This window comes from Dethiosulfovibrio faecalis, assembly GCF_021568795.1.
Classification (GTDB): Bacteria; Synergistota; Synergistia; order Synergistales; family Dethiosulfovibrionaceae; genus Dethiosulfovibrio; species Dethiosulfovibrio faecalis.
Window position 1 is genome coordinate 217,787 of sequence record NZ_JAKGUE010000002.1, and the last position, 89,504, is coordinate 307,290.

At 54.7% G+C, this 89,504-nt stretch carries 91 protein-coding genes, 2 tRNA genes, 1 other RNA gene and 3 riboswitches; of the genes, 62 read left to right on the forward strand and 32 right to left on the reverse strand.

The genetic code is table 11. From position 1 onward, the window contains the following. Positions 1-28 precede the first annotated feature (28 nt). The 3 genes from L2W58_RS03115 (at position 29) to L2W58_RS03125 (ending at position 2,548) form a co-directional block, all read left to right on the forward strand. Complete coding sequence (locus L2W58_RS03115) at positions 29-1,327, forward strand: sodium-dependent transporter (protein ID WP_236101642.1); 1,299 nt, start codon at positions 29-31, stop codon at positions 1,325-1,327. A gap of 156 nt (positions 1,328-1,483) precedes the next feature. Continuing rightward, on the forward strand, positions 1,484-1,801 hold the full coding sequence (locus tag L2W58_RS03120; RefSeq protein ID WP_236101551.1) for a thioredoxin family protein: 318 nt from the start codon (positions 1,484-1,486) through the stop codon (positions 1,799-1,801). Positions 1,802-1,958: 157 nt separating this feature from the next. Beyond that, positions 1,959-2,072, forward strand: a riboswitch (glycine riboswitch). 80 nt (positions 2,073-2,152) lie between these two features. Next, entirely contained in the window at positions 2,153-2,548 is a 396-nt protein-coding gene (locus tag L2W58_RS03125; protein WP_255700365.1) for a GrdX family protein, read from the forward strand. 74 nt (positions 2,549-2,622) lie between these two features. On the opposite strand, the gene L2W58_RS03130 is transcribed toward L2W58_RS03125, so the two are convergent. After that, positions 2,623-2,940 (reverse strand): hypothetical protein, encoded by a 318-nt coding sequence (locus L2W58_RS03130; RefSeq protein ID WP_236101553.1) that lies wholly within the window; start codon positions 2,938-2,940, stop codon positions 2,623-2,625. On the opposite strand from L2W58_RS03130, the gene L2W58_RS03135 reads away from it, so the two are divergent. From L2W58_RS03135 to L2W58_RS03180, 10 genes are all read left to right on the forward strand, one after another. Next, positions 2,923-4,209, forward strand: a complete 1,287-nt coding sequence (locus tag L2W58_RS03135) for a glycine/sarcosine/betaine reductase component B subunit (RefSeq protein WP_236101554.1) — start codon at positions 2,923-2,925, stop codon at positions 4,207-4,209. The genes L2W58_RS03130 and L2W58_RS03135 overlap by 18 nt on opposite strands. A 75-nt stretch (positions 4,210-4,284) precedes the next feature. Beyond that, complete coding sequence (gene grdA / locus L2W58_RS03140; protein ID WP_236101555.1) at positions 4,285-4,761, forward strand: glycine/sarcosine/betaine reductase complex selenoprotein A; 477 nt, start codon at positions 4,285-4,287, stop codon at positions 4,759-4,761. 24 nt (positions 4,762-4,785) lie between these two features. Continuing rightward, positions 4,786-6,102 carry a glycine reductase complex selenoprotein B gene (gene grdB, locus L2W58_RS03145; RefSeq protein WP_236101556.1) on the forward strand — a complete coding sequence of 439 codons (1,317 nt, stop codon included), beginning with the start codon at positions 4,786-4,788 and terminating at the stop codon, positions 6,100-6,102. A gap of 471 nt (positions 6,103-6,573) precedes the next feature. Continuing rightward, the gene (locus L2W58_RS03150; protein ID WP_236101557.1) at positions 6,574-7,932 is read left to right on the forward strand and encodes an alanine/glycine:cation symporter family protein; all 1,359 of its coding nucleotides are present in this window, start codon (positions 6,574-6,576) and stop codon (positions 7,930-7,932) included. A 128-nt stretch (positions 7,933-8,060) separates the two neighbouring features. Next, positions 8,061-8,151: riboswitch (glycine riboswitch) on the forward strand. Positions 8,152-8,447: 296 nt separating this feature from the next. After that, entirely contained in the window at positions 8,448-9,542 is a 1,095-nt protein-coding gene (gcvT, locus tag L2W58_RS03155) for a glycine cleavage system aminomethyltransferase GcvT (RefSeq protein ID WP_236101558.1), read from the forward strand. Positions 9,543-9,556: 14 nt separating this feature from the next. Beyond that, positions 9,557-9,943: a glycine cleavage system protein GcvH gene (gene gcvH, locus L2W58_RS03160; RefSeq protein WP_236101559.1), complete on the forward strand. Its 387-nt coding sequence runs from the start codon at positions 9,557-9,559 to the stop codon at positions 9,941-9,943. 19 nt (positions 9,944-9,962) lie between these two features. Continuing rightward, positions 9,963-11,300: an aminomethyl-transferring glycine dehydrogenase subunit GcvPA gene (gene gcvPA / locus L2W58_RS03165; RefSeq protein ID WP_236101560.1), complete on the forward strand. Its 1,338-nt coding sequence runs from the start codon at positions 9,963-9,965 to the stop codon at positions 11,298-11,300. A gap of 4 nt (positions 11,301-11,304) precedes the next feature. Next, positions 11,305-12,774, forward strand: coding sequence for an aminomethyl-transferring glycine dehydrogenase subunit GcvPB (gene gcvPB / locus L2W58_RS03170; RefSeq protein ID WP_236101561.1), 1,470 nt, complete (start codon positions 11,305-11,307; stop codon positions 12,772-12,774). Positions 12,775-12,784: 10 nt separating this feature from the next. Beyond that, the gene (locus L2W58_RS03175; protein WP_236101562.1) at positions 12,785-14,146 is read left to right on the forward strand and encodes a dihydrolipoyl dehydrogenase family protein; all 1,362 of its coding nucleotides are present in this window, start codon (positions 12,785-12,787) and stop codon (positions 14,144-14,146) included. Positions 14,147-14,230: 84 nt separating this feature from the next. Further along, a complete protein-coding gene (locus tag L2W58_RS03180) occupies positions 14,231-14,404 on the forward strand; it encodes a putative motility protein (RefSeq protein WP_005658650.1) in 174 nt (57 codons plus the stop codon). A 48-nt stretch (positions 14,405-14,452) separates the two neighbouring features. On the opposite strand, the gene L2W58_RS03185 is transcribed toward L2W58_RS03180, so the two are convergent. Further along, positions 14,453-15,409: a P1 family peptidase gene (locus tag L2W58_RS03185; RefSeq protein WP_236101563.1), complete on the reverse strand. Its 957-nt coding sequence runs from the start codon at positions 15,407-15,409 to the stop codon at positions 14,453-14,455. A 243-nt stretch (positions 15,410-15,652) separates the two neighbouring features. Then, positions 15,653-15,816, forward strand: a riboswitch (cobalamin riboswitch). Between the two features lie 224 nt (positions 15,817-16,040). Between L2W58_RS03185 and L2W58_RS03190 the strand changes: the two genes are divergently transcribed. From L2W58_RS03190 to citF, 5 genes are all read left to right on the forward strand, one after another. Next, positions 16,041-17,987 (forward strand): aconitate hydratase, encoded by a 1,947-nt coding sequence (locus L2W58_RS03190; protein WP_236101564.1) that lies wholly within the window; start codon positions 16,041-16,043, stop codon positions 17,985-17,987. Positions 17,988-18,027: 40 nt separating this feature from the next. Then, on the forward strand, positions 18,028-19,287 hold the full coding sequence (gene icd, locus L2W58_RS03195) for an isocitrate dehydrogenase (NADP(+)) (protein ID WP_236101565.1): 1,260 nt from the start codon (positions 18,028-18,030) through the stop codon (positions 19,285-19,287). Between the two features lie 84 nt (positions 19,288-19,371). Further along, a complete protein-coding gene (locus tag L2W58_RS03200; RefSeq protein ID WP_236101566.1) occupies positions 19,372-19,629 on the forward strand; it encodes a citrate lyase ACP in 258 nt (85 codons plus the stop codon). 10 nt (positions 19,630-19,639) lie between these two features. Beyond that, positions 19,640-20,530, forward strand: coding sequence for an HpcH/HpaI aldolase/citrate lyase family protein (locus tag L2W58_RS03205; RefSeq protein WP_236101567.1), 891 nt, complete (start codon positions 19,640-19,642; stop codon positions 20,528-20,530). Then, positions 20,527-22,089 carry a citrate lyase subunit alpha gene (gene citF / locus L2W58_RS03210; protein WP_236101568.1) on the forward strand — a complete coding sequence of 521 codons (1,563 nt, stop codon included), beginning with the start codon at positions 20,527-20,529 and terminating at the stop codon, positions 22,087-22,089. Before L2W58_RS03205 ends, citF begins: the two co-directional genes overlap by 4 nt. A 62-nt stretch (positions 22,090-22,151) precedes the next feature. On the opposite strand, the gene L2W58_RS03215 is transcribed toward citF, so the two are convergent. The 12 genes from L2W58_RS03215 to L2W58_RS03270 form a co-directional block, all read right to left on the reverse strand. Further along, positions 22,152-22,227, reverse strand: a tRNA-Glu gene (locus L2W58_RS03215). A gap of 49 nt (positions 22,228-22,276) precedes the next feature. Further along, positions 22,277-23,074, reverse strand: coding sequence for a DUF4198 domain-containing protein (locus L2W58_RS03220; protein WP_236101569.1), 798 nt, complete (start codon positions 23,072-23,074; stop codon positions 22,277-22,279). A 205-nt stretch (positions 23,075-23,279) separates the two neighbouring features. Next, positions 23,280-24,560, reverse strand: a complete 1,281-nt coding sequence (locus L2W58_RS03225; protein ID WP_236101570.1) for an amidohydrolase — start codon at positions 24,558-24,560, stop codon at positions 23,280-23,282. Further along, a complete protein-coding gene (locus L2W58_RS03230) occupies positions 24,557-25,780 on the reverse strand; it encodes a M20 metallopeptidase family protein (RefSeq protein ID WP_236101571.1) in 1,224 nt (407 codons plus the stop codon). Before L2W58_RS03230 ends, L2W58_RS03225 begins: the two co-directional genes overlap by 4 nt. A gap of 110 nt (positions 25,781-25,890) precedes the next feature. Continuing rightward, positions 25,891-27,039, reverse strand: coding sequence for a glycine/sarcosine/betaine reductase complex component C subunit alpha (gene grdD / locus L2W58_RS03235; RefSeq protein WP_236101572.1), 1,149 nt, complete (start codon positions 27,037-27,039; stop codon positions 25,891-25,893). Between the two features lie 19 nt (positions 27,040-27,058). After that, a complete protein-coding gene (gene grdC, locus L2W58_RS03240) occupies positions 27,059-28,594 on the reverse strand; it encodes a glycine/sarcosine/betaine reductase complex component C subunit beta (protein ID WP_236101573.1) in 1,536 nt (511 codons plus the stop codon). Positions 28,595-28,760: 166 nt separating this feature from the next. Beyond that, a complete protein-coding gene (locus L2W58_RS03245; protein WP_236101574.1) occupies positions 28,761-29,081 on the reverse strand; it encodes a rhodanese-like domain-containing protein in 321 nt (106 codons plus the stop codon). 141 nt (positions 29,082-29,222) lie between these two features. Continuing rightward, positions 29,223-30,728 (reverse strand): BCCT family transporter, encoded by a 1,506-nt coding sequence (locus L2W58_RS03250; protein ID WP_236101575.1) that lies wholly within the window; start codon positions 30,726-30,728, stop codon positions 29,223-29,225. A 103-nt stretch (positions 30,729-30,831) separates the two neighbouring features. Next, the gene (locus L2W58_RS03255) at positions 30,832-32,142 is read right to left on the reverse strand and encodes a glycine/betaine/sarcosine/D-proline family reductase selenoprotein B (RefSeq protein ID WP_476700526.1); all 1,311 of its coding nucleotides are present in this window, start codon (positions 32,140-32,142) and stop codon (positions 30,832-30,834) included. An 18-nt stretch (positions 32,143-32,160) separates the two neighbouring features. After that, positions 32,161-33,474 carry a glycine/sarcosine/betaine reductase component B subunit gene (locus L2W58_RS03260; protein WP_236101577.1) on the reverse strand — a complete coding sequence of 438 codons (1,314 nt, stop codon included), beginning with the start codon at positions 33,472-33,474 and terminating at the stop codon, positions 32,161-32,163. Positions 33,475-33,726: 252 nt separating this feature from the next. After that, positions 33,727-34,374 carry a response regulator gene (locus L2W58_RS03265; protein WP_236101578.1) on the reverse strand — a complete coding sequence of 216 codons (648 nt, stop codon included), beginning with the start codon at positions 34,372-34,374 and terminating at the stop codon, positions 33,727-33,729. Continuing rightward, positions 34,352-35,467 (reverse strand): PAS domain-containing sensor histidine kinase, encoded by a 1,116-nt coding sequence (locus L2W58_RS03270; RefSeq protein WP_236101579.1) that lies wholly within the window; start codon positions 35,465-35,467, stop codon positions 34,352-34,354. Before L2W58_RS03270 ends, L2W58_RS03265 begins: the two co-directional genes overlap by 23 nt. A gap of 91 nt (positions 35,468-35,558) precedes the next feature. Between L2W58_RS03270 and thrC the strand changes: the two genes are divergently transcribed. Continuing rightward, the gene (thrC, locus tag L2W58_RS03275; RefSeq protein WP_236101580.1) at positions 35,559-36,755 is read left to right on the forward strand and encodes a threonine synthase; all 1,197 of its coding nucleotides are present in this window, start codon (positions 35,559-35,561) and stop codon (positions 36,753-36,755) included. A gap of 59 nt (positions 36,756-36,814) precedes the next feature. On the opposite strand, the gene L2W58_RS03280 is transcribed toward thrC, so the two are convergent. After that, positions 36,815-37,036, reverse strand: a complete 222-nt coding sequence (locus L2W58_RS03280) for a sulfurtransferase TusA family protein (protein WP_236101581.1) — start codon at positions 37,034-37,036, stop codon at positions 36,815-36,817. Positions 37,037-37,050: 14 nt separating this feature from the next. Then, a complete protein-coding gene (gene yedE, locus L2W58_RS03285; protein WP_236101582.1) occupies positions 37,051-38,142 on the reverse strand; it encodes a YedE family putative selenium transporter in 1,092 nt (363 codons plus the stop codon). Between the two features lie 215 nt (positions 38,143-38,357). Between yedE and L2W58_RS03290 the strand changes: the two genes are divergently transcribed. The 21 genes from L2W58_RS03290 (at position 38,358) to fusA (ending at position 60,191) form a co-directional block, all read left to right on the forward strand. Next, positions 38,358-38,585 (forward strand): putative Se/S carrier protein, encoded by a 228-nt coding sequence (locus tag L2W58_RS03290; protein WP_338033059.1) that lies wholly within the window; start codon positions 38,358-38,360, stop codon positions 38,583-38,585. Between the two features lie 18 nt (positions 38,586-38,603). Further along, the gene (locus L2W58_RS03295) at positions 38,604-38,795 is read left to right on the forward strand and encodes a hypothetical protein (RefSeq protein ID WP_236101583.1); all 192 of its coding nucleotides are present in this window, start codon (positions 38,604-38,606) and stop codon (positions 38,793-38,795) included. After that, positions 38,795-39,205 carry a translation initiation factor gene (locus L2W58_RS03300; protein WP_236101584.1) on the forward strand — a complete coding sequence of 137 codons (411 nt, stop codon included), beginning with the start codon at positions 38,795-38,797 and terminating at the stop codon, positions 39,203-39,205. Before L2W58_RS03295 ends, L2W58_RS03300 begins: the two co-directional genes overlap by 1 nt. 29 nt (positions 39,206-39,234) lie before the next feature. Continuing rightward, the gene (locus L2W58_RS03305) at positions 39,235-41,142 is read left to right on the forward strand and encodes a transketolase (protein ID WP_236101585.1); all 1,908 of its coding nucleotides are present in this window, start codon (positions 39,235-39,237) and stop codon (positions 41,140-41,142) included. 1 nt (position 41,143) lies between these two features. After that, a complete protein-coding gene (locus tag L2W58_RS03310; protein ID WP_236101586.1) occupies positions 41,144-41,950 on the forward strand; it encodes a tRNA (adenine-N1)-methyltransferase in 807 nt (268 codons plus the stop codon). Next, entirely contained in the window at positions 41,937-42,497 is a 561-nt protein-coding gene (locus L2W58_RS03315; protein ID WP_236101587.1) for an epoxyqueuosine reductase QueH, read from the forward strand. Before L2W58_RS03310 ends, L2W58_RS03315 begins: the two co-directional genes overlap by 14 nt. Then, positions 42,490-43,482 carry an AIR synthase related protein gene (locus L2W58_RS03320; protein WP_236101588.1) on the forward strand — a complete coding sequence of 331 codons (993 nt, stop codon included), beginning with the start codon at positions 42,490-42,492 and terminating at the stop codon, positions 43,480-43,482. Before L2W58_RS03315 ends, L2W58_RS03320 begins: the two co-directional genes overlap by 8 nt. Beyond that, the gene (locus tag L2W58_RS03325) at positions 43,483-44,598 is read left to right on the forward strand and encodes a M24 family metallopeptidase (protein ID WP_236101589.1); all 1,116 of its coding nucleotides are present in this window, start codon (positions 43,483-43,485) and stop codon (positions 44,596-44,598) included. It begins immediately after the preceding gene. 87 nt (positions 44,599-44,685) lie between these two features. Beyond that, positions 44,686-44,844, forward strand: a complete 159-nt coding sequence (gene rd / locus L2W58_RS03330; RefSeq protein ID WP_005658603.1) for a rubredoxin — start codon at positions 44,686-44,688, stop codon at positions 44,842-44,844. Positions 44,845-45,033: 189 nt separating this feature from the next. Further along, positions 45,034-45,795, forward strand: coding sequence for a transporter substrate-binding domain-containing protein (locus tag L2W58_RS03335; RefSeq protein WP_236101590.1), 762 nt, complete (start codon positions 45,034-45,036; stop codon positions 45,793-45,795). A 137-nt stretch (positions 45,796-45,932) separates the two neighbouring features. Beyond that, entirely contained in the window at positions 45,933-47,261 is a 1,329-nt protein-coding gene (miaB, locus tag L2W58_RS03340) for a tRNA (N6-isopentenyl adenosine(37)-C2)-methylthiotransferase MiaB (protein WP_236101591.1), read from the forward strand. A gap of 18 nt (positions 47,262-47,279) precedes the next feature. Continuing rightward, positions 47,280-47,963 carry a ComEA family DNA-binding protein gene (locus L2W58_RS03345; protein WP_236101592.1) on the forward strand — a complete coding sequence of 228 codons (684 nt, stop codon included), beginning with the start codon at positions 47,280-47,282 and terminating at the stop codon, positions 47,961-47,963. Then, positions 47,964-49,376: a ComEC/Rec2 family competence protein gene (locus L2W58_RS03350; RefSeq protein ID WP_236101593.1), complete on the forward strand. Its 1,413-nt coding sequence runs from the start codon at positions 47,964-47,966 to the stop codon at positions 49,374-49,376. It begins immediately after the preceding gene. 16 nt (positions 49,377-49,392) lie between these two features. Next, positions 49,393-50,154 carry a type III pantothenate kinase gene (locus L2W58_RS03355; RefSeq protein ID WP_236101594.1) on the forward strand — a complete coding sequence of 254 codons (762 nt, stop codon included), beginning with the start codon at positions 49,393-49,395 and terminating at the stop codon, positions 50,152-50,154. Continuing rightward, the gene (locus tag L2W58_RS03360; protein WP_236101595.1) at positions 50,138-51,175 is read left to right on the forward strand and encodes a tRNA dihydrouridine synthase; all 1,038 of its coding nucleotides are present in this window, start codon (positions 50,138-50,140) and stop codon (positions 51,173-51,175) included. The genes L2W58_RS03355 and L2W58_RS03360 overlap by 17 nt, the downstream gene beginning before the upstream one ends. After that, positions 51,168-52,679 carry a lysine--tRNA ligase gene (gene lysS, locus L2W58_RS03365; protein ID WP_236101596.1) on the forward strand — a complete coding sequence of 504 codons (1,512 nt, stop codon included), beginning with the start codon at positions 51,168-51,170 and terminating at the stop codon, positions 52,677-52,679. The genes L2W58_RS03360 and lysS overlap by 8 nt, the downstream gene beginning before the upstream one ends. A gap of 7 nt (positions 52,680-52,686) precedes the next feature. After that, complete coding sequence (gene ligA, locus L2W58_RS03370) at positions 52,687-54,711, forward strand: NAD-dependent DNA ligase LigA (RefSeq protein ID WP_236101597.1); 2,025 nt, start codon at positions 52,687-52,689, stop codon at positions 54,709-54,711. A 3-nt stretch (positions 54,712-54,714) separates the two neighbouring features. After that, complete coding sequence (gene gatC / locus L2W58_RS03375; RefSeq protein ID WP_236101598.1) at positions 54,715-55,008, forward strand: Asp-tRNA(Asn)/Glu-tRNA(Gln) amidotransferase subunit GatC; 294 nt, start codon at positions 54,715-54,717, stop codon at positions 55,006-55,008. Continuing rightward, positions 55,008-56,480: an Asp-tRNA(Asn)/Glu-tRNA(Gln) amidotransferase subunit GatA gene (gene gatA / locus L2W58_RS03380; RefSeq protein WP_236101599.1), complete on the forward strand. Its 1,473-nt coding sequence runs from the start codon at positions 55,008-55,010 to the stop codon at positions 56,478-56,480. Before gatC ends, gatA begins: the two co-directional genes overlap by 1 nt. Then, complete coding sequence (gene gatB, locus L2W58_RS03385) at positions 56,480-57,949, forward strand: Asp-tRNA(Asn)/Glu-tRNA(Gln) amidotransferase subunit GatB (RefSeq protein ID WP_236101600.1); 1,470 nt, start codon at positions 56,480-56,482, stop codon at positions 57,947-57,949. Before gatA ends, gatB begins: the two co-directional genes overlap by 1 nt. Before the next feature lie 163 nt (positions 57,950-58,112). Beyond that, positions 58,113-60,191: an elongation factor G gene (gene fusA, locus L2W58_RS03390; protein ID WP_236098569.1), complete on the forward strand. Its 2,079-nt coding sequence runs from the start codon at positions 58,113-58,115 to the stop codon at positions 60,189-60,191. Between the two features lie 44 nt (positions 60,192-60,235). Here fusA and L2W58_RS03395 read toward each other — a convergent pair whose 3' ends face one another. The 4 genes from L2W58_RS03395 to nuoE form a co-directional block, all read right to left on the reverse strand. Further along, a complete protein-coding gene (locus L2W58_RS03395; protein ID WP_236101601.1) occupies positions 60,236-61,477 on the reverse strand; it encodes a glycerate kinase type-2 family protein in 1,242 nt (413 codons plus the stop codon). An 80-nt stretch (positions 61,478-61,557) separates the two neighbouring features. Then, complete coding sequence (locus tag L2W58_RS03400; RefSeq protein ID WP_236101602.1) at positions 61,558-64,785, reverse strand: FAD-dependent oxidoreductase; 3,228 nt, start codon at positions 64,783-64,785, stop codon at positions 61,558-61,560. Positions 64,786-64,798: 13 nt separating this feature from the next. Next, on the reverse strand, positions 64,799-66,568 hold the full coding sequence (locus L2W58_RS03405; RefSeq protein ID WP_236101603.1) for an NADH-ubiquinone oxidoreductase-F iron-sulfur binding region domain-containing protein: 1,770 nt from the start codon (positions 66,566-66,568) through the stop codon (positions 64,799-64,801). A gap of 12 nt (positions 66,569-66,580) precedes the next feature. Further along, the gene (gene nuoE, locus L2W58_RS03410) at positions 66,581-67,072 is read right to left on the reverse strand and encodes an NADH-quinone oxidoreductase subunit NuoE (protein ID WP_236101604.1); all 492 of its coding nucleotides are present in this window, start codon (positions 67,070-67,072) and stop codon (positions 66,581-66,583) included. A 346-nt stretch (positions 67,073-67,418) separates the two neighbouring features. On the opposite strand from nuoE, the gene L2W58_RS03415 reads away from it, so the two are divergent. After that, positions 67,419-68,759, forward strand: a complete 1,341-nt coding sequence (locus tag L2W58_RS03415; protein WP_236101605.1) for a glucose-6-phosphate isomerase — start codon at positions 67,419-67,421, stop codon at positions 68,757-68,759. On the opposite strand, the gene L2W58_RS03420 is transcribed toward L2W58_RS03415, so the two are convergent. Next, entirely contained in the window at positions 68,756-69,490 is a 735-nt protein-coding gene (locus tag L2W58_RS03420; protein ID WP_236101606.1) for a tRNA 2-thiocytidine biosynthesis TtcA family protein, read from the reverse strand. The two genes, L2W58_RS03415 and L2W58_RS03420, sit on opposite strands and share 4 nt — an antisense overlap. A 96-nt stretch (positions 69,491-69,586) precedes the next feature. Here L2W58_RS03420 and L2W58_RS03425 point away from each other — a divergent pair, with 96 nt between their 5' ends. Beyond that, complete coding sequence (locus L2W58_RS03425) at positions 69,587-70,240, forward strand: response regulator (RefSeq protein WP_236101607.1); 654 nt, start codon at positions 69,587-69,589, stop codon at positions 70,238-70,240. A gap of 56 nt (positions 70,241-70,296) precedes the next feature. On the opposite strand, the gene fliD is transcribed toward L2W58_RS03425, so the two are convergent. Continuing rightward, positions 70,297-72,219, reverse strand: coding sequence for a flagellar filament capping protein FliD (fliD, locus tag L2W58_RS03430; protein WP_236101608.1), 1,923 nt, complete (start codon positions 72,217-72,219; stop codon positions 70,297-70,299). Positions 72,220-72,369: 150 nt separating this feature from the next. Between fliD and L2W58_RS03435 the strand changes: the two genes are divergently transcribed. From L2W58_RS03435 to L2W58_RS03445, 3 genes are read left to right on the forward strand one after another with little or no spacing between them, the layout of a single operon-like run. Further along, complete coding sequence (locus tag L2W58_RS03435) at positions 72,370-72,966, forward strand: hypothetical protein (protein WP_236101609.1); 597 nt, start codon at positions 72,370-72,372, stop codon at positions 72,964-72,966. Continuing rightward, positions 72,959-74,044, forward strand: a complete 1,086-nt coding sequence (locus L2W58_RS03440; protein ID WP_236101610.1) for a lysylphosphatidylglycerol synthase transmembrane domain-containing protein — start codon at positions 72,959-72,961, stop codon at positions 74,042-74,044. The genes L2W58_RS03435 and L2W58_RS03440 overlap by 8 nt, the downstream gene beginning before the upstream one ends. After that, positions 74,007-74,603 carry a methyltransferase family protein gene (locus L2W58_RS03445; protein WP_236101611.1) on the forward strand — a complete coding sequence of 199 codons (597 nt, stop codon included), beginning with the start codon at positions 74,007-74,009 and terminating at the stop codon, positions 74,601-74,603. Before L2W58_RS03440 ends, L2W58_RS03445 begins: the two co-directional genes overlap by 38 nt. 61 nt (positions 74,604-74,664) lie before the next feature. Here the strand turns inward: L2W58_RS03445 and L2W58_RS03450 are convergent, their stop codons facing one another. Genes L2W58_RS03450 through L2W58_RS03460 form a run of 3 tightly spaced genes read right to left on the reverse strand, consistent with a single transcriptional unit; the run spans position 74,665 to position 77,291 of the window. Then, on the reverse strand, positions 74,665-75,912 hold the full coding sequence (locus tag L2W58_RS03450) for an NAD(P)-dependent malic enzyme (RefSeq protein ID WP_236101612.1): 1,248 nt from the start codon (positions 75,910-75,912) through the stop codon (positions 74,665-74,667). 5 nt (positions 75,913-75,917) lie between these two features. Then, positions 75,918-76,730, reverse strand: coding sequence for an MBL fold metallo-hydrolase (locus L2W58_RS03455; RefSeq protein ID WP_236101644.1), 813 nt, complete (start codon positions 76,728-76,730; stop codon positions 75,918-75,920). 9 nt (positions 76,731-76,739) lie between these two features. Beyond that, positions 76,740-77,291, reverse strand: coding sequence for an isochorismatase family protein (locus tag L2W58_RS03460; RefSeq protein WP_236101613.1), 552 nt, complete (start codon positions 77,289-77,291; stop codon positions 76,740-76,742). Positions 77,292-77,413: 122 nt separating this feature from the next. Here L2W58_RS03460 and L2W58_RS03465 point away from each other — a divergent pair, with 122 nt between their 5' ends. The 6 genes from L2W58_RS03465 to L2W58_RS03490 all read left to right on the forward strand — a co-directional run bounded on the left by L2W58_RS03465 (position 77,414) and on the right by L2W58_RS03490 (position 81,152). Further along, a complete protein-coding gene (locus L2W58_RS03465) occupies positions 77,414-77,995 on the forward strand; it encodes a hypothetical protein (RefSeq protein ID WP_236101614.1) in 582 nt (193 codons plus the stop codon). A gap of 40 nt (positions 77,996-78,035) precedes the next feature. After that, positions 78,036-78,113: transfer RNA gene (locus L2W58_RS03470), tRNA-Pro, on the forward strand. Positions 78,114-78,225: 112 nt separating this feature from the next. Beyond that, the gene (smpB, locus tag L2W58_RS03475; protein ID WP_236101615.1) at positions 78,226-78,687 is read left to right on the forward strand and encodes an SsrA-binding protein SmpB; all 462 of its coding nucleotides are present in this window, start codon (positions 78,226-78,228) and stop codon (positions 78,685-78,687) included. Positions 78,688-78,690: 3 nt separating this feature from the next. After that, positions 78,691-79,007: a transfer-messenger RNA gene (gene ssrA / locus L2W58_RS03480) on the forward strand. A gap of 164 nt (positions 79,008-79,171) precedes the next feature. After that, positions 79,172-80,320, forward strand: coding sequence for a tyrosine-type recombinase/integrase (locus tag L2W58_RS03485; RefSeq protein WP_236101616.1), 1,149 nt, complete (start codon positions 79,172-79,174; stop codon positions 80,318-80,320). Positions 80,321-80,591: 271 nt separating this feature from the next. Beyond that, positions 80,592-81,152 carry a PBECR4 domain-containing protein gene (locus tag L2W58_RS03490; protein WP_236101617.1) on the forward strand — a complete coding sequence of 187 codons (561 nt, stop codon included), beginning with the start codon at positions 80,592-80,594 and terminating at the stop codon, positions 81,150-81,152. 119 nt (positions 81,153-81,271) lie between these two features. On the opposite strand, the gene L2W58_RS03495 is transcribed toward L2W58_RS03490, so the two are convergent. The 6 genes from L2W58_RS03495 to L2W58_RS03520 all read right to left on the reverse strand — a co-directional run bounded on the left by L2W58_RS03495 (position 81,272) and on the right by L2W58_RS03520 (position 84,957). Beyond that, complete coding sequence (locus L2W58_RS03495; RefSeq protein WP_236101618.1) at positions 81,272-81,706, reverse strand: hypothetical protein; 435 nt, start codon at positions 81,704-81,706, stop codon at positions 81,272-81,274. A 235-nt stretch (positions 81,707-81,941) separates the two neighbouring features. Next, a complete protein-coding gene (locus L2W58_RS03500; RefSeq protein ID WP_236101619.1) occupies positions 81,942-82,313 on the reverse strand; it encodes a hypothetical protein in 372 nt (123 codons plus the stop codon). Between the two features lie 131 nt (positions 82,314-82,444). Next, entirely contained in the window at positions 82,445-82,813 is a 369-nt protein-coding gene (locus L2W58_RS03505) for a hypothetical protein (RefSeq protein WP_236101620.1), read from the reverse strand. Between the two features lie 30 nt (positions 82,814-82,843). Further along, on the reverse strand, positions 82,844-83,545 hold the full coding sequence (locus L2W58_RS03510) for a PDZ domain-containing protein (RefSeq protein ID WP_236101621.1): 702 nt from the start codon (positions 83,543-83,545) through the stop codon (positions 82,844-82,846). A gap of 62 nt (positions 83,546-83,607) precedes the next feature. After that, the gene (locus L2W58_RS03515) at positions 83,608-84,201 is read right to left on the reverse strand and encodes a hypothetical protein (RefSeq protein WP_236101622.1); all 594 of its coding nucleotides are present in this window, start codon (positions 84,199-84,201) and stop codon (positions 83,608-83,610) included. A 45-nt stretch (positions 84,202-84,246) separates the two neighbouring features. Further along, entirely contained in the window at positions 84,247-84,957 is a 711-nt protein-coding gene (locus tag L2W58_RS03520; protein WP_236101623.1) for an XRE family transcriptional regulator, read from the reverse strand. Between the two features lie 150 nt (positions 84,958-85,107). On the opposite strand from L2W58_RS03520, the gene L2W58_RS03525 reads away from it, so the two are divergent. Together L2W58_RS03525 and L2W58_RS03530 are read left to right on the forward strand one after the other, a co-directional pair. Next, on the forward strand, positions 85,108-85,362 hold the full coding sequence (locus tag L2W58_RS03525; RefSeq protein WP_236101624.1) for a helix-turn-helix transcriptional regulator: 255 nt from the start codon (positions 85,108-85,110) through the stop codon (positions 85,360-85,362). Positions 85,363-85,406: 44 nt separating this feature from the next. Further along, a complete protein-coding gene (locus L2W58_RS03530) occupies positions 85,407-85,673 on the forward strand; it encodes a hypothetical protein (RefSeq protein WP_236101625.1) in 267 nt (88 codons plus the stop codon). Between the two features lie 71 nt (positions 85,674-85,744). Here L2W58_RS03530 and L2W58_RS03535 read toward each other — a convergent pair whose 3' ends face one another. After that, a complete protein-coding gene (locus tag L2W58_RS03535) occupies positions 85,745-86,104 on the reverse strand; it encodes a hypothetical protein (RefSeq protein WP_236101626.1) in 360 nt (119 codons plus the stop codon). Positions 86,105-86,244: 140 nt separating this feature from the next. Between L2W58_RS03535 and L2W58_RS03540 the strand changes: the two genes are divergently transcribed. The 9 genes from L2W58_RS03540 (at position 86,245) to L2W58_RS03575 (ending at position 89,462) form a co-directional block, all read left to right on the forward strand. Further along, positions 86,245-86,532 (forward strand): hypothetical protein, encoded by a 288-nt coding sequence (locus L2W58_RS03540; protein ID WP_236101627.1) that lies wholly within the window; start codon positions 86,245-86,247, stop codon positions 86,530-86,532. Further along, positions 86,529-86,837, forward strand: coding sequence for a helix-turn-helix transcriptional regulator (locus tag L2W58_RS03545; RefSeq protein WP_236101628.1), 309 nt, complete (start codon positions 86,529-86,531; stop codon positions 86,835-86,837). Before L2W58_RS03540 ends, L2W58_RS03545 begins: the two co-directional genes overlap by 4 nt. A 17-nt stretch (positions 86,838-86,854) precedes the next feature. Next, positions 86,855-87,172, forward strand: a complete 318-nt coding sequence (locus L2W58_RS03550; RefSeq protein ID WP_236101629.1) for a hypothetical protein — start codon at positions 86,855-86,857, stop codon at positions 87,170-87,172. A gap of 9 nt (positions 87,173-87,181) precedes the next feature. Beyond that, positions 87,182-87,364, forward strand: a complete 183-nt coding sequence (locus L2W58_RS03555) for a hypothetical protein (protein ID WP_236101630.1) — start codon at positions 87,182-87,184, stop codon at positions 87,362-87,364. 2 nt (positions 87,365-87,366) lie between these two features. Continuing rightward, the gene (locus tag L2W58_RS03560; protein ID WP_236101631.1) at positions 87,367-87,588 is read left to right on the forward strand and encodes a hypothetical protein; all 222 of its coding nucleotides are present in this window, start codon (positions 87,367-87,369) and stop codon (positions 87,586-87,588) included. 236 nt (positions 87,589-87,824) lie between these two features. Further along, entirely contained in the window at positions 87,825-88,166 is a 342-nt protein-coding gene (locus L2W58_RS03565; protein ID WP_236101632.1) for a hypothetical protein, read from the forward strand. Beyond that, complete coding sequence (locus L2W58_RS03570) at positions 88,144-88,875, forward strand: hypothetical protein (protein ID WP_236101633.1); 732 nt, start codon at positions 88,144-88,146, stop codon at positions 88,873-88,875. Before L2W58_RS03565 ends, L2W58_RS03570 begins: the two co-directional genes overlap by 23 nt. 122 nt (positions 88,876-88,997) lie before the next feature. After that, on the forward strand, positions 88,998-89,165 hold the full coding sequence (locus L2W58_RS13205; protein WP_420827982.1) for a helix-turn-helix domain-containing protein: 168 nt from the start codon (positions 88,998-89,000) through the stop codon (positions 89,163-89,165). A gap of 9 nt (positions 89,166-89,174) precedes the next feature. Then, positions 89,175-89,462 (forward strand): hypothetical protein, encoded by a 288-nt coding sequence (locus tag L2W58_RS03575; RefSeq protein ID WP_236101634.1) that lies wholly within the window; start codon positions 89,175-89,177, stop codon positions 89,460-89,462. Positions 89,463-89,504: the final 42 nt, after the last annotated feature.

Below are 89,504 nucleotides of genomic sequence, written 5' to 3' on the forward strand. Positions count from 1 at the left end.
GTAGCAGAGAGAACAGTGGGGAAGCAAGATAGGCTTTATTCTCGCCGCGGCGGGATCCGCCGTCGGTCTGGGTAACATATGGAAATTTCCTTATGTTACGGGCACGAACGGTGGCGGAGCCTTCGTCGTCATATACGTGGCCATGGTCGCCTGTATCGGTTTTTCCGTCATGTTGGCGGAGTTGGTAATAGGTCGTAACGCCCAGCTCAACGCGGTTGGATCTTTCAAGAAGATAAAGGGCGGCGCCTGGCCGGCGGTAGGTTGGTTGGGGCTCGCCTGCGGCTTTCTCATCCTCTCCTACTACGGTGTTGTAGGAGGCTGGACTATAAAGTATATCCTCCATTCGTTTACCGGACTCATGGAGCTTGCCGCAGCCGGTCAGGCTGGCGATGCCTTCGGCGGCTTCATCACCAACCCCATAATGGTTATACTCTATCAGGCCCTGTTCATGTTCGTCACCATCTGGGTCGTCTACAGAGGGGTCGGCGAGGGGATAGAGCGTTACTGCAAGGTACTCATGCCCGGGCTTTTTATCCTTCTGATCGTCCTCATCGGACGTTCGGTTACGCTTGAGGGAGCGGGAGAGGGTATCTCCTTCTACCTCAAACCCGATTTCTCTAAGGTTACCGCCGGTACGGTTCTCGCCGCTTTGGGGCAGGCGTTTTTCTCCCTCTCCCTCGGAATGGGCTGTATGATAACCTACGGTAGCTACCTTCAGAAGGACATCAGCCTTCCCGGAGCGGCCGCGCAGGTATGTTTCCTCGACACGATGGTCGCCCTGCTCGCCGGTCTGGTCATATTCCCGGCGGTCTTCGCCTTCGGCGTCGAGCCTGGAGCCGGACCTGGTCTCACCTTTATAACCCTGCCTGGGATATTCGCCCAGATGCCGGGAGGGATGATATGGTCCGCCCTGTTCTTCCTGCTTCTCTTCGTGGCGGCTCTAACCTCCGCCATCTCCCTTCTTGAGGTGGCTTGCGCCTATTTCATAGATAAGGGCTGGAGCCGTGCCAAGGCTGCCTGGACCATGGGTACTCTGATATTCCTTCTTGGGATACCCTCCGGTATATCTCTCGGCGGCGGTCTCAAGATAGCCGGCAAGGACTTCATGGATGTGGCCGGTTTCTTCACAGACCAGATAATGATGCCCCTTGGCGGGATGCTGATATCCATTTTCGTAGGATGGGTTATAGCCGACGTGGCCAAGGAAGAGGTTACTGGAAACGGAAGAATTCCTGTGTTTGCAGGATTCGACATCTGGATGATCTTCGTCAAGTTCGTCTCTCCCCTGGCCATCCTCTACATCTTCATAACCGGGCTCAAGTGGTGACGATATAATCGAATTGTAGTAATTTAGGGGCCCGGCGTGCCGGGCCCCTAAATCTTCGATTTTCTTTTTCTCTTGACGGAACTTGCCGTTGGGGTACAATAGTCGTTGTTGGAATGGAGTCTATCCCTACATAACGATAACAAGGAGCTGATCTTCGTGATTGAACTGGATAAGGATACCTTTGACGCCGAGGTAAAGGAAAGCGATCTTCCCGTAGTTGTGGATTTTTGGGGTCCCAAGTGCACCCATTGCCTGGCCCTTATGCCCGGAGTGGAGAAGCTTGCCGAGGAGTTCGACGGTAAGGTCAAGTTCTGCAAGGTCAATATTCAGGGTAACCGCCGTGTGGCCATAGCCCACAAGGTCATGGGACTTCCCGCCTTTCTCTTCTGGAATGGTGGCGAGGAGAAGGCACGCATGAGTGGCGATGCCGTCACGATCGAGCAGATCAAGGCAGAGATCGAGAAGCTTCTGTAATCTACAACGTTTATCGGTTTAATCGGGGACGGTTTGCAAAGACCGTCCCCGATTAATGTTCTACTCCTTTGCCTCACGAGCCTAAAAATAAAGAGATTTTTTTCACAGAAAAAACCTTGACGGCCTGTACTTTTCCGGTACAATCTGAAGTGTACGGATGAACGTCGCAAGAGAGACCTCTCTATATCCATGCTTTCTTGGAATGGAGGCGCCGAAGGTGCAAGGCCGGTATACGGTCGAAACTCTCAGGCAAAGGGATTGCGACGGGACGTTACTCTGGAATAGGCTTATAGGCCATACGACAGAGACGAACTTCTCCAAAAATAGGGGTGTTTGTTCTTGGATTGTCGTATGGTATTTATAACCAATAATCCCGCTTTTTCCTCTCTTAATCAGGAGGGGCTCGAGTTGATCTTCCTGGATGGCTCCGCTTATGACGTAGTCGTCGCCGCAAGGGATCGTATCCATTTGGGCTGGACCCTCCTCAACCATCCTCTTTACGGAAATTTTAGACCTTATCATCAGCCGTTTAGATCCATGTTTCTCCGAGCTCCTATGGACCAATCTCGTCCTACGGTCGACGAGACCTCGTTGTCGTTGGTCGAGAAGGCCATAGAGGTCTATCTGTCTTGCTCGGACCGATGGCTGATTCCCGATGAGACTCCCGAAGTCATGTACAGAGATTGTTCCGTATTGGACTACGATCTTATGAAAGAAACCCTCTACAAAGAGGGCGTCCTGCGATAGATATCCGTGATATCACTAAAAGGAGGTGACCGTGGGTCGGTAGGCATCTCTCTTGAAGGGTTTTTCTTTAAGATTCAAATTTCCCGTGTCGCGAGGAGGTATGTGGTCATGGCTAAGGCCAAGGGCGTTAATTCTATATGCTTGTGGTCCTCGAAAGCCTTGAGGAGTTCCCTGTTGCTAGGGGGTTGAGTCGCCCTCTCCGGTTCCCGGTTCGGGAGCCAGGACTCCTTCCTCGAGGTGTTCGGTACCGTTTTCGCCGCTTTGCCGTCATGACGAAGGTGAGCGGAGGAGCGGGCGGTACCGTTCGTTTCGACGCTCCAGGCGCGTCGTTCGTCTTTTCGTTCGACGTCGATTTTTAGAAGGGGGGAGTCGCTTTGAAACTCGAACTCCATAAGGTGAAGGTTAACAAGCTGGTTTTCGGTGAGAAGACCTCCGTTAAAGACGGTGTCCTCACCATCAACAAGCAGGAAATGATCGATATGCTCTCCGGTATCGAGGGAGTCGCTGATCTCGATCTGGATCTGGCGCATCCCGGGGAGAACGTTCGTATCCTTCCTGTAAAAGACGCTATCGAGCCTCGTTGCAAGATAGAAGGTACCAACGAGGTGTTCCCCGGCTGGATCGGTGACGTAGATCCTGTCGGAGAGGGAAAAACCCTCGTCTTGGATGGCGCGGTGGTACTGACCACCGGTCGTCTCGTGGCCCCTCAGGAAGGTATCGTGGACATGACCGGTCCCGGTGCCGACTACACTCCTTTTTCCAAGACCAACAACCTGGTTGTCGTCATCACTCCCGACGAGGGAGTCGAGCTCCATGCCCGTGAGGCCGCCTGCCGCGAGGTCGGTCTGAAGTCCGCCCATTATCTAGCCAAGTGCTGCAAGGACGCCGTGGCCGATAAGGTGGAGACCTACGATTTCCCCGCTTTCACCGAGTCCATGAAAGCCTATGAAGGTCTTCCCAAGGTCGCTTACGTCTACATGCTTCAGACTCAGGGCCTTCTTCACGATACCTGGGTGTACGGTGTCGATGCCAAGAAGATAATCCCCACCATGATCAGCCCCACCGAGGTAATGGACGGAGCGATCATCTCCGGAAACTGTGTTTCAGCCTGCGATAAGAACAACACCTACGTCCACCTGAACAACCCCGTTATCAAGAACCTTTACGCCCACCACGGGAAGGACTTCAACTTCGTCGGAGTGATCATCACCAACGAGAACGTCACCCTGGCGGACAAGAAGCGCAGCTCTTCCTATGCGATCAAGCTGGCCAAGATGATGGGCGTCGATGCCGTGGTCATCTCCGAGGAAGGTTTCGGCAACCCCGATGCTGACTTGGTGATGAACTGCTGGAAGGCAGAGAGGGCCGGAATCAAGACAGTTCTCATCACCGACGAGTACGCCGGTCGCGACGGTGCCAGCCAGTCTCTGGCCGACTCCTGCCCCGAGGGCGACGCCTGCGTTACCGCCGGCAACGCCAATCAGCTGGTCATGCTTCCTCCTATGGAGAAGGTTATAGGCGAGCTTCCCGTCGCCGACGTCATCGCCGGAGGCTTCTTCGGAACCCTTCAGGAGGACGGAAGCCTCGAGGTGGAGATCCAGGCTATACTGGGAGCCACCAACGAGCTCGGTTTCAACAAGATCGGCGCTTACACCATATAAGAGGTCAGCACCGACGTCCATGTGCCTTAGGCACTTGAGGAAACATAATTACGCATAGAAGGAGGTGCTGCTGATATGGGTAAGTTGGCCGGAAAAAAACTCATCCTTCTGGGCGAACGCGATGGCGTTCCCGCCCCGGCGATGGAGGCCTGCTTCAAGAACAGCGGCGCGGAGGTTATTTTTTCGGTGACCGAGTGTTTCGTCTGAACGGCCGCCGGAGCGATGGACCTGCAGAACCAGCAGCGAGTTAAAGACGCTGCCGATAAGTACAACCCCGAGGATATCGTGGTCGTACTGGGATCGTCCGATGCGGAAGGCGCAGAGATCTACGCCGAGACCGTTTGCAACGGAGATCCGACCTATGCAGGCCCACTTGCTGGCGTCCAGTTAGGACTTGCCGTTTACGATATATTCGACCAGGAAATCCGCGAAGAGGCAGACCCGGAGGAGTGGGAGAACCAGATCAGTATGATGGAGATGGTTCTCGAGCCAGAAGCTCTCGCCGAGGCCGTTAAAGGTATGCGGGAGCAGTACTCCAAGTACTCCCTGTAGACCTGTGAGTAAGGAGGGGAACAAATGACCTATCGTGTGGTTCATTACATCAACCAGTTCTTCGCCGGCATCGGCGGGGAGGAAAAGGCAGACATCAAACCGGAGGTCCGCGAAGGCGTAGTCGGTCCCGGTATGGCTCTTAAAGGAGCTTTCAAGGGCGAGGCCGAGGTAGTCGCTACCATAATCTGCGGTGACAACTACTTCGCCGACAACATCGACTCGACCTCCGAGTTCGTGGCCGAGACCGTCAAGAAGTTCGAGGCCGACGGGTTCGTCGCCGGTCCGGGATTCAACGCCGGACGTTACGGCACCGCCTGTGGTGCCGTATGTTGCGCCGTCGGAGAGAAGCTGGGCATTCCCACCGTTACCGCTCTCTATCCCGAAAACCCCGGTGCCGAGATGTACAAGAAGGGCACCTACGTGATCGAGGCCGCCGACAGCGCTCGCGGCATGGGCAAGGCAGTGCCCGCCATGGCCGCTCTTCTGCTCAAGCAGATGAAAGGAGAGCCCATCGGGAGCCCCGAGGAAGAGGGCTACATCGAGAAGGGCGTCCGTATCAACATGTTCTACGAAAAGGTCGGTGCCGAGCGTGCCATCGACATGCTGATCAAGAAGCTCAAGGGCGAGCCCTTCAAGACCGAGTACAAGCTTCCTGTGTTCGACAGGGTGGATCCCCGCCCCGCCATCAAGGATATGGCTCACGCCAAGATCGCTCTTGTGACCTCCGGCGGTATCGTTCCTTTCGGAAACCCGGACCACATCGCAGCCTCCAGCGCCCAGAACTACGGCGAGTACGACATCGCCGGGGTTATGGACCTAAAGGAGGGCGAGTATCAGACCGCTCACGGCGGATACGATCAGACCTACGCCAACCAGGATTCCGACAGGGTCCTTCCGGTGGATGTTCTCAGAGACCTGGAGAAAGAGGGACGCATCGGTTCCCTTCACAATCTCTTCTACACCACCGTCGGTAACGGTACGGCCGTGGCCAACTCCAAGAAGTTCGGCGTAGAGATCGGAAACAAACTGAAGGAAGCCGGCGTAGACGCCGTTATCCTGACCTCCACCTGAGGAACCTGCACGCGTTGCGGTGCAACGCTCGTGAAGGCTATAGAGGAGACCGCCGACGTCCCCGTGGTTCACATGGCCACCATCGTCCCGATCTCCCTCAGCGTCGGTGCCAACAGGATCATTCCCACCGTCGCCATACCTCACCCTCTGGGAGATCCCAACATGTCTCCTGAGGACGAGAAGGTTCTTCGTCGTCACCTCGTGGACAAGGCCCTCGTCGCCTTGGAGACCGAGGTCTCCGAGCAGACGGTCTTCAAGGACGAGGACTAGTCGTCGAACTCAAATCAAGAGAAACATCGCGGATCGCAGCCGATACAGAGGAGAGAGGCCCGTTGGGGTCTCTCTCCTTTTTTATGGGTGACAGTATACTATAGACCTTTTTGTTCGTCAAAACCCCTGCCATTCGAGAACTAAATTGAACATATCCTTCCTTTTTGCCGATGAGGCTCTTTCAATTTCTTCAATCATCAGCTTTTTTAAAATTTTGCAGCAAAAATGAAATTATGCCAAAGCAAGACTTTCTCGTGGGTGGAATATACGGTTCTTTTTTCATTCCACTAGGTGTAGAATACAGAAAGTGAAGGCAAAAACGACGAATAAAAGAGGGCTATTCAGTCGTTTTCGCCTGTTATTATTTTTATGTAAAAAAAGAGAGGGGGAGTGTCAATGAAACAAAAAGATACTGAATGGTTACAAAAAATGACTTAATCTATTCTTTCGTGGAACGAGGAGGTTTCTACTATGGATCAGCTTATGAGCATCGTGCAGGCAATCAACGGAATTCTCTGGGGTAAACTTCTCATCGTGCTCCTCTGCGGTACCGGTCTCTACTACACTCTGAGGCTTCGTTTCGTCCAGATCAGGAAGTTCGGTGCGGTTATCAAACAGACCTTCGGAGGTCTGACCCTCTGCGGCGAGAAGGCGGACGCCGAGGGGATGACGTCCTTTCAGTCTCTGGCTACCGCTATCGCTGCTCAGGTGGGAACGGGAAATCTTGCCGGTGCCGCCACTGCCATAGCTGCCGGTGGCCCCGGTGCCATATTTTGGATGTGGATTGCCGCCTTTTTCGGCATGGGGACGATCTTCGCAGAGGCCGTTCTGGCTCAGACCTACAAGGTCAGAGACGATCACGGACAGGTGACAGGAGGTCCCGCTTACTACATAAGGGATGGATTCGGTAGCAAATGGTTGGCCGGATTTTTCTCGGTAACGATAATCCTCGCCTTGGGCTTCATCGGCAATATGGTCCAGTCCAACTCCATAGCCGACGCCTTCAACAGCGCTTTCGGAATTCCGACCCTCTATGTGGGAATAGGCGTCGCCATCCTGGGCGCGTTGATCTTCTTCGGCGGGATCGGACGCATAGCCTCCTTTACCGAAAAGGTAGTTCCCATCATGGCCGTCCTTTATCTTCTAGGCGGTCTCTATATACTGATAACCCAGGCGGCCAACTTTATCCCCGCCGTTAAGATGATTTTCGTGGGTGCCTTCGACCCCAGAGCCGCTACCGGCGGTCTTATCGGAGTCGGCGTCAAGGAAGCGGTTCGTTACGGTGTGGCCAGGGGGCTGTTCTCCAACGAGGCGGGCATGGGGTCCACTCCTCACGCTCACGCCGTAGCCAAGGTGAAGCATCCTGCCCAGCAGGGACTGGTGGCTATCATGGGCGTCTTCATCGATACCTTCATAGTGTTGAACATGACCGCTTTGGTCATCTTCGCGACCGGCGCCATCGATGGTCAGACTACCGGTATCGCCCTGACCCAGAGGGCTTTCGAGCTGGGGCTCGGTTCCTTCGGGAATCCCTTCATCGCTATCTGCCTCCTGTTCTTCGCCTTCTCCACGATAATAGGCTGGTATTTCTTCGGAGAGGCCAACATAAAGTTTCTCTTCGGTTCCAAGGGACTGACCCCCTACAGGATCCTGGTTATGTTGTTCATAGTTCTAGGCGCTACATTGAAAGTCAGTCTTGTGTGGGAATTGGCCGATATGTTCAACGGTCTGATGGTTCTTCCGAACCTCATCGCCCTAATCGGGCTGGCGAAGGTCGTCAGCAGGGCCTTGGACGATTTCGAGTCGGACGGTACTTTGAAGACGAAATAGACGGTTTAGAGGCGGAGGGTGTCCTTCGCCTCTTTTTTGTATTTTGTATTATTATTTGTGAAGCTTCAGTCAAACTTGACGAACGACCCCTAGGCGATGTATATGGTCTATAGACACTTCGTTTCCGGATGAAGGCAGTGGGAGAGTTCGATATATTCGAACGCCGAAGGGGCAAGGCTTAGAGCCGAAACTCTCAGGCAAAAGGACCTATGCTGGACGGACCTCTGAAAGACGCCGCCTCGGGGCTGTGCGACAGAGACACGCTTTTGCTTTGTCGTCAGGATCCAGGTTGCCTTTATTTTTCCTCCATCCATGACCTTGGACCGACGACCTTTATGAGTCCGAATTTGCTGGACCGAACAGTCGATCGGGAAGGTCTTTCCTATCTCGATATCTGTTTATAAAAACGAATAGTCCGGCCTATGGGCCGGAGGTGGAGTTTTTCCTCAGGGCCCGAGGAAAAACCCCTCGTCGTACCGCCAGAGGCGGTCGAGAGCAGTGGAGGTGAAATTAAAATGAAAACTCCAATGTTTCAAGATCACGTCGCATTAGGAGGGACGATGGTCGACTTCGGGGGATGGGATCTGCCGGTACATTACGCTCCGGGAATAAAAGACGAGCACCGAAACGTCAGGATCAAGGCCGGTCTTTTCGACGTCTCCCATATGGGAGAGTTCTGGATCACCGGTCCGGACGCTTTTCCCTTCGTGCAGAGCCTGGTATCCAACGATATATCCGTCATGTGCGACGGTCAGGTCCAGTACAACATGATGTGTTACCCCGAGGGAGGAGTTGTCGACGACCTGCTCGTCTATAAGGCATCGAACGACAGGTTCCTGTTGGTGGTCAACGCGTCCAACGTAGATAAGGATTTCGAGTGGGTGAAATCCCACCTTTCTGGAGACGTCAAGGCAGAGAACGCTTCCTCAGCTACGGCCGAAGTCGCCCTGCAGGGGCCCTTGGCTCAGGAGATCCTCCAGTCCATAGTGGACGTCGATCTGTCGGAGATAGGCTTTTTCTTCTTCAGGGAGAACGTCACGGTGGCAGGGGTCAATGCCCTTGTCTCCCGTACGGGCTATACCGGAGAGGACGGTTTCGAGGTCTACGTGGACTGGGAAGAGGGCTCTAAGGTTTGGAACGCCATTATGGAGGCTGGGAAGTCTTTCGGTATATTGCCGATAGGACTCGGGGCCAGGGATAGCCTGCGTTTTGAGGCCTGCCTCCCTCTTTACGGTCATGAGATAGACAGGGATATTACCCCTCTGGAGGCCGGACTGGGTTTCTTCGTAAAGCTGGATAGTTCGGATTTCATAGGGTCAGAGGCTCTGAGGAAGATGAAGTCCGAAGGCCTTCCGAGAAAGACGGTCGCACTGAAGATGGTGGACAAAGGGGTTCCCCGCCACGGTTATCCCGTATCGGTCGATGGTAGAGAGGTCGGTCACGTTACGACCGGTGGTTATTCTCCTACATTAGAGGAGAACATAGCCCTTGCCCTAGTGGAGGCTGGCTCCGCCGAGGTCGGGGGGAAGATTAACGTCGTGATAAGAGGCAAGGATAAGGCGGCGGAAATTGTAAAGAAGCCTTTTTACAGAAAAAATTATAAAAAGTAGAGGAGGACTACGTCATGGCCGAGATCAAAGCAGGACTTAAGTACACCAAGGAGCACGAGTGGATAAAGGTGGAGGGAGAGAAGGGCTACGTAGGCATCTCCGATTACGCCCAAAACGCCATGGGAGATATCGTATTCGTAGAGCTTCCAGAGGTTGGTCAGGATGTGTCGGCCGGAGGAGATCTCTGCGTGGTCGAGTCCGTCAAGGGAGCCAACGACGTCTACTCTCCTGCTTCCGGAAAGATAGCCGAGGTCAACGAGGATCTGGAGGACTCGCCGGAGAAGATCAACGAAGATCCCTACGGGAGTTGGATAGCCTTGGTGGAACTGAGCGACCTGTCCGAGTTGGACGGTCTGATGAACGAAGAGGCCTATCGTAGCTATTGCGAAGGGCTGGAGTAGTCGGGAGTAGGAGGAAAATATGAGATATATACCGAATACCGATGACCAACGGTCGGAGATGTTGAGGACCATCGGCGCAGGGTCGGTAGACGATCTCTTCTCCGATCTTCCCGCCTCCGCCGTATTGGAGGGAAAACTCGATCTTCCAGAACCGATGTCGGAGATGGGGCTGATGAAACATCTCAACGAGCTGGCGGGGAGAAACGTCGACGCCTGTTCCCAAGCGTGTTTTCTCGGAGCCGGAGTCTACGATCATTTCCTCCCTCTGGTGGTGGATCACCTCATCTCCAGACAGGAGTTCACCACCAGTTACACGCCCTATCAGCCCGAGATCAGCCAGGGGACGCTACAGGCCATATTCGAGTATCAGTCCATGGTGTGTTCTCTCACGGGCATGGAGGTGGCAAATGCCTCCATGTACGACGGGGCCACCTCAATAGCAGAGGCTGCCTTTATGGCCTGCGCCTCCACCAAGAGGAACGTTGTCTTGGTCGCCCGATCGGTTCATCCCCACGGCAGAGCCGTTCTGGAGACCTATGCCAGCCTTAAAGGGGTTACGGTCAAGGAGATCGGCTATTCCGACGGCACTTTGGACATGGGAGATCTCAAGGGGAACCTCTCCGACGAGGTCGCCGCAGTGATAGTCCAGTCCCCCAATTTCTTCGGCTCCCTGGAGGACCTGAAAGCCCTAGCCGACGAGGCCCACGGCGTTAAGGCCCTGTTCATCGCTGTGTCGGACCTTCTGGCTCTGTCTGTCCTTGAGGCTCCCGGCAGGCTGGGTGCCGACGTGGTAGTGGGCGACGGTCAGAGCGTTGGGAACGCAATGAATTTCGGGGGCCCCCATTTCGGATTTTTCGCCACGACTCAGAAACTGATGCGCAAGATGCCCGGGCGTATAGTGGGGGAGACCCTGGACCGCAACGGTAAGAAGTGCTATGTCCTGACTCTTCAGGCCAGAGAGCAGCATATCCGTAGGGAGAAAGCGTCGTCCAACATATGTTCGAATCACAGCCTGAACGCCCTAGCCTCGGCGGTGCATCTGTCCCTTATGGGGCTGTCCGGCATGAAAGAGGCGGCGAACCAGTCTCTTCTAAAGGCTGCCTATGGAAAGGAGAGGCTTATCGAAACCGGATCGTTCCGTTCCGCCTTCGACGGGCCCTTCTTCAGGGAGTTCGTGGTCTTTTCCGACGAGGCTCCCAGGTCGATAAACGAGAGGCTCCTCTCTGAGGGTATGATCGGAGGCTACGATCTTTCCAACGACTATCCTGAGCTGGAAAATGCCTGGCTGGTGGCAGTTACGGAAAAACGAACCAAGGACGAGATAGACCGTTTCGTATCAGTAGCGAGGGGGGAGTAGAGACATGCTCAGCCAGGAAAAACTCATATTCGAGAAGAGCCGTAAGGGCCGTGTCGGAGTGTCCCTTCCTCGGTGCGATGTTCCGGGAGCCCCCTCTACCCTTCTGCCCGAGTCGTTTCGCCGATCCGAGGATCCTTCTCTTCCCGAGGTATCCGAGGTCGACGTAGTGCGCCATTTCACCAACCTGTCCCAGCTTAACTTCGGTGTGGACGAGGGATTCTATCCTTTGGGCTCATGTACGATGAAGTACAACCCTAAGCTAAACGAAAACGCGGCTAGGCTGTCCGGTTTTTCCAACATCCACCCACTTCAGGCGGAGAAGACCGTTCAGGGAGCTCTAAAGCTAATGTACGATCTGTCGACCATGCTATGCGAGATAACCGGTATGGCCGGCATGACCCTTCAGCCTGCGGCAGGAGCTCACGGAGAGCTCACCGGGGTTTTCCTGATAAAGGCCTATCACCGTAGAAATGGAGACGAGGGAACGAGAACCAAGATAATAGTTCCCGACTCCGCCCATGGGACCAACCCCGCTACCGCTTCCGTCGCAGGATACGACGTGGTAGAGGTGGCATCCAACGATAGAGGAAACGTGGATATAGAGGCCCTCAAGGCAGTGGTGGGCGAGGATACCGCCGGTATGATGTTGACCAACCCGAACACCCTGGGTCTGTTTGAAAAGGATATTCTGGAGATCGCCGAGATCGTTCACGGTGCGGGTGGTCTGCTCTATTACGACGGGGCTAACGCCAACGCCATCCTGGGCAAGATTAGGCCGGGAGATATGGGGTTCGACGTACTCCATCTAAACCTTCACAAGACCTTCAGCACCCCTCACGGGGGAGGTGGGCCCGGGTCTGGGCCGGTCGGTGTCAGCCGGAGGCTTCTGCCGTTTCTGCCGACTCCGGTCGTGGTGGAGAAGGGCGACGGCTATTCTCTGGATTTCGACCTTCCGGACAGCATAGGAAAGGTCCGGTCTTTCTACGGCAATTTCGGGGTCCTGGTGCGGGCCTACGCCTACATAATGTCCATGGGTGCCGAAGGGCTTCTGTCGGCTTCGGAAAACGCCGTTTTGAACGCCAACTATATAATGAAGAGGTTGGAGGGAGAGTTCGATATCCCCTTCTCGGACGTTCCCTGTAAGCACGAGTTCGTCATATCCGGCGAGAAACAGCACGCTGAAAACGGCGTATCGACCCTTGATATGGCAAAGAGGCTGATAGATCACGGAGTACATCCACCGACGATATACTTCCCCCTCATCGTTCACGAGGCTATGATGGTCGAGCCCACCGAGACCGAGGGCAAGGAGACACTGGATAGATTCGTCGACGCCATGATCGAGATAGCCAAGGAGGCCAAGGAGAAACCGGAGATCTTCCACGATGCCCCCTATACCACGGTGGTCTCACGGCTCGACGAGACTCGGGCGGCGAGAAAGCCGGTTCTCCGTTGGACCGAGGACAAAGGTTAGGGAGCGTTATATGATTTACGATCTCGTTATCCTGGGAGGAGGGCCCGGTGGCTACAGAGCCGCCGAGCTCGCCTCCAGAGAGGGATTCAAGATTGCGCTGGTGGAGAAGGACCGACTGGGGGGAACCTGTCTCAACAGGGGTTGTATCCCGACTAAATCCTACTATTCCGACGTGGTCGGAAAGCTCGGTCCCCTGGATGCCATGTGGGAGAAAAAGGAGAAGGTGGTAGGTAAGCTCCGAAAGGGAGTTTCCACCCTTATGAATCGCTCCTCCGTCGACGTAATAGAGGGAGAGGGGCGGATAACGGACGTGTCCCAAGATGTCAAAAGGCTTTCCGTGACCACCGAAAAGGGCGAGGTCGTCCTGGAGTCCAAGAGGCTCTTGATCGCTGTGGGGGCGATGTCCCGGCCTTTGAGTTTTCCCGGAAGCGATCTTGAAGGGATCGTCGGAGGCGACTGGGCGGTCACGGACAGATCCCTCTGGGATCCTTTCTGCGAGAACGGGGCCGAATCGGTCGCCGTTGTAGGTGCCGGGGTCATTGCGGTCGAGCTTGCCGGCATATTGAAGGAGATGGGCAAGGAAGTGACTTTGCTCAAACACTCGGATCAGATCCTTCGACGCAGCGACGGCGAGATAAAGAAGAAGGTCAAACAACTGGTCAAAAAAAGGAAGATACCCACCGTGGATTTCTTCCGCATCGAAAAGGTCGTTCGAGAGGACGGCAGGCTGATCGTACAGGGAGAAGCCCAGGGTGAGTCGATGCAGATCGGTTGCGATAGGCTAATATTGGCGGCCAGCATGGTCCCGATCCTGAAGGGATACGGCCTGGAGGAGAGTGGCATAGCCTTTACCGATAAGGGTATAGAGGTTGACGAATTCATGGAGACCTCGGTACCGGGAGTCTTCGCCGTAGGGGACTGTACCGGAGGGGCGATGTTGGCTCACCTGGCGGAATATCAGGCTTTGTCTGCGGTGGAGCGCATGGCTGGCAGGGAATACAGGATAAACCCCGACGCAATTCCCTCCTGTATCTTCTTCGACCCCGAGATAGCTTCGGTAGGGCTCACCGAGGAGGAGGCCGCGGAGAGAGGTCTGGATTTCGTGGTGGGCAGGGTGTTCTTCGCCTCCAACGGTATGGCTCTGGCCATGGATCGTTCCGACGGATTCGTAAAGGTTCTGGCCGATCGTGAAAGCGGCAGGATGTTGGGCGTCCACATAATAGGTCCCGAGGCGGCCACTCTGATATCAGAGGCGGCGTTAGCGGTCGACAGAGGTTTGACCGTAAAAGAGGTGGCCTATACCGTCCACCCTCATCCTACCTTGAGCGAGTGTTTCAAGGACTCTCTCTTCAGGATACTCGAGGAGATTTGAGCCTTCCTGCGAGGTCGGGTTATGTCCCTTTCGGTTATATCCGAAACAGATAGTGGGACAAACCCTTTTTAGGAGGTGAGGCACATGGATATGGGTATGGTTCAGAGCGTGTCCGGAATGAAGCAGGCGGAAACCGCCGTCAAGGTCGGTTTCGCCGTTCAGAAAAAGGCCATGGATCTTGCCGAGACCCAGGGGCAGATGCTCCAGGAGATGATGGCCTCCATGGGACTCGGAGGCAATCTGGATATCCAGGCCTAGTCCAAAGCATAGGGGTTTCGGGGGCTTAGCCTCCGAAACCCCTTACTTTTATTTTCCGGTCGCTGAAGGTACTCCGCAAAGATCTCGGGCCGATCTGATTCCGTCGATCACGGCTCTCTCCATAACCCTGGCCGCGATCGCTCCCAGGGAGCTGACGTCCGCCTGGACCTCGCCGGTTCCCATAGCGAATATGGTGTCTCCGTCGAAAAGGGTGTGAGCAGGTCTCATGGTCCTGGCGTATCCGTTCTGGGCCATGGACGCTACCTTTGTCGCCTGGGCTTTTGTCAGCTCGGCGTTCGTCAGTATGGCACCTATGGTGGTGTTGCCTGCGAGAAGGTTTTTATTCTCTCCCATGGACTGGCTTAAAATATCCTCAGTGTTACCTGGTCCCGAGTCCGTCCTGCAGGCGGCCACGACCGTTCCGTCAGATGGGTCGATCACGTCTCCGAGACAGTTTACCGCGACTATGGCACCTATCTTCACGTCCCCTACCTGGACGGCACAAGTTCCCAGACCGCCTTTAACGGCTCTTTCCATGCCGAGTATCTTTCCTACGGTGGCTCCCGTTCCGGCACCTACGTTTCCTCTCGGGCAGCTTCGGTTCGAGGCGTTAAGACAGGCTCTGTAACCCATCTCTCCGTCGGGACGAGCTCTCCAATCTCCCACTGTCAGGTCGAACAGGACCGCTCCGCAGACTATGGGAACTTTGGTAACCTCTACGTCGAAACCGATGCCCTTTTCCTCAAGGTATCTCATGATGCCCGAGGCTCCGTCCAGTCCGAACGCGCTTCCTCCCGCCAGCATGACGGCATGTGCCTTGTCTACCAGGTTGGTGGGGTTCAGCAGGTCCGTCTCCCTGGTTCCCGGAGCTCCTCCCCTGACGTCGACGCCGGTGGAGGCCCCCTGGGGACATATGATCACGGTGACTCCCGTGGCTCCCTGCATATCCTGATCGTGTCCTATGAGAAAACCGTCTATTTCGTTTATGCTTATCTCTCGGTTCATCGTCTACCTCCGTTCAGCTCTCTTGAAAGGGAATTTCTATGGGAATGCTATCCCATAAAACTGACGGAATCAATAGAAATATCTCGGTCATCTCTTTGTCTTCCGAGGTTTGGCTAGGATGAAATGATAATAATCGCTTTGATTGTATAATAAATCGAGTGTATGTATTCATCAATTTTATTATTGACATTTTTAGAACAAGCCTTCATACTGACCATGGATATTGGAATTTAACTCCATTTCTCAAAATAGAGTCTTTCAGGATATCGGGAAGTCCGGTGTAAAACCGGCGCGGACCCGCCGCTGTAACCCTGACGAAGCCCTAGAACCACTGGTCTATTAACGACCGGGAAGGTCGGCTTAGGATGAAGGGAAGTCAGAAGACCGGCCTGGAAGGTTGTGCAGTTGGTGGTCTGCGAGTGTTCGGACTTCCTCCGGGATAAACGGCCCTACGTGTTATTAGGGGGCTCGTCTTGTGTTGCCCGAAGGAAGTTCCGAATGAGGAACTTCCTTTTTTTATGGTTTGGGCCGGATTCGACGTGTGCTTTTTGGGGAACGTCAGAATCGAAACTACTTTTTCCGAAGAACTCGGAGAGTGTACCGTATAAAGATCAAGAGGAGGGATTTGTACATGGGAATGTCCATCGCTCAGAAGATCGTCAAAGCCCATTTGGTTGAGGGCGATATGACTCCTGGAGAGAGGGTCGGCATAAGGATAGATCATACCCTTACTCAGGATGCCACGGGGACCATGGCCTATCTAGAGTTCGAGGCCATGGGTGTGGATAAGGTAAGGACCGAACTTTCGATCAGCTACGTCGACCACAATATGATTCAGGGGGATTTCAGAAATCCCGACGATCATCGGTATCTTCAGGATGTGGCGGCCAAACACGGCATAATATTTTCACCTCCCGGCAACGGAATCTGTCATCAATTGAATGTCGAACGTTTTGCCCGTCCTGGCAAGACGTTGTTGGGGAGCGATTCTCACACCCCCACCTCCAGTGGAGTGGGGATGTTGGCCATAGGAGCCGGGGGTTTGGACGTGGCCATGGCCATGGCGGGAGAGCCTTTCTATACGCCGATGCCCAGGATATTGGGAGTAAGGCTTATGGGGAAACTTCAGCCCTTCGTCTCCGCCAAAGATGTCGTATTGGAGGTTCTGCGCCATACGGGGGTTAAAGGTGGAGTCGGAAAGGTAATAGAGTATTTCGGTCCAGGTGTAGAGAGCCTTTCCGTGCCGGACAGGGCCACTATAACGAACATGGGTGCTGAGACTGGGGCGACCAGTTCTTTGTTTCCCAGTGACGACGCAACCCGTCGGTGGCTTCGTGCACAGGGACGAGAGGCTGAATGGATAGAGCTCAAGCCCGACGAAGACGTGGTCTACGATGAGGTGATAGATATAAATCTCTCCGAACTGGAGCCCATGATAGCTCAGCCCTTTCAGCCGGGGAACGTAGTCAAGGTTTCGGAGATCGAGGGAATGAAGATAGATCAGGTGATGTTCGGGTCATGTACTAATTCCTCGCTGAGGGACCTTATGGCGATAGGGCATCTCCTCGACGGCCAGAAGGTAAGCTCCTTTGTCGACGCCGGTATCTCTCCCGGAAGCAGGCAGGTCTTCATGGAAGCCACGGATAGACGTTCGATAGGGAAGATGATCTCGGCGGGGGTGCGCATACTTGAGGTAAGCTGCGGAGCCTGTATCGGAATGGGTTTTGCTCCCAATACCGACGGGGTCTCCCTCAGGACCATAAACCGCAATTTCCTTGGTCGCTGTGGTCACAAGAGCGGGAAGGTCTATCTCGTCAGTCCGGAGGTCGCAGCTGTCTCCGCCGTTACAGGAGTCCTCACAGATCCCCGTAAATTCGCCGACAAGGTCGGAATCGATCCCTTTCATTTCGAGCTTCCCGAAAATCTTGTCATAGACGACAGCCGTTTCATCGCACCTTCCATAGAGCCGGAAAAAATAGAGATACGCCGAGGTCCCAACATAAAACCCCTTCCCGATATGGCTCCGATGGGGGATGTCACAGAGGGAGAGGTCCTTCTCAAGACCGGAGACGACATAACCACCGATCACATAATGCCCGCCGGAGCCAAGATACTTCCCCTTCGTTCCAACATACCGGAGATATCAAAACATGTTTTCGAGGTCTTGGACGAGACCTTCCCTCAGAGGTCTCTGGACGCCGGTGGAGGATTCATCCTGGGAGGATCGAACTACGGACAGGGCTCCAGCAGGGAACACGCAGCCATAGCTCCCAGGTATCTGGGGATTCGGGCCGTCATAGTAAAAAGTTTCGCCAGAATCCATCTGGCGAATTTGGTCAATTTCGGCATCCTTCCTCTGACGTTCGTGAAGGAGGGCGACTACGACCGAATCGATCAGGGGGACAGGCTTTCCATCGATACTAAAAACCTGAAGGCCGGCGATACCTTCCTTCTCAAGGACGAGACTAAAGGCATCGAGATACCTTGCGTAACCCCCGTCGATCAGGACGATCTGGATATCATAAAGTCAGGCAGCAAGCTCAATTTTGTTAAGGATAGAAGCCCCGAAAGGGCTTAAACGACGAGAAATATATAAATTCATTGGGAGGTCATCTTATATGAGCAAGTTCTCCGATCTCGATCTGACGAAATACGAAGCTCCGACCCATGGCGACAGAATAGTCAAGAAGGACGGCAAGTTCGTCGTTCCCGATAATCCGGTGGTCCCTTTCGTGGAGGGAGATGGAATCGGACCGGATATAACCTCTGCTATGCGTAAAGTGGTCGACTCGGCGGTAGAAAAGGCTTATCAGGGGAAAAGAAAGATCGCCTGGTGGGAGATCTTCGCCGGACAGAAGGCGATGGATAAGTTTGGAGAAGCCATACCGGAGGATTCCTTCGCCGCTTTGCGTTATTTCGGCATAGGCATAAAAGGACCTCTGACGACTCCCGTCGGAGGCGGTTTCCGCAGTCTCAACGTGGCCTTTCGTCAGATTCTGGACCTTTATGCCTGCGTACGCCCTGTAAGATGGTTCGATGGCGTTCCGGCCCCGCTGAAATCGCCGCAGGACGTCGATATGGTTATATTCCGTGAGAACACGGAAGACCTCTACGCCGGAATAGAGTGGGAGGAAGGCACGAAGGAATGCAGGAAGGTGTACGATTTTCTCACCAAAGAGATGGGAAAGAAGATCAGAGAGGATTCCGGAATAGGTATCAAACCCATCTCAATCACCGGAACCAAGAGACTTGTGAGGATGGCCCTTCAATATGCGGTGGATCACGGTCGTCGCACCGTTACCCTTGTCCATAAGGGCAACATAATGAAGTTCACCGAGGGAGGCTTTCTCAAGTGGGGGTACGAGGTGGCGACCCAGGAATTCAGGGATGTCATCGTAACTGAGAAGGAGCTTTGGGACGAGCACGACGGGAAACTTCCCGAGGGCAAAGTGCTGGTGAACGACAGGATCGCCGATGCCATGTTCCAGCAGATTCTTCTGAGACCTTCCGAATACGACGTGCTGGCCACCGCTAACCTCAACGGAGACTACATATCCGATGCTCTTGCCGCCTCCGTGGGAGGGTTGGGCTTGGCTCCCGGGGCTAACATGAACGACGAGGTCGCCTTCTTCGAAGCTACCCACGGAACCGCTCCGAAATATGCCGGAATGGACAAGGTAAATCCCGGGTCCATAATACTTTCCGCCGTTCTGATGTTGGAGCATATGGGGTGGCAGGAGGCAGCCGATCTGATAGTCAAGGGAATAGAGGACACAATCAAAGAAGGTACGGTAACCTATGATCTGGCTCGTCAGAGAGAGGGAGCCAGAGAGGTAAGTTGTTCCCGTTTCGGGCAGGCTATCTGCGATAACATGTAAAATTCGTTTTTGATCGTGGAATCCCTTCCGTTCAGACGGAGGGGATTCCGTCCTTTTATCGTTATAAAGCCGGAGGTGTTTTGTATGTCGTGTAAACTTGGACAGGCCGGTTCTCTGGAATCGTCGGATTGTCTCGTTACTGTCAGTCCGGCCGATTCCTATGAATTGGAATGCGTTGGTCCCAACGTTTCCCTTTTCGGCGATCGGACCGCCAGGGTGGTGGAGGAAATTATCCATCGGTTCGGTAACTCGAAGGTCAGGATTATGATACAGGATCAGGGAGCCCTGGAGGTAACCCTCAGAGCTCGCCTTGAAACGGCCCTCGACAGGTTTTTCAGGTGAGGTGATCGAGATGGTTAAAGCACAACGTTCCTGTCTGTATATTCCTGGGAACAATCCCGGCATGATCCAGCACGCCCCTATCTTCGGGGCTGACAGCGTTCTTCTCGATCTGGAAGATGCCGTGGCCGTGTCAGAAAAGGACGCCGCCCGCAGGCTGGTCAGCGGTTTCATTTCGACCCTGGATTTCGGGGACGTGATGGTGACCGTGAGGGTGAACGGAGCTGATACGGAATTTTTTCAGGACGATCTGAGGGCTATCGTACCCTGTGGCCCCGACGCTGTAAGGATTCCCAAATGTTCGTCTCCCGACGACGTTCTCATGGCCGACGAAGCGATAGGTCTGATAGAGGATGGGACGGGGATGGACAGAGGAACTGTAAAGATTCATGCCATGTTGGAGACCGCGGTAGGAGTTCAAAATGCCTCCTCGATCGCAAATTGTTGCGAAAGGGTGACGGCTCTAACCCTCGGAGGTCAGGATCTGACCGCCGATATGGGAGTTCGGAAGACCAGAGAAGGATGGGAGCTTTTTGCAGCAAGAACCCAGGTGGCTCTTGCCGCACATGCGGCCGGCATCGACTGTTTCGACACCGTGTGGGCCGATGTCAACGATAACGACGGATTGTTGGAGGAGACCCGGAAGGTGGTTGGACTTGGTTTTACCGGAAAGGCCGCTATACATCCTGGACAGGTCAAATGGATACATAAGGCATTCGTGCCAGAAGAGAAGGAGATTCGAAAGGCCATCAAGGTGGTTAGAGCGGCGGAGGCCGCCGAAAGGGAAGGCAAGGGAGTCGTAGCGGTCGACGGAAAAATGGTCGACGCTCCGGTCGTGAAGAGGGCGAGACACATTCTTGATATGGCTAGACTCTCCGGTATGGAAGAGGAGGACCTGAGATGAACATGATCCGTAATTCTTTAGGCCGTGACGTTCCTCGTGAGGTTTCAGGTCTCGGGATTATGGCCCCTTTTCAGGGGGCGTGGGCCAGGGTGGACTCGGGTTACGAGGAGGAACGGAGAGGAGCGCCTCTTAAGGGTTTTCCCCCGGTAGGTAGCAAGGTCAAGGATGACATGAAAAAGGTTATAGAGGCCTCCGGCCTCGAAGACGGCATGACCGTATCCTTCCATCATCACCTACGTAACGGCGACGCCGTGTTGCCCGCCGTTATGGCGGCGATAGAGGAGATGGGGATCAAGGATCTTGCCATAGCTTCGAGTTCGCTCACTGCCGCACATGATTGCGTAGCCGATTACGTCCGCAAGGGTGTGGTAACCAGGATATTTACATCCGGCGCCAGGGGAGAGGTCGGAAAATGCATATCCGCAGGTGAGTTGGATATCCCGGTTGTGATACGTAGCCATGGAGGAAGGGCACGCGCAATAGAGGAGGGAAGCATCTCTATCGACGTAGCCTTTCTGGGGGCGCCTGCATGTGATAGATACGGCAATATGACCGGTGCTATTGGCCAATCCGGCTGCGGTTCCCTGGGATATGCCAAGATCGATGCGGCGTACGCTCGTCACGTGGTGGCGGTCACCGACAATCTGGTCGATGCGCCTCTGACGCACGTGTCCATACCGCAGTATCTGGTGGATCAGGTTCTCCTTGTGGAGAGTCTCGGCGATCCGAGCAAGATAGCCTCCGGTGCCGCTAGAATAACCAGAAGTCCTGTGGATCTGAAGGTGGCGGAAAACGCCTACGAGTTGGTGCTGGCGTCGGGGCTCCTTCGCCCCGGGGTCTCTTTTCAGGTAGGAGCCGGCGGAGCGAGTCTGGCGGTGGCTGCTTTTGTCAGAGACTATATGAGAGAGAAGAAGATAAAGGGCAGCTGGGGATGCGGTGGCATCACCGGCTATATGGTCTCCATGCTGGAAGAAGGTCTTTTCGATGGCCTGTTCGACGTCCAGAGCTTCGACGCCGCCGTAAGAGACTCGCTTTTCAAAAACCCGAGACACGTTGAGATAGACGCTTCGTGGTATGCCAATCCCTTCAACAAGGGATGCGTGGTGAACGATCTGGACGTGGTGGTACTGGCGGCTCTCGACGTGGATACGGATTTCAACGTGAACGTGATGACCGGAAACAACGGAGAGCTTAGGGGAGCATCGGGAGGGCATTGCGATACCGCCGCCGGTGCTAAACTTACCGTTGTCGTGGCTCCATCTTTCCGAGGGGGAATTCCCACCATAAAGGACGAAGTACAGACCGTGGTGACCCCCGGCGAGACGGTCGACGCAGTGGTGACAGAGAGGGGAATATGCATAAATCCTCGCAGAAAAGACCTGTTGGAGGCTGCCCGCAGGGCCCGGTTGAACGTGAAGGATATTCACGATCTCAAGACGGAGGTCGAGAAAATGACCGGAATTCCGTCGAAACCGGATTTCGACCGGTCAAAGGTCGTAGCCCTTGTGGAGTACAGGGACGGCACGATTATAGACAGCATTTATAAGTTGCGTAGTTAAAGTACGCAGTTAAAAATAGAAAAGGCAGGTCGGAAATTTTTCCGACCTGCCTTTTGATTACATGGCAGTCCCTAGGGGGTTCGAACCCCTGTTACCGGGCTGAGAACCCGGCGTCCTAGACCACTAGACGAAGGGACCGTGCTTGGACGAAGAGTATTCTATAACAGGTTTTGCCCTTTTGCAACGGCTATTTTTCTATCTCAAAGGTGAGGGTGGCTACCAGAATTACCTCGTCACAGATCGATTTGTCCTCGTTTTCTATGATGTGGGTGACCTCGCTGAACCAGTAGCCGTCTTTTAGGGTCACGATGTCGATTCTTCCCTTGAGATCGCAGCGTCCTACGAAGGCCTTGTGCTCCTTGTTGCTGGAAAATCCATCGAAGGTTGCCTCCAGCTTGGCCAGTTTGAGGGGCTTGCCGTCGAGAAGGACCTGAACGGGGAATGTCTCTCCGGCATGGATCTTCGCCGGGTTCTTAAGCGGAACGATCTCGAGCCTGTGGCCGAGGGGCTTGGTTATAAGGCTCTCGTCCTGAGATCCGTTCACGTTGAGGATAGTTTTGGCGTACATAATGGCTTCCTCGGCGTGAACCGCGTCGGGACGCTGTTTTCTGTTGGTCTGGGTCCAGGTTCCGTCGGGGCCTTTCGACCAATAGGTGGGTTTATATGTTCCGGCCACGACGTAGCTGCCTTTGTCCAGCTTTTTCTCCACCGTATAGGAGAAGTTTTCTCCGGATTGAACCATGTCCACGTTGCCTTCAGGAGTTACGAGATAGAGAGGGTTGAACAGATGAGTTCTTCCTTCCGGGATAGTCTCGGGGTTAGGGAAGTCGTGGCCGTAGCCGATATCCGCTTTGATCGTGCTTCCCTCGGGGTTATGGGCGTTTACCCAGAAATCGTGAGCCTGAGCGCCAGTCGCCGCCGTGGCGACGCAGATGGCAGCTGCCATAAAAACGGAGTAGATCTTTTTCTTCTCGAAGCAGAACATTTTATATCCTCCCTATTTTAAAGTGTCAATTTTTGACGACATAAGCTTTTTGGTAATCAAAGTTCACCTCCCTTGCAGCTTAGTCGTTCCATTCAGTTCGAATACACTAACTTAGGTAGCATAATTTGTAAAGGAGGTGCTTTAGCGATATCCCATCGAAAAAGCAGGGACTCCGATTTTAATCGGAGTCCCTGCTTTTTGTGATTTAAAAAATATTTAGTTTAAGGATCAGTTTTTCCAGAAGCTCCAGACCTATGGGCAGAGCCTTCTCGTCGAAGTCGAATCGATCGTTATGGTGTCCTGCGGCGGTGGTCGCTCCCAGTCCGATATACGTGGCCAGACCTCCCTTGCTTTGCACCCTCTGCATCATCCAGCAGGCGTCGTCGCTTCCGGCCATCCTGCGGAATCTCTCGGCTGAGGATACGCCGGGGACGCTTTCAGCCGCTTGGACCACCAGATCGGCCAGTTCCGGGTCGCTTTCCGCTACTATGGATTCTCCCCGTTTTGCTATGGAAATACCTACGTCGTACATGGTGGCCGCTCCGGAGAGGACTTCCATCGCTCTGTCGTAGACGTAGTTTGCTATGTCATTGGTCTCTCCTCTGGTCTCTATCTTCATGTGAGCTTTGGGAGGTACTACGTTTCTTCCCTCTCCGGCGTTGAGGACTCCTACGTTGAGCCTGGTTATCCCTCCCGAGTGGGGAGCTATGGCATGGAGGTTCAGAGCCGCTGTCGCCGCCGCGAGGAGCGCGTTTTTCCCCTTCTCCGGCTCTCCTCCTGCGTGGCCCCCGGAGCCGGTGTAGTCCACGTCGAATTTGGTGGTGCAGAGGAACCCTTTTACCCCTCCGAAGATCGTTCCCGTTGGCTGGCCAAGTCCCAGATGGAGGGCCACGAATCGGTCCACGTCGTCCAGAAGTCCCGATTGGGTCATGGCGTACCCTCCTCGGACTCCTTCCTCTGCCGGCTGGAAGAGCAGCCGTATCTTGCCCGAAAGATTTTCCCTCTGGGCGGTCAGGGTTTCGGCCAAGGCCAGTCCGAGGGCTGTGTGTCCGTCGTGTCCGCAGGCGTGCATCCATCCGGGGTTTTGGGATCGGAAGTTCTCCTGGACCGGAAGATGATCCGATGCGGAGGACTCGTCGGTGTCGACGCAGTCTATGTCGAATCTCAGGGCGGTGGTGGGGCCCGGGCGCCCTGTGTTCAGCTCCGCGCTCAGGCCGGTGTATCCTCCGGTCCTCTTCACCATGGACGGATCGGCTCCCTGAGATATCGCCCGTTCCATCTCGGCCTCGGGGTCTATGGTTCTTCCCATGACCGTTTCTGGGTCAATGAAGTCTCCTCCGAATTGGATTTCCCAGCCGAGGGATTCCATCACAGTGGCGACGGCGGCGGTCGTCCTGAACTCGGCCCATCCCGTCTCCGGATAGCGATGGAAGTCCCTGCGCCTTTCGATCATACGGGAGAGGATCTCTTTTTTAGCCGTTGTCATTTTATGTCCTCCAAAGGCGCCTCCAAGAGGTCAACGGCGCTCTGTACCAGATAGCTTACCCCCAAGGGAAAGCTCTTCGGGTCGGGCAAAAATTTATCGTTGTGCAGTGCCGGCATGTCTTCCGGGGAAACTCCCTCGGGGCGGCATCCGAGCCAGGCGAAGGTAGCTGGGGTCTTCAACGTATAGAAGGCGAAGTCCTCGCCTCCGGGAGGAACCGGCAGAGGGGGCAGCACGCCGTCTTCGGGGAGGATCTTCCCCGCCGCGTTTCTGCATATCTCGACTATCTCAGGGTGATTAATGGTGGAGGGGTAGCCCTTCTGGTAGTCGATCTCCACCTCTGCTCCCATAGCCTTTGCCGCATGGGTGGCGGTTCTCTCTATCCATTGAGGTAGCTTTTCGTGAATCTCCTTATTGAAGCATCTCACCGTGCCGTCGTAGTCCACCCTGCTGGGCACTATGTTATAGCGGTCCCCTCCGTGGACAGTCCCCAGGGTTATGACAGCCGCCTCGTGAGGGTTTACGTTTCTGGAGACTATGGTCTGTAGCGCCATGACGACCGATGATCCTGCGACTATGGCGTCCACTCCCTGGTTGGGCATGGATCCGTGGCAGGATTTGCCCGTCACGGTCAGTTTGAGGTGATCGGACGAGGCCGATACCGCTCCGGACTGTATTCCCATCGTGCCGGTCGCCAGGGTCGGCCATACGTGAATGCCTATTATTGCGTTGACCTTGGGGTTTTCGAGAGCTCCATCCTCTATCATTCCCTGAGCCCCTCCTCGAGGAGTCATCTCCTCGGCGGGCTGGAACACGAATTTAACCGCTCCCGCCATATCGTCCTTCATGGAGCAGAGCACTTCCGCCGCGGTCAGGAGCATGGCGGTGTGGGAGTCGTGTCCGCAGGCGTGCATGATCCCAGGGTTTTCGGAGGCGAAGGGGGCTCCCGTCTCCTCCTGAATGTTCAAGGCGTCTATGTCTGCCCTGAGAGCCACCACCGGTCCGGGACGGTTGCCCTTTAGGAGGGCGGTTAGACCGTGTCCCCCAACTCCTTTTTTGATCTCGTCCATTGGCAGTTTCTCGAGTATCTGGGCTATGTATGCCGCAGTTTTTTCCTCCTGGTAGCTGAGTTCAGGGTGACGGTGTATGTGGCGGTAATGGTCCATGCAGCGTTCTCTTGTGGCCTCGATCAGTTCCTTTATCCTATCTGTAGTCGATTTCATATGAGTTCCCTCCTTTGATCCTTGCCTTCGTCACTATATCACAGTATCGACAGGGGGTTCCATACAAAAAGGGCCTCCTCAGGAGGCCCTTTTTGTCTTTTTTGGAGCGTTTACAGGTATCCGGCCTGTGCGAGTAGCTCTTTGGCCTTTTCCATGTGTTTGCCCGGCAGTTTGACCACCGGTCCGGTGCATCCCATGGACGATTCCGCATAGATCTTGTTTTTCCAGAGTTCTCTTACGGCATCCTCTATGGAGAGAACATCCACTCCGTGGATTTCCTCATCGGTAGGCTCTGCCGGAGGCGCTACTACTTCCTCGGAGCATTCCGGCTTGGGGAGTATGCCCTTTATTATGTCCTCGAGTCCGGCTTTCTTCGCCGCGGCGACCTCGGAAGCGACCTTTTCCGAGTGTCCTCCCTTGGCGACCTCCGCGTTGTATGCTACCGCGTTGGCTATGACGGGAGCTCCGGATGCCCTGGAGATGATGGATATTACCTTGCTCCATCCCCCTCCTGCGGAGGGACCGTAACCCCATCCGAGGGCCTCGTAGGATCCTCCTGTGTTGAAGGAGGAGAACATCTTCATCAGGACGTTGCCCGTGAGGGTGTCGCATACGCAGACGTCCACCGCTCCGGCCAGTATGTCGTTGCCCCTTAGGACCGATCCTCCGTCGGCTCTTAGGCTCTCTCCGAAGGTGATGTCGTAACCGTTTCCCTTGAGCTTGTTGAGGGCCTTGAATACCAGCTGGGCTCCCTCTACGTTCAGTATTCCCACCGTAGGGTTGGTCTTGCCCATGGCCTTGGCCGTGGCTATGCCGTAGATGGCGTTTCTTATCATGGCCTCGACCCTGTTTATGGCGGACGTGCCGGTGGAGGAGGCTACTATCATGTCCTTGCCCTTCGCCGGGGTCAGTACCCTCCCGATGGTGGTAACCCCCATGGGAAAGGGATAGTGGAGCGCCACCGCTCCGGCTATGGTTCCGTCGGATATGGCGGCTTCCATTGCCTTGGAGATGTCGGCGTCGCAGGGATCGGTCTCTATCCACTGAAGATCGTCGTATCCCTCGACCTTGGGGCCTATCATGACCACCTGAACGCCCTGGTTGTTCTGCTGAGCCAGCCTTCCGCCTATGGCGAGCTCCTCCGGGCCGTGCTCGCTTCCGTGAGCCATCAGTCCAACCTTTACCCTAGGACCGCCGGTGCGGGCCGCCTCGATTATTTCCGAAAGGGCTCCGCCGATCAGTTTTTTAACGTCAGACATAGGTTATACCCCTTCCTGCTTACTTCGTCAGGGAATCGGAGATCTCGGAGAGGGCCTCCAGAAGTATGTTCTTGACGTCGTCCTTGCTCACCGCCGCCACGGAATCGGCAGAGGCGGGCGTCTCTATCAGGAAGGACGCTCCGTCGGCCAGGTTGGTCAGTCTGGCGAGGAAAAGGCTTCCTTTTCCTATTATCATGGCCCTCTTTATCTTCCCGTCTTTTATCCATTCGGCTGCCTGGCCGATGAAGGGCGCTCCGGCAGGGATATGTCCCTGGGTGTGAGCGAATCCGGGGAGTCCCTTCTCCTTGACGAAGTTCATCATGTCGGCCTTCTCTATGGATTTCTTCATGACGGCAAGAGCAGCGATCATCTTTATGTTTGCCATGGGAACGTCTCCCGCTCCGGCAGGCAGGGTGATCTCCGGTATGTGGAGCTCAGCCCCGAACTTATCGACGTCGGCCAGGTCGAGACCGACCTTCTGGAGGGGCTCCCAGGTAAGAGCCTGGGTTACGGCCTGAGGAGAGGCTCCTGCTCCGACTGTGTGCTTGCCTATGGCGTCTAGACGCATCTCCGGGCTGACTCCGTCGCAGGGGGTGATCAAAACGGCGAAGCTTCCGAGACAGTCCTCCAGGGCGGGAAGCTCCTTCTTAACGTGGTCCTTGCTGTTCATGTACAGTTTGGGAACCGCTCCTCCGGCGAGGACGACCACGTTGGATCGAGCTTCCGCGGCGACCTGGGACGCTCCGGCTATCATGGCGTTGACCGGTCCGGCACAGAATCCTCTGACGTCGCATCCGCTGGCGTTTTTACAGCCCACTATCTCGGCTATGGCCTTGGCGAAGTTTCCTCCGGCCCTCTGGCACATATCTCCGGCTCCCTCTTCGGAGCACTCTATTACGAAGTCTACGTCCTCGGCCTTCATACCTGTGTTCTGCAGAAGGTGTAGGAGAGATAGTACCGCGCTGGCCTTGCTGGCGATGTTCTCCAAAAGGACATGGGCGCTGAGGTTCTCGTCGACCTCGTGTCCCTTTCTGACGCAGCCAACGATCTTACCGCCGAAATAGAGTGGAAGGGCTCCGTGCTTCTCGTCGCAGTCGGCCTCTATCTCCGCTCCGTCTTTGCCTTCCTCCAGGCGGGCCAGCATGGATTCGGTCATGAACTTGTGGTTAGAGAGTTTTTCCTTAACCGATGCGGCGAAGTTCTTCTCGATCCATACGAGGTCGAAGACATCGCATATGTCCATTAGTCCGATGAACTCGTCCTCGGGCATTATCTCTCCGAACTTTCCGTAGCGGTCGGCGCCGGAAAGGCGGTTTTCGTACATGGGTTTGGCCTGATTCTCCAGGTCCTCGAGGGGAAGGGTGCCTATGTAGGCCATGTTGGGGGCGTAGTCCTTGGCCTGCTCGAAGCTCTGGGCGTGCTCAGGGAGCTTCTTGAGGTAATCGGTCTCGCCGTGAGAATGGCGCTCGACGTGGGGAGTGTTGCCGTAGTGGAGTCCCAGCTCGGGGGTGTGCTGGAGACAGTAAGCTGATCCTTTGATTGCGACACGTGACATGACAGAAAACGACCTCCTTGAATATATCTCTAATCTCACGACGAGAGGGGTCGGAACTCCCTACCCCTCTCGTCTTTCGCGCTACTATTATAGTATAGACCGCCAAAAAATGGTGATCGATTTCATAACTTAAAGTCTCCGAACCGGAGACACCTGTGCTTTAGCCTCAGGTGGCGCAGGAATGGGCGGTTGGAAGTTTGAATGCCTTCCAGCCCTTCTCGATTCCACCCTCAAGGTAGGAAGCGTCGAAGCCCTTTCCCTTGAGTTCTTCTGCAATGGTCTTGGAGGTCTCTCCGTCTCCGCATACGACCAGTATCTTCTCGTCCTTGGGAAGGTCCTCGGAGCACTCGACCACCTCGTCGGAAGGTATGTTGAAGGCGTTCTTTATGTGAGCGTCTGCGTATTGCTCCGCCTCTCTGACGTCCACTATGAACGTGCCTTCCTGTTTCATAAGTTTGCAGAATTCCTTGGTGTTTACTGCCGTCATTTCTAAAACCTCCTGTCAGATCTCTTCGAGGAATATTCCTCTGGGTGTAGCGACACGGCAAGATTCTACACCAATATGGAATGGAAGGCACCCACTCTAAAGGGGGAGAGCTGGATCGCTCTCCCCCTGACATGCTTTTTTTTACAGTCTTCCCTCTTTTTCTTCCCTTAAAAGACCCTTGTAGAGGCAGTAGCAGGCCAACACCATGATGACGGCGAACGGGGGAGCGGCTGCCAGTGATATGGTCTGAAGGTTCTGAAGTCCTCCGGTCATCAGGAGCACGATCGCTAGAGCGGCCATGAGCACTCCCCAGATTGCCATCTTGTTCTTCGGAGGGTTCAGGTCTCCGTGAGTAGAGTACATGGACAGGACGAATGTTCCCGAGTTTGCGGAGGTCACGAAGAAGGTGGTTATGAGCACCACCATTAGCATCGACATGGCCGTTCCAAGGGGGTAGTTGGCGTACATCTCGAACACTCCGGTGGACATATCGGCCAGTATTTTCTGGGAGATCTGGACGTTTTTAGTTATCTCCAGATTCAGAGCGGAGGTTCCGAATATGGCGAACCAGGTGAAGCTTCCGAGGGCCGGGACGATGAGAACTCCGGCGACGAACTCTCGGATCGTACGACCTCTGGATATCCTGGCCACGAAGGATCCCACGAAGGGAGCCCAGGCGATCCACCAGGCCCAGTAGTACAGGGTCCAGCTGCTAAGGAATCCTTTGTACTCTCCTCCGTAAGGAGCCATGGTGAAGCTCTCGGAGACGACGTTGGAGAGGTAGTCTCCAACTCCTGTCATGAGCGACTCTATTATGGGAAGAGTCGGTCCCACCAGGAACAGGGCAAACATCAATATGCCGCATATAAGTAGATTGAAATCGGCCACTTTCTTTATGCCTTTTTCGATCCCCATCACTGCCGAACCTGTGTAGAGCACAGCCAGAATGGCTATTATGGCTATCTGTACCGTCAGGCTTTTGGGGATCCCGAACACCTGGCTGAGGCCACTGTTAAGCTGAAGGGTCCCTAGTCCAAGAGAAGTGGTTATCCCCGCCAGGGTGGCGAAGATCGCCAGGACGTCTACGGTTTTGCCGAAGGGGCCTTTTATCCCCTTTTCACCTACCAGAGGCAGGAACACGCTGCTGATGAGTCCGGGCGAGTTCTTGCGAAACTGAAAGAAGGCCAACGAGAGGGCTATGACCGAATATCCCGCCCAGGGGTGTAGCCCCCAGTGGAAGAAGGATATCCTGATGGCGTCTCTGGCGGCCTGGACCGATCCGGGCTCAGCCCCGAAAGGAACCGATCCGAAGTGGTATATAGGTTCCGCCGCTCCGTAGAAAACCAGCCCGACTCCCATACCGGCGGAGAAAAGCATGGCAAACCACGACATGGTCTTGAATTCCGGTCTCGAGTCGTCCGGACCGAGCCTGACCTTTCCGAAACGACTGGTGGCTATGAAGATGCAGAACAGGACGAACAGGTTCATCGAAAGCAGATAACCCCATCCGAATTTATCGGTCAGAACGTTGAAAAGCCCTCCTGCAAAGGCTCCGAAGCTATCGGGGGAAAACAGGCCCCAAAGAACGACTCCCATGGTTATCCCCATGGATATGACGAAGACAGAGTTGTCTTTTTTGGCACTCATTCTCTCTACTCCTTCCGTTTTTTGTTAAAAATCCCCTCGCGACACGGAGCGAGGCAAAAGGGAGAGGGATAAGGCTCCTCCCTCTCCCGGAAGGGGGGCTTCGTCAGAGTTTAGTCGGGTAGACCTTGGGTTCCTGGATCTCGTCGGTGAGAGAGTCCAGAGCGATGCCGACCCTGTGTTTCCTCAGGGCCCATTCGTCCTCGGGGCTCATCTCCGGGTCCCCGAGGGGGTAGGGGACCGACACTGTCTGTACCATCCTGTTGGATCCCACGGTCTTGGCCACGTCGATTAAGTTGCACATTACCACGACCGGGATTCCGGAGCGCTCTATCTCTTTTCCCATCGTTGCACCGCAACGAGTGCAGGTGCCTCAGGTGGAGGTCAGGACCACCGCGTCGACCCCGGCATCCTTAAGCTCCTGGGCGATCTCCTTGCCGAACTTGGCGGCGTAGGCCTGGGTTGTTCCCGTTCCTACAGTTACGTAATAGTGGTCGAACAGCTTGCCGAATTTACCCTCGCTCTCCCAGTGTCTCATGGCGTCGACCGGGACACCACGGTCGGGGACGGCGCACATGGCGGCGGGGTCGAATCCGGCGTGGATGGTCTTGAACACTCCTTCTGGGAGTTTATCCAGCTTGGATATGTCGTATTTTCCCCACTTGGTGGCGGATGCCGACTGTATCCGATCGGGGTTCTCCACCGGGACGACTCCGCTGGAGGACACCAGGGCGATGGTCGCCTTGCTCAGGTCCTTGAGAGGCGTTGCCGGAGGAATCTTGTCCATCTTGGGGATAACCAGTTCGCTGGTGAAGCTTTCCCCTCCGAGTTTCTTGATGAGCATGTCCACCACTCGGTCAGAGGCCAACCTGCCCTCCGGATGGGGCATCTCGAAACGGACTCCTCTGGGGAAGTAGCCTTCCTCCGAGGCGGGCTTGAGAGATTCTCCTTTGGCTATCTTCTCAGCGAAAGTGGCCATCTTCCCCATGTCTTCCTTCATGAAGGTGGCCTTTCTGCCGCCATGGAAGACGTAGGCCTCAGACTTGAACTGCTCTACCCCGGGATTCTCCTCGTTCATGGAGGTTATGACCGGTACGTCGAATCTCTCCTTGACGGCCTTGCATACCAGGCCACAGCCCACTCCGTATCTTCCTGCCATGAAGGCTGGTCCGGCGAAGAATATGTCGAACTCCTGCTTCTCGAGCCACGACATGATCTCTCCGAGGGCCTCGTCGGTGTGTCCGGTCACGTAGTTGTCACCGCAGACGACGGTGTGGGTAACCTCTACGTCTGGCATCATCTGGTTAAGCATGTTGGAGCATCCTACCAGCTCGGAATGGAAGCTGGGCTTGGAGTCGGCGGCTTCCTCGCCTCCGACCTGACCAAAAAACTGGTTTATGTAGTGAATTGCTTTCAGCGCCATCTTCTTCACCCCTTAAAATTCAGCGCAGGTTTTTCTGGAAAAGCCGCTGATATGGTTGCAGCAGAACATACCGTTGTTCTCCATGGTGGTCGAGCCGTCGGGTTTTACACAACCCTCCCAGCCCCCGGAGTTTCCGTCTCGGGCAAGAGCCTCCAGCTCGCCTATTACCTCCATAGGTTCTAGGTCGTAGACCTGGGATACGTTGCCGGTGGAGACCAAAGCGTCGGTCATGGGATTCATGGAGACCAAAGGCTGAGATCCACCGTCTCTACCGGTAGCCTCGTCGGAGATGCCGACGGTCTTGACCCCTATCTTCTCCAGTTCTACCAAGGCGGCGGTGTAGTCGACGTCGGGGTTGCCGTAGCCTTCCTCGGCTACTATGGCTCCGGTGGCTCCCAGGTTGTGGGCCATCTGAGCTATCATCTTGGCGCAACGGTCCTTCTCGTTCATCTTGACGTTGAGGTTCGCCATTATCACCCCGAGGAAGTTGATCGTCTTGCCGTGTTCGGCCATAAGCCTCTTGACCACCGGGTTTACTCCGAATTCGTAGGTGGAGATCTTGGAGGAGGTTGGCATGAAGCTGCCGGATATCATGCAGCCGTCCAGAAGCTCGTTGGGATGCATAAAGGTGGGCAGCATGTGGTTGCCGTCCCAGCCGTAGATGAGGGTGTTATATCCCATGGCCTCCATCTGGGTCTGAGGCTGAAGGACGTAGACGACTCCGGGAAGGGAATCGATCTCGGCGGTTCTGTCCGTCACGGCCGGAAGGTCGAAAACCTCGACGTCCTCGGGCTCCATCTCCTTGACGCACTGACCGATGTACTCGGCGAGCTTCATCCCACCCCATCGGAGGGCCTTGTTCTTCTTCTGCTGCTCGAACCTCTCGAAATTCTCGTCGGTGTCCGCTACTAGGACGAGGTTGACCATGTCTCCGAAGATGGTCTGATCCTGGTATTTCCCGCCCATGTCGATAACGCCGTCCTGGAATCCGCCCATATGCTCTCCTACTACTATGAGGCTGCATCCCTTGAGGGCGTGGGTCCTGCCGTGGCCCGCTTGGCCCATGGGAGATGTGACCCCGGGGAATATCCCCTGGCTCTTCCCGGAGACCTTGCATCTCATCTCAATGGCCTCCTTGACGGGGCAGAGTCGCACCATCTCTCCGGGCTTGACTACCCTGAGATCCGCGGTGGTGATCCCCGGTTCCTCCTCCTTCACGTAGCTCAACAGCTCCTCCTTGTCGACGGTGAGAACTCCGTCGGCGTAGGAGGTGTTGTCTCCGAAGACGATGTCTTTCACGTGGAAATTACCCATCTCAAGTCTCATTGACGTGACTCTCCTTTTCCTCGGTCTTCTGCAGGATCTCTACGATGTCCTTCCTGTCAGAGCCTCCTCAAACCACTTTAGAGCGGTTCGTTATAGCTACCAAAAGTTATGTCTTTAACTATCGTAACGTCGTTACGGTTATAATTATGATCTAGGTTTCACGTCTGGACTATCGAGGTATCCGTGAATCACAGGTAACGAAAAACGTGAGCCTCCGATCACGTTTTTCGTGGTCGGAGGCTCACGTAGCTGTCATCCCAGGTCTATGAGGCCTTCTCTTATGGCGAATCGGGTCAGTTCGGCTATGTTTCCGCAGTCCAGTTTTTCCATTATCCTTCTCCTGTGGGTGTCCACAGTGTTCTTGCTGATGTGGAGGGAGGAGGCCACCTCCTTGGTGCTGGACCCCTTAGCCAGAAGCGAAAGCACCTCTCTTTCCCTGTCGGACAGCAGCGAGGCTTGTGACGGAATCGCCGTGTCCAGCAACTTGAGGTAGTCCTTCATCAGTATGGAAGCTATCTTTGGGCTCAGGTAGGTCTCTCCGGAGGATACTATGTGTATGGCTCTTATCAGCTCCTCCGAGCTGCCCTCCTTGAGGGCGTATCCCGATGCTCCCGCCTTCAGTATCTCCGCTATGAGCCTCTTGTCGGCGTGCATTGAGAGGGCCAATATCTTGACGTCTTCCAAGGAGGACTTTATCCTTCTTGAGGCCTCTATGCCGTTCATCTTCGGCATGGTGACGTCCATGACTACCACGTCGGGATGGTGCTGTAGCGTGAGCTCCAGGGCCTCCTGTCCCGTCCTGGCCAGAGCCAGCACGTCCAGGTCCTCCTCTCTGGAGAGTATGTCCCTGACTCCCTCCAGAAACAGCTCGTGATCGTCAGCTATTATGAGCGGTATCAAGAGGCTCGCCTCTCTCTCCGTGAGACGGCATGTTTAGAGGTGCCGTCATAGCTACAGTGGCTCCCTTGCCTGGTTCGGAGATTATCTGTATAGATCCCCCTATGGGGTGAAGTCTCTCCCTGATGCTGAAGAGCCCGAACCCATCCAGCTTTCCCCATTTGAAGGTGAAGGGAGAGGGGAAGCCTATCCCGTCGTCCTCTACGACGACCTGTATCTTTCCCGGGCCTCTGTGGACTCTTATCGATACGTGGGATGCCTTGGCGTGTTTGATGACGTTTATGAGCAGTTCTCTGGTCATCTGATATAGGAGGACGCATATCCTGTCGTCTGCCTGGTGTACGAGGTTTCCCCCCTGGAAGTCGTAGCTTATTCCCTGAGGGGCCAAGAGGTGTTCTGCCAGAGATTCCAAGGCCGGGTTGAGGCCTATATCGTAGAGGGTTGGGGGGCTCACCTGGAATATCAGTTCCCTGCTCTGGGCTATGACAGTCTCCACCGATTCTATGGCGTTGTCTAACTCCTCTTTGGAGCAGCCTCTTTCCCTGAGGGACTGTAGCTTATGGAGCAGAGTCACTAGAGAGTGTCCTATAGAATCGTGTATCTGTCCGGCTATGGATCTTCTCGTCTTCTCTTCCGACAATGTCAGTTGAGCTGCCAATTCACGGAGCTCCTCCCTGTAGTCCAGGAGCTCTTTCTGTTTTTCCCTCAGTTTTTCGTCCGATTTTTTCCATCTCGTACGGTCCAGGAATATCACCGATACCCGATCCGGCAGAATCGGAAAGGCTATGGCCTCCAGGTACTTGCCTATGGAGGCGCAGTAGCTTTCGCAGTGCACCGATCCCTCCGTATTGAGACATTTCATGATGATGTCGTGCCAACAGGGTTCCACGTCGGGCCATACCTCCAGGAACGTCTTGCCGACTATGTCCTCTTTGGGTGTCCCCATTACCTCTTCGTAGGCCGGATTCACATCGATGAATCGAACCTTCCCCGCCTCCACCTCGTAGAGGGAGATCGGGTCGAAGGTTCTCTCGAAAAATATCCTGTAGGATAGCTCATCCAGCCCTTTTTCCTGTCTTTTCATGCGGGTCTCCATCCCCTTCCAGTATAATCATACGGGATTCTTCTCGATGTTACCATCCGAAAAGCCGCGGCAATAGATACACAGCTTAGGAGGGACTTGGATTATGGGTGTTAGTTTGGTATGTACCGGATGTGGCAAGCAGGTCGACGACGAAAAAGCGTTTCGTTGTCCCGGTTGTGACGGTCCGCTGGAGCTACCGGAGATCGTCGGGAGCAGACCGGGCCCCTGGGTTCCCGGAGAGACCCTGATAGAGCGATACAAGGACTTTTTCCCTTTCGCAAACGGAAGGGCCGATCTCTCCTTGGGAGAGGGTTTCACCCCTTTGGTAAGGCTCGACGGACTTGGAAAAAGAATGGGGCTTTCTTCCTTGTTGGGAAAAAACGAGGGGGCGAATCCGACCTGGTCCTTCAAGGACAGGGGAACCCTTGCAGGGGTCGTACATGCCTTGGAGTCTGGGTACAGCAGGATAGGCACGGTATCCACCGGTAATATGGCCGCCTCCGTGGCGGCATACGGAGCCAAGGCCGGACTGGAGACGGTCATCTTGGTCGGAAGAGGTCTTCCCAGGGAGAAATTGGGGCCGATCGCCATGTACGGTGCCAGGTTAATAAAGGTGGATGGAGACTACGGTAGGCTCTATTACGAAAGCCTCAGGCTCGCCAAGGACAGGGATATAGCCTTCATAAACTCGGATGCCCCATTCCGGGTGGCCGGATCGAGGACCATCGCCTACGAGATATGCGAACAGTTGAACTTTACCGTGCCCGACTGGGTGTTGATACCTGTGAGTGCGGGAGGAAACTTCAGAGGAATAGCCAGGGGTTTCAGGGAATTTTTCCTATCCGGCCTGATAGACAGGGTGCCTAGGCTTATGGCGGTTCAGGCCGACGGCTGTTCTCCGGTCGTAAGGGCCTTCGAGGAGGGAAGTCCAAAGGTCGGCAGGTTTGACTCTCCCCACACAGTGGCCCATGCCATAGAGAATCCCTTTCCTCCCAGCGGCAACGAGGTCCTTCGCCTCGTCAGAGAGAACGGATGGAGCTGCCGGGCTGTCTCGGAGGATTCCATACTGGATGCCCAGAGGGAGCTGGCGATGGAGGGTTTGTTCGTGCAGCCTGCCTCGGCGGTCTCCTTGGCTGCCTTGAAGGATGCCGTCAGAGACGGTCTGGTCGAGTCAGGCCAGTCCGCAGCACTGGTGTTGACCGGAAGCGGCCTCAAATATACGGCGGTGTTCGGACAGCACGATCTGACCTGGGAGGAAAGCACCCTGGAAAATCTGGGAAACGCTTTGGACCGACGGTAAAACGATCGGCGAGGACGGAAATCACACCTCCGTCCTCGCCGATTATCGGTCTCTATCTCCTATTTACGGGAGAACGTGACCTTGTACTCTCCGTTTTGTTCCTCCCAGGTTGCCGACCATCCCTTGCTCTTACCGAACCTCTCGACGTTGTTTCTGGCCGTCTCCGTGTCCACCAGGATGGACACTACGTCAGAGGATGCCTTGTCCAGGGCCTTTTTTGTCTCCAGGACAGGCTGAGGGCAGGAAAGCCCTCTGGCGTCCACCGTAGTCTCCGAAGCCATATCGAGATCCCTCCTCAGTCCAATTTCTGGCGCATCATAAAGCCGATTGCCAGACAGAATATCATCCCTACTACCCAAGCTCCCGGTGCGTAGGGGGTTATGCCGTTAGGTGAGCTGGCCAGGGAGAAGTTGTGGGCTATCCCCGCTCCGGCTATCATGCCCAGTACGAAGACCGCTGCGTCTCCGTCTCCCTCTCCACTCATGATGAGCTGCCTACCGGGACACCCTCCGGCGAGGGTGAAACACAGACCGGCCAGAACCATCCCGAGGAAGTTCCAAAGGCCGTTCGTATGGGCCACAGGCTGACCGGCAAAGCCCGGTTTGAACAGTCCCAGTGCGTAGTTAGTCGCGACCGCGGCGATCAAGAGGGCTATTATACCGTTGAACAGGTGGGAGTCCTTCAGCATGAAAAGGTCTCGGACCGAGCCGACCGTGCAGAATCGGCTTCTCTGGGCCAGCCACCCTATGGCCAAACCCACTGCCATAGAGACCACCCAAGGAGCGTACATCGATCCTGGCCCCTTGGCGGAGAAGAATATCGGGCCCGAACCTTCCGCCCCGAATTTAGGGGCTATCAGGAGAAGAGCCAAAAGCCCAAGGGCCATCAGGGGCATCATCAGTCCCGAGCCCCTCTCTTCCGAGTGGCTTCTTCCCAGGCTGAACCCCCTCCAGAGGAAGAATATGCCTATCCCTATGCCTACGAAAAGACCGGCCAGCCCAAACAGGGCGTTCCAGTCTCCTCCTGCCAGTCTGAGATAACCTCTCCAGGGACATCCCAGGAAGATCAGGGCCCCTATCATGGCGAACATCCCCAGGAAGAATCGGACCACCGGAGACGAACCGGATCTGGGTCTGTATTCTCCAAAGGCTATGGCGGAGAGGAAGGCTCCCAATATTATCCCCATTATCTCCGGTCTGAGATACTGGACCACTCCGGCCCTGTGCAGTCCTAGGGCACCGGCTATGTCCCTCTCGAAACAGGCTACGCATATACCCATATTGCCCGGATTTCCCCAGTGGACCAACAGAGGAGCCAGAACCCCTACGGCGATTCCCGCTACGATAGGACCCATCCTGGACAACAGGATCCTGTCCAAACCTTTCATATCGACGAACACCTCTTCTTTCGACTTGAATTGTCCCTAGAAACGACACGGATAAAAGCTGAAACGAAATACTAAACGACGGTATCAGAGGATATTTATTACCTCCTTTATAGGGCTTATTCTTTGAAATTATAGATCAGGCGAGGGAATTGTTCAACCCGATCCTTGCCTACCTTCAGGGGTGGCGTTATCATGACCTAGATAAAGGTTGGGAGGTGTGTGTCATACGCTGTTTAGCCACTTTCGACGTTACCAGCATGGCTATAATGTTCGAGCGGCTTTTTCGCAAAAAGGGCCTCAACGTCAAGGTCGTTCCGGTGCCCAGAAGTCTTTCGTCGAGCTGTGGGTTGGCCTGCGAATATCCTTGCGATGACGAGCAGGAAATACGATCCATCTGTGCCGATAGGGATATCGACGTTATCGGTTGGCATCGTCTGGACTGAAGGGATTGATAGATAGAGATGTTGGACAGAAGGTTGATAGAGGAGATGCGTAACACCGCCGGGGCAAGCGATCTGGAGGGAGCTCAGGCTGCTGCTGCTGTGTACGAAAGGATGTTGTCCATGAAGGAAGGCCAGTCCATGACGGTCCAGTTCGAGCCGGGAGAGGATTTTTCGATAAAGTGTGTTCCCGGTGGCTATGATATAGGCTGATGGCCAGGGATAAGAAACGCAGAGTTCCCCTGGCGGAGGAGCTTCCCACAGGGGAGGATGCCTTTGCCGAGGCCGCTGCCTCTCTGGGATTCGACGCTCGTTTCGAGAATGATTCCCTTTCGGGCGATAAGGAGTTACCCAAAGATGATTCTCCCTCCGACATCTCGGATTTCCTGAAAGGAAGAAAGGCTGGGCTCAGAATAGAGAGAAAGGGTCGACGGGGAAAGACGGTGACCCTGGTTGAGGGACTGGGCTTGGACGATGTCTCTCTGAAGTCGGTGGCCAAAGAGCTGAGAAAAGCCCTGGGCTGCGGATCCTCCGTTGAGGATTCCAGAGTGGTGCTTCAGGGAGACAACCGGGAACGAGCTGGTCGTTGGCTATCGGACCGAGGCGTTCGGGTTAGAGTTTGACGCCGCTGCGTCGAGGAGGGTTCATACGAATGGTAAAGTACGACTTGAACGACGTTAAATTGAACGAGATGGAGGAGGCCGCACGACGGTGTTCCGGGTTGGCAGTGTCCATGGTGGCCAGGGCCAAGAGCGGTCATCCGGCGGGATCCCTGTCGAGCATGAAGCTCTACCTGGCGGCCTACGACGTTGCGGATTTGACCCCGGAAAACTGCGACGGAACCGACAGAGACTACGTGGTGATAAGTCACGGACATACCTCCCCGGCGGCCTACGCGGTGTTGGCCCATAACGGTTTCGTGGACCCCCTAGAGGCTGTCGCCGATTTCAGACGGTGCGGCAGCGCCTTTCAGGGACACGTGGAGAGAGCCATCCCGGGAATCGACTGGGGCAGCGGCAACCTCGGACAGGGACTCTCCGCCGGCGTCGGTTACGGATTGGCCCTTAAGAAGAGGGGGCTCGACCGTCACGTCTACGTCCTCATGGGAGACGGGGAGCAGCCCAAGGGACAGCTAGCCGAGGCCAGACGAATAGCGGTGGCCCACGGCATAAAGGACATAACCGTTCTGGTGGACATGAACGATATCCAGATATCCGGCAGGACAGAGGATGTCATGCCGGTAAACGTCGAGGACCTCTGGAAGGCCGACGGCTGGGCCGTATTGAAGGCAGACGGCCACGACTTCCGTTCGATCTACCGTGCCATGGAAAAGGCTCAGGGCATGGACGTTCCGGCGGTCATCCTGTGCAGTACCGTGATGGGCAAGGGCGTCTCCTTCATGGAGGACCGTCCGGACTACCACGGCAAGGCCGCCACCGGAGATCTGTACCGTCAGGCGATGGAGGAGCTAGGTCAGCCCGATATCCTTGTCGAGGCCGCCTCTTTGGGCGACCAGGTTCACTATAGGGGAAGATCGGTGGAGGTTCCCGCAGTGTCCGTAGATACCGGGTCTCCAAGGACCTACGGAATAGAGGAAAAGGTGGATAACCGCTCCGGATTCGGCAATGCCCTGGCCGATCTGGGATCGCTTAACTGTGGCGTGGAGGGCCGGACTCCCATACTGGTTTTCGACTGCGATCTGGCAGGGTCGGTCAAGACGGCCTCTTTCGCCAAGGTCTGTCCTGATGGCTTCGTCCAGTGCGGCATACAGGAGCACTCCACCGCCACCGTGGCCGGGGCCGCAAGCTGCTGCGGAGTTATCCCCGTATGGGCCGATTTTGGGGTTTTCGGCCTTGCCGAGGCCTACAACCAGCAGAGGCTCAACGACATAAACCACGGCAACCTGAAGCTGGCACTGACCCATGTGGGACTGGACGTGGGAGAGGACGGCATGACCCATCAGTGCATAGACTACGTGTCTCTTCTGGCCAATACCTTCGGATGGAAGCTCGTGGTGCCCTCCGACCCCAACCAGGCGGATCGGGCCACCAGATGGGCTTTGGCCGAGAGGGGCAACGTGTGTCTAGCCATGGGACGCAGCACTCTGCACCCCCTGTCGGACGGCAAGGGCAATCCCTTCTTCGGGGGAGGCGAGGCTTTCCGATACGGCGATGCACATCTTCTGAGAGACGGCGACGACTGTACCGTTCTAGCCCTGGGAGCCATGGCGTCGAAGGCTATGGAGGCGGCGGATCGTCTGTCCGACAAGGGGATTGAGGTCAAGGTCTATGCCGTGTCCTGCCCTCTGGAGGTGGACATGGATGCCCTGAAGGACGCCTGTTCCACCGGGAAGGTGATAGCCCTGGAGGACCACTGTGCCAGGACCGGCATGGGCTCGATATGGTCTTCCGCAGCGGCCGAGGCCGGCCTGACCGGACGTTGGAGCTTCATGGGAGTCAAACGTTACGGAGACTCTGGCCCCAGTTCGGACGTTTACGAGGCAATGGGACTTTCCTCCGAAGGCCTGGTGGCCGAGGTGGAGAGACTCCTTCGGGGATAGAATGGCTAAACCCATAGAGGAGGGAGACTACGTCAGGCTCTGGGCCTCTAACAAAAAAGGAGACTCTTTTCTGATCCGTCTCGCCAAAGGGGGGTCTCTGGGGAGCAGGATGGGGGCCGTCCGTCACGACGACGTACTAGCCGCAGGTTTCGGAGGCGAGGTCCTCTCTACGAAGGGAGAGAGGTTCTTCGTAGTGAGGCCTACCGTCTCCGATTTCTGCCGAAAGATACACAGGGTCACCCAGGTGGTCTATCCGAAGGACGCCGGAGTTCTGATCACCTCGTTGGACATCCGGCCCGGAGCCTCCGTGTTGGAATGTGGCTCCGGCTCCGGAGGCATGACGGTATTTTTCGCCCATTTCGTGGGGGCCGAGGGCAGGGTCTACAGCTACGACGTTCGGGAGGATCATCAGAAGGTCGCCATGGATAACTGTAGACGCTGGGGGGTGGACGATAGGGTCCTCTTCAGGGTCGCCGACGTGGAGGAGACGGGTTTCCAAGAAAGGGATCTGGACGCTCTGTTCCTGGACGTGCGTTGTCCCTGGAAGATCGTGGACTCCGCCGTGTCTGCCCTGGCTTCTGGAGGTCGGCTTGCCGTCTTGGTCCCCACGGTCAACCAGGTGGAGATGGTGCTGGAAAGCCTTAGGGAGGCGGGATGTGCCGATCTGGTCGTTACCGAGACCTCTCAGAGAAACTGGAAAACCAATCCCAAGAGGCTTCGTCCGGAAGATTCCATGGTCGCCCATACCGGGTTCATGGTGTTTGCCTCAACCTTGAAGGCGGGGGTGGCTCCCGATGAGTACTGGTGATGCCAAAAGAATTCTTCTCCATATATGCTGCGGTCCGGACGCCACCGTTCCCTGGCCGGAGCTGGCCTTGGAGGGGTTCGACGTCACCGGCTTCTTCTACGGTGGCAACATCCATCCGGCAGGCGAATATACCCGAAGGTTAGAGGCGGTCGAGGCCGTTGCCAGGAGTAACTCCGGAAATCTGGCTCCCTGTCGGTATCTGACCGATCCCTGGTTCGAGGCGGTGAGGGGGCTGGAGGGTGAGCCTGAGGGGGGACGGCGTTGTTCCGTCTGTTTCAGGGTTCAGCTAAAGGCGGCAGCCGAGGCCGCATCTGAGCTCGGAATCGATCGACTGACAACCACCTTGACCATAAGCCCCCACAAGGACCCCGAGTTAATAAACTCCATCGGCAGAGAAGAGGCGGATAGATTGGGCCTTCTCTGGGAGGACCGGGTATGGCGCAAGAGAGACGGGTTCCTACGGTCCGTGAGAGAGAGCCGTCGTCTCGGGGTCTATCGCCAGAATTACTGCGGATGCATATACAGCATGAGGAATCGAGATGAGTAGCATGACCGATAGGGAATACCAGGTTGGAAAACTGCCTCCGGCGGAGCTGGAGAATCAGATATTGAGATACTGCGGAGCTCCCAGACCTGAGGTCATAGTCGGTCCCGGTATCGGAGAGGACGCCGCCCTTATAGAGTGGCCCGAGGGAGCCCTTCTGACCGTATCGTCCGATCCCATAGTTGGGGCGGAGGAGGGAGCCGGACGGTATTTGGTCCACGTAAACGCCAACGACATAGCCTGTAAGGGAGGGGATCCCGCCTATCTGGTGGTGACCCTCATAGTTCCGGTCTCGATGGGAAGGGCCTTCGCCGAGAAGACCATGGCGGAGATAGATCAGGTCTGCCGTGAGATAGGAGTGGCCGTGGTCGGAGGTCATACGGAGATGACCGATCGTTACGAAAAACCGGTAGTGATGGGTACCATGATAGGGACCACCTCCTACCGCTACAGCTCTACCGATCTTGCCCCGGGAGACGGCATAATAGCCACCAAGCACATAGGACTGGAGGGTATGGCCATACTGGCCAACGATAGGCCCGACCTGCTTTCCTTCATGTCCCGGGATGAGATCACCTCGATTCGATCCTGGCTGGACGAAATATCGGTGGTGCCAGAGGCACGTAAGATCAGGCATCTGGCCAAATACATGCACGACCCCACCGAGGGTGGATTCCTGGGAGGACTCTCGGAACTGTCCAGACTCGGTCGTACCGGGGTGGACCTGTACAGGGAGAATCTGCCCTTGCACCCCTTGACCGTCAGGGCTTCGGAGGAAATAGGTTTCGATCCCCTGAAGCTTATATCCTCCGGGGTCCTCCTGGCTGTGGTCTCTGACGAAAACGTGGAGGAGTCGCTCCGTATCCTGGAATCCTGCGGTATAGCGGGGAGTCTGGTGGGCAAGATAACCGATGGAAAGGGAAATCTGGAGATCTCCACGGAGGAAGAGCTGTGGAGAGTTTTAGGCATGGCCGGGAGGCGCATCTGAATGTCGAAATTCGATCATCTGTGGAACAGGGTCGGCCGTCTTCGTAAGGAGATGGCCGTCAGGGGGCTGGACGGGGTCTTGCTCACCGACGTCGAAAGGTACGGCTGGGAAAACGTGTTCTATCTCTCCGGCTTTAGAGGAAGCTCCGCGGCGGTTCTCATAACCGATGACGACGCCGTGTTGTCCACCGACAGTCGTTATGTGTCCCAGGCGGCGGAACAGACCCCCTTTAGGGTGCTGGTCCAGAGCAAACAACAGACCATATTCGACATGATCGAGGAAATGCTTCGGAGACACTCGGTCCGTCGTTGCGGTTTCGAGGGAGAGACCCTGAGCTACGGAACTTATCGTAGGCTGTCCAGCTTTTCCGTTATCTGGGAGGATACGGACGGAATGATTCCGGCCATCCGAAGAACCAAGGACGACCTGGAGATCTCCACGATAGTGAAGGCTTGTCGAATAGCGTCGGATGCCTACGAAAGAGCCCTGAAGGACGTCTCTGTAGGTATGACCGAGCTGGAGTTCTCCAAGTGTCTGGAAGGTCATATCGTGTCCTTAGGCGGCGAGGGAGGGTGGCCCGATCACCGTTTCATAGTGGCCTCCGGGGCAAGAAGCGCTCTGCCTCACGGCACCGCGTCGGACAAGAAGCTCGCCAAAGGCGAGTGGGTCACTGTCGATTTCGGAGCGGCCTACGGCGGTTATATGTCGGATCTCACCAGGAATTTTTCCCTTGGAGAGGTGTCGGATCCGGAGTTTCTCGAGATCCACTCTCTTCTGGAGGAGGCCCACAGAGCGGGAGCGGAGGCCATAGCCCCGGGAAAGACCGGCAGAGAGGTCGACTTTGTGGCCCGTTCCATTATAGATAGGGCCGGTTACGGAGACTTCTTCGGTCATGGTCTGGGGCACGGACTCGGGGTCGAGATACACGAATCGCCTCGACTGTCTCCCAGGTCGGCCGAGATCCTATCTCCCGGAGACGTGGTGACCGTGGAGCCCGGAGTGTACATCCCTGAAAGAGGCGGTCTGAGGCTGGAGGACGACTACCTTGTGACCGAGGACGGACATCGTCGTCTTTCCTGCGATCTGCCTCAGGATTTCAGGATACTTCCTCTGTGAGATTTTGCCCCGCCGCCTCGGTAGTGTATAATCCGGTTAGAATACGTCCTAGGGGACGTAAACCAATATAAAGGGGGATATATAGGGATGAAAAAATACGTTTGCACCGTTTGTGGCTGGGAATACGATCCTGCCGTAGGCGACCCCGACAGCGGAATCGCTCCGGGAACGGCGTTTGAGGACATCCCCGACGATTGGGTCTGTCCCGAATGCGGCGTCGGCAAGGATATGTTCGAGGAGGCCTAGATCCGGCCCTGAAATTGTTTGATGAAATATTATCTGGAAGGAGTCCTATGGGCTCCTTCTCTTTTTGGGAACGATCGTTCACATTTTCGCCATGGGCTTGACAGGATTTTATCGTGATCTATAATATCATGAGGTTTTTTAAAGCGGCTGTGTGTAAAGTGGAGTTTAAAACCTTTGGAGGTGTAGATCATGAAAAAAGCATTGGTCCTATGTATGGCAGTTCTGTCTTTCTTCGCTATGTCGTCGGCGGTTTTAGCCGCCTCAGCCATGGACAAGGATACCCTTCTGGTGGGAACCGAGTCTACCTTTAAACCCTTCGAGTTCAGGAACGAGGAAAACAAGATAGTCGGTTTCGACATCGATCTGATAAATACGATCGCCGACAAGATGGGCAAGAAGGTCGAGATAGTGGACATGGCTTTCGATGCCCTCATACCGTCCCTTCTCACCGGCAAGATAGACATGATAGCGGCCGGAATGAGCGCTACCCCCGAGAGGGCCAAGAGAGTGGCCTTCTCCGACGTGTACTACACGACCCCCGACGCCTTCACCGTGAAAGAGGACAGGACCGATATAGCCTCCCTGGACGATCTGGACGGGAAAAAGGTATCGGTGCAGCTCGGGACCATCCAGGACGCCTTCGTGTCTAAACGGAAGGGGCTCGAGGTGAAGAGATACCAGAAGACCGACGACGCTTTCAGAGAGGTCCTCCTCGGCAGGGTAGACGTCGCCTGCGTGGACGGTACGGTGACTAAAGAAAACCTGAAGAACAACAAGGACTACACCGACACGCTCAAGATAGCCTTCTTCCATCCCATCTCTCAGACCGGCATGGCTCTGGCCATGAGTCTGGAGGATCCGGAGCTGAAGAAGAACGTCAACGCAGCTCTCGGAGAGGTGCTTTCCGGTCCCGCCTTCCAGGAACTCAAGGATAAATGGGGAATAGACTAGGGTTTATGGACTTCAAAATCGACAGGTTCTAGAGGAGGGCTCGGGCCCTCCTTTTTTAGTGCTCGTTTTTGGGGTAATATACTCTGGCTGGGCGATGTCGGGGCGACAGTTTTTCGCCCACAATTGGAGGAGATCTAGTGTTTGGCTTTTGCATAAAGGTGTATGGGTGTCAGATGAACGTGTACGACGGGGACAAGATAAGGACCGCAATGATCCTCAAGGGGTGGAGGGAGGTTCCCGAGACAGATGCCGACGTCGTGGTCTACGTGGGCTGCAGCATAAGGGATAAGGCGGAGCACAAGATATGGAGCGAGATGGGAAGATACCGTCCCGGTTGGGAGGGCAAAAAAGCTCCGATCGTGTGTCTCGTTGGATGTATGGCTCAAAACGTCGGAAGGGACATGATGAAGCGTTTCCCTTGGATAAGGATGATAGCCGGTCCCAGAAGCATCGGTTTCATCCCGGACGGATTGATCAGGGCTGTCTCCGGTGAGAGGGTGGACCTCCTGGACGCCAACGCCAGGGAGTTCAACGATCTCGACGTGGTTCCGATAAAGCGGGACAATCCCTGGAAGGCCTACGTTACCATAGCTCACGGTTGCGATTATTTCTGCACTTACTGTATCGTTCCCTACGTCAGAGGACGTTTCATGTCCCGAGACAGCGGGGAGATACTGGAGGAGATACGTGCATTGGTGGACGACGGCGTCAGGGAGATCTCCCTGTTGGGGCAGAACGTGGATACCTACGGTGCCGATTTCGACAGGCCCTACCGTTTCGCCGACCTCCTCAGGGACGTGGCCGAGACCGACGGCGTGGACCTGGTAAGGTTCATGACCTCCTATCCCAAGGATCTGACCGCCGATGTGGTGTCCGTCATGGCCGACTATCCTAAAATATGTCCGGGGATAAACCTTCCCATACAGTCGGGAAGCGACAGGATTTTGAAGAGTATGAACAGGCACTACTCTCTTGCCGAATACACCGAGACGGTGAGGATCATAAGGGAGGGACTGCCGGAGGTCGGCCTTACGTCGGATCTCATAGTCGGTTTCCCCGGAGAGACGGAGGAGGATTTTATGGCCTCGATGGAAGCGGTGAGGCAATTCCGTTTCGACTTGGTCCATACCGCTGCCTATTCCCCCAGGGCTGGTACCCCGGCGGCGAAAATGGAGGATCAGCTGCCGGAAGAGGAGAAGTTCCGGCGGCTTTCCGAGATAAATCGGCTCCAGTCGTCCATCGCCATGGAGATAAACGAGGCCACGGTGGGGCGACGTTACCGTATACTTATAGACGGCCCGGCACCCAAGGGCGATGGGCTCGTGCAGGGAAGGACCATGACAGATAAGGTGGTCATATGTCCCGGGGAGCCCTCGTGGGCTGGCCGTTTCGCCGATGTGAAAATAGTCAGGGCGGAGAACTGGTGTCTTCACGGCGAGATATCAGAGGTGGAGGGGCTATCATAGATTTCGGGAGGTCTTAATATGAAGGGGAAGAACCGGATTCTCCACATAGGATTGATCCTGTTGGGACTGGTGTGTTTCGGCGGCGCCGGGCTTATGATCCGCTCTTTTTCGGGACGCTGGGAAGGTATGTCCGAACCCACATCCAAGGCGGGACCGGCTCTGTCCGTGAAGGAGGCTCCCAGGGTCGAGGACGACCCAGCTCCCAGGAAAGGTCCCGAGATCTGGGTGGTCTACGTGACCGGGGCGGTCGAATCTCCCGGGGTATATCACCTTCCCAGCGGTAGCAGGGTGTACCACCTGGTGGAGTCCGCCGGAGGTATGACCTCGGGGGCCGACGACGTCGCGGTTAACCTGGCCGCTCCACTGGCCGACGGTGCCCACGTACACGTCCCTCTTCGATCGAAGGCCGTGAGGGCTCCGATCGATACCGGCCGTTCCGGAAGTTCGTCTTCGGTTACGGCTCTGTCCTATGCCGGAACTTCCTCCGGTTCCGCTTCGGCACGTTCCGGAGCGGTGAACCTCAACTCCGCTTCTTTGGAGGAGTTGCAGACCCTTCCCGGAATAGGGCCTAAAACCGCTGCGGCGATCCTGTCCTACAGGGAAAAGATTGGTCCATTTCGTTCGGTGGATGAGCTAACCAAGGTGAAAGGCATAGGTCCTAAAAAGCTGGAGACCGTCAGGGCTCTGGTCACGGTGCGTTAGATGGATCTCCTGGCGGAGGCTCCGGCCGTCCCCGTATTGCTGTCGCTTTGTCTGTTCCTCCCTTGGTCTTCAAGGCTTCCTCCCCCCGTCATGGGAGCGACAGCCGCACTTTTCACTCTGGGATCTCTGATGGTCCTGTCGGTTAAATGGGACAGAAGACGTTACGTCATGGCGGCCCTGGTGACGACGATATCCTTCGTCGTCGCCTTTTATTGTTCCGTAAGGCTGGATGAAAATTATCTATCCGGTACTATAGACACGACCGGTATCGTCGTGGCCGAGCGTAGCTGGGGCACGGGCAGGGCCATGGTGATAGATACCTCGGAGGGGCGTTTCGTCGCCAAGGTCCCCGCGATCCGTTCCCATCTCGAGGGGACCGAGTTGGATCTGTCCGGGGAGGTCGTTCCTCTGAGAGGGGCGAGAGATAAGGGAGGTTTCGACGAGAGGCTCTACTGGCTGGCCAGGGGAGTTTCGGGAGAACTGATAGTCGGGAAGTCGATAGACAGGGGCCGGACTTTCTCATTGGGATCCCTGAGATCGAACCTCAGGAGACGGATACTTCTCAGATTGCCTCCTCTCACTAGAGGTTATCTCCTGGCTTCGTTGCTGGGAGGGAAGGACCCCGACCTGGAAAGGTCTCACAGGAGATGGGGAACGGCCCATCTCCTGGCGGTCTCCGGTTTTCACGTAGGGGTGGTGGCCGCTTTGGCCTGGGTGGCTTTCAGACGGTTCCGCCTGGCCTGGTTATTCGTCTCCGCCGTCGTGTGGCTCTATGTCCTTCTGGCAGGCGGGGCGGCTAGCTCGGTCAGGGCCGCCCTGATGATACAGCTGGCGACCTTGGGACCTGCGATCGGACGACCTTCCTCCGGGGTCAACTCGGTGGCTTTGGCCGCTATAGCTCTATTGGCCTGGCGTCCCTGGTGGTTCTGGGATCTGGGGTGGCGACTGTCGGTCTCCTGTGCTCTGGTGGTGACGGCCATGGCTTCGACCAAGGGAGTCTCCACCTGGAAGAAGGCACTGGCTATGAGCCCTCTCCTATGGGTCGTAACGGCTCCTATGATAGCGGGGGCCTTCGGATCGGTATCGGCTAACGGTCTGATCCTCAATCTCGTAGCTCTGCCTGTTTTCGGGGTGCTGCTTCCCCTGGCGGTGTTCTGCTCGCTTCCCTCCCTTCTCGGTCTTCCGGGAGGAGATATATGTACTCTGATTTCCGAGGGGGCCTTCAAGCTTTGGGCTCTGGGAGCGGACTCTATCCCCTTCGTCTCCGTAGGTTGGAATCCATGGTTTCCGGCTTTGGCAGTCGGGGTGGTGACGATAGTGATGATCCTTAGATTCAGAATACCTGTCTACAGAGGCGGGGTCCTTTTGCTGGTCCTCGTATCTCTCGAGAAATTGTTGATGGATTTTTTATGAAAGGAGAGTGCAGGCCATGATCTTGGTCATTGACGTAGGGAACACGACGACCGTTATAGGAGTATTCGAGGGAGACCGTCTGATCCGACATTGGCGATTGGTGTCCGAGAGGAAGACTTCCGACGAGGTGGGGATCCTCCTGCTGAACCTGCTGACGCTTTCGTCCATCTCTCCGTCGGATATAACCGGGGCCGCCATGTCCAGCGTGGTCCCCTCTTTGGACCTCATAATAGCGGAGGCGGTCGAGTCCTATATAGGGGTTCACTGTATAAGGGTCAACGCCGATCTCGATATAGGACTTCCCATAGCGTACGAAAACCGCTGGGAGGTAGGGGCCGACAGATTGGTCAACTCGGTGGCGGGAATATCCAAATACGGGGCGCCTCTGATAGTGGTGGATTTCGGAACCGCCATAACTCTGGACGTCATATCCGAAGACGGAGCCTATCTTGGAGGCACGATATCGCCCGGGTTGGTCACCAGCATGGACGCCCTTTTCGGCAAGACCTCCAAACTGCCGCAGGTGGCGCTGGAGGCCCCTGGATCGGTAATAGGAAAAAACACCAGGTGGGCCATTCAGTCCGGCGTCGTCTACGGTACCGCCGGTTCGGTGGATGCTCTGGTCCGCAGGATATGGAAGCAGATCGGAAGGGAGAGCCCCGTGGTCGCCACCGGAGGACATTCTGCGACGGTCGCATCGGTCTCGGAGACGATATCCTCCCTGGAACCCTGGCTGACCCTGGAGGGATTGAGGTTGATATATGACAGGCTCACTTAGGCCTGGTATGGTGGGTCCCTCTGTTCTCGTAGGAGGGCTGGAGCTGTCCAATCCGATAATGATGGCTCCTATGGCAGGCGTCACCCTTCCGGCGGTTAGAAGGATGTTCTGGCGGCTCGGAGCGGGGTTGGCTCACACCGAGATGGTCAGCTGTGCCGGACTTACGAGGAAGAACAGGAAGACGACGGAAATGCTTTTCAGGGCTCCCGGGGAGGGGCCTCTGGTCCTCCAGCTTTTCGCAGGGGACTCGGACACCCTCATGCGAGGTGCGGAGATCGCCCTGTCCTTGGGAGTTCCGTTCGATGCCCTGGGGATAAACATGGCCTGCCCAATGCCTAAGGTCCTCAAGAAGGGGGCCGGAGCCAGGCTCTTGAGTCGATTGGACCTGGCGGTCGATATGGTTCGATGTCTGGGGCGCCTGGGTCTTCCCGTATGGCCCAAGATAAGAAAGATAGTGCCGGATGGATCGGGACCGGATACGCTGGAGTTCGCGTCGGCTTTGGTGGAGGCAGGTGCGGCTAACGTAGGGGTCCATGGCAGGACCGCTTCTCAGAGATACGAGGGTACCTCCGATTTCGACGAGGTCTGTCGGGTAGCCCGAGCTCTGCCAGGGGTGATATCCGCATCTGGAGATATCTCCGGTCCCGAGGACGTGTCGAAGGCTCTGTCTGGAGGCTGTGTCTCGGTGTTTCTAGCCAGAGGAGGCGTGACCGATCCCTTCGTGTTGCCACGAATCCTCTCTCACTTAGGCTATAATATCGGAGATCCGGTCTACGACGATCCGCCGTCTATCGAGACGAGAGCGGCTTTGTTTTCCGATCTTGCGGAAGATCTGTCGAACTTCCACGGAGAGAGGGTGGCCATGGTCTTGTTGAAAAGATTGATGTCGGGGGTCTTCCGGGGTGTACCCGGTTGTTCCTCCTACAGAAGGGCTATAGCGTCCGCGTCCGATTGGGGCACCATGTGCGTCCATATCAGGGACTGGAGGCATTTTTTCGAAAGGGGAATAAAAGATGAGTGATATGGAACGGGGATCCTTGACTCCCGAGGAGGAGATACTCAGCCAGAGGATGGACAAGCTGAGAAGGTTGAGGGAGGAAGAGGGATACGATCCCTACGTCAACGAGAGCTGGGAAGTCGAGCAGACCCTGGCCGAGGTCCGTAAAGACCACGACGATATCGCCGTCGACGAGTCCCGAGAGGATATCTCCCTTTCGGTGGCGGGCCGTCTTATGACAGTCAGAAAACAGGGAAAGGCCTCTTTCGCCAACATGCAGGACGAGACGGGGTCCATGCAGCTCTATTTCCGTCTGGATTCCATGGGAGAGGATCCCTACCGGTTCTTCAAGAAATGGATAGATGCCGGGGATATCATCGGTGTAGAGGGACATCCCTTCCGTACCAGGAGAGGGGAGCTTACCATAGCGGTAACTCGGTGCGTGCTTCTCAGCAAGGCATTGAGGCCCCTGCCGGAGAAGTGGCACGGTCTTACCGATACTGAGGTCCGTTACCGCAAGAGGTACGTCGACCTGATGGTGAATCCCGAGGTCAGGGACGTTTTCCGTCAGAGGGCGAGGATAATATCGTCGGTTAGAAAGACCCTCGAGGATCACGGCACCCTGGAGGTGGAGACTCCGATGCTCTCCTACCTGGCGGGAGGGGCGAACGCCAGGCCCTTCGTGACCCACCACAACGCTCTGGATCTGGATATGTACCTTCGTATAGCCACGGAGCTTCACCTGAAGAGACTGGTCGTGGGGATGATGGGCCGAGTCTATGAGATGGGCAAGAACTTCCGCAACGAGGGTATGGACGCCATGCACAACCCCGAGTTCACCGCCATGGAGGTCTACTGGCCCTACTGCGACTACGTCGACATGATGGATCTCACAGAGGAGATAGCTAGAAAGGCGGCTCTCGACGCGACAGGCAGCACCACGGTCACCTGGCAGGGAACCGAGTTGGATCTTGGCAAACCCTTCCGCAGGGCCACCATGGTGGAGTTGGTCAAGGAGCATTGCGGTGTGGACTTCGACGGCATAGACGACGATAACGAGGCCCGCAGGATAGCCGAGGGCCAGGGGCTGGCGCTGGAGGGCGATGAGAGTCGCTTCAAGGTTCTCACCATGATGGTGGAGGAGTTCGTGGAGGAACATCTCGTACAGCCCACCTTCGTCATGGGCCATCCCACCGAGATATCCCCTCTGTCCAAGAGGAACCCGGAGAAGCCGGACTACACCCATCGTTTCGAACTGTTCGTGTGCGGCAGCGAGGTTGCCAACGGGTTCAGCGAGCTCAACGACCCCATAGATCAGAGGGCCCGCTTCGAGGATCAGGCCAAGTTGAAGGCGGCAGGAGACGAGGAGGGCCATCCCTTCGACGAGGACTTCGTCAACGCCCTGGAACAGGGGCTTCCTCCGACGGGAGGACTGGGGATAGGAATAGACAGGCTGATCATGTTCCTGACGGACAGCAGATCCATAAGGGACGTCATCCTGTTCCCTACGATGAAGCCCAAGGCCTGATAGCTTTATGGTCTCTCGGGATATCCTGAGGCGGTACGAAAGCCTCAAGAAAGAGATAGCCAGACACGAGCGTCTGTATTACGTGCTGGACAGCCCTGAGATCGACGACAGCTCTTACGACCGCATGATGAGGGAGCTTCTGGAGCTGGAGAGAGAGCACCCGGCCCTCGTCTCAGACGATTCTCCCTCCCGCCGAGTAGGAGGCCGTCCTCTGGACGGCTTCCTCAAGGTGGAGCACTCCCATCCCATGTTGAGCCTGGACGACGTCTTCGACGTCTCGGAGCTTCGATCTTTCCTCGCCAGGGCGACCGGCCCCGTAAGTTCCTTTCCCTGGGTATGTGAGCTTAAGATAGATGGACTGGCGGTATCTCTGATCTACGAGGACGGGGTATTCGTAGGAGGGGCCACCAGAGGGGACGGTTCCGTCGGGGAGGACGTCACGTCCAACCTATTGACGGTGAGATCGCTGCCTCTTCGGCTGAACATCGACGTGCCGGGAAGGCTGGAGGTCAGAGGCGAGGTCTACATGGCGAAGAACAGCTTCGCCGGGTTGAACGAACGGAGGGAGGAGAAGGGGGATCCCCTTTTCGCCAATCCCAGAAACGCCGCTGCCGGTAGTCTGAGACAGCTTGATCCTAGGGTGGCGGCGGCAAGACGGCTCGATCTGTTCGTCTATGCCGTGGTATCTCCGGAGGAGAGAGGCATAAATTCACAGTCCGGTCTCTTGTCTTGGTTGAAAAAAGCGGGCCTGCCGGTCCAGGACGCATGGAAACTCTGTTCCGATCTGGATGAGGTGGAGGCATTCGTGGCCCGGTGGCAGGAAGAGCGTTTTTCTCTTTCCTACGTCACCGACGGGGTGGTGGTGAAGGCCGACCCCGTGGAGCAGTGGGACAGGCTCGGTCGGACGGCTAGGGCTCCGAGATGGGCCGTGGCCTATAAATATCCTCCGGAGGAGAAGACAACTGTCCTGAAGGAAATAGAGATATCGGTGGGCAGAACCGGTGCCATGACCCCGGTGGCCATACTGGAACCGGTTCAACTGGCCGGCAGCGTTGTCCGTCGTGCCAGTCTGCATAACGAGGACGAGATACGCAGGAAAGACGTCAGGATAGGAGACAGGGTCAAGGTCCGAAAGGCCGGCGAGATAATACCGGAGATAGTGTCGGTGGACTCGGAGGCCCGTAACGGAACGGAGATTCCCTTCGAGATGCCTCGCAACTGCCCTATCTGCGGCTCCGAGGCGGTTCGTCTTCCCGACGAGTCCGCCTGGAGGTGCCCCAACAAATCCTGTCCCGCCCAGATGAACGAGGAGCTGAGGCACTTCGCCTCCAGAGGGTGCATGGATATAAGGGGTCTCGGAGAGAGGGTCGCTTCCCTGCTGGTGAGCTCCGGTTTTGTGAGGGATCTGGCCGACCTCTACGACCTTAAGGAAGAACAGATAATCTCGTTGGACAGGATGGGTCCTAAATCTGCGTCCAATCTGATCTCAGCCATAAGGGGATCCAAGGACCGTCCTCTGGCGGCCCTCCTGGCGGGGCTGGGTATAAGGCACGTAGGCAAAGGGGTTGCCGAGCTTCTGGTGGAACGCTACGGATCCATGGAGGCCCTCCGTCGAGCCGATTCGGAGGAACTCGGGTCTGTCGAGGGAATCGGTCCCGCCATCGCAGCCTCGTTGAAGGCATTTTTCTCCGACGAAGAAAACATCCGAACTCTCGACAGGTTGATGGATCACGGAGTCCGAATGGAGGAGAGGCGGCCTGAGACGTCGCCGGATTGGAAACCACTCTCGGGAATGACCTTCGTCTTCACCGGAGAGCTGAAGAGGGCCAGTCGTTCGGAAGCTCAGAAACTGGTGAAATCCATGGGAGGCAAGGCCACATCTTCCGTGAGCGGCAAAACCGGCTACGTGGTGGCAGGAGAATCGCCGGGGAGCAAGCTCGATAAGGCCGTATCGCTGGGAATCCCCGTCTTGGACGAAGATGGATTCTACGAGATGGTCGAATCCCTTGCCGGTAACGAAAAGGAGGAATAGACGATGAAAATAACCCCTGAAGACGTAAAGAAGGTGGGGTTGCTGGCCCGACTTGAGGTCGGAGAAGACGAAGTCGGACCTTTGACGGAGCACTTCAACACGATTCTGGACTATTTCGGCAAGATGGAGGAGCTGGATCTGTCCGACGTTGATCCCTTCACCGTAGAGGACGCCGAGCCCCTGAAGCTCCGCAAGGACGAACCGGTTCGCTGGGAGAACAGGGATGCCATATTGGATCAATCCCCCTCGCGGCAGGGCGACTTCATAAAGGTGCCCAGAATAGGAGGGGATGCGTGATGGAGCTTTTCAGACTTTCGGCGACGGAGGTAGCGTTCGGCGTCAGAGATGGGCGTTTCTCCGCCGAGGACGTCGTTCGTTCCTGCCTCTCCAGGATAGAGTCCAAGGAGCCCGAGATCCATGCCATGCTTACCGTTACGGCCGAAGCTGCCATCGCCCGAGCCAGGGAATTGGACGGGCGAAGATCCGCCGGAGAGGACCTAGGTCCTCTCGGAGGGGTTCCGGTTATACTGAAGGATAACATGTGTACAGCAGGGGTAAAGACCACCTGTGCCAGCAGGATCCTTGAGGAATGGGTTCCTCCCTACGACGCCACGGTGGTGAGGCTTCTCCTAAAGGCAGGAGCGGTCCTTCTGGGCAAGGCCAACATGGATGAGTTCGCCATGGGTGGATCCACCGAGAACTCGGCCTTCGGCGTCACCTCCAACCCCTGGGCGCTTGACAGGGTTCCAGGGGGAAGTTCCGGAGGAAGCGCTGCCGCGGTCGCAGCGGGATACGCCCCTATCGCCTTGGGTAGCGATACAGGCGGTTCCATCCGTCAGCCCGCCTCTTTCTGTGGAGTCTACGGCCTGAAACCTACCTATGGAAGGACGAGCCGCTACGGTCTGGTTGCCTTTGCGTCCTCTTTGGATCAGATAGGCCCTTTCGCCAGGACCGCCGAGGACGTTGCCCTGGTGATGGAGGTTCTGGGAGTTCACGATCCAATGGACTCCACCAGCCAGCCGGTTCCTCCGGACGATTTCTCCCAGGCCCTGTCAGCTAGGGATCTGAAGGGGAAGAGGATCGGTTATCTCAAGGAGGTCGCCGAGTACGATTACGATGACAGGATGAAAAATGCCCTCTCCAAAGCGATGAAGGCCTGTGAGGAAGCCGGAGCGGAGATGGTCGAGATATCATTGGGGACCGCCATCGATCACGGCCTGGCCAGCTATTACATATTGGCTCCCGCCGAGGCCAGCTCCAACCTGGCCCGTTTCGACGGAGTCCGTTACGGATCGTCCTCGAAGGACCCCGAGAGCCTGATGGAGCTTTATCTCAAGACGAGAAAGGACGGCTTTGGAGACGAGGTAAAGAGGCGTATCCTGACAGGGACCTACGTTCTGAGCGCCGGTTTCTACGACGCCTATTATCTGAAGGCTCAGAAGGTGCGAAAGGTCATCAAGCAGGAATTTGCCAAGGCCTTCGAAAAGGTCGATTCCATAATACTGCCTCCCTCTCCGACCCCAGCCTTCAAGGTCGGTGAGTTGATAGACGATCCGATCGCCATGTACATGGCCGACGTCTTCACGATACCGGTCAACATGGCGGGGCTTCCGGGAATATCCATCAATGTCGGTTTTTCCGAGGAGGGCCTCCCCTTGGGAGTCCAGTTCATAGCTCCCCGATGGGGCGAAAAGGAGCTTCTCTCCACCGCTGCGGTGATGGAAAGCCGTTTCGGCGGGGCCAAAATAGCCGATGGAGGTGATCTGTGATGTCCCTGACCTTTACGACCGTCATAGGGCTGGAGATACACGTACAGCTGAACACCAGGACAAAGCTTTTCTGCGGCTGTTCCACCGATTACATAGGAGCGACGCCCAACACCAATATATGTCCTCTCTGCACCGGTCAGCCCGGAACCCTTCCGGTTCTGAACGAGAGAGTTGTTGAGCTCGGAGTCAGAGCCGGTCTGGCCTTGGGGTGCACTATAAACCGGGTTACCCGCTTCGACAGGAAGAACTATTTCTACCCGGACCTGCCCAAGGCATACCAGATCTCCGAGTTTTACGTTCCTCTGGCGGAGAAGGGAGAGGTTACTGTCACAGGCGACGACGGAAAACCCTATAAAGTCGGCATAACCAGGCTTCATCTCGAGGAGGACGCAGGAAAGCTGGTCCACGGAGCCTCGGACGGTCGTATCGTCGGATCCACCCAGTCCTTCGTTGACTACAACCGTTCCAGCGTTCCTCTGGCGGAGATAGTATCCGAGCCGGACATAACTTCACCCAGAATGGCCAAGGAATACGTAGCCACCCTCCGTCAGATGGTCAGATACCTCGGCGTTTCCGACGGAGACATGGAGAAGGGCTCCATGAGGGTTGACGCCAACATATCCCTCAAGGTATCGGACGGACGGTGGGGCAACAGGGTCGAGGTCAAGAACATGAACTCCCTCAGAGCTCTGGAGAGGGCTTTGGAGTTCGAGATCCGACGTCAGGGCGCTATCCTCTCCGACGGAGGAGAGATCCATCAGGAGACCCGTAACTGGGACGACAGTGCCGGAGAGACCAGCTCGTCCAGGAGCAAGGAGGAGTCCAACGACTACCGTTACTTCACCGAGCCGGATCTTCCTCCTCTGGTGCTTTCGGATAGCTACATAGAGGACATCGAGAGGGATCTGCCCGAGCTCCCATGGGAGAAGAAGGCCCGATACGAGAGGGACTTCGACCTCCCCCAGGACGACATCTCGGTACTTACGGAGCAAAAGGACCTGGCCGAGTATTTCGAGGCCTGTGTGAAGGCCGGGGCGTCTCCCGCCAGGGCCTCCAACTGGATCAGGACAGAGGTGCTTCGGGTATTGAACGAAAGGGGAGGGCATATCTCCGAGTTCTCTCTGTCTCCGGCCGCTCTTGTCGAGTTGCTGCGGATGGTGGAGGGCAAAAAGCTTTCGACCACGGCGGCAAAAGAGGTCTTCGACGCCATGGTATCCAGGGAGATCTCCCTGAAAGAGGCCATAGATGCCTGCGGTGTGACCGCCGGGAACCTCTCGGGAGACGGACTGGCCTCTTTGGTCCAATCCGTCCTGGAGGCCAACGGAGACGTAGTCGAAGTGATCCGTTCCTGCGATGACAAAAAGGACAAAAAACGCAAGTTCCTTCAGGGACAGGTCATGAAGGAAGCCAGAGGGCAGGCGGACCCCAGGGAGGTCGCCAAGATACTGGATATCGAATTACCCCGATGATCAGAGACTACTGATCTGGTACAATAGTGGCGGTTCCCCCTGCTCCCGAGGCGTGGGGAGGGGGAACCCGCTTCATCGGGAGTCCCTGTTTTTGGACCGTCGTCGAAGCATCGGAATCTGAATCGTCACCAGCGCTAACGCTGAGTCTCAAGGAGGTACGAAGATGGGGTACAAGCCAGAAGATATTCGATCGATTGCAATCGTCGCACATGGCGGAGCGGGAAAGACCTCGCTGACCGAGGCAATGCTGTTCGACACCGGCGTGATAAACCGGTTAGGTAGCGTAGAGAACGGCAACACCGTAACCGACTTCGGATCCGAGGAGCAAAAGCGTCAGATCTCCATCAGCACGGCCCTCGCCAACGTGGAGTATGGGGGCAAGACCATATTCATGATGGACGTTCCCGGTTACGCCGATTTTCTGGGAGAGATGCGGTCCGCCATGAGGGTGGCCGATTCGTCCTTGATGGTCGTTAGCGCCGTGGACGGAGTAGAGGTCCAGACGGGAAAGGCCTGGGAGTTTGCCGAGGACTTCGGTACCCCCGTCGCTTTCTTCGTCAACAAGATGGACAGGGATAACGCCGACTATCAGAGAACGGTCGAGGATATCCGAGAGCAACTCAGCAAAAAAGCCCATAGTTTCTTCCTGCCGATAGGTCAGGAATCGGAATTCAAGGGCCTTATCGACGTCCTTCGGGAGAAGGCCTATATCTACAAGGGAGACGGCAGCAAGGATTTCGACGAGGTCCCGGTCCCGGCGGATCTAAAGGACACCATGAACGTCCAGAGAGGACAGCTTGTGGAAAACATCGTCGAGGAAGACGACGATATGATGATGCGCTATCTCGACGGAGAGGAGATTCCCCTGGAGGAGATGTGGCCCCTTCTCAGAAAGGCCATATCGGAGAGAAAGATATTCCCCATACTGCCTGGCTCCGCAACTGCCAACGTCGGTATAATGCAGCTTCTCGGGGTGATAGCCGACGAACTTCCATCCCCCTTGGAGACCCGGTCCCGTATGGCCGTCGACGGCGAGGAAGAGGTCGAGATGAGCCCCGATCCCTCCGGCCCGTTTTCCGCACTGTGTTTCAAGGTCATGGTCGATCCCTACGTGGGTAAGCTCAGCTTCATAAGGGTGAACTCGGGAACCTTGACCTCCGATCAGATGATATATAACGTAAACCGTCAGGAAGAGGAGCGCATAAGCGGTTTCAAGATCATGCAGGGCAAGGACGGCAAGGACGTAAAGGAACTTACCGTCGGCATGATCGTCGCCATTCCCAAGCTTCAGAGCACCAGGGTAGGAGACACCCTTTCGGTCAAGGGCGCTACCGCCGTGTTCCCTCCGATAAAATTCCCCCTTCCGGTCTACAGCATAGCTGTAGACGCCAAGAGCAGGGCCGACGAGGACAAGCTTTCCACCGCCATGCACAAGATGTTGGAGGAGGATCCTATACTAAAGTTCGAGAAGAACGCCGAGACCGGCGACAACGTCCTGTCCGGAATGGGCAACCTCCATCTGGACATAGTTCTCTCCCGCATAAAGGAGCGTTACGGCGTAGAGCTGGAGGTCAGGACTCCTGAGGTTCCATATAGAGAGACCATCAGGAAGACAGCCAAGGCTCAGGGAAAACACAAGAAGCAGACCGGCGGTCACGGTCAGTATGGGGACGTTCACATAGAGTTCTCCCCCCTTCCGACCGGAGAGGGATTCGTCTTCGAGGACAAGATCGTCGGAGGGGCCGTCCCCAAACAGTATATTCCGGCGGTGGAGAAGGGGCTCAAGGAAGCTCTCGACAAGGGAGTCCTGGCGGGATTCCGTACCGTCGATTTCAAGGCCACCTTGGTGTTCGGCTCATATCACGACGTGGACAGCTCGGAAATGGCCTTCAAAACCGCTGCACATCTGGCCTTCAAGAAAGGGATATCCGAGGCAAATCCGGTCCTTCTCGAGCCGGTCATGAACGTCGAGGTGACTGTTGCGGATGACTATCTTGGAGACGTTATGGGAGACATGAACACCAGGAGAGGGCGTATCATGGGAGTCGACTCTATGGGACGGCTTCAGATAGTGAAGGCCCAGGTGCCCCTGGCGGAGATGTTCCAGTACGCCATTCAGCTTCGGTCCATGACGTCCGGCAGAGGGAACTTCACCATGTCATATTCCCACTACGACCCGGTCCCGGAGGAGATCTCCAAGAAGGTAATAGCAAGAAGGCAGTCTGAGACGGAAGAAGAATAACAGATAAAATCAAGGGCTCGGGAAAAATCCCGAGCCCTTCGCCGTTATCGTTTTAAGAGTAGGATCAGATCGTTCACGTTTGTGCCGGTGGGGCCGGTTATTATCAGGTCCTCCGATGCCTTCAGTGCTCGGTAGCTATCGTTGTCCTCCAGGAGGGCGATCGGATCTATTCCAGAGGCCCTCATTCTGGAGATCGAGTCTCCGTCAACCATTCCCCCTGCCGCATCGGTAGGTCCGTCGGTCCCGTCGGATCCTACCGATGCCACCACGGCGTTCTCGACTTCATCCATCCCTACGGCGGCCGACAGGGCCAGCTCCTGATTCCTGCCGCCTTTGCCCTCTCCTTTGAGATGAACCACCGTTTCCCCTCCGAGAATCAAGGCCCTGGGTTTATCTCTGCCTCTTTTCCTGGCGATAGCTGCCAGAAAGCTGCCAGCCTGTCGAGCCTCGCAGTTCAGGTCCTCCGCCAGGATTTCAGTCTCGTATCCCAGCTGATCCGCTTTTTCCGCCGCGGCGGAGCAGAGGCGGGAGACGTCTCCCAAAATTATGGTCTCGATCTTTTCGAGGGGCTTGGGCGTCTCCGTTTTCAGAGCTTCTTTCGCCGCCCGGGATAGCCTAATTCCGTATTTTACGGCTATCTCCATGGTCTCCTCCGCTGTTCCGTCGTCCAGGACTGTAGGACCGGAGGCCACCGAACCGAGGTCGTTTCCAAGCACGTCGGACAGTACCAGGTTGGTTACAGGGGAGGGGGAGGCCGCCAGAGCCAGTCTTCCCGCCTTGACCTGCGAAAGCCTCTTCCTTATTTTGTTGATCTCCTCTATTGGAGCTCCGGAGGACAGAAGAGAATCGGTGATCTCTGCCATGTCCCTCAGGGAGACCCCTTCGAGAGGCAGCTCCATCAGAGAGGATCCTCCTCCGGACAGGAGCACTAATAGACGGTCCTTTTTCGTCGTGGAGGAGGCCAGGTCCAGTGCGGCTTTACCGGCCTCCAGGCTTTTCCCGTCCGGAACGGGATGGCCGCTCTCGATTATACGCATTCCTGCGACGTCTCCTCCGGAGTGGCCGTATTTCGTCACGATCAAGCCCCTGGAGATCCTGTCTCCGAGCACCTCAGAGGCGGCCTTGGCCATGGTCCAGGCCGCCTTGCCCACAGCCAGGCAGACGATGGGGCCCTTCAGGTCCATCGATTGAAGGGTTTCTCTAGTCGATCGGTCCGGAAGGTTTTTCTCCAGGCTGTAACGGATTATCTCCAGACAGTCATCCCTGAGCTTTTTAGTCTTTTCCATTCGGTCTTTCCTCCTCCGGATCGGGAATAGAGAAGGGGCCGGAGGATTCCCTCCGACCCCGAAAATACCCTGAAAACGGTCTATCTGACCGCGGCCATCTCCAGGTCCATCCTTCTAGCGGTGGCTGACAGGAGCCAGCCCAGGTCCTTGGCCTCCTCGAAGGTTTTGGGACCCTGGTTGCAGGACAAGGTTCTGCCTGTCATATTGGTCATGGTGCCCCGTTTCTCCGCCCATGCCGTCATTGGAAGGGCAAGAGCTGCTTTGGATGCTTCTGCCTTGCCGTTGGTTGCTACGAGAGCCACGGAGGAGTTCAGCTCGAAGCCCGGTACCGTACCTACCAATACGGTGAGGTCGTAAGATCCCTTCTTGATCTCCTCGATGGACTTTGTCGCGATCGATCCGTCGATGGCTCCCTGAACGTTGGCTCCTCTGTAAAGAGGATAGACCGACTTGGTCTTGAGGGCGTCCGCCAAAGCGATCACTGCCTCTCCTGCGTCGGAGCCGTAACCGGCGCCCTTTCCGACTATTATGGCGACCTTCTTGCCCTTGCCGAGGAGTTCCGCTGCTTTGGCTATGCTCTCTCCGCCGTTCTTTCCGTCGGCTACGGCGGTCTTCAATGCCTTGGCTACCTTGTCCACCGAGTCTTCCAGGACGATGGCTCCTCCCATGTCGAAACGGTCGCTGTGGGTTCCTGCGTAGATCATGGAGGCGCCGTTCTTCCTCATGGCCCGGCGAATCCAGGAGGCCATGACCGGCTGATCCTGAGAGAGATCGTCGTCAAGAAGCAGTACGCAGTCGGCCTCTATGAGGCTGTCGTATCCGGCTCCGGAGGACTTGCGGCCCCATGAACTCTCCATGGCTGAGGTCAGACCGGCGAAGCAGTCCACCCCGTCAACGGCGATGTCGGCGTCGATCCCGGAGATCTGAACGAACTCTTTTACCGCTCCCATCTCCTCGTCGGTCAGGTTGCCCCCAAGGACGAATGCTACCTTGGATGCCTTCTTGACCGAGTCCGCAAGCTTAGTAGCTCCCTCGGACCAGGATATGGCCTTCCCCGACGCCATAGGCGAACCTATGCGATCCTCTGCGACGTCGTCGAACTGGTAACGTCCCTTGACGCAGGTCATTCCGAAGGCAGGACTGTCCACCTTGTTGAAGTCGCTGGTGATCCTGACGATTCTCTCCTTCGATGTGTCGAGGTTCATGTCGATCTCGCATCCCACCGGGCATTTGGCGCAGGTGGTGCTTACGAGGGAAGGCTTCTCCTGATGAGGCCAGCGCTCGGCTCTCTTCTCGATCAGGGCGCCTACGGGGCAGTTCTGGACGCAGAGACCGCAGAAGGTGCAGTCCGATGCGTCTATGCCCTTGAAGTACTCGGGCGAGATGGTGGATGCGAAGCCCCTCTTTGCGAAATCTATGGCGTGGAAGCCGGCTATCTCGTCGCAGGTACGGACGCACTGTCCGCAGAGGATGCACTTGTCCATATTGCGGACGTAGAACTCGTTGGCTTCCTCTATTCCCTTTCCGTGCTCGCCTGCTACCCTTTCCGGATCGACCTCGTAGTCTATGGCGTAGCGGCGTAGCTTGCACTCGAACACGTCGGGGCATCCACACTCCATGCAGCGGGAGGCGTCTCTGAGAACCTGCTCCTCCGTAAGCCCCGTATCGTATTCTTCGAAGGGCTTGCTGAGCCTTATGGCCGGATCGACGTGGGCTGTCTGTTCCCTGGGTTGTTTCTCCCTATCGAGGAAGTCGTCGGGCCCCAGGTCGTCTCGAACCACATCGTAGACGAAGGGTTTCTTCGCCTTGCCTGTGGTCAGGTAGTGATGGATGCTCTCCGCAGCCCAGTGTCCCGTTCCGAGGGCCTCGACGGCTATCTTGGGGCCGGTCTGCTGGTCTCCGCATACGAAAACGCCTGGAAGAGGGGTCTCGAAGTCTCCGTCGACGGTCATCCTGCGTCCGTCGTGGATGGAGGAGGGCAGTCCCTGGAAATCGATTCCCTGACCGATGGCGGCTATGACGTTGTCCAGCTCGAGGGTGAAGGTCTCTCCGGTCGGTACAGGACGGCGTCTGCCGGAGGCGTCGGCCTCGCCGAGCTCCATCTTCTCGCAGATCATCCTCTCGACCTTTCCGTCTCCCTCGATGGACTTGGGAGCTGCCAGTAAGATGAACTCGATGCCTTCTTCCTTGGCCTCCTGTATCTCTATGGCCTCAGCCGGCATCTCTGCCTCGGTGCGGCGATATACGATGTAGACCTTTTCCGCTCCGAGTCTCTTTGCACAGCGACAGGCGTCCATGGCGGTGTTACCGCCTCCCACCACCGCTACCCTGTTGCCGATCTTGATCGGATCGTGAAGGTTGACGGTGTAGAGGAAGTCTATTCCACCCAGAACTCCGGGAAGATCCTCTCCGGCGGTCCTCATAGAGGAGGATTTCCAGCAGCCCATGGCCAGGAGAACTGCGTCGTATTCGTCCCTGAGCTGATCGAGGGAGACGTCCTTGCCCATGCAGGTGTTGAGCTTGACCTCTATACCGTGGGACAGAAGCCAATCGCATTCCTTCTGTATGACTTCCTGGGGAAGACGGTAGTCCGGTATGCCGTAACGCATCATGCCGCCGAGAGCGGCCTCTTTCTCTATCACCGTGACGGAATATCCCTTTAGACGGAGGTAATAGGCGGCGCTCATTCCTCCGGGGCCTCCTCCGACGATCGCTACGGATTTCCCGTTTTCCTTTATGGAGGGGACGTGTCCGAGGTCGTCGTTTTCCATGGCTCTGTCTCCGATAAACCTCTTGATGTTGCGTATCGATACCGGTTCCTCGTCGACGAAATGTCTGCGGCACTTCTCCTGGCAGGGAGCGGGGCAGACCCGTCCTATGGAGCTTGGCAGGACGATATTTTCGTGGAGTATGTCCAAAGCCTCGGCGAACTTGCCCTGGGCCGCCGTGTTGATGTAGCCCTGTACGTTTGCCTGAGCGGGACAGGCTAGGGTACAGGGAGGTCTGCAGTCTCCTACGTGGTCCGACAGGAGAAGCTCGAGGGCCAGTCTTCTGGCGTTGTTGGCTCTTTTAGTGTCGGTTCTTAACACCATGTTGGGAGCTATGGTGGAGGAACAGGCTCTGACGAGGGCCTTGGCTCCTTCCACCTCGACCAGGCACAGTGAACAGCCTCCGTGGATGGAGAGGTGTTCGTTGTAACAGAGGGTGGGGATCTCCACACCGCACTCGGTGCAGAGGTCCAGTATCTTCTGTCCCTTATAGCCGTAGACTTCCTTGTCGTTGAGGATAACTCTTACGTTTCTTTCCATAGCCATGAGCCTCCTACTCCACAGAGATGGCGCCCACGGGGCAGCTCACCTTGCACTTGCCGCATCTTATGCAGATGGTATCGTCGATGACGTGCGGTTTCTTTATCTCTCCGGAGATGGCGTCCACCGGGCAGTTCTTGGCGCATTTGGTGCAGCCGATGCACTTTTCCGGATCTATGACGTAGTGTATCAGGGACGGACAGACCGTTGCGGGGCATCTGTGGTCCACGATATGGGCCATGTACTCGTCCTTGAAGTATTTTATGGTCGTCAGAACCGGGTTAGGTGCCGTCTGACCCAGTCCGCAGAGGGAGCCGTCCTTTATCTGGTGGCATAGCTCCAAAAGGAGATCTATATCGCTTTCCTTGCCCTCTCCCTTGGTTATACGGTCCAGGATCTCCAGCATCCTCTTGGTTCCTATACGGCAGAAGGGGCACTTGCCGCAGGACTCGTTCTGTACGAAGGACAGGAAGAAACGGGCGACGTCGATCATACAGGTGCCCTCGTCCATGACGACCATGCCGCCCGAGCCCATTATGGCTCCTGTGGCGTTGATGGACTCGTAGTCGACGGGGGTGTCAAGGAGCTCCTTCGGTATGCAGCCACCGGAGGGGCCTCCCATCTGAACAGCCTTGAACTCCTTGCCGTCCGGGATTCCTCCGCCGATGTCGTATATGACCTCGCGGATGGGCATACCCATGGGAACCTCGACCAGGCCTCCCTTGGCGATCTTCCCTGCCAGGGCGAAGACCTTGGTGCCGCGGCTCTTGCCTATGCCGTATTTGGAGAACTCCTTGGATCCGTTCCTGATTATCCAGGCCACGTTGGCGTAGGTCTCGACGTTGTTTATGTTGGTGGGCTTGCCGAAAACCCCGCTCTGGGCCGGGAACGGAGGTCTGGGACGGGGCATACCCCTCTTTCCCTCGATGGAGGCGATCAGGGCCGTCTCCTCTCCACAGACGAAGGCCCCGGCGCCCTCCTTTATCTTGAGATCGAAGGAGAAACCGCTGCCCATGATGTCGTCTCCGAGGAAGCCTCTTTCCTTGGCTTGTTCAATGGCGATGTTGAGGTTCTTGATCGCTAGAGGATACTCGGCGCGACAGTATATTATGCCGTGATTGGCCCCTATGGCGTAGCCGCATATGGCCATACCCTCGATGATGGCATGAGGGTCGCCCTCAAGGACGGATCGGTCCATAAAGGCGCCCGGGTCTCCCTCGTCGGCGTTGCAGACCACGTACTTTTCGTCGCCTTTGGACAGGTTGGCGAACTTCCATTTCAGCCCCGTCGGGAATCCGGCTCCGCCCCTTCCCCTGAGGCCGCTGTCGAGGACCTCGGTGTATACCTGTTCGGAGGTCATGGAGGAGACCACCTTTTTAAGGGCGTCGTATCCCTCTCTCTCTATGTATTCGTCTATCTTCTCAGGATCGATTATCCCGCAGTTACGAAGGACTATGCGGACCTGCTTGTCCATCCTGGGATTTTCCATCCCGGATCCGTCGGAGTCGAGCACCAGGGCCTGGTCCAGCCTCTTGCCTCCCAGGACGTGCTCCTTGACGATATCCTCCACCGATTCCTCTGTAACGTGGCCGTACATGGTGGATTTGCCGTCCATCTCCACCTCGACCAGAGGCTCCTGGAAACATAGGCCTATGCAGCCGACCTTCCTGATCTCTATCTCCGGGTGTCCTTCGAGCAGCGTCCTGAGTTTGGCCTCTACCGGGCGGGCTCCCGCCGCGATTCCGCAGCTTCCCATCCCTATTTTCACTATAGTCTGAGACATGTCCAGTCCTCCTTAACCCTTTTTACGGTAGTCTTCGAGGATCTCGATGGACTTCGGCGGCGTAAGCAGTCCGTGAACGTTGTCTCCCACCATCATCACGGGAGCCAGACTGCAGCATCCCAGACAGGCGACGTGCTGAAGGGTGAATATCCCGTCCTCGGTGGTCTCGCCTTCCTCGATTCCCAGGTGCCTTGCCACCTCTTCCGCCACAGAAGCGGACCCCTGGACGTGGCATGCGGTACCTCGGCAGATACGGATGACGTACTTGCCCTCGGGTTGAAGCCGGAACATGGCGTAGAAGGTAGCCACTCCGAACATCTCCGAGGCGGATATGTCCATTTTTTTGGAGACGTAGGTTACGGCTTCCTCAGCGACGTAACCGTACTCCTTCTGGATATCCGCCAAAAGCGGGATGGTTATCCCCTTCTTGCCTTGATAGCGCTGGACGATGGGATCCAGACGCTGCGACAGCTCGTTCGAGCTGGCGGTGGTTGTGGATGACATCAAATTCCTCCTCCTCACAATGCGATCACGAGAGTTGCAATGCATTCATTATACTCGATTGATGAGGAAATGCCATTGCAAATACGAGCTTTTTGTTCAATCGTTTCTCCATTGAATTGCCAGTGTTTATGGTTTGGTTTTTTTGTGATGATACTTTTAGATGCTTTTATTGACGCTATTTATCTCTCTTTCTGATGATCTGAAGGGCTTTCTGTGATGGTTTATCCTTTTAGAACGGTACATGGTTTATTTTTAGGAACTAAATCGAGCGAACTTCCCCTTTATTTGATATGATAATCTTCTACCGGTGTAGTGTAGAGATTGCCGACAGAGGGAGGGGATTAACATGTTCGGCGCGACTTTTTTCAACGGAGTGGCCTCTTCGAGCTTAAACGAGAAAAGGTTAAAAGAGGCTGCCACCTGGATAGATCAGGGGGTTCAGAATGGACTGCCAGGATTTGGATGGGTGAAATTACCCGATGCCGATATAGGGTCTGTCTTGGAGATAGCCAAATGGTTAGGGAAGTTTGGCTCCATAGTTCAGATAGGTATAGGCGGCTCCTCCCTGGGCAACCTGATGCTCCATCAGGCTTTGCTGCCTCCCTATTTCAACGAGATGGACAGAGTAGAGAGGGGAGATGTTCCCAGATTCTACATGGCGGATAACCTCGACGAAGGGGAGAATCATGCGATATGGAACAGGATAGACCCGAAAGATACAGCTTTCATCGTGGTTAGTAAGTCGGGGAGAACCCTGGAGACCATGGGCAACTTTCTCCTGTTCTGGGAGCGTATGACCGAGGTTCTGGGAGAAGAGGCTTCTTCCAGGTTGGTTGTCATAACCGACGCCGAAGACGGTCTGCTACGTCGTTTTGTGAAGGAATCGGGGTGCCGCAGTCTGATACTTCCGGCGGACGTGGGGGGACGCTATTCCGTTCTGTCCTCCGTCGGGCTTCTCTCCGCCGCCGCTTTGGGGATAGACGTCGAAAAACTGTTGGAGGGTGCCTCCGAGGTTAGAGAGGGTCTTTTCGACGGCAAGGCTTCGGGGGATAATCTGGCGTGGGTTATGGCCTGGAACCTCCTGTATCAGATGGAGACGGGAAGATCGAACACGGTTTTTATGCCCTACGGAGACAGGATGGAGCGGCTTTCCGAGTGGTTCTGCCAGCTCTGGGCGGAAAGTCTTGGCAAGGAAGGTGCGGGATTCACTCCTTTGAGGGCGCTGGGGGCGGTCGATCAGCATTCTCAGCTGCAGCTCTACTCTCAGGGACCGGACGATAAGGCCTATATAGTTCTGGGGGTAAAACCGAGGGGTCGATTTGCCATAAAAGGATCGATAATCCCCTCCCTGGAGGAGCTTTCCTTTCTCGACGGATTGACTCAGGAGGATCTCCTTGATCACGAGAGAAGGGCAATAGTGGCCGTTTTGGCCGGAGAAAACAGGCCGGTGTTTTCCATGACCATGGATAGCCTGGACGAGAGGACTCTGGGAGGTCTGATATTCTTTCTGGAATACCTGACCGCCTTAACCGGTCGTCTCATGGATATATCTCCCTTCGATCAGCCTGGAGTAGAGCTGGGTAAAAAGTACGCAAACGGGCTGGCCGGAAAGAAAGAGGACAGCTGTTACGTGAACTTGGTCCAGGAGGTGGAGGAAAGGTTTAGGACAGGTAGGGTCGAGATCTAGTCTTCGGCCTGCCATCGGTCTTTCCCGTCTATCGATCTAAGGGCGTGAAGTATGTTTTGCTTGGCGTCGGGAAACCTTGCCGTCAGGTCAAGGACCAATTCCTTGGCCCTGGTCCTCTCAGTCTCTAGGGAAAAGGGGCAGGTGTAGCGAACAAGTGGGATCTCCATCCTCGAGATCTCCTGTAGTATGGCCTTTTCCGTAAGGTAAAGGAGCGGTCTTATGAGGTTCATATCGCTGTTGCTCTGCCATATCCTGGGCTGGAAGGATCTGAACCTGCCTGTGCGGAATAGGTTCATGAGAGCTGTCTCGACGGCGTCGTCCAGATTATGCCCCAGGGCTACGGTGTTGCCGCCCATCTCTTTGGCGTAGCTGTTGAGGATGCCTCTCCTCATGTTGGCGCAGAAGCTACAGGGGGACCTCTCCTCTCTGATGCGTATTATCTCCTCTATAGGGTGGGGTACGACCTTGTAGGGGATTTTTAGCTCGTCGCAGAGTTCCTCCATAGGAGAAACATCCCAGCTTCCTCCTGAAATGTCGACGCTACAGGCGGAAAGATCGAATTTAACCGGGCTCCATCTTCGGATCTGATTGAGAGCCACCAGGAGAAAGACGCTGTCCTTTCCGCCGGACAGCCCCACGACGACATGGTCTCCTTCGGAAATCATGTCATAATCGAAGATAGCTCTGCCTATCTTTCCTCTTATACGGTTCCCAAGGCTATGTTTTTTCATGTATAGATCACCTTTTATGTCGTTTACAGTATGATGTTCCACGATATCAGTCTTTTATGATAGCATATGAAGCGCTCTCGAGGAGGGATGGTCGAAATGGAAAAAATTCGCATGGTTCTCATAGACGATCACAAACTTTTTCGCGATGGGATGAAAAAACTTTTGGCGATGGAGCCGGATTTATCGGTGGAAGGCGAGGCTTCGGACGGCATCGAGGGGCTTGCCCTCATAAAAAGGTCTAAGCCCGACGTGGTTTTGTTGGACATAGGTATGCCCAACCTGGACGGTATAGGGCTTATGAAGGAGCTCAGAAACACGGAACAAAACACGAAGTTCGTTGCGATAACAGCTTTTAACGATGAGAGAAAACTTTCGGAACTCTCCTCCGTGGGAGTTCATGGTTTTGTGTTGAAGACCTCCGGAAGAACCGAACTCCTGTCGGCCATTCGTTCGGTTGCAAGGGGACAGTGTTACGTGGATCCTAAAGTGGCGGGTCTGCTCTTAGGGGCTTTTCACAAAAAACAAGACGAGGCCGATATGCTTTGCGACCTCACCGACAGGGAGAAAGAGGTCCTTTTCTGGCTAGCCCAGGGACTCAGTAACCTGGAGATATCGGCGAAAATGAATCTCTCCGAGAAAACGGTGAAGAACCATGTCAGCCACATACTTAAAAAGTTGGACCTCAGGGACAGAACCCAGGCGGCCATATTGGCGTGGAGAGTCGGAATAGCCGAATCTTCGGAGGAATAGACAGAGATGAAGACGGCGGGAAGAAGGGTTTTTTCTTCTTCCCGCCGTATGTTATTTTAACTGCTTCCGGAGGCAGATAGGGCGCTGAACGTGCTGGAAAGAGACGATGCCTGATAGTTCAACTTGGTCATCTGTTCCTCCATGGCGGCGTATTGTTTATACATGTTCAGCTGTTGGGTGGTAATCCTCTCCTCGTAATCCTTTATCCTCTGTTGAAGTTGGGTGACCTCGTTTTCCCAGACGCTTATCTGGCTTGGTATACGGCCCTCTTTGGTGGAGGTGTCGCCTATAGCTACGGTGGAGGTGCTTACCACGCTGTCGAACTGGGAGTCGAGTTTTTCCGATATCGTATTTACGAGTTTTTGGACCGAGTCCGAATCTGTGGCCATAGCCTCCATGAACTTGTCGGTGTCGAACTCGAGTTTCCCGCTCTTTCCGAAATCGGTCTCCTCGGTGGAAATTCCCAACTGATAAAGCATGTTGAAGGTGTCTTCGTCATCGCCTACCGACTCGGAAATGATCTTCCTGAGGTTGGACTTGGTCTGCCATAAAACGGTGTCGCCTGCCAATAGTCCCTTCCTTCGACTAAGGTCATCTTCCGGAACGGCCTTGGTATCCGAATTGGGGGTGTCCGAATAGTTGTAGGTTGTTTCCTCGGAACGAACGTTTATGTATTCCATGAGGTCGTTGTAGCTTTCGACGAAGGCCTGGATGGACTCGACCGCCTTCTGGGCGTTCAACGTGACCTCCATGTTAACCTCTCCGACTCCCTTGAGATTCAGGGTTGCGCCGCCTATGAGGTCGTCTATCTCGTTGGAGGATCTCGTGACGTCTATCCCGTTTACGGTCAAGGAGGCGTCCTGAGCGTCCCTGTGATGGGTGGCGTCCTCCGTCAATATTCCCAGACCGTCGAGAAGGCTGTTATCCGTGTTTGAGTAGTCTACCGAGAAGGTTGCGCCGTCGGCAGGCTTGGAACCGATCCAGTGGATCGCCCATTTTTCCTCGTCGTCTGGATCCTCGACGATCTCGTAATCCGTTCCCTCCGTGTATCCTGCGATGCTTACGGTCGCGGTGTCCAACTTCTCCACGTCGATGGTGTCGTAGTCGGATCCGACTGTCCTGGTCAGGTCTTTGGAAAGGGTCTCCCTTATCTCGTACAGCCCGAAGGTGTTGGCGTCGTAGTCGTAAGACACGTCGTAGGTGCTGGTTTCGCTGGGGCGGCTGGCCCCTAGCCAGTGTATCTGATATCCACCGGTGGCTGAGTCGGCTATTACCTCGAAGTCGGTTCCGTTTTCGTAAGTGGTGGATCCGACTGTTATGTCCCCTATAGAGCTTGGATCTATTCCGTTGGCTCCCAGTGGGTCGTAGTCGCCGCTTCCCCTGGTGACCTCCTCCGTAAAGGAGCTTGATCCCAGGCCGGTGTTCTCGCTCTCTACGACTAACCTGTTGTCTATCAGATAGGCATCGAGCCCTATGTCGGCGGACCGTATCTTCTCGGCTACGGTCCTGAGCGAGTCGCTGCTCTCGTAGGTGATCTCCGCAGCCTTTGTGCCGATCCGTACGAAGAAGGACCCAGATTTTCCTAGGGGTGTCGAGGAGCTATCCTGACGGTCGGATAGCCGTCTCTCCGCTACGGCGAGGCTGTTTACCTTTATGTTCCACTCATCTATCTGAGCGGAAGGCTCCAGGTCGACCTTTAGAATGGCGTCGGAGCTTTCGTTGCTTCCCACCACCACAAGCTCCGGGGTCTTCGATGTAAAGGTGGATTCCAGCTTAAGGGGGTCCAGGGCGGATTGAGCAGCCTTGACGGAGGAAGAGAACTCCTGGTAGAGATAAATCTTGTCGTTTAATAACTGAATTTTATCATACCAAGGATCTTCATTCTTCCTGAGGGCCTTCATCTGTTCATCTATGATGTTTCCCCAGTCGAGACCAGATGACAGACCGGTCATCTGAGTCGTCGGCAAACTGATCGACATATACCACACCTCCTGAGAGAGATTTGACTTTGAAACTCTATTTGGTTATCGGAGAGATCTGCTTTTCGGTTGAGCCCAGGTCTTTAAGCTCCGCTCGTGCTACAATACCATAATGAGGCGAAGGGCGATATGGAGGAGTGATGTTTCTTTATGGATCTGTTTATAGACGGAGTTCCTTTTTCCATACTGCACATGGAAAGCCTGTCCAGGGAGGAGTTGTTGGACGTTGTCCTGGAGGAATTGGCCGGACGTGGTCTCGTTCTGAAGGAAATCGTCAGTCACGGAGAGGCTCTGAGCGAGGAGTCGTTTCTCTCCATCCCTGACGGTGTAGAGGTCGATTTTCTTTCCGATACGAAAGAGGGAATAGTTAATAGGATCATTCTGGAGCTTAAAGAATCGGTGGATCGTTGTATTTCCATCGCGGAAGGTTGGATCTCCCGGAGATCGGAGTTTCCGGACGAAAACTCGATGAAACGGTGGGTCGAGTCCATGGAATGGATCGTGGAGGTCATGTCCAAGCTGAACGACCTAGGCGAAGAGGATCCTCTTTTTTCCGACGTGGAGTCTTTTATTCATGAGCTGGATCTCTGGAAGGGTATTGCGGTTGAATCTCCGGAGCAAGCAGTCTCCGAACTGGAAGAATTTATATTCAAGCTGGACTTGTTGAGAGATAAAATGGAAGACCTGGAATCCCTCCGCCGAAAACTGTCCGAGGGAGAGGAAGTCGTGAAAGGAGACGATGTCTGAGGTGTCTCTGAGAAAAGGACTGGCCATCTTCCTTCTGCTGTCTTTCGGGGTTAGTTGCGTAGTTCTCGCTTTCAGCGTCGATGGATCGACCTGGAGTACCTTATTGACCGCCAGGAAAGGCCCGATGGCTCTGGCTTTCCTGTTGGTGTTGGGGGCCTGGCTCTGCGATGCCATAAGGTTTTGCTTGTTGGCACGGGCGATGGACAGAAAAATATCGATCCCGAACGGGATAATTCTCACCTGGCTTCACTATTTCGGCTGCGCAGTAACGCCGATGCAGGTAGGGGGAGGTCCTTTTCAGGTATATGTTCTGTATCGTTCAGGCGTCCCTATAGGGAAAGGAGTGGCCATCACCTTGGTGAGGACCCTCCTGACCACGTTCATCCTTTCGGTGGCGGCACCTCTTTCTTTTCTTCTGGATCCCAGATTTATGAAAGAGAGTCCTTTTCTGGTAGGCATTTTCTACTATGTCCTTCTCATATCTATCTTGGCTTGGGTCGCCTTCGGGATCAGTGTCGTTCGCCCCGATCTGGTAAAAAAGACGGGGTCGGTGCTGGTGTTGTGGCTCAATCGTTTCAACGTGATAGGTAAGTATAAGATCCTCTGTACAATAAGAAGGATAAACCGCGAGATAGACGGATATTCGGCCAACCTGAGATACCTCTTTTCCAGAGGTATAGGTTGGTTTACCCTGTCGTTCGTCATGTCCTTGCTTCACCTGGTGTTTCTGTTTTCCGTGTTGCCCTGCCTGATTTGGTCCATAGGGTTGGAGGTCAACTACGTCGAGAGTTTTCTGGCACAGGCGATATTCCTCTTCGTGCTTTACTTCGTTCCTACCCCTGGGGCCAGTGGTGTCGCCGAGGGAGGCGGAGCTGCCATATTCGGGTTTCTGGTTCCCTGGAGCATGGCGGGAGTGACTGCCATTGCGTGGAGATTTTTTACCGAATACCTGGCGATCATAATGGGAGCTATTGTGGCGGTACGGTTCATAGGTTGGGGTACCGCCGAGATGATAATAAAAAACAGACGAAGGGAATGTGATGACCTTGAACTTGCCGAAAGCGGACGGGAAAGCTGAGTTCGACCGGATACGGGCAGAGGCCTTTCGTCTCAGAGGAGGAATATGGACGGCTCTTTTCCTGGCCATATTGGCTGTAGCCCGTCCGACTGTGACGACTGTACTCGTTGGAGCGTTGCCGGTCCTGTTGGGGCAGGCTCTTAGATGTTGGGCCGTGGGCTGCATCGTCCTGTATAGAGGAGAGAGGGTCAAGGCCCAGAGGCTGGTTACCTGGGGGCCATACTCGATATGCAGAAATCCCCTCTACGTGGCGAACGGACTGATAGGCCTAGGGTGGGGGATCATGGCGGGGCCATTGGCTCTTTCTCTCTTTTTCGTAGTCTTCGTAGCCCTTTACGGCTTCCTGATAGTTCCCTGGGAAGAGCGATTCTTATCCGAGACGTTTGGCAAAGCTTTTAACGACTACCGTAAAAGGGTGGGGGCGTTTTGGCCCAAGATTTGGCCTCCCAGGATGTCCTCCGGGCCCTTCGACTACTCCGTCATATGGAATAGCGAGAAGCACAGTATGTTGGTGACGGTGGTGGGTTCCTCGTTGTTGTTATCCAGATTATGGTGGTAAATTGAGAGCAAAAGCGAGCGCTGGCCGGGTATAACCCGAGTTGGCGCTCGCTTTTTGAGTTTTAGAATCTGGCGATGTATCCTCCGTACAGCCTCTTCCATGTGTTCTCGAAAACCTCCTGAGGAGCGGGGGAGATCCGAGCCAGCCCCTCCCTTACGCAAGACTGAGCCACCGCTTCGGCTATTCTCGGGGTCAGCTCGTCGGAAAATATAAATGGAGTTATATGATCCGATCTAAGCCGTCGGGGATCGACGTTTGCCGCATATTCCTTTGCCGCCTCCAGCTGGACATTGAAGTTCAAGCCAGTGGCCCTGACGTCCAGAAGGCCTCTGGTTATTCCTGGGAAGACCTTGAGGTTAGGCATGGTGTTTGGGCCTTCTATCAGGCCGCAGCCGACTACCTCCGCACCTGCCGTCTTGGCTTCTTCCGGGTCCATCTCTGGTTCCGGTCTGGAAAGGGGAAAAACAATGCTTCGTGGAGCCATCAAGGCTACATCGTCTCTTCCGAAGGCTCCTACCTTGCCTGTAAGGCCTATCAGGATATCCGCATTCTTTGTGGCCTCCTTTATTCCTCCTCTGATTCCCTCGGGGTTCAGTCTGTCCAGTATGAACCTCTGTACTCCGTTCAGGTCGGTCATGTCCTCGTGGAGGATACCTCTTCTGTTGAGCATAACTACGTTTGTCGCTCCGGCGTAGAGCATCAGTTCCGCCGTGGCTACCGCCGAGGTACCTGCTCCCACTATGACGATCTTTACCGATGAGAGCTCTTTCTCCACGACCTTGAGAGCGTTGATAAGAGAGCCCAGTATGACGACGGATGAGCAGTGCATGTCGTCACCGAAAATGGGGATCTCCAGCTCTTTGCGAAGCCTTTTTACCAAGTCGAAATCTATCGGACTCTTTACGTCCTCTATGTTTATAGCTCCGAAGCTTGGCTCCAATAGGCGACAGAAACTCATTATCTCATCCATATCGTTGGATTTTATGCAAAGAGGTATGGCGTCAATGTCTCCGAAATGTTTGTAGAGCAGGCTTTTGCCCTCTATCATGGGAAGTGCTGCCTCGGGTCCGTAGTCTCCAAGTCCTAAAACGGAGGTCCCGTTCGAGACTATGGCGAGACGGTTGCTCTTTCCCGTGTAGTCGTAAACCAGCTCTTTCTCCCTTAATATCTCGCCGGAGGCCACAGCTCCCCCCTGTATGTAGGCAAGGCTTATATCCCTCTTGTTTCTCACCGACACGTTAGGAGAGAGCTTTATCTTGCCCTTAGCTTTGCGGTGAAGTTCCAACGCTTCGTTTCGGTCCACGGTCATGGAAGTCACTCCTCTCGATACGTCTTCCCGTCTGTTTTGTGCCTTACGATTTCGTCGAAATCTATTATCATACCGTCCTCGGCCGATAACACCTGGGTACGCTCGTTAGAGAGTTCAGCTGCTATTTTCGAGGGGGACGAGTCCAGTATTCTCGTTCCTAGATGGGTCATCAGCAGCAGCTTTGGCGAGATTTTCTCAAGGAGTTTCTCCACGTCCAGGACGGATAGATGCTCTATTCTGCCGACCTTTTCAAGCAATGTTGTGTTGGCCACCACCACGTCGCAGTCGGAGAAAAAATCGGGTATCTCCGCGATATAGGCGGTATCGCTGATAATTCCCCATGTCGGGAAGTCTCCTATGAATTTCAGCCCGTAACACTCGACTCCGTGATGTCTCAATCTCAGGGGAAGAACCTCTCCTTTAGGGAAGGGGACTGGAATGCAGTCTTTCCACAGGTGGATTTCCGCTATCCTTCGCTTCAGGTACCCGAAAAGCACCGGTTCCTCCGATATGGCGTCCGAAGGCAGGGCCACGAGACCTCCAGGTCGGCGTCCTCCTCCGGTCATTGCTTCCGCCACCACGTTGAAATCTCCGCTGTGGTCTATATGACGATGGGTCAAAAGCATCCCGTCGATTTTATTGGGATCTACTGTCGGTCTCAGCGAGCACATACGGACCAACGCTCCGGGGCCGGGATCTATTGCCAGTATGAATCCGTCTAAGGAAGCCACCATTCCCCCGGAGCTTCTCCTCTGGTTTATGACGTTGAACCTGGTTCCGGCGGTCCCCAGAAAGACCAGGCCGTTGACCGGAAGCATCTGGCTCAATTACTTGAACAGAGGTAGCAGTTGCTTGAACTCCGGTGTTCCGGATACCTTTATCAACTGGTAGACCACCGATTCCATAGGAAGAACGTGAACGCCGCAGGCCGACATATTCCGCAGGGCCATCTCATGATTGCTGTTTTCTCTGCTTCCGCATCCATCCGCCACGACCGTAACCTCGAAGTCTCTCTCGAGGAGCTGCATGGCTGTCGTGTGCACGCATATATGGCTCTCTATCCCGAAGAGGACCACCTGGTTTCTTCTGGTACATCGAAAGAAATCGTCGAAGCCCTCTTCGTCGAAACATCCGAAGGCCTTTTTCTCGAAAACATCGTCAGGAGATATATCCTCTGTCAGTCCGGAAACAGTACCCCCCAATCCCTTCGGGTATTGCTCCGTAACCTTCAAAGGTATCTCCATAATCTGGGACGCCTTTATGAGCTTCTTCGCGTTGAGCTCCACCGATTCCTTCCCGTATATGGCGGGCAGGAGCTTCTCCTGAACGTCGATCATCAACATAACCGTGTTCTTAGGTCGCAATATCTGTGGATTCATGGTAAGCACCTCCATTAGTGAATACATGACCATTATGCCACAGGTGAGGAATTGTCGGTATCGGAAACAGAGGATTTATGCTATCCTTACCACCGTTATCGAGATCCAGGGGGGTGGATTGAATGACAGAAAAGAACGATAATCTCGAACGTTGGACCGTAAGCGAGGTGCTGGAGGCCATGTCTAAGCCCGGCTATCCCGAATACATAGTAAAGGCTGTGGAACAGATACAGCTTTGGATGAAGGAGGGACTCGATCCTTCGGTACAATCAGGAGACCCCTTTCATGCCGATTACGACAGACTTTACTACCAGCTGGATTGGCTGAGGAATCACGTTACTTTTTTGGGAGAAGACGGACAGGGAGCTCCTTCGGAGGCCATAGTGGTCTCTTTGGATCCCGGTGATCAGGACGAGGCCATGAGGATGGCGGTGGACCACGTAGCGATATTCAGCGATGGAGAATGCAACAGGGTGTGGATATTGAGCGACTCCTGGCTTCCCGGGGAGATCTTCAGATATCGACGTCATCTGGAGATCCTTAAGGCCAGAGGCGTGGCTTTCCATTTTCTGCTGATAACCCCGGAAGGGTGGACGGAAATTCCCCTCTACGGTGAGAACCAAGGCGGTCCTCTGGGCTGGCAACGGGGGGCTACCGGTGTAACCGGAAACGAAGGCCCTAAGGGCAAAGAGGGCAATAAATAGTTTGACGAAATCTACCTACGATTGTATAATGCCCTTCGTCCGGGGTGTAGCGCAGTCTGGTTAGCGTGCCTCGTTCGGGACGAGGAGGTCGGAGGTTCAAATCCTCTCACCCCGACCAGACCGAAAGAAAGACGATCTCGATTCCTGTCGAGGTCGTTTTTTTTACAGCTTTATCTTTCTTGACTATCTTTGACTATTTCGCTATAATCTGCCCGAAAGAGGTGAAGACCATGGCCGTGGAGAGGGTAGCCCAGAACAGGAAAGCCCGGCACGACTATTTTATACTGGATACCTTTGAGTGTGGCATAGTCCTTACTGGCACGGAGATAAAATCCGTCAGGGCTGGGCGAGTCAATCTGAAGGACGGATATGCCAAGCTGGAAAAAGGCGAGCTGTGGTTGATGAACGTTCATATTTCACCTTACGAAAACGCCAGCTGGAGACAACACGACCCGACCCAGAGGCGAAAGCTTTTGATGCATCGATCGGAGATACGCAAGCTTTCAGGAAAGATAAAGGAGCGAGGTTTTACGTTGGTCCCTTTGTCCATGTACATAAAGGACGGTCGATGGGCCAAGATAGAGCTCGGGTTGGCGAAGGGTAAAGCCCTTCACGACAAAAGACAGTCCCTTGCGGAAGAGGACGCCAAGCGTACCATGGCAAGGGAGATCAGGAACAGACAGAAAGTTTAACATGGGGGCGACTGGTTTCGACTGGTATGTCGGAAGTCTGGAAGCAGGCCGAGCGATGACCGTAAGTCATCACTAAATGAACTGACAACAATTACGCTCTGGCTGCTTAATTAAGCGGTCGCCCGACCGAAGGGGAGCGCTCGCAGATTCGGAAGGGCTATCAACGCGGGCGACGTATGGTGTTGTCCCGGATGGGAAACGATAGTGTTCTGTCGATCACAGGTCGTTTCTCCCGTAGTTAAAGAGATCGACTAAGCCTGTAGCTGTCCATTCATACACGGCATGTTAGGACCGGGGTTCGAATCCCCGCGCCTCCACCATTAGCCATTTCGTAGCCGTCGGGATCGTCGCAGATCCCGACGGCTACTGTATTTATGAGTTGACCGTCTTTCGTCAATGTCGTATATTTTGCCTGGATCGGGGTATAAAAGTGTCCCCGGCGGTGTCTCCGACGATTTGGAGACACCAGGAAGAGGTGACTGATATGGCTTTGACGAACGCCGAAATTAAAAGGGCGACTCTGAGGGAAAAACGCTATACGATGCGAGACTCCGAAGGCCTTTGGCTGGAAATCACCCCCGCCGGGAAAAAGACCTGGAAGGTTCGCTTTAAAACTCAGGGTCGGGAGATCAAACATACCCTGGGCAGATATCCCGACGTATCGCTGAAAGAGGCACGATTGAAGCGTGACGAAATTCGGCTGGAATTGGTCAACCACAAAAGCGTTCCTGAAGGAACCTTCAAGGCTCTGGCCGAGGAATGGTTCGAGCGCCAGGTCGTTCCGGTGCGTACCCATGGACACGCCAGAACGATAAGATCGAGGCTAGACAGGCTTATCCTGCCATACCTGGGAGACCGACCCCCTGTAGAGATAAACGCTCCGGAGCTGTTGACCATCCTTCGGCGGATAGAGGACCAGGGACACGTTGAGACGGCTCACAGGGTGTCTCAGATAGTGGGGCAGGTCCTGCGGTATGGAATAGCCACGGGGCAGGCCAGACACGACATAACGGCCGATCTGAGAGGGGCGCTGATACCACGCAAACCGGAACACTTTCCTACGCTGACGGACCCCGAAAAGATAGGTGGGCTCATGAGAGCGATACAAGCCTTCTCCGGCTCGTTTATAGTTCGTTGTGCCATGCTGTTTCAGATATACACGGCGGTACGCCCCGGAGAGATGCGGAAGGCGGAATGGAAGGAGATCGACGGAGATCTCTGGAAGATCCCGGCCGAGAGGATGAAGAAACGCAGGCCTCACCTGGTGCCTTTGTCGAGCCAGGCAATAGGGGTGCTGGAGGAGATACGCCCCCTCACCGGGGGAGGGGAGCTGATATTCCCCTCCATCAGGAGCAAGACCCGTCCGATAAGCGACATGACGGTTAACGCAGCCCTGCGGCGCATGGGCTACGCTCAAAACGAGCTTACCGGCCACGGCTTCAGAGCAATGTTCTCCACGATAGCCAACGAATGTCAGTGGCCCTCGGACGTCATCGAGCTACAGCTCGCCCACGTAGACAAGAACTCCGTCCGTGCGGCGTATAACCACGCCGAGTTATTGGACAAGCGGAGAGAGCTCTTGCAGTGGTGGGCTGATTGGCTGGATGGGGTTTCGAAGTCTCTTGACAAATAGGGCAGGAGATCCTATCTTATAGATGAGCTAAGGCTCGGTGTGGCTGACACCTAAATCCGAAAGATTTGCGGGACGAATGTGCCTGGAGTCGCTGGGCGACGACAAAACCCATGAGATTTGCGAGACGAATGTGCTCGAAGCTGGCGTGACAGCGATAATAATCAGCCACTGAAGTTAGAGGGTGTAGGGGTGTATGCCTCTACACCTTTTTTCATGGAGAGTGATTCTGAGGATGATGAAGAAAGACAAGATCTTATCGAGGATCTTTTCGATGGCTCAAGACTACGAACTCCACTTTGAGAATAAAAACATGTTGTTCGTGTACAAGAACAGCAATGGCCTTCATTGTGTGGAGTCGTTATTCTTGAGACACCATTTTCGGCACCTTACCGGCATAAAGACTACGCTCCGTCCCAATGACTTTTACAAGCGGGCTTTGGCCAAGAGACTCTCCGAAAAGGATCTTGGAAAGGTTGGCTCAGTTGTGGAGCTGAAACTTGAAGCCTTCCCCCTTTTGAAAAATGCCCTGGAAAAGGGAGGTCCAATCATGATAGGCAAAAAAGCCCAAGGCGGATATCAGATTTACACCGATGTCCTTGTGGGCTCGGTAGAGGCATGCATGGGATTCGTCGAGGACGATGGAAGTGATTTCTACGTCCCTAATACACTCCTAAGGGCTGATGTCCGAAAAGAAGCTCAAAGGGCTTTCCCTGTATCGTTGGTCTGCATAAAGGGTAAAAAAGAGCCCTTTTACAGGGTCAGTTTTTGTCGGAAGGGGTTCGTCCCATCCTGTCTTCCGAACGGAATCCTGTCCCGGATAGAAGACCATTAGGTCAGCTTTGGTCATGGAATATTCCTAGGAATATTTTTACCACATAAAACAAAGGGCCGGAGCTGGATGCTCTGGCCCTTTGTGCTATGTACTCAGTGTGCAGGAATATCTCAATATGTTTATCCGATATGAGTGATATCCCTAAGTTTCCTGATAACATCAGTTCTGCTCAAACGCAAGCCTCGAACCATTTTTTGCCAGTTATCGTTAAGTCCTTTCATGTCGGAGGCTTTGCCGTTGTTTATTACGTGGAGAATATCTCTTTGGAGACATTGCAATCGTCGTCCTTTTTCGTTGAAGTCCCCCAAAGCCCTGCTGGTGAGTAGAATGATATTTTCTTTGATGATTTCTGTCTCTGCCCTAGGGTTCAGTATCTCAACTTCATTGTCTCCATGCTGGATATAATTGATTCTCCTTATTTCGTATAATAAAGCATGTTTTAAGTTACTAAGATCATAATATGCAGCTACGATAACTCCTGTGATAAGGCCTGTCACGATGCCAACAATTATCGATGTCAGTATGTTTAGGACGATATTCGTTATTACAGGCATTTAGCATATTCCTCCTTCTGATACACCCCTACCTGCCACCACCCCTGGCGATAAGATTCCAACCTATCCCCGCTAACCCAGCCACCAGTGCCCCCGTCGGCTCCCTCAGCGTCCTACCCTGATAAGCCTTACCCCTCTCGCCAAGAAGAGCAGCCCTGATATAACGTCTATGGGGATCCAGGTCCTTGTAGGGAGATTTCTTAACTGCAAGAGTGGGGATTTCTTACTTGCATTTCTATCCTCTTCTATTATTTAAGAAATTTTCTATTGTTATGATTAAAAGAATGTAGCTAGCTGTGGCTATAATAGCTAGCTTTGTATAATGATAGAAATTAATATTTAGCTCCGCTATATTTATTGAGGTGGGGTAGAGAGCAGAGATGTATGTTGTGACTAAAATAGACGTATAATAACTTATTACATCTAAAAAAAAGGGCATCGTTTTTTTTGAAAAAGCATTTTTAGGGTTTTTTGTTAAGATATTTATTGATATCGAAAAGGTTTTTTTAACAACTAAAAAGCTTCCTATGTTTATTATTATAGCAAAAAAGAACAAATCGGAAGAGGCTATGCTTAACAATAAATCTGGTAAAAAGATTTTTTCCATTTAGTTTGCTCCTTGTTCGTTTTTTGACAAGGTTTATCTTCCATTCTGCTTTTTGCTCACAATGCTAAGGCAGAGTGTTACTTTATTGTAGCTCTTGACTTATAAAAAGGGTTATGCCCTCCTCGGAGAACTTATCGACGCTCTGACCAGGGAAGTTCTTTCCCCTCACGTTTAGCCTTGTCGTAGAGCTCTTTCTCTATCCTTCGACATTTGTCCTTTTCGCAAATGGACCAAGCCACGTAAACATCATCGCGGTTAGCCATCGTAATGAATTGAAGGCCAGCAGTTCCACCTGTTTTTGTCCGGTAGTAATCACTGAATCGCTTGCGCAAGCCGTCCTCAGCTTTGCCGACCTTCATCAATTGGTTTTTGTAGAATACCTTATAGACCCCAGGGTCTTGAGGAGCTTTTTCCCCTAGATAGGCTTCTTTTAAAGAACTCATGCCATTCGACTTAGGTTCTTCTGCCATGTTGTTAAGCAATATATCTAAAAGTCCCAAACGAAACACCCCCAGTTGTGAGCTTTATCCCTATTCCTCCGGATCGATCGTAAAGAGCTTCTTGTCGGTTCCTCTGGTGACTATCATCATGATGGAGGACTTGGCCGCCATCTTATTGGCCAGGTAGGTTTTTACCGCTGATGGAGTCATCGACGTGGTCTCTCTCCCGTTGATCTCCGAGAGGACATCCATAGCCAATATGCCGCTTTCTTCTGCCAGGCTACCGGGATCTACCGACATGATCTTTATGCCGTCAGCCCCAATCTGATCGTCCAGCACAAGACCCAGAGCTTTTTCTCTCTCGTTGCCTGATCCCGGGAGCTGATCGACGGCTTCGTTTTGTACCTGATCTACCGGTGTGCCATCGACGGTGCTTTTGATCTGCTGGACCAACGGTACGAGGTGATTGATGCTCCTTTTCCTGATAATGGCGCCAATTTTCTCCGTTTCGGAGACCATGACCTTGACGTTCCCATCTCGTTCTATAAAAGCAAGATTGACATAACAAAGCCGAGAAGCCGTCCAGAATCCATCCCCGAATCCCTTTGAGAAGACGGCCTTATATGGGGTGACTTCCTCTATAGTGAAGTTCTTTCCGGTCATGATCTCTATGGCGGCATCCTGAACAGCTTGAGTGTCGGTGTCATTGATCGTTACGGTGTAGAGCGATGCGGCTGAAACAGCGGTCGTAATGCATAAGACAGCAAGCAGTGCAAATAACAGTTTTTTCATTGGACTTTGTCTCCCTTTTAGCAACTCCCCACCAAAACCGCCACCCCTGACGGTGAGATCCCTTACTCCTTGCTCGAATACTTATCGAACATCTCCTGCAACCTCTTGTCCGTTTCGCTCTCTCCGGAGATCTCTAAACTGGACTTCCCCTCTTTTTGTTTGATATCTTTGGAAGCTACCTCTGCTTCGACTTGTGGAGCAGGAAGAGTGATGTCCTTTGTAAAAATGCTTGGCTGAGAAGATGGGAAAATATATGCGGTGATATTGTCTACCCCCGTAACGAACTGACACCGATATTTTGCTTTTCCAGAAAGAGCAGCATCATAGTAAAAGCCTACGAATCGTCCCTCAGATTTTCGCATGAAAAATTTTACGGTTCCAGGATCCTCAAACGAGTTTGAGGTTTCTAATGCGGTCGCCACGTATTCCCATTTTTCAGCGTCTTTGCCTGAAGCAGGAAGTACTAGGTACGCTCCATAAAATCTTCCTTTAATAAGTCGATATATTCCCATGATAGAGTCTTTTTGAGGGGTGTCCCTGAGATACTTTATTGCCGCTTCGGTTGATAATGGCACATCTCTTGGTTTAGCAATGGCCGGGCAAACAAACAAAAAGCACGTAAGAAGCAAAAAGGCATATTTTGGAGCTTTGAGCATCGCGAATCTCCCTTCCTGTAAAATATTCCAGTGGCGGTATTACGATCAATAGATCTTCCCTATCAGCTTGAACCCCTTCTTTGGTACCTCTCCGATCACTGTCCCCAGCACGTAAAACTCTTCTTCTTCACGCACCTTCTTGTCCAGATAGCTCTCGTTTATCGCTCTTAGGGTTATCCCTCCTTCCTTGTCGAACTCTATTCCCCTGACCATGATTCTGCCGTTGCACATGGCGACGACGATATCGCCGTTTTCAGCTTCTATTCCGGCGGCGAAGAGTAGCCACGCTCCGTCTTCGATCCTGGGGGCCATGGAATCTCCCTCGACCTCGATGATCTTGAAGTCCTTCGTCTGCCAGCTGTAACCGATCAACTCGCTCTCCCGAATAGGGTAGACCGAGGTCATTTCCCATTCGACATCGTGCGCATACAGATTCCCATTCCCACAGCAGGCCTTTACTCCGGAGACGATAGGGATCATCAAGACCTTTTCTCCTACTTGGGAGGGGTCTTTGAAAATCCTGGATTCTACCTTGTTTTGTGGATCTAGCGGGGCTGGGTCGTCAGTTTCCCCCATGAGGTATGCTACAGAACACTTGAAAAATAAAGCCAACTTTTTTTTCATATCATCGTCTGGACTGTTCTTGTTCTTTTCCCATCTCCCAATTGTAGCCTGGTTCACCCCGAGGATTTCAGCCAACCCTTCTTGCGATAGATTTGCTTTTATTCTCAGATTCTTTAATCTCTCTCCGTCCATTGTTCCACCCCCAGCTTCTATTATTCACTAAACGCATATTTATGAAAGGACATTTTGTGCATTTTTTTGATGCAAAAAATGCTTTGTAGGGGTTGCGCATGCGAATTATGCATGATAATATCAGCTCAGGATGAGGGAGGAGGTGAGGTAGTGAATAAGCTCCAAGAGAGAATTAGTAAGTATAGAAGCGAGGAAGACTTGTCTCAAGCAGGGTTTGGGGACTTGATAGGAGTAGATCAACCGACTGTCGGCAGATGGGAAGGAGGTCAGTCTCCATCAAGACAAAATATGCATAAATTGGCGAGGCTTTTTGCATGTGATGTAGGGGTACTTGCGAAGGAGCTATACGAAAATGCATCAAACCCTCCCCACCCCCGGGAGAAGGAGGAGGTTGTGTCAGCCTGATCCCGGAGGCGAGGGGAACGCCTTTAGTGGGAGATCTACGGAGGGTGGTGGAACTGCTGGGCAACCTCTATCTCAGGAGCGACGAAGCTGGGGAGGTTCTGGCCTTCCTGGAGGACCTGGAGGACGGCAGAGCAGATAAGGCGGACACAAAGGTGTTTATCGAGACGCTGACGAGGCAGATCGAGGTATCAGTACGGTTCCTTCGATCGATCGGCGTGAGAGTGGAACATATCCAAGAAGGGAGGTTCCAAAATGTTGGTCCAGTGGCTCAAAAGATTGGCTGTATCAGCGGTAGTGGAGGACATCAATAGCAACGGTCAGGTACGGCGTGCTTTGAAGAATACGGAGGGCAAGGCCAAAAACTATATGGAAATCTCCTCAGTTAGCCCTGAGAAGTTTGCTGAATGCTGTCAGAAAGATTCCCAGAAGATACGCCAATCACTTGATCTGGTAACAAAAGAAACTCATCCATATGAGTGACGGTTTTGAGATCTATGCTCACGATTAATACATCCTTAAGATGAATAAGGGACAGTACCTCTTCATTCTCTATCAAATCCGGTCTTGCCTCTTTAAAAAGGTCAAAAATCACCTTCGATTTTGAGCCGGGATCACCACCGGGGTTTTGTGAAGTGCCGGAGACAAAACCAGCAGGAGTCAAGTAAATTGCTTTGTTTTTCTCTAGCCCTGGGGTCTTGGAAAGGCTTGCATACATGCGACATAGAAGCTCTTTGCATTTCATAAAAATACCCCTTTCTCCATCATAAGTTTTTCGGCCATGCCCAAATTTAAGCATATCACTCGGAATTTACTATCTAAACCCCAGCCCAGCGTTTTAATGGGATTTTGGAAGAAGAAAGTTGAAGAGGGAGACATCGCAAAATGAACAAATTTAAGGGAGGAAGAACCATGAAGCGGCTGAGGCCGGTAAGTAGATCCTATCGCAATGGGTCGGTCGTCAGGGTGCGTAACAAGTGGGTGGCCATGTCCGATGCCGACACGGCCAAGGTGGTCGTCGAGGTCGCCAGAGGGATGCCGGAGGATGCCACGATCTACGATCTGTACGACGAAACCCGAGATCGAGGGATCCATTCGGATGAGCCTGTGGAATGGGGGCTAGATGATATGGATGTCCGCTGGTGGCGGGAAGAGAGGAGGACGCATCAATGAGTCTGGAGCAGGCTATCGTCGATCGCATAGTTGAAGGGGCGGTCCCGAGAATCACGGCGGAGGTGGAGCGGAAGATCAGAGAGGAATTGAGCTTACGGAAGGATCCGATTCCCGATCGTCTGATCGACGCCAGAGAGGCGTCCTCGCTGTGCGGCATAAAGCGAGGAACCTGGTACGACCTGGTCAAAGGCGGATACGCCCCTAAGGCGATATCTCTGTCGGATACGCTGAAACGCTGGAAGCTGTCGGAGGTCATGGAGTACATCGAGCAACGGCAGGGGTTGAGAGATATTCCGGTTAAGTAGAAAGGGATGGTGATGACATGAAGGGCTGGAACGGTCAGGTTATGAAGCACCAGAAAACGATGATGGAAAACGATCGCCGAAAGGCCGCCGCCGAGGCGGAGGCGAACCGCATCAGGGCGGCGATGAATTGTCCGGTGGTGTGCCATATGTCGGCGTATCGGGAGCTTGCGGAGCTTCGAGACAGATTGGAGCTGGAACGGGCCGAGCTGGATTATTCGGCCTACTTGGTGGAAAAATACGGGGACTCGTCGGCCAGGAACCGTTATCGCAGAACGGAGCTACAGGTGGCCACTCTGGAACGTCGAGTGAGATCCGCGGAAAGGGCGGTGTGTTGAATGAGGTTGATGAAGGCAATCGAAAGAAAACTGAGACATTACAGGAAGGGGCGTTGGTACGAGGTCAGCATGGGGGATTACGCCCGGCGAACTCTCCTGAAGGTTATCGACGGTGACATCCAGTCCTGTCTGCGAGATCAGATAACCCTGGATCAGGCGGATGTCCTTTACTCCATGGCGGGGAGGCCATAACCATGAGTTTTTTCGAGTCGTTGCGGGAACTGCGTCGTGAGCGTGACGCTCTGAGGCGAGAGATCTCCATGGCCAGAGAGCTTATCGTCGTTCAGGACATAGCCTTCGAGCGTCAGCAAAAGAAGCTGGAACGGGCGATAGATGAAAACCTGTCCCTGAAAGAGCATCTGGCCGAGATAGAGTCTTGCCTGGGTGGAATAGTCGGCGGCGAGGAGGCGGTTTGATTGGAGGTGGTGCACTTCGAGCCCATATGTACCAGATGCGGAAGACATATTGCCTGGGGTGAGGTCTACAAAACGCGTCTAGGGGATGGCGCAATCTTCTGTAGCAAATGTGCTGATGACGTTACGGCGGAGCAAAGGGCGAAAAAAGAGCCCGTCCATAGCTGAACGGGCAGGGCAAAACAGACAGGTAAGGAGCTGCAACTCCTTTCCTTATTCTATCACAAGGAGGTCAAACGATGAACATTCCCATGGTTCCTTTGGGATTACAGAGCGTATGCGGTGGGGATCTCAATAAACAGTTTCAATCGGTTATACCGTCGTTGATCGACGCAATCACAGGAGAGGAGGCAGGTGGCAAAAAGGCGTCGGTGAGCATAACAGTGACGTTCACTCCAATAAAAGACACAAACAGCATGTTCACCACGACGTTCAAGATGGTTCCCAAATACCCTGGGACGGCAAAATCCAGTCTGTGCCAGATGGTCGATGGAGAGTTGAAAACCGATGCTCCCACGGAGCAACTCACTTTCATAAAAGACAAGGAGGACGAGATAGATGGCCAGCAACGAATCGTGTGAGGTAAAGGTTATCCCCGAGGGCAAGGAACTTATCATTCGTCACGGCGATGCGCCGGAAATATTCACCTATCAGGGCGTCAGCTACACCGCCAGATCGGTAGATGCATTCGTGAGTCTGGTGAAAACCAAAGGGGTCAAGGAACGATCCGTCGTCTGTTACACGGACGATTCGGCGAAAGCGATACTTGACGACGGAATAGTGGATCGGCCTCAGGATACCGTATCTCTCGCATTCGCCAATTCGGTCAGATTTGCGGAATGGGAGGGGATCCTGACCAAAAAGGGATCCGTCTTCGATCAAAAAGGGCTCGTCGACTTTCTGTCTCGGAGAGAGCCCGACGAGGTGGTAGGCATAGATCTCTTCAAAGCGGCTCTGGAGAACTTCAAGTACGTGACGAACATTCAGGGAGACTTCTCCAGAGTAGACGATCACAACTACACCTTCATGATCAAAGTGGGCGAGGCCGAAGGCTCGGTGAAACTGCCGAAGATTATCGAAGTCAACATGGAGATCTTCCAGGAATCCGGTTTTTTCCAGACGATGGAAGTCGAACTGGAATTTCTCAAGCCAAAATCGGAGACGGAAAAGCCTCTGTTCAAACTCTCTTGCCCCAAGATAGGCCGTTACAGAGAAAAGGCACTCGAGGCGGAAATAGGAAGGATGAAAGAAAGCCTGGAGGGGTATCTGGTAGTTGCCGGAAATTGTTAAGTAGCAGTGGGGCCTGGGAGATCCAGGCCCCACCCGACAAAGTTCAACTGGAGAGTTGCCGCTCTCCGGCTATTGATTGTAACACAGGAGGCCCCATGAAAAACGATTCTAGATTAGGTTGCATGTTGAAGCACATGGAGTTAACGCAGAGGTCTCTTGCCCAGGAACTTGGGTGCAGTAGATCCCTCGTCTATCAATGGGTGCATGGTCGACGTCCTTCAAAGCGTTTCCTAGATAAGGTTTGCGACATCCTAGGCGTAGAGCCAGATATGTTGTGGCCTGCCCTGTAGGTGACCACCATGGAGCAAACGAAAATCAGGCAGCCCGTCCGTCCGGAAAAGAAGGTCCGCCGGGTAGCTCGGAAGGAGCATCGTTGCGACTGGTGCGGAGGGGTTATCTATCCAGACGAGAGGTACGTCTTTCTGGAGTTTTTCGTAGAGGGAATCAGAGGGAGCCGGTTCGTAGACCGAAAGTACCACGAGGATTGTTTCGAGGCGATGGAGCACGACCCGGCGGTAAAGTCCGGTCGACATCGTCGCAGAGGCCAGATCAGAGGCTGCACCGTCGAGGAGAGCTACAGGGGGTGACCATGTGGAGCGCAACATAGTAATAGACAACCGAAAGTTCTG

What these genes read in the sequence shown, in the direction of transcription:
- L2W58_RS03125 (WP_255700365.1), top strand. Translation starts at nt 2,153, where the DNA reads ATGGTATTTATAACCAATAATCCCGCTTTTTCCTCTCTTAATCAGGAG.
- L2W58_RS03130 (WP_236101553.1), bottom strand. Translation starts at nt 2,940, where the DNA reads ATGGAGTTCGAGTTTCAAAGCGACTCCCCCCTTCTAAAAATCGACGTC.
- L2W58_RS03150 (WP_236101557.1), top strand. Translation starts at nt 6,574, where the DNA reads ATGGATCAGCTTATGAGCATCGTGCAGGCAATCAACGGAATTCTCTGG.
- gcvT (WP_236101558.1), top strand. Translation starts at nt 8,448, where the DNA reads ATGAAAACTCCAATGTTTCAAGATCACGTCGCATTAGGAGGGACGATG.
- gcvH (WP_236101559.1), top strand. Translation starts at nt 9,557, where the DNA reads ATGGCCGAGATCAAAGCAGGACTTAAGTACACCAAGGAGCACGAGTGG.
- gcvPA (WP_236101560.1), top strand. Translation starts at nt 9,963, where the DNA reads ATGAGATATATACCGAATACCGATGACCAACGGTCGGAGATGTTGAGG.
- gcvPB (WP_236101561.1), top strand. Translation starts at nt 11,305, where the DNA reads ATGCTCAGCCAGGAAAAACTCATATTCGAGAAGAGCCGTAAGGGCCGT.
- L2W58_RS03175 (WP_236101562.1), top strand. Translation starts at nt 12,785, where the DNA reads ATGATTTACGATCTCGTTATCCTGGGAGGAGGGCCCGGTGGCTACAGA.
- L2W58_RS03180 (WP_005658650.1), top strand. Translation starts at nt 14,231, where the DNA reads ATGGATATGGGTATGGTTCAGAGCGTGTCCGGAATGAAGCAGGCGGAA.
- L2W58_RS03185 (WP_236101563.1), bottom strand. Translation starts at nt 15,409, where the DNA reads ATGAACCGAGAGATAAGCATAAACGAAATAGACGGTTTTCTCATAGGA.
- L2W58_RS03190 (WP_236101564.1), top strand. Translation starts at nt 16,041, where the DNA reads ATGGGAATGTCCATCGCTCAGAAGATCGTCAAAGCCCATTTGGTTGAG.
- icd (WP_236101565.1), top strand. Translation starts at nt 18,028, where the DNA reads ATGAGCAAGTTCTCCGATCTCGATCTGACGAAATACGAAGCTCCGACC.
- L2W58_RS03200 (WP_236101566.1), top strand. Translation starts at nt 19,372, where the DNA reads ATGTCGTGTAAACTTGGACAGGCCGGTTCTCTGGAATCGTCGGATTGT.
- L2W58_RS03205 (WP_236101567.1), top strand. Translation starts at nt 19,640, where the DNA reads ATGGTTAAAGCACAACGTTCCTGTCTGTATATTCCTGGGAACAATCCC.
- citF (WP_236101568.1), top strand. Translation starts at nt 20,527, where the DNA reads ATGAACATGATCCGTAATTCTTTAGGCCGTGACGTTCCTCGTGAGGTT.
- L2W58_RS03220 (WP_236101569.1), bottom strand. Translation starts at nt 23,074, where the DNA reads ATGTTCTGCTTCGAGAAGAAAAAGATCTACTCCGTTTTTATGGCAGCT.
- L2W58_RS03225 (WP_236101570.1), bottom strand. Translation starts at nt 24,560, where the DNA reads ATGACAACGGCTAAAAAAGAGATCCTCTCCCGTATGATCGAAAGGCGC.
- L2W58_RS03230 (WP_236101571.1), bottom strand. Translation starts at nt 25,780, where the DNA reads ATGAAATCGACTACAGATAGGATAAAGGAACTGATCGAGGCCACAAGA.
- grdD (WP_236101572.1), bottom strand. Translation starts at nt 27,039, where the DNA reads ATGTCTGACGTTAAAAAACTGATCGGCGGAGCCCTTTCGGAAATAATC.
- grdC (WP_236101573.1), bottom strand. Translation starts at nt 28,594, where the DNA reads ATGTCACGTGTCGCAATCAAAGGATCAGCTTACTGTCTCCAGCACACC.
- L2W58_RS03245 (WP_236101574.1), bottom strand. Translation starts at nt 29,081, where the DNA reads ATGACGGCAGTAAACACCAAGGAATTCTGCAAACTTATGAAACAGGAA.
- L2W58_RS03250 (WP_236101575.1), bottom strand. Translation starts at nt 30,728, where the DNA reads ATGAGTGCCAAAAAAGACAACTCTGTCTTCGTCATATCCATGGGGATA.
- L2W58_RS03260 (WP_236101577.1), bottom strand. Translation starts at nt 33,474, where the DNA reads ATGAGACTTGAGATGGGTAATTTCCACGTGAAAGACATCGTCTTCGGA.
- L2W58_RS03270 (WP_236101579.1), bottom strand. Translation starts at nt 35,467, where the DNA reads ATGGAGACCCGCATGAAAAGACAGGAAAAAGGGCTGGATGAGCTATCC.
- thrC (WP_236101580.1), top strand. Translation starts at nt 35,559, where the DNA reads ATGGGTGTTAGTTTGGTATGTACCGGATGTGGCAAGCAGGTCGACGAC.
- L2W58_RS03280 (WP_236101581.1), bottom strand. Translation starts at nt 37,036, where the DNA reads ATGGCTTCGGAGACTACGGTGGACGCCAGAGGGCTTTCCTGCCCTCAG.
- yedE (WP_236101582.1), bottom strand. Translation starts at nt 38,142, where the DNA reads ATGAAAGGTTTGGACAGGATCCTGTTGTCCAGGATGGGTCCTATCGTA.
- L2W58_RS03295 (WP_236101583.1), top strand. Translation starts at nt 38,604, where the DNA reads ATGTTGGACAGAAGGTTGATAGAGGAGATGCGTAACACCGCCGGGGCA.
- L2W58_RS03300 (WP_236101584.1), top strand. Translation starts at nt 38,795, where the DNA reads ATGGCCAGGGATAAGAAACGCAGAGTTCCCCTGGCGGAGGAGCTTCCC.
- L2W58_RS03305 (WP_236101585.1), top strand. Translation starts at nt 39,235, where the DNA reads ATGGTAAAGTACGACTTGAACGACGTTAAATTGAACGAGATGGAGGAG.
- L2W58_RS03310 (WP_236101586.1), top strand. Translation starts at nt 41,144, where the DNA reads ATGGCTAAACCCATAGAGGAGGGAGACTACGTCAGGCTCTGGGCCTCT.
- L2W58_RS03315 (WP_236101587.1), top strand. Translation starts at nt 41,937, where the DNA reads ATGAGTACTGGTGATGCCAAAAGAATTCTTCTCCATATATGCTGCGGT.
- L2W58_RS03320 (WP_236101588.1), top strand. Translation starts at nt 42,490, where the DNA reads ATGAGTAGCATGACCGATAGGGAATACCAGGTTGGAAAACTGCCTCCG.
- L2W58_RS03325 (WP_236101589.1), top strand. Translation starts at nt 43,483, where the DNA reads ATGTCGAAATTCGATCATCTGTGGAACAGGGTCGGCCGTCTTCGTAAG.
- rd (WP_005658603.1), top strand. Translation starts at nt 44,686, where the DNA reads ATGAAAAAATACGTTTGCACCGTTTGTGGCTGGGAATACGATCCTGCC.
- L2W58_RS03335 (WP_236101590.1), top strand. Translation starts at nt 45,034, where the DNA reads ATGAAAAAAGCATTGGTCCTATGTATGGCAGTTCTGTCTTTCTTCGCT.
- L2W58_RS03345 (WP_236101592.1), top strand. Translation starts at nt 47,280, where the DNA reads ATGAAGGGGAAGAACCGGATTCTCCACATAGGATTGATCCTGTTGGGA.
- L2W58_RS03350 (WP_236101593.1), top strand. Translation starts at nt 47,964, where the DNA reads ATGGATCTCCTGGCGGAGGCTCCGGCCGTCCCCGTATTGCTGTCGCTT.
- L2W58_RS03355 (WP_236101594.1), top strand. Translation starts at nt 49,393, where the DNA reads ATGATCTTGGTCATTGACGTAGGGAACACGACGACCGTTATAGGAGTA.
- L2W58_RS03360 (WP_236101595.1), top strand. Translation starts at nt 50,138, where the DNA reads ATGACAGGCTCACTTAGGCCTGGTATGGTGGGTCCCTCTGTTCTCGTA.
- lysS (WP_236101596.1), top strand. Translation starts at nt 51,168, where the DNA reads ATGAGTGATATGGAACGGGGATCCTTGACTCCCGAGGAGGAGATACTC.
- ligA (WP_236101597.1), top strand. Translation starts at nt 52,687, where the DNA reads ATGGTCTCTCGGGATATCCTGAGGCGGTACGAAAGCCTCAAGAAAGAG.
- gatC (WP_236101598.1), top strand. Translation starts at nt 54,715, where the DNA reads ATGAAAATAACCCCTGAAGACGTAAAGAAGGTGGGGTTGCTGGCCCGA.
- gatA (WP_236101599.1), top strand. Translation starts at nt 55,008, where the DNA reads ATGGAGCTTTTCAGACTTTCGGCGACGGAGGTAGCGTTCGGCGTCAGA.
- gatB (WP_236101600.1), top strand. Translation starts at nt 56,480, where the DNA reads ATGTCCCTGACCTTTACGACCGTCATAGGGCTGGAGATACACGTACAG.
- fusA (WP_236098569.1), top strand. Translation starts at nt 58,113, where the DNA reads ATGGGGTACAAGCCAGAAGATATTCGATCGATTGCAATCGTCGCACAT.
- L2W58_RS03395 (WP_236101601.1), bottom strand. Translation starts at nt 61,477, where the DNA reads ATGGAAAAGACTAAAAAGCTCAGGGATGACTGTCTGGAGATAATCCGT.
- L2W58_RS03400 (WP_236101602.1), bottom strand. Translation starts at nt 64,785, where the DNA reads ATGGAAAGAAACGTAAGAGTTATCCTCAACGACAAGGAAGTCTACGGC.
- L2W58_RS03405 (WP_236101603.1), bottom strand. Translation starts at nt 66,568, where the DNA reads ATGTCTCAGACTATAGTGAAAATAGGGATGGGAAGCTGCGGAATCGCG.
- nuoE (WP_236101604.1), bottom strand. Translation starts at nt 67,072, where the DNA reads ATGTCATCCACAACCACCGCCAGCTCGAACGAGCTGTCGCAGCGTCTG.
- L2W58_RS03415 (WP_236101605.1), top strand. Translation starts at nt 67,419, where the DNA reads ATGTTCGGCGCGACTTTTTTCAACGGAGTGGCCTCTTCGAGCTTAAAC.
- L2W58_RS03420 (WP_236101606.1), bottom strand. Translation starts at nt 69,490, where the DNA reads ATGAAAAAACATAGCCTTGGGAACCGTATAAGAGGAAAGATAGGCAGA.
- L2W58_RS03425 (WP_236101607.1), top strand. Translation starts at nt 69,587, where the DNA reads ATGGAAAAAATTCGCATGGTTCTCATAGACGATCACAAACTTTTTCGC.
- fliD (WP_236101608.1), bottom strand. Translation starts at nt 72,219, where the DNA reads ATGTCGATCAGTTTGCCGACGACTCAGATGACCGGTCTGTCATCTGGT.
- L2W58_RS03435 (WP_236101609.1), top strand. Translation starts at nt 72,370, where the DNA reads ATGGATCTGTTTATAGACGGAGTTCCTTTTTCCATACTGCACATGGAA.
- L2W58_RS03440 (WP_236101610.1), top strand. Translation starts at nt 72,959, where the DNA reads ATGTCTGAGGTGTCTCTGAGAAAAGGACTGGCCATCTTCCTTCTGCTG.
- L2W58_RS03445 (WP_236101611.1), top strand. Translation starts at nt 74,007, where the DNA reads ATGACCTTGAACTTGCCGAAAGCGGACGGGAAAGCTGAGTTCGACCGG.
- L2W58_RS03450 (WP_236101612.1), bottom strand. Translation starts at nt 75,912, where the DNA reads ATGACCGTGGACCGAAACGAAGCGTTGGAACTTCACCGCAAAGCTAAG.
- L2W58_RS03455 (WP_236101644.1), bottom strand. Translation starts at nt 76,730, where the DNA reads ATGCTTCCGGTCAACGGCCTGGTCTTTCTGGGGACCGCCGGAACCAGG.
- L2W58_RS03460 (WP_236101613.1), bottom strand. Translation starts at nt 77,291, where the DNA reads ATGAATCCACAGATATTGCGACCTAAGAACACGGTTATGTTGATGATC.
- L2W58_RS03465 (WP_236101614.1), top strand. Translation starts at nt 77,414, where the DNA reads ATGACAGAAAAGAACGATAATCTCGAACGTTGGACCGTAAGCGAGGTG.
- smpB (WP_236101615.1), top strand. Translation starts at nt 78,226, where the DNA reads ATGGCCGTGGAGAGGGTAGCCCAGAACAGGAAAGCCCGGCACGACTAT.
- L2W58_RS03485 (WP_236101616.1), top strand. Translation starts at nt 79,172, where the DNA reads ATGGCTTTGACGAACGCCGAAATTAAAAGGGCGACTCTGAGGGAAAAA.
- L2W58_RS03490 (WP_236101617.1), top strand. Translation starts at nt 80,592, where the DNA reads ATGGCTCAAGACTACGAACTCCACTTTGAGAATAAAAACATGTTGTTC.
- L2W58_RS03495 (WP_236101618.1), bottom strand. Translation starts at nt 81,706, where the DNA reads ATGCCTGTAATAACGAATATCGTCCTAAACATACTGACATCGATAATT.
- L2W58_RS03500 (WP_236101619.1), bottom strand. Translation starts at nt 82,313, where the DNA reads ATGGAAAAAATCTTTTTACCAGATTTATTGTTAAGCATAGCCTCTTCC.
- L2W58_RS03510 (WP_236101621.1), bottom strand. Translation starts at nt 83,545, where the DNA reads ATGAAAAAACTGTTATTTGCACTGCTTGCTGTCTTATGCATTACGACC.
- L2W58_RS03515 (WP_236101622.1), bottom strand. Translation starts at nt 84,201, where the DNA reads ATGCTCAAAGCTCCAAAATATGCCTTTTTGCTTCTTACGTGCTTTTTG.
- L2W58_RS03520 (WP_236101623.1), bottom strand. Translation starts at nt 84,957, where the DNA reads ATGGACGGAGAGAGATTAAAGAATCTGAGAATAAAAGCAAATCTATCG.
- L2W58_RS03535 (WP_236101626.1), bottom strand. Translation starts at nt 86,104, where the DNA reads ATGAAATGCAAAGAGCTTCTATGTCGCATGTATGCAAGCCTTTCCAAG.
- L2W58_RS03540 (WP_236101627.1), top strand. Translation starts at nt 86,245, where the DNA reads ATGAACAAATTTAAGGGAGGAAGAACCATGAAGCGGCTGAGGCCGGTA.
- L2W58_RS03545 (WP_236101628.1), top strand. Translation starts at nt 86,529, where the DNA reads ATGAGTCTGGAGCAGGCTATCGTCGATCGCATAGTTGAAGGGGCGGTC.
- L2W58_RS03550 (WP_236101629.1), top strand. Translation starts at nt 86,855, where the DNA reads ATGAAGGGCTGGAACGGTCAGGTTATGAAGCACCAGAAAACGATGATG.
- L2W58_RS03555 (WP_236101630.1), top strand. Translation starts at nt 87,182, where the DNA reads ATGAAGGCAATCGAAAGAAAACTGAGACATTACAGGAAGGGGCGTTGG.
- L2W58_RS03560 (WP_236101631.1), top strand. Translation starts at nt 87,367, where the DNA reads ATGAGTTTTTTCGAGTCGTTGCGGGAACTGCGTCGTGAGCGTGACGCT.
- L2W58_RS03565 (WP_236101632.1), top strand. Translation starts at nt 87,825, where the DNA reads ATGAACATTCCCATGGTTCCTTTGGGATTACAGAGCGTATGCGGTGGG.
- L2W58_RS03570 (WP_236101633.1), top strand. Translation starts at nt 88,144, where the DNA reads ATGGCCAGCAACGAATCGTGTGAGGTAAAGGTTATCCCCGAGGGCAAG.
- L2W58_RS13205 (WP_420827982.1), top strand. Translation starts at nt 88,998, where the DNA reads ATGTTGAAGCACATGGAGTTAACGCAGAGGTCTCTTGCCCAGGAACTT.
- L2W58_RS03575 (WP_236101634.1), top strand. Translation starts at nt 89,175, where the DNA reads ATGGAGCAAACGAAAATCAGGCAGCCCGTCCGTCCGGAAAAGAAGGTC.